The sequence below is a fragment of the Arthrobacter sp. ISL-69 genome, assembly GCF_018613775.1.
In the GTDB taxonomy this organism is placed as follows: domain Bacteria; phylum Actinomycetota; class Actinomycetes; order Actinomycetales; family Micrococcaceae; genus Arthrobacter.
Genome location: NZ_JAGGPO010000007.1, coordinates 1 through 115,035 on the forward strand (window position 1 = coordinate 1; position 115,035 = coordinate 115,035).

Below are 115,035 nucleotides of genomic sequence, written 5' to 3' on the forward strand. Positions count from 1 at the left end.
CACACAGTAGGGCCGATGCGGGCTGCCGCGGTGTTCGCCGAGGAGCTCAAGGACTCCGGCGCCCTGGACAAGGTGGCGTCGCTGCGGGTGGATCTTTATGGTTCGTTGGCCGCGACCGGGCAGGGCCACGGCACGATGACGGCCATCCTGCTGGGCCTGGAGGGCTTCCACCCGGAGAAGATCCTTCCCGATGAGGTGGAGGAGCGGCTGGCTGCCATCGCCGAGTCCGGGAAACTGCAGCTCGCGGGGTCCGTGCAGCTGCCCTACGGGGTGCAGGACATGGTGCTCCGGCCGCTGACCATCCTGCCCAGGCATACCAACGGCATGACGTTCACGGTCTCCGACGCAGCCGGGGAGGTCCTGCACACTGCCACGTTCTTCTCGGTGGGCGGCGGCTTCATCGTCCGCGAGGGCGAGGAGGACGCGGCGCTGAAGGAACTCGATGAGTCCAAGAAGGAGCTGCCGCTGCCCTTCCGCACGGCCGCGGAGCTGCTGGGCCGCTGCCAGTCTAAGGGCCTGTCCATCGGGGAGATCATGTTCGTGAACGAACGCGCGTCCCGGTCGGAGGAGGAAATCCGGGCGGGCCTGCTGCACATCTATTCGGTGATGGAAGGCTGCGTGGAAACCAGCCTGAAGCGTGAGGGGCTGCTGCCCGGCGGGCTGAAGGTCCGCCGTCGGGCCCCGGACTGGCACGAGCGGCTCCTGAAGGAAAGCCGGGACCATGATCCCGGGTACCGGGACCCGAAGTACTGGCAGGAATGGGTGAACCTGATCGCGCTGGCCGTGAACGAGGAGAACGCCTCCGGCGGCCGGGTGGTCACGGCCCCGACGAACGGTGCCGCCGGCATCATCCCGGCGGTGCTGTACTACGCGCTGCATTTCGCCCCCGGGATGGATGTGGCCACGCAGGCGGACCGGGACGATGTGGTGGTCAAGTTCCTGCTGACCGCGGCCGCGGTCGGGGTGCTGTACAAGGAACAGGCCTCGATCTCCGGCGCCGAGGTCGGCTGCCAAGGCGAGGTGGGGTCGGCGTCCTCGATGGCCGCCGCCGGGCTGGCCGAGGTCATGGGCGGGACCCCGCAGCAGGTGGAAAACGCCGCGGAAATCGCGATGGAACACAACCTCGGACTGACCTGCGACCCGATCGGCGGGCTGGTGCAGATCCCCTGCATCGAACGCAACGCCATCGCCGCTGCGAAGGCCATCAACGCCGCCAAAATGGCGCTCTGGGGCGACGGCACACACCGGGTCTCCCTCGACGAAGTCATCGTGACCATGCGCGAAACCGGCAAGGACATGAGCTCCAAATACAAGGAAACCGCCATGGGCGGCCTCGCCGTCAACGTCGTGGAGTGCTGACTCAGTTGTGCAGCGCCGCCCACAAGTTCAGGCTGGCGGCGAAAACCAGCCAGGAGACATAGGGCAACAGCAGGAGGCCGGCGGCGCGGCTGATGGGGCCGAAGAACAGCACGGTGACGGTCACGGCGATTATCAGGGCGATGATGACGGCGAAGCCCAGCCAGAGCGCCGGCGTGCCCATCACCGGATAGAGGCCGAAGAACACCGGCGTCCACATCAGGTTCAGCAGCAGCTGGATCCCGTAGGCAACCAACGCAGGTCTGGTGCGTTCAGTGAGGCGGCGCCAGACGAGCCATGCCGCCACTGCCATGGCGACATAGAGCAGCGTCCAGACCGGGCCGAACACCCAGTTGGGCGGTGACCACGGGGCCTTGTCCGCGGCGACGTACCAGCCGTTCACATTGTTCAGCGTGGCGATGGCACCCAGCCAGGAGACCAGCGCGGAAGCCGCCAGGAACACCGCCAGTCCGAGCACCTGAACGCCGGCGCTGTGGCTTTCGAAGCTGGACTCGGTCCCGCGGACGGACGCGCCGGGACCGGCCATGGACTGTTCGTGGTGAGCCTGCATCCTTCAACCCTTGCCAGTCCGGAGTGCCGCGTCAAGCGCCGGACCGGCACCGGGCACGTACGCATGGGCTTCCCCGTCCATCCGCTCTGTGCACCGACTCTGTTCACAGTCAGGGGGCAGTGCCACTATGGAGCTATGACTGGGGGATATGACCGGGACTTCTTGCGGGCACGCCTTGAGCTGCCCAGTCCGCCGGCAGCAACGGTTCTGCTTGACTACATCCACTTTTCAGTCCGGTTGCGCACCGCGCGCAAACTGGCCGCCGTCGTCGGGGTGAACATCAACGGACGCGAGCTGGTGCCGCTGGCCCGCGAAGGAACCTGGCATTTTGATTCCAGGGTGCCGAAGGAGCAGCAGGCAGGGCCGGACGTTTACAAGAACAACGCTTTCGACCGCGGGCATCTCGTGCGGCGGCTGGATCCCGTCTGGGGCGACACGGCCACGGCCAAGGCAGCCAACCAGGACACCTTCGCCTTCACCAACGCCGCACCCCAGGTTGACGACTTCAACCAGGGGAAGGGACTCTGGGTCGGGCTGGAGGACCACGTGCTCAACCATGCCGACCTCAACGACGCCAAGCTCAGCGTCTTCACCGGGCCCGTCCTGGAGGAGGACGACCTGCCCTACCGGGGCGTCCAGATTCCCAGGAAGTTCTGGAAGGTCGCTGCCTGGACCATGGACGGAAAGCTTGCTGCCGCGGGATTCCTGCTGGACCAGTCGCCGCTGCTGGGGAAAGTGGAGCTCAAGAAGGCTATCCGGGAACGGCTTCTTGCGGATGAACCACCGCCGCTTGGCCCCTTCCGCACCTTTCAGGTCCCGGTGCGGCAGATCGCCGAGCTGACCGGGCTGAGCCTTTCCCGGCTGGAGAACGCGGACCGGCTCGTCAAAAGCCAGCGCTCCCGGGGCAAGGAACCCATGGCGTTACGGCTCGAGTCCCTGGAGCAGGTCCGGCTCTGAGGCTGCGGCCGCGGGGGAGGGGCCCGGTCAGCGTCTTCCAGGCAGGGCCGATAGACTTATGGATTGCATGCCCGGCATGCACTGAAGCACTGCCGCAAAGATTGGACACCGCGCACTTGCGAGAATTCACCGCCCGCTTCGCCTCCGCCGAGGAGGTCGCCAACTGGGACTCCCACGTCACCGCGAACCCGAACGGCGGAAACCTGCTCCAGTCCGAGGCCTTCGCCCAGGTCAAGCAGCACTTCGGCTGGAATCCCCTCCACCTGGTCTACGAGACCGCCGACTACACGAGCTACAACCTGGTGCTGGAGAAGTCCTTCCCGGTCCTCGGTAAGCTCTGGTACCTCATCAAGGGGCCGGACGTGGCAGCAGTGGAGGACATCCCGGGAATCGCGGCGGCAAACGCCGAGTTCGTTAGGCGTGCAAAGCTCGGCGTATTCGCTATCAAGATCGAGCCTGACATCATCCTCTCCGAGGACGTCAAGCGGGTGATCGAGGGCGCGGGCCTGGTCAAGACCCACAACCTGCAGCCCAACGACTCCACGGCGCTGCTGGACATCGCGCCGGAAGAGAACCAGCTGCTGCGGAACCTGCATTCCAGGGGGCGCAACGCCGTCCGCCGGGCCATCCGGGAGGGTGTGGAAGTCCACAACGCGGAGCCCACCGAGGAGAACTTCAGGGCAATGTACGCCCTTATGACCACCACGGTGGAAGCGAAGTCGCAGGTCAGGGTCCGGGAGTACGAGTATTACCAGAAGTTCTGGACCAACTTCATTGACCGCGGCCAGGGCCGGCTGCTGTTCGTCTACGAGAACGGGGTCCCGTCCGTGGGCGCCTTCGTGATCAACTACGGCCGGAAGGGGACGTACAAGGACGGCGGTTCGCTGCAGAAGCGCGGCCAGTACGGGGATTCGCATCTGGTGCAGTGGACTGCCATTAACCAGGTCAAGGAACTCGGCTGCACGGAGTACGACTTCTGCGGGACGCCGCCGAGCGACAAACTCAAGGACACCTCCAACCCGTTCCACGGGCTGGGGCTGTTCAAGACGAGTTTCAGCAAGACGGTCACCGACTTCGTGGGCTGCTACGACCAGGTGATCAGCCCGCTGAAATACAAGGCCTGGATGGCTGCCGGCGAACGCGTCGCTCGTCAGATCTACACCCGGCGAACAGGCCGGCAGTTTTACTAAAAACCCTTGTGATGCCCTTGAGGAGGCCGCAATGACCAAAGCACCGGACGGTCGCCGCAGGCCGCCCACGGGGGCGCTGCCCCCGACCGAACCACTCACCGCGTCCCAGGTGCGGCAGGACGCCGCGGCCAAACGCATGCTGCGCAGGCTCGTGCAGGGCGAAAACCCGCCCACAGCCCCCATGAGCATCGTGGACAGGCTCGCGGGCAGCCCCTACGCCAACCCCATGATCCAGGTTGGGGGAGTGGACACGTCCGCGCGCAAGACCATCGACTTCGCGCTCCACCTGGCCGAGTCCATGTTCCGGTACGGCGCCGGCGCCCTGGAAGTGGAAACCAGCATCATCGCGATCACCGCCGCCCTGGGCCTGAAGCACATCGAAGTGGACATCACGAACCAGTCGGTGGCAATCAACTACGCCCCCACGGACCAGACGCCCATCACGCTGCTGCGCGTGGTGCGGTCCTGGACCAACAACTACGCAGGCCTGGCCCAGGTGCACCAGCTGGTCACGGAGATTGTTGCCGGCGGTGTGGGCCGCGACGAGGCAGTACGCCGGCTGGACGAAATCGTCCGGAGCTCCAAGCCATTCCCACGCTGGATGGTTACGGTCGCGTTCGCTGTGTTCTCCGCCGTCTTCGTCGGTGTGCTCGGTGGCGGGCTCGGAGCCTCCGCGGTCGCCTTCGTCTCCAACCTGCTGGTTAGCCTCCTGGCCCGGCGACTGAGCCGCTGGCGCACACCGGACTTCTTCATTACCGCCTCGTGCGCGTTCCTAGTCACCTTCATCGCCCTGCTCTTGTCGCGTTTCGGCAGCCCGGTGGGCATACAGATCGCGCCCGAGATCGTGGTGGTCGGCGGAATCCTGCTGCTGCTTCCGACGGGACGGCTCGTATCGTCGGTACAGGATGCCATCAACGGATTCCCGGTCACCGCGGCCGGCCGTTTCCTGTCGACCATCCTGACCTTCGGCGCCCTGGTGACAGGCATCGCCGTCGGCTTCGTGGTCGTGGACATGACTGGCATGGAACCGATCGACGTCACCAAAACATTCCCGCCGGCGTATCCGTGGTGGGCCGTGGGCATCATGGTTGCCATCGCCGTCGTCGCGATCGGGATCACGGAACAGACGACCTGGAAGCTTCTCCTCCCCACTGCGGCAGTGGGCGTCATAGGCTATCTGGTCCTCATCGGTGGACAGGAACTGGGAATCGGGCCGCGCTTCTCTCCGGCTCTGGCCGCCGTTGTCATCGGCCTGCTCGGCCGGGTAGTGGCGCTCCGGATGGGCGCCCCGCAGCTGGTGGTGGCCGTTCCCGCCGCGCTGATCCTGTTGCCGGGACTCACCATATTCCGGTCCATGTATGTATTGACGATTGAGGAATCGGAAATCCTGATCGGCGCCGGGGGCATGCTGAACGCAGGGGCGATCGTGCTCGGCGTCGCGGCCGGGATCGTCCTGGGCGACACCCTGGCCCGTCCGCTGACCCGCAGCCTGGCCAGCAACGAACGCCGGCGCGCCCGCCGCCGCTAGCCGGGCGCGAAGGCCGCTTCCGGATCAGTCCTCACCCTCGGTCCGCTAGATCGGTCCGCTAGATCTGCCCGATGGGGAGCTTCTTTTCAGCCTGGAAGTCGTCCTCCACTCGCCCGTAGGCCCAGTACCCGGAAAGCGATACCTGCCCGCGTTCCAGGCCGCGCTCACGGAAGAGGACCTCCCGGAGGGACTTCATGTAGCCGCGCTCGCCGTGGGCGAATACCTGCACCCGGCCGCCAGGCCGCTCGGCATCCCGTACGGCGTTGATCAGCAGTTCGCTGCTTCCGGCAGGGACGCCGTTACGCGGCAGCCACCGGATCTGCAGCCCGGCGGGTGCCGCTATCGGCTGGATCTCGGCGTCGCTGTCCACCTCCAGGAACGCCAGTCCACGGGCCTCCGGCGGCAACGACTCGACGGCGGCTGCAATTGCAGGGAGGGCGGCCTCGTCACCGGCGAAGAGGTGCCAGTCGGCAGCAGGGTCGGGGTTGTAACCACCGCCCGGCCCGGTGAACACCAGGCTGTCGCCGGGCTGGGCTTTGGCCGCCCAGGGCCCCGCCAGGCCCTCGTCGCCGTGGATCACAAAGTCGATGGCCAGCTCACGGTTTTCTTCATCAACCCAGCGCACCGTGTATGTCCGGGTGTGCGGCCACTGTTCACGCGGCATGGACTCCCGGACCGCCCAGAGGTCCAGGGGGAGCGGGTAGTCGACGTCGGGCTGGGGGAAGGCGATCTTCACGTAACGGTCGACGTAATCGTTGTTCACGTAGCTGGAGAAGCCCTCGCCGCCGGCCACGATCCGCACCATGTGGGGCGAGAGTTCCTCGCGCCTGAGGACCGTGAGATTCGTCTGGGGACGCGATTTTCGGCTGGCTGAAGTGCTTGCGGGCAGTGAAGTCATGTAAGTAAGCCTAGGCTAAGTTGCCCTTCCGAACCTCCGGCCGGGCTCCCGGGTTCGCAGGCTTGCCGCGCGGGCCGAATGAGGCCCCGGCGGTGCAGGCCCGGGTCAGAGGACAGGCAGCTCCCAATCCACCGGCTCCGAACCCAACGACCGGAGCGTTTCGTTGACTTGGCTGAACGGCCGGGAACCGAAGAATCCGCGCGAGGCTGACAACGGGCTGGGATGGGCGCTGGCCAGCACGGGTGCGTTCCCCAGCAGGGGCCGGACATTCTCGGCATCCTTGCCCCACAGGACGGCCACCAAGGGCACAGGGCTGCCGTCGGCGGAGCGCCGTCCGGCAACGGCGGCAATGGCCGCCGTCGTGATGCGCTCCCATCCTTTCCCGCGGTGGGAACCCGCCGCACCTGCACGGACCGTAAGGACCCGGTTCAGCAGGAGGACCCCCTGCTCCGCCCAGCGCGACAGGTCACCGTGGATACGGGCCGGCAGGCCCAGGTCGGCTTCAAGTTCCTTGTAGATGTTCGCCAGGCTGCGCGGAATGGGCCGGGTGTGCCCGTCAACTGCGAAGGACAGCCCGATGGGGTGGCCGGGGGTCGGATACGGGTCCTGGCCCACGATGAGCACCCTGACGTCAGCCAGCGGTCGCCGAAAGGCGCGCAGGACGTTCGACGGCGCCGGAAGCACCGGGTGCCCGGCCGCCACTTCAGCTGCCAGGAACCCCAGGACGCTGCGCAGCTCCGCTTCGACCGGAGCAAGCGCCGCGGCCCAGTCGGCAGCCACCAGTTCCGCCAACGGCATCCGCGCCATCTCGGCGAACCCCAAACCCGCCCCCGCAACAGGCTCCAGCTCGAACAAAGCTTCAGAATCAAACACGAGTCCATTCTCGCAGTGCTGTGCTCCACGAGCCGGTGAATGGGGCCCGCCCGCCTCCCGACGGCGCGTCACAGTGCGTAAATGACACGCGTGTTATTCGCCCGTACCATGGAAAGAGACTTTAACCGGATCAAGTGAAGGAGTTTGCCGTGGCCGAACCAGTGCGCGATGATCTGTCACTTGCGGACACCGGCAGCCAACCCACGGTGACCCTGGACCTCCTGCCCGCCCCGCAGCCGGGCTCACGGCTGAGTGAGCGGGACCAGCAAATGCTGGGGCTCGAGCGTCAGTGGTGGAAGTATGCCGGGGCAAAGGAGCAGGCCATCCGGGAGCTGTTCGACCTCTCCGCCACCCACTACTACCAGATCCTCAACACGCTGATTGATACCGAGGACGCCCTCGCCCACGACCCCATGCTCGTGAAGAGATTGCGTAGACTACGTACGTCACGCCAACGGGAACGCACGGCGCGCCGTTTGGGCTCAGACGCGTAAGAGTCAGGGCTGAGAAATCAGCAAGTACCAGCAAGGACATCGTTTTACCATGACCAAATACGCTCGGGATGAATTCGACAAGGTTCCGGAGACCTCCTCACGACAGGGTGTCCACCGGGTCGCTTCCGATGCTCCCCGGCGCCGGCTGGGACCCATTCTGGCCGTCGGCGTTGTGGCCCTCGCCATCGGCCTGGTTGCCTTCCTGTTCCTGCCCAAACTGGGATTCGCCCCCACCGGCAGCCCGCTCATGGCGGCCGGGTCCGCCCAGGAAAGCCCCTCCGCTGAGACGCCGCAGACAGCATCCCAGAGCGCCGAGCCCAGCGCGGATCCAAGCACGACTCCCCCCGCCGGTGAAGCGCTCCCCACCACCGGCACTCCATCCACCGCTCCCGAGGACAACGCACCGGCTGTTGACAAGTCCCAGCCCGTGGCGGTCTACAACGGGACCGCGACTGCAGGGCTTGCAGGCCGGGTGAGCAACACCGTTTCGGCGGACGGCTGGACACTCGGACCGGTGGGCAACTGGGGCGGAATGCCGCAGAAATCCTCCGTGATTTACTACAGTGGGGCTGGGCAAAAAGCCAACGCGGAGGCCTTGGGCGAACTCCTCAACATCACCTCGCTCGTGGACTCCGCTGAATTCCAGCAGCCTGTCGTGGTGGTCCTCGGGCCCGGCTTCCAGTAGGGGAATTCGGTTACGCCTGAATAACTATTGGGGGCTCGCAGGTCGCGGTCCTGCGCCCGGCAACGGCAATAGCTAGAGTGATTCCGGATGCCGCGCCGCAACGCGCGGACCGTCCCGACGGCGCACAGTGACGTGGGCCGAACAGAAGCAACCGGAAAGTGTGGGCATCATGGCATTGGGAACCGTCAAATGGTTCAACGCCGAAAAAGGCTATGGCTTCATCACCGTTGACGGCTCCGGCGACGACGTCTTCGTCCACTGGTCTGCCATCGAGGGCGAGGGCTACCGTGCCCTGGACGAAGGGCAGCGGGTGCAGTTCGAAGTGGGCGAAGGCGAAAAGGGTCCCCAGGCAGAGAACGTCCGGCCCGCCTGATGCTTCCTTCCGCGGCGGTGCATGGCACAACGATTCCCGTCCGCTCCGGCGGTGCGCGCCTGCGGTTCGCCGCCGCTGTGGTGATTGCCGCCGGCACGGCACTGGTGCTGGCCGGCTGCTCCGGCCAGACCGGAAACGCCCGTGTCGACACGGTCGATGCCGGCGGTGACGGGACGCTGCGGATCGGCCTGATCCTGGACAACACGGGAAAGCAGTCGTTCCTGAACTCCTCGTAGCTCGCAGCAGCCAAGCTCGCCGTCGAGGAGATCAACGCCGCAGGGGGCCACAAGGGGCGGCCGGTGGAACTGCTCCCGGAGAAAATCAGCGAGGACACAACGGCTCAGGCCAAGGAACTCGTGGCGGCGAAGGCTGATGTAGTCATAGGTCCCACCGACTCAAGCCGCGCGCCGGGCGCGATTGATGTCCTGGCACGCGCCAAAGTGGCTGTCATTTCCCCGGCGAATGCCGCGCACGGTCTCTCCCGGTACCGGAGCGGCGGGTACTACTTCCGCACGTCAGCAGCCGACGTGGCCCAGGCTCCCGTCCTGGTCAAACTCGCCAAGGACGGCGGGGCCCGCACCATAGCGGTCCTGCACGAGGAAGGCAGCTACGGCAAGGACGTCTCCGTGGCAGTCTCAGCCGCCGCCAAGGCAGCCGGCCTTGGCACCGTCGCAGATGCTGAATTCACGCCTGGCCAGGCACAACAGGCGGCCGCGGCCGCCAAGGCCGCCGGCCCGGACGCCGTCATCCTGGTGGGGCGCACCGGTGCCCAGGGCGCCATTGCAGAACTCAATAACAAAGGTCTGGCCGGCAAAAAGCTCATCCTCAGCGACGGCGCCATCAACCAGTACGGCTCCGCCCTCGGGTCCAAGGCCCTCGACGGCGCCCGCGGGATCCTTCCGGGCGTCTTCCCGTCGGCCCACTTCCAGGGCGAGCTCGTGGCGGTTGATCCCGGGCTCAAGGACATGACGTTTGCCGCGGAAACTTACGACGCGGTGAACCTGGCGGCCATCGCCGCGGCCGCGGCCCAGGACGACGCCGGTTCCTCCATTGCCGCGGCGCTGATTGCCGTCTCCGGCGGGAGTGCGAAGTCCGGCGGAACAGTGCCGACCGCAGCTTCGGGGGAGGACGCGGCCGCGGTGTGCAAAAACTACAAGGAATGCGCCGACGCCATCCAGGCCGGAAAGCCCGCGGATTACGACGGCGAGTCCGGCCGGATCGGCTTCGATGCCAACGGGGACGTGACCTCGGCCAACTACATGGTGTTCACTTATTCCGCGGACAACAAGGCCAGGATGACCGGCAGCGAAACTGCCGCCCGGGCCGGCGGCTGATCGCTCCTAGCGTATCGGGGGCCGCAGGCGCGCCATTTACCGCAGTCTCTGCTTGCACTCTCCCCGGGGGAGTGCTAATTATTGACTTAGCACTCCCACGGACTGACTGCTAAATCGACGCCCGGTTCCGGCCGGTTGTGGAGTAAGCGGGAAGGACAAAGGAGCGAAAGAAATACCTTGCTGGGGTGAGATCCCATCCGCGCGGCATACAGAGGCCGACGGTGAAGGGTCGTCCGTCGCGGGCGCCGCAGCGAAGGTTCATTCTTAACGACTGTCCCGAAAGGACTACTGCCGTTATGGCCAAGATCATTGCATTTGATGAAGAGGCACGCCGCGGTCTTGAGCGGGGCCTGAACATCCTCGCCGACGCCGTCAAGGTCACCCTCGGCCCGCGTGGACGCAACGTCGTCCTCGAAAAGAAGTGGGGCGCCCCCACGATCACCAACGATGGTGTTTCCATCGCCAAGGAGATCGAGCTGGACGATCCCTACGAGAAGATCGGCGCCGAGCTGGTCAAGGAAGTTGCCAAGAAGACGGACGACGTCGCTGGCGACGGCACCACCACGGCAACCGTGCTGGCACAGGCCCTGGTCAAGGAAGGCCTGCGCAACGTCGCAGCCGGCGCTGACCCGCTGTCCCTGAAGCGCGGCATCGAGAAGGCTGTTGAAGCCGTCACCATCGAGCTGCTCGCTTCCGCCAAGGAAATCGAAACCAAGGAAGAGATCGCCGCTACGGCATCCATCTCCGCCGGTGACGACGAAATCGGCGCGCTGATCGCTGAAGCGCTGGACAAGGTTGGCAAGGAAGGTGTTATCACCGTCGAGGAGTCCAACACCTTCGGCCTCGAGCTTGAGCTCACCGAAGGCATGCGCTTCGACAAGGGCTACATCTCCGCTTACTTCGTCACCGACGCTGAGCGCCAGGAAACGGTCCTCGAGGATCCGTACATCCTGATCGTCAATTCCAAGATCTCCAACGTCAAGGAACTGGTTGCTGTCCTCGAAAAGGTCATGCAGTCCAGCAAGCCGCTGCTGATCATTGCCGAAGACATCGAGGGCGAGGCCCTGGCCACCCTGATCGTCAACAAGATCCGTGGCACCTTCAAGTCCGTCGCCGTCAAGGCTCCGGGCTTCGGCGACCGCCGCAAGGCGCAGCTCGCGGACATCGCCATCCTCACCGGTGGCCAGGTCATCTCCGAGGAAGTCGGCCTCAAGCTTGAGACCGCCGGCCTCGAACTCCTGGGCAAGGCACGCAAGGTTGTTGTCACCAAGGACGAGACCACCATCGTCGAGGGTGCAGGCGACGCAGACCAGATCGCCGGCCGCGTTTCCCAGATCCGCGCCGAGATCGAGAACTCCGATTCCGACTACGACCGCGAGAAGCTGCAGGAGCGCCTGGCCAAGCTGGCCGGCGGCGTTGCAGTCATCAAGGCCGGTGCCGCTACCGAAGTTGAGCTCAAGGAACGCAAGCACCGCATTGAGGACGCTGTCCGCAACGCCAAGGCTGCTGTTGAAGAAGGCATCGTTGCCGGTGGTGGCGTAGCCCTCATCCAGGCCGGCGCCAAGGCATTCGCCAACCTGCAGCTCGAAGGCGACGAAGCAACGGGCGCGAACATCGTCCGCGTTGCCATCGACGCACCGCTGAAGCAGATCGCATTCAACGCCGGCCTTGAGCCGGGCGTTGTTGTGGACAAGGTCCGCGGCCTGCCTGCAGGCCACGGCCTGAACGCTGCAACCGGACAGTACGTTGACCTGCTGGCTGCCGGCATCAACGACCCCGTCAAGGTAACGCGCTCTGCACTGCAGAACGCCGCTTCCATCGCGGGCCTGTTCCTCACCACCGAGGCCGTAGTGGCCGACAAGCCGGAGAAGAACGCTCCGGCCATGGGTGGCGGCGACGAGATGGGCGGCATGGGCGGTTTCTAACCTGTCCAACCGCGCCTGACGCACACACTAAGTGCGGCTCCCTCGATTCGAGGGGGCCGCGCTTTGCGTTTGCCGGCCCAAGTCGAGTCGGCACGGACGACTGCGGGCGACCGCCGACAGTCCCGCTAGGCGGGTACTGAACCCGCGCCCACTGAACTGGTTCCTGCTGCGGAGAACCACAATGTCGGGCCGGTCTGGCAGGATAGTGCGGTGACGATTACTGCAGCAGCCGACGGTTCGGCTTTAGGAAATCCCGGTCCGGCCGGATGGGCCTGGTACGTGAACGATGACTGCTGGCGGGCGGGCGGCTGGCCGCACGGTACAAACAACCAGGGCGAGCTGATGGCTGTGCTGGATCTTTTCCGCTGCACGGCGCACCTTCCGGACGAGGAATTGCACATCCTGTGCGACAGCCAATACGTGATCAACTCGGTGACCAAATGGATGCCGGGGTGGAAGCGCAAGGGCTGGCGCAAGGCGGACGGCAAACCCGTGCTGAACGTGGAGATCCTTCGCGAAATCGACCAGTCGCTTGCAGGACGTAAGTACCGCTTTGAATGGGTGCGGGGTCACGCCGGCCATGACCTGAACGAAGCCGCTGACGACCGCGCCAGGGCCGCCGCGACGGCCTATCAGCAGGGCGTTGCAGTGCGGTCGGGGCCGGGCTTCGTGCGCGGGGACGGGGCAGCGGTCTCCCGGCCGCGCACGGGAGCCAGCGGGGGAACAGACCGTGCAGCGGGCGGAGCCCCCTCAGCCGCCGCCCTCAAGGCGCCAGGGCAGCAGGAGCTCCTCACCCCGTCGGGACGCAGCAATCAGCCGGACCTTTTCAGCGAGCCTGACCTTTTCAGTGAGCTGGAGGCGGATCCCTTCGCCGCGCAGGCCGGGCCGGAGACAGCCCCTGAGGCCATCGTTGAGGCACAAGAACGGGAGCTGCTCCGCCCCGACACCCGCGCCGACATCGGGCGTACAGGAGTGCTGCTGCACCCGGAGTTCACGGAGATCGGCACGTCCGGGCGGCTGTGGACGCGGGATTCAATGATGATGGCGCTCGAGGAAAACCCCGGCGGCGGAGCTGAACTGGACCTGATCGGTGCCGATCGGGTCGGAGCCGAGGCAGTACTGTTGACCTACCGCAGCAAGGGAAGGGCGGGATCCTCGCTCCGCAGTTCGCTCTGGGTCCTCGACGGATCCCAGTGGCGCCTGCGCTTTCACCAGGGAACACCGGAAGCGTAAGCCGCGGCCCGGCGGTGCGGCCCGGCCGCACATCCGCCAAACACGTTGGCCCAAGGAGCCGGCAGCACACATCATCTGTCCGGTTCAGCTAAACCGCTGGGCATTGCCCTGCTCGGCCTGGGCGTAGGTGGCGGCCGCCGAGTTGAGGGCCAGGTTGATGGAGGCGAGGGAAGCCTCGACCTTGCCCTGGGTGAGGGTCCACTCCGTGATCAGCGCCTGGAAGTTGGTTGCAGCGGATCCGCGCCAGGTGCCCTGCAGTTCATCCAGCCCGCGCTTCATCGCCTGGACGTCCGCGCTGATGCGGTCCACCGTGGCCTTGACGTTCGCTGACTTGAGCTGGAGCAGTTCGGTATCAACAGAGATGATGCTCATGGTTGTTGCCCTTCGACGCAGTGCGCACGCTTGTTCAAGCCTGCGGACGGCCCTTGGTGTGGGGACCGCTACGTCGAGCCTAGGAAGTGGGCGGAAAACCGCGCTACAACCACTGCCTATATGTGGACAACCTCGCCGCCGTCGCCGCCGTCGTGGTTACTGTCCGCATAGTCTGCTGCCTCGTCCTGGAACGGAAGGCTGACAACCATGGTGGCACCGCCGCCGTCGGTCTGTTCCACCCGGACGTAGCCGGAGTGGGAGCCCACGATGGCCGCCACGATGGCCAGGCCCAAGCCGCTGCCGCCTGTTTCGCGGGTCCGCGAGGTGTCCGCCCGGTAGAAACGCTCGAAGATCCGCGGGGCCTCGTCCTCGGAGATCCCGGGGCCATGGTCGCGCACCTCGATGACAGAGTGGCGTTGGCCGGCGTCGCCGGTCCGTACGCCCACCGCGAGTTCAAGGGGCGTTCCTGCCGGGGTGTAGCGCAGGGCGTTGCCCACCAGGTTTCCCACCACCTGGCGCAGCTTCGCCTCATCGCCCAGCACCGGCGCCGGAGACGGCGGTCCGCCGTCGAGGCCGGTCAGTGATATGTTCCGGTCCCGGTCGCTGGCCTGGGTGTCCACCATGGCGTCGTTGGCCAGGAGCAGCAGGTCCACGGGCTTTTGCTGCAGGGGGCGCTGCTCGTCCAGCCTGGCCAGGAGCAGCAGGTCCTCCACCATGGAGCCCATCCGCTTGGCCTCGCTTTCGATCCGCCCCATCGCGGTGGCCACGTCCTCTTCGTTGGTCAGGGCACCCTGGCGGTAGAGCTCGGAGAACCCCCGGATCGTCACGAGGGGAGTGCGAAGCTCATGCGAAGCGTCAGCGGCAAAGCGGCGCATCCGCTCTTCCGAGGCCATCCTGGCTGCGAAGGCGGACTCAATGTGGCTGAGCATCGCGTTGAGCGAGCCGCCCAGCCGGCCCACTTCCGTGGAGGGATTCTCCACATCGACGCGGCGCGACAGGTCACCCGCGGCGATGGCTGCTGCTGTCTTTTCGACCCGCGCCAACGGGCGGAAGGACCTGGACACCGTCCAGGTGGCAATGAAGAAGGCAAGAACCAGCGTCAGGAAGCCCACTCCGATCACCACCAGCGCAGCGTGTTCCACGACGGAGTCCACGGGGGCCAGGGGCAGCCCGATAATCACGACGGCGTTGCGCTGGTTGCCGTCCAGCACGTTCAGCGCCACGACGCGCCAGTTGCGCCCGTCGGTTCCGCGGACCTGGAACGGGTCGAGGTCGAGCCTCTTGGCATCCGCCGGGGAAAGGCTGTCGATGTCCGGGTGGGAGTCTTTGCTGCCGCCGAACGGGAAGGGGTCCTGGTCCGGGCGCAGGAGCATGAGGGAGTAGTCCGTGGGGATATTCGGGTTCTGTTCCTGCAACTGGCTGAAGGATTGCTGCTGCTTAACGGAGTTGACAGCGACCTTGAGCTTGTCGTCCACCTGCCCCTGCAGGTAGCTGTGCAGGAGCGTCAGCGTGCCGGAACCGGTCACGGCGAGTGCCACCAGCATCAGCGCCATCATGATGGCCACCAGCTGGGAACGCAGTGAGGCCGACTTCCAACGGTGCAGCAAGGTCAGCGCTTCTCGGCTGTCCGCAGTACGTAGCCCACCCCGCGCTTGGTCTGGATGAGGGCGGGGGCATCGGGATCGATGTCAACCTTGCGGCGGAGGTAGGAGATGTAGGACTCCACGATCGAGGCGTCGCCGTTGAAGTCGTATTCCCAGACGTGGTCCAGGATCTGGGACTTGGACAGGACCCGGTTCGGGTTCAGCATGAGGTATCGCAGGAGCTTGAACTCGGTGGGCGAGAGCTCAATGACTGTCCCGCCGCGCCGTACCTCGTGGGCGTCGTCGTCGAGCTCCAGGTCGTCCACCCGGATCACGGCGTCGTCGTCAATCATGGGCTGGGTGCGCCGGAGTACGGCGCGGATCCGGGCCACCACCTCGTCCAGGCTGAAGGGTTTGGTGACATAGTCGTCGCCGCCGACCGTGAGGCCGGTGACCTTGTCTTCGGTGTCATCCTTGGCGGTGAGGAAGAGTACGGGGAAGTGCTTGCCGGCGGCACGCAGCCGGCGGGTCACCGTGAAGCCGTCCATGTCGGGCAGCATGACGTCAAGGACCGCAAGGTCGGGGGAGTGGAGCTCGGCGGCGGCGAGGGCATCGCGTCCGTTGCCAGCCGAGACGACCTCGAAGCCGGCGAACCTCAGCGACGTGGAGAGCAACTCGCGGATGTTTGGTTCATCATCGACGACGAGCAGCTTGGCTTCGGGACCGTTCTTTTTCATATCTCCCATGATGCTCCCAGAATCTGGGAGTTTTCTGAATGAATGTTGTGTGTCCCATGGGTCCGGCCTTGGGAGGTCCGCTCAGGTGGCGGAGGGATTCCGTCCGACGTCCTTGGCATCCATGATCCGGTAGGCATAGCCCTGCTCCGCCAGGAACCGCTGGCGCTTCGCTGCGAAGTCCTGGTCGAGCGTGTCCCGTGCCACCAGTGAATAGAACCGCGCCGCGCGGCCGTCCTGTTTGGGGCGCAGCAGGCGGCCCAGGCGCTGGGCTTCCTCCTGCCGGGAACCGAAGGAGCCGGACACCTGGATGGCGACCGAGGCTTCGGGAAGGTCAATGGAAAAGTTGGCCACCTTGGAAACCACCAGGGTGTGCACCTCGCCCGCCCGGAACGCGTTGAACAGCTTCTGGCGTTCCTTCACGGACGTGTCGCCTTTGATGACCGGGGCCTGCAGCCGTTCGCCCAGTTCGTCCAGCTGGTCAATGTACTGACCGATCACTAGCAGCTGCTCACCCCGGTGCTGCGCCACCAGCTGTTCCACCACATCGGACTTGGTTTCGGAGGTGGCGCACAGCCTGTATTTGTCGGCGTCCTCAGCCATGGCGTACGCAACACGTTCGTCGTGCGGCAGGTCCACCCTGACTTCCACGCAGTCCGCCGGCGCGATGTAGCCCTGGGCCTCGATGTCCTTCCATGGGGCGTCGTAGCGCTTGGGGCCGATCAGGCTGAAGACTTCGCCCTCGCGGCCGTCCTCGCGCACCAGGGTGGCCGTCAGGCCCAGCCGCCGCCGGGCCTGCAGGTCCGCCGTCATCCGGAAGATGGGTGCCGGCAGCAGGTGGACCTCGTCGTAGATGATCAGGCCCCAGTCGTGGCCGTCCACCAGTTCCAGGTGGGGATAGAGCCCGCCGCGTTTCGTCGTGAGGACCTGGTACGTCGCAATTGTGACCGGGCGGACTTCCTTGACCGAGCCGGAGTACTCGCCGATTTCGTCCGCCGTCAGGGACGTCCGCTTGATGAGCTCGTCCTTCCATTGCCGGGCGGACACGGTGTTGGTCACGAGGATCAACACCGTGGTGGAACTGATGGCCATGGCCGCCGCGCCCACCAGCGTTTTGCCTGCGCCACAGGGGAGCACCACCACTCCGCTGCCGCCGGCCCAGAAGTTCTCCGTGGCCAGCTTCTGGTACGGCCGGAGCTTCCAGCCGGTTTCATTGAGCATGATGGGGTGGGGCGTGCCATCCACGTAGCCGGCGAGGTCCTCTGCGGGCCAGCCGATCTTGAGGAGCAACTGCTTTAGCTGCCCCCGCTGCGAGGAATGGACCACCACGGTTTCGCCGTCGATGCGCGGGCCCAGCAACGGCTGGATCTTCTTGGCACGGCAGACTTCCTCGAGCACGGGGTAATCGTTGGTCCGCATCACCAGTCCGTGCTGCGGATCCTTTTCCAACCGCAGCCGGCCGTACCGGGACATGGTTTCTTCGATGTCGATGAGCAGGGAATGCGGGACGGGAAAACGTGAATACTTCAGGAGGGTGTCCAGCACCCGTTCAGCATCCAGCCCTGCCGCGCGTGCATTCCACAGGCCCAGGGGAGTGAGACGGTAGCTGTGCACGTGCTCCGGCGCGCGCTCAAGCTCGGCGAAGGCGGCGATGGCGTGCCTGGCCTCCGTTGCCTGCTCATGGTCCACTTCGAGCAGGATGGTTTTGTCGCTCTGGACAATCAGGGGGCCGTCGTTCACGGCGCCAACGCCCGAAGGCTCCCGGTCGGGTGGATGCTGGTCACTGCTGGAATTCCTCTTCCGCCTCAATATCGATGATCCGGTGAATGGAGAGCACCCGCTCGGTTTCGCGGGCGGGGTCGAACACCCTGACCCGTCCTCCGGTCACAGAAACCGGAACAACCGTTTCCCGGCTGGAATTCCCCTGGCTGTCCACAACGTTCATCACCACGGACTGCCGGAGCCGGATGGCCTTCTGCAGGGTTTCGAGCCCGAGCTGCGTTGCCTCCTCACCCGTTGATCCCGCCGGCGGGCGGTGGCTCCCGTTGCCGTTCCCGCCGTGGGGGCCCTTGTGGCTGCGGAGAATCACCAGCTGGGCGTCGACGTCGGCCTCCGGAGGCGCCGTCCGCGGCGCGCTGTACACCGGGCGCCCGCTGCCCGGAACGGCAGTGGTGCGGCGTAGCCGGACCAGCGTTGATTCCGGTTCCTCGACGGCCGGCGACAATCCCAGGGCACGCAAAACCTGGGCGGTTTCCTTGGGCCCCGCGCGGGATATGAGGACTGTGGGCGCGATGCGTACCAGCCCCAGCCCGGACGCGCCGGATTCCTTGACCAGCTCCAGCAGGGCGTCCTCATCGTCGCTCTGGATAAAACTGGAGGCGCCGCCCACCCGGAGCCTGCCGTGACGCGCCGCGGTGTCCTCCACGAGGTACTCAAGCGGCTGCGGCACCGCGGTGGCCGAATGCTCGCGCAGGAAGCCCAACAAACTGGCGGCGTCGTGGCCGGCGTCGAGGGCGCGACGGATCGAGGCCACCGAGAAGCGGTAGATAGTGGCCGGACCCTGGCCCTCGGCGTCGGCCATCATAAGCAGCTTTTCGCTCAGCTCAGGTGCCAGGTATCCCGGCGCCACAGCGGTAAGGTCGGCCTGCAGCAGGACGTGGTTGAGTGCGGCCGGCAGATGCTCTCCCAGGATGTCCAAAGCCTCATCCGGACGCTCGGCGGCCATGGCCGAGCCCAGCTGGCTGAGCGCACCCGAACCGATGAGGCCGAGCATTTCGGCTTCGGCGAGGACACCGCGGATCAGCGAACTAAAACGCCTGGCCATGCGCGGCTGGGTCCACTCGGCCCGTTGCAGCACCGCCGCGGCATCAAGCACCGGCGCCTTGCCATCCGCCTCGGCCGCCTCAAGCGTAAGTTCGTTCAGGATCTCCAGAATCCGTTTCCGGACCACTGGGGCGTCGGGCCGCTGGGCTTCAGCGGACAGTGCGTTGATGGTGGTGCCGGCCGCTGCACGATGCGGGGCGGGGCCCGCGCCGGGGCCGGTGATGGGCTGCCCCACCAACGACGGGGCGCGCTCGCTGGCCAGCCAGGCATTGACCAGCCACAGCCACTGCTCCTGCCGCGGCAGCGTAAGCCACTCCAGCTGCTCTGGCTGGACCCAGGCGGAGCTGTCAACGTCAAGCCGGAGGAGTCCGGCGAGGGCGCAGAGCTCCACCAGCAGGCCGGCGTCGTGCAGTTCGATCCGGAGCGAGTCGGCCAGCCGCTTCATCTCGCGCACCCCGACGCCGCCGCTCCGCAATGTCACGAGCGGCTGCTCGCGCACGCAGTACAGGAGGTCGCCTGTCAGCCGGAGGGTTTCCGCGATGGCGCCCAAGGCGGCATTGCGCCGCAGTGCCGCCGTGGTCTGTCCAAGCCTGGGGACAGGGGGAGTCAGGGTGAAATCCTCGATCACGGCGCCGCCGCGGAGCGAGATGCCCACGCTGTGCGGCAACTCCACGTGCGCGGCGTCCAGCGGGACCAGCAGGCCCCTCGCCAGGAGCCAGTCCACCGGGCCGACGTCGGAACCTTCGTTAAGGACTGAAGCGCGCCGTTGAGCCTGGGGGACCGCGCCCATGGCCCAGTTCCCGAAGCGTGCCAGGAGCCCGGTGGTCCGCTCCGGGGCCGTGGCGAGGATCCGGTTCAGCGCCTCCGGCGTGGCCGTCCAGTGCTGCAGCGCCAGGGCGGCTTCCATGGGCGTTGTTGCGGGATGGATGGCGGCACCGCTGTGGTGCAGCTCGGCTACGAGTTGCACCACGCGCTGGGCGAAGGCCGGCTGGAGCCGGACCAGCTCCGTGTAGCTACGGCCCAGCCCGGCCGGATAAATTCCCACGACGTCCCGAAGGCTTCCCACCGGAAGATAGAACCGCTGGCGGGGACCGGCAGGCAGCGCGGCGCCGTGCGGAGGATCGGCACGGTGCACCAGGGCCAGTTCCTCAAGGGAATGCAGGATCCGTTCAATGGCGGAAAGCGACGCGCCGTGGACCAGTTTCTTCAGCCCCGCGGCCGAAGCGCTGTGGGCAGTGTCCGTGTTGGTGCAAAGGTGAAGGGTCTCCAGGACCTGCATCTGCGGCCGGTTCAGCCGCTCCAGCGCCCGTTGCACACTGACTCGTGCGCTGGCCCGGGCCGCCAGGGCCGGGAAGTCCGGAACGTTCGGTGAGATGAGGTCCGGCCGCGCGGAGAACAAGGCCCGCAACGAGTCATCGCTGCGTGCCTCCAATTCCTTGCTGAGCGCGCGAATAAGGGACATCAGTCCAACGTTACCGCCCGCCGGACTTTCCTGCCCGGCGCCGGGCGGCAACGCCGTCGATCACCAGGATAATCATCAGGAGGAATGCCAGCGGCAGGCCGTACAAGGCAAAGGACGTGACCCACACCGGGGCTGCGCTGCCGGCAAAGGCAATGGCCATGACGGCGCCCACGGCGGCCAGGGAAAAAACGGCAATGACCGCCGCAACTATCATCAGTGGCCGCCGGTAGCGGGAGGGTGTCATGGAAGTAACGCTAACAGCCCGGCTGTGCCCGTGCCGCAAAGCGGGAAACCGGGTCCCGGCAGGATAACCTTGAAGATACAGACCAACATGGTCCAGGCAGTCATACCCTGAACCCGCATATCAATGCGGATGCGGTGGACGCCGGCCGTGTCACAGGAAGTCCAGAACGAAGAAGGTTGATTACGTGCCTACCGGCAAGGTCAAGTGGTATGACAAGGAAAAAGGCTTCGGATTCCTCGCGGGCGAGGACGGCCAGGAAGTATTCCTGCCCAAATCCGCCCTGCCCGAGGGCGTAACGGAGCTCAAGGCCGGCACCCGGGTGGAGTTTGGCGTGGCTGACGGACGCAAGGGCGCACAGGCGCTCGGGTTGCGCGTGCTGGACAAGACACCGTCCATCGCCAAGGCAAAGCGTCCCAGCGCCAAGGACCTGGCCCCCCTGGTCCAGGACCTGGTGACCGTGCTGGATAACCTGTCCGGAACGCTGTCCGCCGGAAAGTACCCGGAAGGCAACAAGGCCAAGGCGATTGCCGCCGCCCTCCGTAAGGTTGCCGACGAGCTGGACGCTTAGGCATCCGTATGACTTCCGAACCTGATCAGGGCGCCCCCAAACCGGCCTCAAGGCCCCGTGCCGGTGTCCCCGTATGGCGCACCGGCAAGCCGGATGCCGTGCTCGCTGCAGCCGCCGACTTTGCCCGGACTGCGGTTGGGGGCATCGCCCCGGCCTCGCAGATCGGACGGCACCTGGGTGCGAAGACCGAGGGGGACCGTGTTGTCACGCATCTCTTTGAGTCCCTGCTGGCCGGGTACCAGGGGTGGCAGTGGTACGCGGTGCTCACACGCAATTCACGTTCCAAGGTCATCACGGTGAACGAACTCGGCCTGTTGCCCTCGGAGGATTCAATCCTTGCGCCGGAATGGGTGCCGTGGGCAGAACGGGTTCGCCCCGAAGATGCCCAGGATGATGAAACTGCGGACGCCGAAACTGCGGACGCCGAAACTGCGGACGCCGGCGCAGCCGTCGACGGGATCGCCGTGGACGCTGCGGACGACGCAGCCGCGGACGATACGGCCCCGGACCTGATGGGCGAGGCAACCGTTTTCGACGACGACGAGGCACCCGTTTCCGACGACGACGAGGATGCCGGCCACCCGGAATCAGACGCCGGCCAATCCCTCCGCGAGGCTGACTAGCCAGCTGAAATAACGGGGACCAGGCAACACGGGGGCCGGCGATGATGTCCACCTTCAAGTCCCTGCATATCCTCAACTACCGGCTCTGGTTCGTTGGTGCCCTGATATCCAATATCGGGACCTGGATGCAGCGCACCGCCCAGGACTGGCTGGTCTTTGACCATCTGACAGATCATGACGCGGGGGCCATGGGCATCACCATGGCCCTGCAGCTGGGGCCGCAGCTCTTCCTGGCGCCCGTGGCCGGCCTGGTGGCGGACCGCTTCAACCGGCGGCACCTCCTGGTGCTGACCCAGTCCACCATGGCGCTGCTGAGCACCGGGCTGGGCCTCCTGGTGGTCCTCGGCGCCGGGCAGCTGTGGCATGTCTACGCTTTTGCCCTGCTCCTGGGCCTTGTTTCCGCCCTGGACGCACCCGTGCGGCAGACCTTCGTCTCCGAGTTGGTGCGGGACGACTACCTGCCGAACGCGGTGGCACTCAACAGTGCCTCCTTCAACGTCGCCAGGATGATCGGACCCGCGGTGGCCGGCGTGCTGACGGTGGCCGTCGGACCGGGATGGGTTTTCCTGATCAACACCACCACGTTCCTGGCCCTCCTGTTCAGCCTGTGGAAGATTCCCGCTTCATCCCTGCGCCTCCTTCCCCGCGCGGCTCCCGGCAAGGGGAGGATCCGTGAAGGACTTCGTTACGTACGGTTCCGCCCGGACCTCGTGGTGGTCCTCGTGGCCGTATTCATTGTGGGCACCCTCGGCCTGAACTTTGTCCTGTTCATCGCGGCCATGGTGGGTACAGAATTCGGTTTGGACGCCGGTGCCTTCGGGCTGATGAATTCCATCATGGCCATCGGCTCCGTGGCCGGCGCGCTGCTGTCCGCCGGCCGAAGCAGGCCACGGCTGCCGATCATTTTCGGAGCAGCCGGCGCGTTCGGCGTCACGTCAGGGCTGGCGGCCCTGGCACCCAGCTACTTCTGGTTCGGCGTGGCCCTGGTGCCGGTGGGGCTCTTTGCCATCACGATGATGACCAGCGCGAACGGCTACGTGCAGACCACCACGGACCCGGTCATGCGCGGCCGGGTGATGGCCCTCTACATGGCCATCTTTATGGGCGGAACCCCCATCGGGGCGCCCCTGGTCGGCTGGGTGGCCAACGTTGCAGGGCCGCGCTGGTCCATGTCCGTGGCCGCGGTTTCCGGGCTGCTGGCCGCGCTGATCGGAATGGTGTGGATCATCCGGGCAAAGCAACTGAGGCTGGGCTTCAACCGACGTGCCCGGGGGATGCGGTATTTCCGACTGGTATCCGGCGCGTCCGGCTACACCGGCGAAGCGGAAAGACAAGAAGGCAAAGAAGAAGGCGCCGTCCGGGAACAAAACCCGGACGACGCCGTCGAACGCTAACGGGGTCAGCGTCGGCTGATGCGTTACTTCCGCAGTTCGCCCACTACGTAGTCGATGCTGGACAGGAGGGCCGAGATGTCGTCCGGCTCGATCGCAACGAAGGTGGCGATGCGCAGCTGGTTGCGCCCCAGCTTGCGGTAAGGCTCCGTGTCCACAATCCCGTTGGCGCGGAGGACCTTGGCGATTGCCGCGGCATCAATGGAGTCGTCGAAATCGATCGTGGCGATCACGTTTGAGCGGTCTTCGGCCTTGGTGACAAACGGCGTGGCGTACTCGGAGGCCTCGGCCCAGGAGTAGATGCGTCCGGCTGAATCGGCGGTGCGGGCAGCGGCAAAATCGAGGCCGCCGCTGGCGTTCAGCCACTGCACCTGCGCGTCCAGCGTCACCAGGGTAGCAAGTGCCGGGGTGTTGTACGTCTGGTTCAGGCGGGAGTTGTCAATGGCGGTCTGCAGGTCCAGGAAGTCCGGGATCCACCGGCCGCTTTCCTTGATCCTCGCGGCACGCTCCAGCGCGGCGGGGGAGAAGAGGCCCAGCCACAGGCCGCCGTCGGACGCGAAGTTCTTCTGCGGCGCAAAGTAGTAAACGTCGGCTTCTGAGACATCCACATCCAGGCCGCCCGCGGCGGACGTGGCATCCACCAGGACCAGCGATCCCTCATCCGCACCGGCAACCCGCTTGACCGGGGCAGCCACACCTGTGGACGTTTCGTTCTGCGGCCAGGCGTACACGTCCACGCCCGCTTCTGCCTGGGCTGTGGGCCGTGTGCCGGGCTCGGCCTTGAGGATGGAGGAGGCGTCCAGGAACGGAGCCTTGTTCGTGGCGGAGGCGAACTTGGAGCCGAACTCGCCGAAGGAAAGGTGCTGGGCCTTGCTGTCCACCAGGCCGAACGCCGCGATGTCCCAGAACGCGGTGGAGCCACCCACGCCAAGAACGACCTCGTAGCCCTCCGGCGCGCGGAAAAATTCGCTGAGGCCGTTGCGGACCGATCCCACGAGGTTCTTCACCGGGGCCTGGCGGTGGGAGGTACCCAGCAACGTGGCGGACGCGGCGGAAAGTGCCTCGATCTGCTCCGGGCGGACCTTTGAAGGCCCGGCGCCGAACCGTCCGTCCTTGGGCAGGAGGTTGGCGGGGATAGTGATGCTGGTGTCGCTCACGATGGCTCCAATTTTTTCGGCGTGGACGTGGGAGAGGCCCGGCAGTACACGGGTTCCTGCCGGAGGAATCCCCTATATTCTGCCTGACGTGCCTGCGGGGGACGGAACGGCACCCGTCATAGTCCAGTCACTGAGACATCCCGGCGGTCGGCGCACTTCAGTTGCGCCGGCTGTACTGCGGCGGATTATCCGGAGTAATTCAAAATAGGCTAGGCTTGACTTTGACGTACAGCGGGCCGCGACCCCGGCCGGGCTGATCCCCGGGAGGGCTGTTCCCAAGGCTGATCGGTGGATGAAGATCCACTTGACGAGACCGACGGAGAACGCCTCCGCGCGGTACGGTGGGACTGACGCAAGGACTGTGCTCGAGGAGCTGAGCTGGATGACGGATCTGATCGACACCACGGAGATGTATCTTCGGACAATCTTGGAGCTTGAGGAAGAGAACATCGTGGCTCTCCGCGCCCGGATTGCCGAACGGCTGCGCCACTCAGGGCCCACCGTTTCGCAGACCATCGGCCGGATGGAGCGCGACGGGCTGGTGGTTGTTTCCGGCGACCGGCACCTTGAGCTCACCGAAACCGGCCGGAAACGGGCCACCGAAGTCATGCGCAAGCACAGGCTCGCGGAACGGCTCCTGGCTGACGTCATCGGCCTTGACTGGGCGTATGTCCACGACGAAGCCTGCCGCTGGGAACATGTCATGAGCGAGCGCGTTGAACGGCGTATCTTCGAACTCCTGAACCACCCCACTGTTTCCCCCTACGGCAATCCCATTCCCGGCCTGGCGGCGCTTGGCGGCCAACCGGCTCCTCTGTTCACGGACGGTGTGGTGAACCTGCTCGACGCCATGACCGGGTACGGGGCCGACTCGCGCATTACTGTCAGCCGCCTGGCCGAACCCATCCAGGTTGAACCGGAGCTGCTGGTCCAGCTGGATGAAGGCGGAATCCGGCCGGGTGCGACGCTCGCCCTGGAGCGGGTAGGGGAGTACATCTCGGTGCGCGTGCCTGAAATCGAAGGCGCCCTCGAGCTGCCGCCGGAAGTTGCGGCCCACGTGTTTGTTACCGTCAGCTAACCGCCCACATCATAGGACCACCTACAACTCACTGAGACGTAGATAACGGAATTATTACCGCGCTGATTAATCACCTATAGTTGGGGACTAGCGCCGATACTAAAGCGTTACCTGATCCGAAGCCGAGCTCTGCCAGCGGATCAGTGTACGAATCACCTCCTGGCAGAGGCGGGGGAACCACTACCGGCCGTTGAAAGACGGCCTTGGGGTGAAGTCCGTCAGCGGCAAGTCATCTCCGACGAAGGAATCCTTAGGGATACCCCTGTGCCGGATGCCTTGCATTGGCGGACCGGGTCTTTGATCTCTCTGACCCGAATCCGACAGCTAACTCCGCAGGCTATCCAGAGAGGATATTTCTTGACCACGCAGACCGTCAGGGGCCGCCGCAGGGCGACTGGTCCCGCTTCGGAGTACCCCGTGGCCGAAGCCGTTATGACGGTCAGGCCACGCGATGCACATCGTGATGCGCGCCGGCGCCGGAGCCTGTTCAGTCAGGTCACGGAGTTCGCTTCCGCGAGCGGTGTGGGTCAGAAGGCCGGCATTGCCCTGGCCGCCACCGGACTGGTCCTCACTGTGACCGTCCCGTCAACCGGACCCATGATGAGCACAGCGGACACCGGAAACACGTCCGCGGCCGCCGCATCTGTAGCGGCGCAGCCTGAGGTTTCCGCGGCTGCAGGCGCCAAAATCGACTTCAACCGGACCTATATCGCCACCAAGGGCGATCCCGACGGCAAGCTCAAGCAGCTGCTGAGCGCGCAGTCCGCCGGCACCATTACCCGTGCAGCGTCCACCGGAAGCCTCGGGGCACCGCTGGCGCAGATGGTTTCCGCATCCCCCTTCGGCTTTCGGGTCAGCCCGATCACCGGCGGCACCGGCGAATTCCACCGCGGGCAGGACTATGCGGCCCAGTGCGGCACAAGTGTCATGGCCGCGGCCAGCGGAACGGTGACGTTCACCGGATGGCACCCCTACGGCGGCGGAAACCGCGTGGTGATTGACCACGGCAACGGCCTGGAGACCACGTATAACCACTTGTCCTCGTCCAACGTCCAGGTAGGCCAGAAGGTCAGCCGTGGCGACGTTGTGGCCCTCAGCGGGACCACCGGCGCCTCCACGGGCTGCCACCTCCATTTTGAAGTGATGGTCAACGGCGAAGTCGTTGACCCCACCGGCTGGCTCTGATCCAATCCGATGGAACACTCTCGCATTCCCGTGACATGCCGTGACCTGAATGTGACATTCACACGGAATTCCTGTACCGTCTAAAGCACGCCAACTTTTCCGAAGTTGGCGCTCTTGAGTGGATTGCCTAACTCTGCCACCGCTCAAGGTCCGTTCGCATTACATCGTCTGGCAGAGGCGGGGGAACCAATTTTGGTCTTCGCAAGAAGACCTTGGGGTTAAGTCGCAAAGCTTCCCAGGAAGCCGAGTGGCCGGGTGACTCCCATCCGAATCCGACAGCTCACCTCGTAGGCATTGGGAGAGGCTACCTTCGTGTCTACACGTCACAATTCTGCGCGCCACCGTGCGCAAACGGTTCGTACGAACCCGTTGAACTCCGTGTCCAAGGCTGTTACTGCCAACGCCGGGACCGTAGGTCGCCAGGCGGCTGTCATTGCAGCCGCGTCCGGACTGATCCTCAGCGTTGGTATGCCGGCAAACGCCGCAGACACCAACCTGGGAGTGTCCGCTTCCACGGAGTCCGGCTCACAGTCGGCCCAGCTGGCCGTTACCGCGGAACCGACAGCGACTATTTCCTTCGAGCGTCCGGCAGTGACCACGAAGGCAGCGCCCAAGGTTGAAACCTTACGGGCTCAGTCGACCGGTTCAGATTCAACTGAGGCTGACGGAGAAGCGAAGGCGGGCAAGCTCGCCGACGCCGTTTCCTCCGCTGCCGCATCGGGCCTCGCCGCGATCGCCTACACCGGGATCGGCAGCCCCTACGTCTGGGGCGGCACCACCCCCAGCGGCTGGGACTGCTCAGGCTTCACCCAGTGGGTCTACGCCCAGGCCGGCATCAGCATCCCTCGCACCAACGCATGGAACGCCATGAAGCCTACCGCCACCCCGGCGCCTGGCGACCTGGTCATGCAAAACGGCGGCGCTCACGTTGGCATCTACGTCGGCAACGGCATGATGATCAGCGCGCTGAACCCGTCGCAGGGCACCATCCTGCACGCCGTGTCCGCCACGGGCACGTCTGCGTTCTACACGCTTCGCTAAAACACGCGCTTCCCTTCGCTGAAGCGCGCGTAATTCGCTAAAAACCCGTTCGGGCCGTTCCGGCTTACCCCCAAGATGCCGGAGCGTCCAAAAACCGCGGCCTGCCACGCAGTCTGAGGAAAACGAAAGAGAGAAATAATGACTACTCGTGCCATCGCACGGCACCGCGCCGAGGTTACCAAAACCAACTCGCTTGCTGTCATTGCCAAGGCCGTCGGCGACAACGCCGGTGGCATGGGCCGTCAGGCTGCGGTTATCGCTGCTGCTTCCGGTCTGGTCCTGACGAGCGGTATCGCAGCCAACGCTGCCGACACCAATGTTCAGCGCGAAGCAACCTCCGCTTCCACCCTGGAAGTTCAGTCTTCCGCTCCGGCCAACATCTCGGCCGCTTCCAGCATCGCCATCTCCTTCGAGAAGCCGGCTGTTTCCACCACCCCGGCCCCCGTCGTGGAGGCTCCGAAGCCGGTCGTCGAGGTTCAGGAAGCTGCTCCCGAGGCCGCTCCCGCAGCCGTTGCGGCAACTGTGTCCGCCCCGGCAGCTCCCGCCGCGCCCGCCGCCGCCAGCGGAAACGGTGCTTCCATTGCAGCAGCCGCTTACGCCCAGCTCGGTGTTTCCCAGGACTGCACCGCCCTGGCCACGAACGCGCTTGCTGCTGTGGGCATCAACTACCACGGCTGGCCGGCAGGTTACCTGTCCCTGGGCCGCACCGTGAGTGCAGCCGAGGCACAGCCGGGCGACCTCGCGTACTACGAAAACGGCGGCATGGGCATGGCCCACATCGCTGTATACGTCGGCAACGGCCAGGCTGTGCACGGTGGCTGGAACGGTGGAACCACCTCCCTGTTCAGCGTCAACGTCGGCTCCGGCCCGGTCTTCATCCGCGTTGGCGGCTAAAGCCTCCGGCTAGCGACTTCCAGAAGAACCCCTGCCATCGGCAGGGGTTCTTCTGCGTTTCCGGCAGGTGAATTTTTACCGACACGCAGCGTGTGGTAAAGGCCCGATTCGGTGATCGGGCACTTGAGTGTTTACTCTTGTGTTGTCGATCCATAGCCCGGACAAGCAGAGGGCAGCCGGCCCTCGAGCCCCTGACGGGTGCGGCCGTGAAGAGGTATGTGCATGCGCACTCTCGTTCTTAATGCTGGATATGAACCGCTGGCGGTTGTGACCTTCCGCCGGGCGCTGGTTCTTGTGCTGACCGGAAAAGCAAGCGTGGTGGCCGAAGGCGACGATCCTGTCGTAGGGCCGCAGGAGATCCTGGGCCGCCCGTCCGTGATTCTCCTCAACCGCTACATCCGGCCCCGGTACAACACAATCACGGCTGTGAGCCGCCGGGGCGTGCTGCGCCGTGACGGCCACCGCTGCGCCTATTGCGGTAAGGCAGCACACACCATTGATCACGTCCACCCGAAATCGCGGGGCGGTGCGGACTCCTGGGAAAACCTGGTGGCCGCCTGCCTGCGGTGCAACAACGTTAAGGGTGACCACACGCCGGCCGAGATGGGCTGGAAGCTCCGGTTCGTACCGGCGCCTCCGCACGGCACCATCTGGCAGATCAAGGAGCTGGAGAAGCCCACGCCAGCGTGGGACCCTTTCCTTCTGCCCGAATCCGCCGCCTGAGGCGTCACGTCTGCACCGGTCCAAGTGTCCGGGGCTAGGCTGGCCATGTGGAGTTTGATGCCTTGATTCTGGCCGGCGGGCGCTCATCGCGCCTGGGCGGCGTGCCCAAGTCCCAGCTCGTGTACGACGGCGCCACCCTCCTGGCGCTGTCGCTGGCAGCATCCGCCGGTGCGGCCGCCACGGTAGTGGTGGGACCTGACCCGGGCGCGTTGCCACCGGGCGTTCTGACGTGCCGCGAGGAGCCGGCGTTCGCGGGACCTGCGGCGGCGATCGCTGCAGGGTTGGCGTCCCTTGACCGCTCGCGTGGCCCGCTCCGGGCGGCGTTGACGCTGATCCTGGCCTGCGACATGCCCAAAGCGGACCAGGCCGTTGCCGCCCTGCAGGCCGCCCTGGCCCATGACAGCCGGAATGCCACCGAATCCGAAGGAGTCATGGCGGTTTCTCCGGATGGCCGCAAACAGCCGCTTGCAGGCTTTTATGGCACAGCTGCGCTAGAACGCGCGGTGGACGAAATGGAGAAGAGCGGGGGGCTCACAGGGGCATCAGTCTTCGCCCTCCTTGCTAGGCTTGACGTGCGGGCTGTTACTGTCCCTGCCGGCGCCACGGATGACGTGGACACGTGGGACGATGCCACCGCGTTAGGGGTGTCCCGCCAGGGGTCATGATCCACCGTTGGTGGGGGACCGTGCAGTGGCACCGCAACTGAATTTGAGTATGGAGGCAACAGTGAAAAGCCAGGACGAAACGCTGGAGGACTGGTGCCGGGCCCTGCTGCAAGCCTTCGAGCTGGAGGACGTCGAGGTGGACGTCAATGAAGTGCTTGCGCTGGCCGGCGTCGCCGCCCATTCGGTGGTGCGGCCGGCGGCGCCGCTGACCACTTTCATCGCCGGCTTCGCGGCGGGCATGGCATCGGGTTCGGGGCAGGCGCCGGATGCGGTCTCAATGCAGGCGGCCCTGGGAGTGGCACGGGCGCTGGCAATGGATTACGCAGCGGCCGACTCCACAGCTGGCCCGACTGATCCGGCCGGCCCCGGTTCGGTGCGGACCGACGCTGCGCCCGGACCGTCGGTCAGCAGTGGGAACACCGGCGCATGACGGCTGCGCCGCCGGACGGGGGTGACGCCGCCAGCGACGGGCCCGAACGCGGCGAAACCGAAGATTCAGCCGACCCACGCCCTGGCGGAGGCGCCAGCGGGTCATCCGCCGATCCCGGAGCTGAGGACGCCGCTGCCACGGCAGCCGGGTCCGCCGATACGGGGCACAGCCATTTGGCGCACACCTGGCAGGAGGCCCGGCAGGCATCATTCGATTGCGCAACTCCCATTCCGCCCGGGCTGGTGCCGCTCAGGAATGCCCTGGGCCGAACGCTCGCAGCCGATATTACGGCGCTCCAGGACATGCCGCACTACGCGTCGTCCGCCATGGACGGCTGGGCAGTCAACGGCACAGGGCCCTGGATCCTGGCGGACCCCGGACATCGGCTAGCACCCCATCAAGCCAGCCCCATCGTCACCGGCGGCCTCATTCCGCCCGGGGCGAAGGCTGTTCTCCGCAGCGAGAGCGGCACGATAACCACGGACGACGAAGGGCTCCCGGTCCTGGCCCTCGGCGGGGCCGCACGGCCCGGCGAACCGAAGAACGGCCAGCACATCCGGAAGGCGGGCGAGGAAGCGGCTGGCGGGGACATGCTGGTCAAAAGTGGCACGGTCCTGAACCCGGCCCACCTGGCCCTCGCGGCGCTGGCCGGCCATGACGCCCTCCGGGTCCAGGGGAAACCTGTGGTGAAGCTCCTGCTGACAGGATCGGAGGTGGTCACGGCAGGCCTGCCCGCGCCGGGCAAGGTCCGTGACACCTTCGGCCCACAGCTTGGAGCCGTGGTTGAAATGCTTGGTGGCATCAGCGCCGGGCAGGAGAAGATCGGCGACGACTACGACGAATGGCTTGCCGCCCTGGAAGACACCGGGCCGGATGACGGGTCAGGGCTCCGGCAGGAAACAGGGGAGCCAGCAGCTGAAGAGGCGCCTGCAGACGTCGTCATCACCACCGGCGGAACCGGCCGTTCCGGGACCGACCACCTCCGCCGGGCTGTCGCGGAACTCGGCGGCCGTCTATTGATCGACGGCATCGCCATGCGTCCCGGGCACCCGGCGGTCCTCGCCGAGCTGCCGGACGGCCGCTTCATCCTTGGGCTGCCCGGCAACCCCCTTGCCGCGATGATGGCGCTCTGCACGGTGGGTGCGCCGCTGCTGGCAGCATTGGGCCACGGAACACTGCCGCCGGTCGGTGAAGTGCCGTGCGGAACGATGATCGACCCGGATCCGGGACGGACACGGTTGATGCCGTTCAGGCTCCTGTACGGCATGGCATCCCCGGCCCAGCACGCAGGTCCCGGCATGATGCGCGGCCTTGCGGCGGCGGACGGCGTCCTGGTGGTTCCGCCGCACGGCGTTCAGCTGGGGGAGGCGGTGCCCGCCTTCGCCTTGCCCTGGGGCGCGCCGATCCAGCAGGCGGAACCTGCAGCCGCGAAGCCCAGGACTGCTCCACGCAAGGCTTCCCGGAAGCCCGCGGCTTCGGACGGTCCCGTGGACTGGAGCGAACTGCTGGGCTAATACGGTCCCCGCTGGTGAAGGCGGTCCCGGCTTGCAATGATGGTCATATCCCGCACTGTTAGGAGCACATCGTGGCCCGCATGACGCAACGCCGCAAGATCCACAAGTTTGTCCTGGACGGTTCACCCCAGTCCCTTGAATTTCCCGTGCGGCACCGGGAAGATGTGCTGGCGGTGGAGGAGCCGCTGGAAATACGGCTGGGATCCCTTCCCTTTACCGTAACCATGCGGACGCCCGGAGACGATTTTGACCTTGTGGCAGGATTCCTGGTGTCCGAGGGCATCATCTGGGCCCCCGAGCAGCTCGTCTCGCTGCGGTTTTGCGCGGGCGAGGACGAGAACGGCGTGCAGACCTTCAACGTTGTGGAAGCGCAGCTGCGGCCCGACGTCGTCCTCCCTGACAGGGGACGGAACATCTTCACCTCAAGCTCGTGCGGCATCTGCGGCACCGATTCCATCGACGCCGTCCGCAAGTCGTCGCACTTCAGCCCCGCGGCGGATCCCCTGACTGTCCCTGTGGAAACGTTGTCCGGGCTGCCGGACCAACTCCGGGCGGCGCAGGCCGTCTTCGAGGCCACTGGGGGTGTCCACGCCGCCGGGCTCTTCCGGATCACGGACGACGGCGGCACTGAGCTGTTGTGCCTGCGTGAGGACGTAGGGCGCCACAACGCCGTGGACAAAGTGGTTGGCTGGGCGCTGCGGGAACGGCTGCTGCCGCTGACGGGCACGGTCTTGCAGGTCTCCGGGAGGGCCTCATTCGAACTCGTGCAGAAGGCCGCCCTCGCCGGCATCCCGGTGCTGGCCGCTGTCAGTGCACCTTCCAGCCTGGCCGTGGAGCTGGCGGAAGCCAGCGGCATGACGCTGGCAGGCTTCAGCAGGGGCAACAGGCTAAATGTCTATGCCGGACGACACCGGATCACGGCTCCCGCACCGGTGCCCGGATAGGCAAAGCGCTTGGATTAACGGACTGGGCGCAGTAGATTTTATCCATCGATTGGACGCGCCGCTCCGCTCCTTCGGCCGAGTTCCGGGGCCAGCGCATAAGCTGAGCGGCCAGGCACGTACCGCGAACCAGCTGTCAGCTCCCAGGCCACCGGCATTAAAGAGGACCACATTGCACGACGACCGCCGCATCACGGAAGTCCGTCTCGACCGCTTCATGCGCGAACGCGTCGACCCCGCGGTATACACCCGCAGTGTCCCGCTGAATCTCAGCAGCTGGGATGTGCCGGACGAGCCTGTCCCTGTCATGGAAGCCCTGCGCCACGACTTCACCCCGCTCGAGCACGGATCCGCATGGGGCGGTCCCTGGGGCACCAAATGGCTGAGGTTGCAGGGCGAGGTTCCTGACTCATGGGGAACCGCTCCTGACACCGCCGTGGAGATCGTCGTGGACCTCGGCTTCACTCGCGAGCTACCCGGCTTCCAGTGCGAAGGCATAGCGTGGCGGCCGGATGGCACCATCATCAAGGCCATTTCGCCGAGGAACCAGTACATTCCACTGAAGCTCCTCGGCAGCGGAATCGCAGTGGACTTTTACGTCGAAGCCGCCGCCAACCCCGATGTGGCACAGGGCTGGACGTTTGCAGCCATGCCGTATGGCGACAGGGCCACGGCGGGACAGAGTCCCAAGTACCGGCTCGGCGCCCTCGCCATCGCCGAGCTCAACCAGACTGTCTGGGAGCTCCAGCAGGATGTCTGGACCCTCAGCGGCCTCATGCACGAACTCCCCATGGAGCTCCCGCGCCGCCATGAGATCCTGCGGGCCCTGGAACGGATGCTGGACATCATGGACCCCGATGATGTTGCGGGGACCGCAGCCGCCGGCCGCGAAGCCTTGGCTGAAGTGCTGTCCCGTCCGGCCTACGCCTCCGCCCACCAGCTGGTTGCCACGGGCCACGCGCACATCGACTCTGCATGGCTTTGGCCTGTCCGGGAGACCATCCGCAAATGCGCCCGGACGTTCTCCAACGTGGTGGCACTGATGGACGAGTCGCCGGACTTTGTTTTCTCCTGTTCGTCCGCCCAGCAGCTGGCCTGGATGAAGGAGTTCTATCCGGAGCTGTTCGGCCGGATCCGGGAGAAGGTCAAGGCCGGGCAATTCGTGCCGGTCGGCGGCATGTGGGTGGAATCCGACACCAACATGCCAGGCGGCGAGGCGATGGCCCGGCAGTTCATCGAAGGGAAGAAGTTCTTCCTGGATGAATTTGGCGTGGATTGCCAGGAAGCCTGGCTGCCTGATTCCTTTGGATACTCAGGTGCGCTGCCCCAGATCGTAAAGGCGGCCGGCAGCAAGTGGTTCCTGACCCAGAAGATCTCCTGGAACCAGGTCAACAGGATGCCGCACCACACGTTCAACTGGGAAGGGATTGACGGCACCCGGCTGTTCACCCACTTCCCGCCCGTTGACACCTACAACTCGGAACTGAGCGGCCGCGAACTGGCGCACGCCGAACGGAACTACCGGGACCACGGCCGCGGCACCGTCTCGCTGGTCCCGTTCGGTTACGGCGACGGCGGCGGCGGACCAACCCGGGAAATGATCGCCGCAGCCCACCGCACGGCCGACCTCGAAGGCTCCCCGAAGGTGCGGATCGGCACTGCCGCCAACTTCTTCACGCAGGCGCAGGCTGAATACACGTCCCTGCCCGTGTGGGTGGGGGAGATGTACCTGGAACTGCACCGCGGAACGTACACCAGCCAGGCAAAAACCAAACTGGGCAACCGGCGCAGCGAACACCTGCTCCGGGAAGCCGAACTGTGGTGCGCCACCGCCTCCGTCCGCACCGCGGGCGGGTTCGCCTACCCGGCGGTCGAACTGAAACGCCTGTGGCAACTGGTCCTGCTTCAGCAGTTCCATGACATCCTGCCCGGGAGTTCGATCGCGTGGGTCCACCAGGACGCCGAGCGGAACTATGCGGCCGTCGCGGATGCCCTTGAGGCCATCATCGCCGGCGCCGCGCGCGCCGCACTCGGGGAGGGCACCAGCGAGTTCCTGCTCAACGCCGCACCGCACGAACGCAGCGGTGTTCCCGCCCTGGCCGCCGCCGAAACCGTCCGGAGCGACCACCCGGTGACGGTGACCGAATCCGGCGGGGGCTACATCCTGGACAACGGCGTGATCAGGGCCGTGCTGGACGCCAACGGACTCCTGACCTCGCTTCTGGACTATGCCAGCGGCCGCGAAGCGATTGCCCCGGGCCAATTCGGGAACCATCTGGAACTCCACCGCGATACGCCCAACGAATGGGACGCATGGGACATTGACGAGTTCTACCGCCGGAACGTCACCTCACTGACCGAAGCGCGTTCGGTGACGCTGGAGCGGGGCGGCTGGGACGCCGTCGTGGTGGTGGAACGGCTGGCCGGATCGTCAGCCATCACCCAGCGGATCTCGCTTGAGGCCGGCTCCGGATCACTGAGCATCCTGACCGCCGTGGACTGGCAGGAACGGGAAAAGCTTCTCAAGATCGGCTTCCCGCTGGACGTCCGGGCGGACCGCTCAGCGTCGGAGACCCAGTTCGGGCATGTGTTCCGGCCAACCCACACCAACACGTCCTGGGAGGCGGCGAAGTTCGAAATCTGCGCCCACCGCTGGATCCACGTGGCGGAGCCGGGCTATGGCGTGGCGGTGTCCAACGCGTCCAGTTACGGTCACGACGTCACCCGCAGCGTGAGGGACGACGGCGGCACCACCACTACGGTCCGCACGTCGCTGCTGCGTGCCCCCAAGTACCCGGATCCGGGTGCGGACCGTGGCCGGCACGAACTCCTGGTGACCGTCAGGCCCGGGGCGGCCATCGCCGACGCCGTGGAAGAGGGCTACCGGACCAACCTTGCACCGCGCATCGTGAAGGGCGCGCACGCCGTCAGCCCCCTGTTCACGGTGTTCAACCAGGGAATCGTGGTCGAGGCGGTGAAGCTGGCGGAAGACGGCTCCGGCGATGTCATTGTGCGTCTCTACGAATCCCTGGGGGAGCGGTCCGAGGGAATGGTGACGGCCAACTTCGACACGAAGGAAGTGCGCGCCGTGGATCTGCTGGAGCGTCCAATTGCGGGCCAGGGCGTGACAGCGGGCCTGGATTCCGCGAAACTGACGCTCCGCCCGTTCCAGCTCGTGACCCTGCGATTCACCCGCTGAGGCGCAACGGCCGTTAAACAGGCTGAGTGGGGGCGGTCCCCAACGGCCCGCCACCACTCATCCCCCCAATAGCGCTCAGTGGCTGCCCGGCGTCGAACGGATTGTCCCCATTCCCGACTCCCGGCAGAAGCCACTTTCACACATTCATGATTCTCTCATGTTCTAATGATTTTGTGAAAGCCCTAACTCTACTTTGCAGTAGATGACCTTTGCGGGGCGGATTGCGTTGCCCGAACCCTTGCGATCCAGAAGGCGGCGAGGCCCACCACGAAGCACAGCGCGGCCCCGTAATTGATGACGAACTTCAGGGGAGTCAACTGTGCCGGGAAGAAGGGGAACAGCAGGCTCACGGTCAGGCAGACACCGCCGATGGCCAGCAGGAGGGCACCCGCCCGCACCAGCCCCGGCAGCCGGCCGCCAACCGCCTTCACCATGGCGGGGAGGAGGACCAGGGAAACGTAGGCCGGGTAGGCGCGCCCGGCTGCACCGTAATACTCCACCAGGTGGGCATTGCGGGTGCTGCGCTCGTACACCGCAATGAGCCCCGCCGACGAGCCAAACGAATCCATCATGGTGAAAAAGACGACCATGACGGCAGAGATGAGGCCAAACACCAGCAGTCCGGGCAGCCCGACCAGCCAGCGCCTCTGTTTATCGGCGCCGAAGGCATTAACGCAACGCAGCCCAATGAAAAAGATGACGGCGAATAGGACGAAGCGCAGGATGAGGTTGGCGACGTTGCTGCCGCCGAGCAGGCCGTCGATGGCAACGTACGGGCCGTCAATGCTCAGGAGGATTGCGAGTGTGGCCAGCATGAAGATGTAAAAGAGTGACCTGTTCTCACCCCTGACCGCACTTGGAATTCGCGCCACCGCAGCGGCGCAGCAGACGGCCAGGGTGGACCATTGCAGGATCTCGATCATCCGAGGTTCTCCCAGATCGTTTTGGTTTGTTGGTTGTCTTGTTCCTGGCGCTTGAGGGTCCTTCCCAGCGCCTGCAGCCGCTCGCCGGCCAGGGCGGCGAGCTCGCCGTCGGACAAGGCGTCCAGGGCTGCCTGCCGTGCGCCGGGCGGCCAGCCGGCCTCGGACTCGGTAATCATTCCCGTGGCCACCAGGCCGCCCGTCGGCCCAACGCCGGCTGCCCTGGACGTGGCGATGGCCAACTCCGGGGTCAGCCGGTTGGCGGTCAGCTGCGCGGAGTAATTCTGGGGGGCGATCCCGGTGGCGGCGGAAACCCGGTGCCGGAGTTCGCCGTCGTCGATTGCGTCTACCCAGTTCTTCACGGAGGTCGTATGCGGCGCGGGTGTGAGCGGCGCGGGTGTGAGCGGCGGCCCATCCGCGTCGCCGCCGCCCGCTGCACCGGCGGAGCGGGCAATGACCGCACTCAGGAGGTCCATGGTGGCGATCTGGCTGACCAGTTCCGCGGCAGTGGGCAGCACGGGGCTTCCGGCAAGCTCGCTGTAACTCGCGAACGTGGCCAACGCCGCCACCGGGTTGATATTGAAGGCGCGGCTGATGCTGACGACGGTGCTTTCCGCCACCTTCCCGCGGACCAGCTGCTGCGCCAGGGTGGTCCGCTTGACCCCCGAGATCCTGCAGATATCGGCAGTGCTCGCCTGGGGCGCTATTCCGTGAAGCCAGCGTTGGAACGCCTTGGCGGGGAGTGGCATGGATGGCTTCCTGCGGGGTGGGGCGGTTGGAGTAGCGACAGTCGATTTTACGGCGGGGGGTATGTGAACTATGCTAGATGGTCGAACCCGTTGGTCCGTACACCCCCCAAGTCCGGACCAGCGGGTTCTTCCATGCCCGGCGGGATTTCAGGCCGTTTTGGGCCGCAGTGAGAGGATGGACTAATGACTGCAACCCTTGTTGCCAAAGATCTTTCGGGCGGTCACGACCACCGCACACTCTTCTCAAAACTCTCCCTCACCGTGGCCCCGGGCGACGTTGTGGGCGTTGTTGGCGCGAACGGCGCCGGCAAATCCACCCTTCTCCGGCTGCTGGCAGGGGTGGACCAGCCACTGGCCGGATCGGTGAGCCTGGCCCCGGCCGATGCCTTCGTTGGCTGGCTGCCGCAGGAACACGAACGCGTCGCCGGTGAGACAGTGGCGGGGTACGTCGCCCGCCGGACCGGCTGTGCACAGGCAACGGCAGACATGGAATCAACGGCGGAGGCCCTGGGCTCGGAAGCCGCCGGCGCCGATGACGCCTACTCCCTGGCCTTCGACCGCTGGATGGCCTCCGGTGCTGCGGACCTGGACGAACGGATCGCGCCGGTCCTTGCCGACCTGGGGCTGGACGTGGGGACGGAGGCGCTCATGACGGGGCTGTCCGGCGGGCAGGCGGCACGCGTGGCGCTGGCCGCCCTGCTGCTGAGCCGCTTCGACGTGGTCCTGCTCGATGAGCCCACCAACGACCTTGACCTCAACGGGCTGGCCAAGCTGGAGGCGTTCGTGCAGGGGCTCCGCGGCGGTGCGGTCCTGGTATCCCACGACCGTGAGTTCCTGGCCCGCTGTGTCACCACCATCGTGGAACTGGACCTAGCCCAGAACTCCGTGGCCGTTTACGACGGCGGCTACGAGGCGTTCCTGGAGGAACGCGCCGTGGCCCGCCGCCATGCCCGGGAGCGGTACGAGGAGTTCGCCAACACGAAGGCGGACCTCGTTTCCCGCGCCCGGACCCAGCGCGAGTGGAGCTCCCAGGGCGTCCGGAACGCCATGAAGAAGAGCCCTGACAATGACAAGATCCGCCGTGCGGCCTCCACCGAATCCTCGGAAAAGCAGGCCCAGAAAGTGCGGCAGATGGAATCCCGGATCGCCCGGCTCGACGAAGCGGAAGAGCCGCGCAAGGAGTGGCAGCTGCAGTTCAGCATCGGCCAGGCCCCGCGATCCAGTGCCATTGTGGCAACGCTGCGGGACGCCGTCGTCCACCAGGGTGACTTCACGCTGGGGCCGGTGAACCTGCAACTCAACGCCGGGGAGCGCATAGGCATCACCGGTCCCAACGGGGCCGGCAAGTCCACGCTGCTCCGGCTCCTGCTGGGGATCCGGCAGCCGGACTCCGGCAACGCCGCCATGGGCGCCTCTGTGGCCATTGGCGAAATCGACCAGGCCCGCGGTCTGCTGGCCGGTGACCTCAACCTCGGTGACGCCGTCGAGGCTGTCCTGACGGAGCTGACCCCGGCGGAAGTCCGCACCCTGCTGGCCAAGTTCGGACTCAAAGCGGACCACACCTCGCGCCCGGTCGACTCGCTCTCACCAGGCGAACGGACGCGCGCGGCGCTTGCCCTGCTGCAGGCCCGCGGCGTGAACCTTCTGGTCCTGGACGAGCCCACCAACCACCTGGACCTGCCCGCCATCGAGCAGCTCGAAGAGGCACTGGAAAGCTACGACGGCGCCTTGCTCCTGGTGACGCATGACCGCAGGCTGCTGGAAAATGTGCGCCTGGACGTCCGCTGGAACGTGGAGGACGGTGTGGTGACCGAACTACTCGCCGGTGGGTCCGTACCATCCGCGACATCACCAGGCGCCAGGAACGGCGCCATGAAAGGCCAGACACGATGAGCATGGACCGGGTAGCGTGGAGCTCCCTCTACAACATCACGCGGGCCGCCAGCGGTTCCAAGCCGTTCTCCAAGGCGACGCTCAAGCGCGTGTTCGGCTTCGCGCGGCCGCACCGCCGCAAGCTGATCGCCTTCGTGCTGCTCTCGATCGCCATGGCTGTCCTGGCCGTGGCCACCCCGGTCCTTGCCGGCCAGGTGGTGGACGCCATCATCGCAGGCGCCGGCACCGACGTCGTGATCCGGCTGGCGGTGCTCATCGCCGTCGTGGCCGTGGCCGAGGCCGGGCTGGGGCTCGTGACCCGCTGGCTGTCCTCCACCATCGGTGAGGGTGTGATCGTGGACCTGCGCACCAAGGTGTTCGACCACGTCCAGAAAATGCCCATCGCCTTCTTTACCCGCACCCGCACAGGGGCCCTGGTCAGCCGGCTGAACAACGACGTCATCGGCGCGCAGTCGGCCTTCGCCGGCACGCTGTCCGGCGTGGTCAGCAACGTGGTGGCCCTGGCGCTCACCCTCGTGGTCATGCTGGGCAAGTCCTGGCTGGTGACCGTGCTGGCCATGATCCTGCTGCCGATCTTCCTCATCCCGGCCCGCCGGATGGGTTCCAAGCTGGCCGACCTGCGGCGCGAGGCTGCCGAGCACAACGCCGCCATGGGTACCCAGATGACCGAGCGGTTCTCCGCGCCCGGCGCCACGCTGGTCAAGCTCTTCGGCCGCCCGGACGAGGAATCCCGTGAGTTCGCCGTCCGCGCCGGACGGGTGCGTGACATCGGTGTGCGCACCGCCATGCTCCAGTTCACGTTCGTCACCGCGCTGACGCTGGTCTCGGCTCTGGCCCTAGCCCTGGTGTACGGGCTGGGCGGCTGGCTTGCGCTGGGCGGCCAGCTCGCCGCGGGCGACGTCGTGGTGCTGGCACTGCTGCTCACCCGACTGTACGCGCCGCTCACCGCGCTCTCCAACGCCAGGGTGGAAATCATGAGCGCCCTGGTCAGTTTTGAGCGGGTCTTCGAAATCCTCGACCTCAAGCCCCTGATCCAGCAGAAGCCCGACGCCGTCGAGGTGCCGCCGGGTCCCGTCTCGGTGGAGTTCGACGACGTCCGGTTCGCCTACCCCGCAGCGGACAAGGTGTCGCTGGCGTCGCTCGAGGACGTCTCCACCCTGGACACCCGCGGCGGCGAAGAAGTGCTGCACGGCATCAGTTTCCGGGTGGAACCGGGCCAGACCGTTGCCCTGGTCGGGTCCTCGGGGGCCGGCAAGTCCACCATCGCCCAGTTGCTGTCCCGGCTGTACGACGTCGATTCGGGCGCCGTGCGCCTCGGCGGAACAGTGCCCGGGACCGGCCTGGACGTCCGTGACGCCACCTTTGATTCGATGCGGGCGACCCTCGGCATGGTGACCCAGGACGGGCACCTGTTCCACGAGTCCGTCGCGTCCAACCTGCGGCTGGCCCGCCCGGACGCCACCGAAGCGGACATGTGGGATGTGCTGCGCCAGGCCCGGCTCGAGTACATGATCCGGTCCCTGCCCGACGGCCTTGACACAGTGGTGGGAGAACGCGGCTACCGGCTTTCCGGCGGTGAACGCCAGCGCCTCACGATTGCCCGGCTGCTGGTCGCGCAGCCGCGCATAGTCATCCTTGACGAAGCCACCGCCGCCCTGGATTCCACCAACGAAGCGGCCGTGCAGGCTGCACTGGGGGCAGCGCTCGAGGGCCGCACCGCCGTCGTGATCGCCCACCGGTTGTCCACCATCCGCGCCGCGGACATGATCCTGGTGGTGGAGGACGGGGCCATCGTGGAACGCGGCACCCACACCGGGTTGCTCGCGGCGGAAGGCCGGTACGCGGAGCTCTACCGCACCCAGTTCGCGGAAGCGAACGCCGTGGTGGAAGAGGCCGTTCCGGAGTTCTAGGCCCGGCCCTACGCGCGGTCCGCCGCCAAGGCGGGCAGGATGTGGTCCGTCAGCAGGGGTGCAAGGTCGGCCGGCAGCTCGGCGCCCAGGTCCAGCCAGCGGATTTCGGCTATCTCCGCCGAGGGGTGCGCTCTCCAGGTGCCCGGAGCGGTAAACACCGTAGCCTCAATGTCCGTGGCGGCCTCGTTGGCGGCGTCGGCGAGCCAGACGCCCATGGGCCGCAGGTCTTCGGGCGCCACCTCGATGCCCACTTCCTCCAGCAGTTCACGCGAAGCGGCCTGGGCTGCGGTTTCGCCGGATTCGGGCTTGCCGCCGGGGTGCATGAACTTGTCCGTGCCGCGCTTGCGGACGGTCAGCAGGCGGCCCCGATCGTCATAGACGCAGACGGCGGACACAACAATACGGTCTTTCACGGCTACGACCCTAGCCCATTGGAGCCCGCCACGTCCGGCGCCGGCCCGTCCGGACCTGTTCCATTCCGCGCCAGCCGGCGCAGCACGGATTCCAGGAGCTGGTTCTTCCGCGGCCCGCGAACGTCCCAGGAATAGCTGAATTCGTCCGGGCCCCGGAGCGCATAGGTGACGCGGTAGGTGTCCGGGTCGCACCAGTGCTCGTCGTGGCTGGACTCGGCCCGGAAGCTCATCCGGTGGAACGGCCGGCCGTCGGGGAACGTCATCTCCATCGAGTCGGAGGCGGCCGTGGGATGCAGGATGTAGTCCCGGCTTGCGGGGCCGGTGAACGTGTCGCCGGCGGGAGTAGGCCAGCGCATGGTGCCCTCTTCATGGAAGGCAAGGCCGCCGCCGCCGTTCGGGGAAAAGCGGACGACGCCGGTGAAGGTTCCGCGGGCGTCGGAGCTGCGGTCCCACAGGGTGCGCTCTACAGACCAGCTGCCCAGCAGGTAGGCGCGCAGATCGAAATCCTGCGCCTGGGTCTGCGATTCATTCTGCGGCTGGAAGTTCAAGTGCCCTCGATTGGAATCGAACCAACGACACCGGCTTTAGGAGAGCCGTGCTCTATCCACTGAGCTACGAGGGCGGGCGTCCGAATTGGTTGGCACCAGGCCGTCCTGTTCGGGCACGGATACAAGCATACAAGGTACAGGCGCGTACTACGCTCTTGGCATGACTGCAGCAACACCAGCAACGTCCATCCGGGCGGGATTCCTCCCGGACATAGCCTCCACCCGGCTGTATTTCGGGGCGTGGGCCAAGCTGAGCGTGCTGCAGTATTTCGTGGCTGAAACGGCAGTGATCGCGGCCTGGGCCGGTCCGCAGCCCTACGACCGCCGGACCGGCTACATCAGCGATCTCGGGGCCGTCCACTGCGGCCTTTATGAGGGCAGGGACGTGTGTTCGCCCCTGCATGCGGTGATGAATGCCTCGTTCGTGGTGCAGGGCCTGGGCATGCTGGTGGGGGCGCTGCTCCTCAGCTCGGCACTCCTGTGCGTCGCAGCCCGGCCCGGCGTCCGGCTCGCCTTCGGTCCCGGCCACCGTGTTCCCTGGTTCGCGGCCCTCGCGGCCAAGGTCCTCACCTTTACCGCGGGCGCCGGGACAATCATTGTGGGGCTGGTGCCCGAGGACGCCGGATGGTTTGCCGTGCATCTGACCGGCGCCCTGATGTACTTCATCGGCGGGGCGCTGGCGCTGCTGCTGTTAGGGACGCTGTGGCTGAGGCAGTCGCCGCTGGGATGGTTCATCCTTGCGTGCGGGGCGGTGTCTTTCGGGGCGCTGGTGATCGGCGGGGTCACCGGCATGGAGGTCCCGGAGCCGGGCACGCTGGAGCGGTTCATGGGCTATCCGGTGACGATTGGCCTGGCCACTACGGGGCTGGTCATTGCCCAGCGCGTCCGGCAGGAGCTGAAGGCCCGGAAGGTGCGGACAGCTGCCCAAGCAATCAGGACCTTTTGAGGTTCTAGCGGCCCTTCGGCTTCCGCCCCAGGAACACCGCGGCGCCGCCTGCCAGCAGGCTCACCACGAGCAGTACCCAGCCGCTGACGGTGAGGGCGGACGCCAGTGCCACCTGGCCGCCGTCGGCCGTTGACGCGGACAGCATGGAATCGATGGCAGCGTTTCCCCACAGCCGAACGGCGGCGAAAAGGAGAGGGAGCGCCCAGAGTGCCCAGCGGAGCGTTTTGCGTGCCACATTGGTCCCGATCAGCAGGAGCCACGTGAAGCCGAAAATCAGCGGAAACAGCGTTCCCGCCGTCTTGTGGACGTAGTTGAGCTGGCCGCGGGCTTCCTCATTCATCGCCGCCCTCAGCTGGTCCACGAATCCCTGGTCAAAGCCGCCGATCAGCGAATCGGGCATGGGCAGGCCGCCGGAGAGCTGCGTGAGCTGGTTCAGCGTCAGCAAATGCAGGTACCAGAACAGGAAAAGGCTGGCCACCACGCCCGCTATGAGGATCACGTTGCTGTTGTTCCGCGCCTTCTCCGGCGACCGCTGGGTGGTGGGGTTGATCACCGGCGGCAGGTGGTGCTGGGGAACGGACGCGTTGGCGCCGTGTTTCTTGATCCGCTGTGCTGGTGTCTTGGCCATGGGTTCATTATCGCTGTTCCTGTCCCCGCCTGTTCCCCGTTCCTGTTCAGCGCCGGTGGCCGCGGATAGGCTGGGACGCGTGACGGAACTTGGAAGACACAAACTTGGCAGGCACAGCGCGGCGGAACTCAGCGCGGGCCTGGACGATTACCAACTGGCCGAGGCACTGGTCCGGGAAGCCGGGATGCTGGCCCTCATGATGCGCCAGGGCGGCCTGGAAGGACAACAGAAGACCTCGGTCTCCGATGTGGTCACGGCTGCCGACCACGCCGCCGAAGCCTATGTCCTCGAACAGCTGCGGCGCTGCCGCCCGGACGACGGCATCCTGGGGGAGGAGGGCTCCTCCGTGGAGGGGAGCAGCGGCCGGACCTGGGTGATCGACCCCGTGGACGGCACCTACAACTTCCTGCACGGCTCCACGTACTGGTGCTCCGCGCTCGCCCTCAAGGACGCCGCCGGTACGGTTCTTGGCGCCATTTTCCAGCCCGAAGAGGACAAACTCTGGCTGGGCGGAACCACCCGGCCGGCCACCCTGAACGGTGAACGGCTGACGTCATTCCATACGGACGGCGGCGCGCGGACGCTGCAGCCGCTGGCCGAACAGGGCGCCGCCACCTACATCCACCCCTCATGGCTTGCGGACCCGCTGTGCGCCATGCCCTGGCACTCCGCGGCCACCGCTGCTGCGTCGCTGCGGATGTTCGGATCAGGGTCCTGCGACCTGGGCCGGGTGGCCGACGGCGAGCTCGACTGCTGGTTCCAGCACAGCTGCCCCGAGTGGGACTGGCTCCCCGGCAAAGCCATCGTGCTTGCGGCTGGCGGCGCGGTAGACGTCGTGCGGGTCAACGGCCTCGAGTGGTTCGTTGCAGGAGGCACGACGGCGGTCCGGCAGCTCCGCGCCGCTCTGGAGTCCGGCTCGGTGGAGTAAGGCCCCCTGGTCACGCTCTGAGCCGAACGCAGGCCGGTCCGGGAGTGAGTGTCGGCCCCACCGCCTAGACTTATAGCACCATGGATATGTTGTTTGACCCGTATGCTGACGGACCGTTCAAGGCTGCCCCGAAAGCGGCAGCGCTCACCAAGTCGCGCCCCGGGGCAGGGGAAGATCCGGCTCGCTACGGGAACGGCGGGCCAGAGTCCGAGGGGGAACGGGCACGTCCCAAGCTGCCCGGCGTGGACGAACTCCTGCAGGGCCTCAACCCCCAGCAGGAAGAAGCGGTCAAGCACACCGGCGGCGCGCTGCTCATCGTGGCCGGGGCCGGATCCGGCAAGACACGCGTACTCAGCAACCGGATCGCCTACCTCATCGCCACCCGGAGGGCGCATCACGGCGAGATCCTGGCCATCACCTTCACCAACAAGGCCGCCGCGGAAATGCGGGAGCGCATCGAAGCGCTGGTGGGCGGCCGCGCCAAGATCATGTGGATTTCCACCTTCCACTCGTCGTGCGTGCGCATCCTCCGGCAGGAAGCCGCCAACGTTGGGCTCAAGTCCAATTTCTCCATCTATGACTCCGCGGACTCCCTGCGGCTTGTCACCCAGGTGTCCAAAACCCTGGACCTGGACCCCAAGAAGTTCGCGCCCAAGGCCATCCAGCACAAGATCTCGGCGCTGAAGAACGAGCTGATCGACGCCGATTCGTACGCCTCCTCCGCCAATTACAACGATCCCTTCGAACAGGCCGTGGCCGACGTCTTCAAGGGCTACACCCAGCGGCTGCGCCAGGCCAACGCCATGGACTTTGACGACCTCATCGCCGAAACCGTCTATATGTTCCGCGCCTTCCCGGCGCTCGCCGAATCGTACCGCCGGCGCTTCCGACACGTCCTGGTGGACGAATACCAGGACACCAACCACGCCCAGTACGCGCTGGTCCGCGAAATTGTGGGCGAGGGTCCCGGGGCTTCCGAACTCACCGTGGTGGGCGACTCGGACCAGTCCATCTACGCGTTCCGCGGGGCGGACATCCGCAACATCGTGGAGTTCGAAAAGGACTATCCGAACGCGCGCACCATCAAGCTGGAGCAGAACTACCGTTCCACCCAAAACATCCTCACGGCCGCCAACTCGGTGATTTCCCGCAACCCCAACCGTCCAGACAAGAGGCTCTGGACCGCCGAGGGTGAAGGCCACAAAATCATCGGCTACGTGGGCGAAAACGAACACGACGAAGCCCAGTTCATCGCCAAGGAAATCGACAGGCTGCAGGACGAGGACAACCTGCGCCCCGGCGACGTCGCGATCTTCTACCGCACCAATGCCCAGTCCCGTTCCATTGAAGATGTCCTGGTGCGCGTTGGCCTGCCGTACAAGGTGGTGGGCGGTACGCGCTTCTACGAGCGCAAGGAAATCAAGGACGCCCTCGCATACCTGCGCGTGCTGGTAAACCCCGACGACGACGTCAACCTGCGCCGGGTGCTCAACGAACCCAAGCGCGGCATCGGCGACCGCGCCGAGGGTGCCGTGGCGGCCCTGGCCGAACGCGAACGGACCTCGTTCATGGCCGCCGCCCGCCGTGCGGACCAAGCGCCCGGGATGGCCACCCGCTCGGTCAACGCGGTGCTGGGTTTCGTGAAGCTGTTGGATGACCTCGCCGAAGTGGCCAGCGGCTCCGGTGCCGCTGCTGCCCTGGAAGCTGTCCTGGAGCAGACCGGGTACCTGGTGGGACTGCGGTCCAGCACCGATCCCCAGGATGAGTCCCGGGTGGAAAACCTCGCGGAACTCGTCGCCGTCGTGCGCGAATACGAGCAGGAGAACCCCGAAGGTTCCCTGGGCGCCTTCCTGGAACAGGTGTCACTCGTGGCGGACGCCGACCAGATCCCGGACGCCCCGGGCGCTGACATCGATGCCGCTGTGGCCGAAGCCAAACGGCTGGGCGTGGTGACGCTCATGACCCTCCACACGGCCAAGGGGCTGGAATTCCCGGTGGTGTTCCTTACCGGCATGGAGCACGGCCTCTTCCCGCACCAGCGTTCGGCCACGGATCCCAAGGAGCTCGCGGAGGAACGGCGGCTGGCCTACGTGGGCTTGACCCGTGCCCGGAAGCGCCTCTATGTGACGCGTTCGGAAGTCCGCAGCATGTGGGGCCAGAGCCAGTACAACCCGGCCAGCCAGTTCATCGAGGAAATTCCCGCCGAACTGGTGGAATGGCGGCGTGAAGGCACCTCCCGGCAGGTCAGCGGCTGGGGGAGCGGGGCGTCCATCGGGTCCAGCCGGTACGGCGGATCGTTCTGGGGTGCGGGCACGGCCCGCGGCAACCCGGCGAGCCCTTCCGCCGGCTTCAATGCCGATGTTCCGGCCGCCGTCGCCAAGAACCGCGTACAGCCGCAAAAGGAAGTCGTTGCCGTCAGCGTCGGGGACAAGGTGAACCACACGAGCTTCGGAAACGGCACCGTCCTGGCAGTCGAAGGCGCGGGGGACAAGACCGTGGCCAAGGTGAAGTTCAGCGTCGGCGAAAAGCGCCTGCTGCTGAGGTACGCACCGCTGACAAAGCTCGACGCCTAACACCCCTTCCAGGGCGGCAAGGCGTCCCGCCGCAGGGCAGCGACCCTTGCCGGGCCTTGGCGGCAGGATTACAGTCCAGGGATCTCAGCTCGTGTCATCAGCCTCACCGGGAGCAGATCCGCATGAACGTCCTTTTCGCCAGCCAGGCCGTCGACGGCCATTTCAATCCCATGACCGGTGTGGCGATGCGCCTCAAGGAGCACGGACACGACGTCCGCTGGTACACAGGGCCTGTTTTCCGGGACAAGCTCCAAGGCCTGGGTATTCCACTCTTTCCGTTCCGGCGTGCCACGGAGCACCGGGCGGATAACCTCGCGGAACTCTATCCGGAGCGGGCACGGCTGAAGGGGCCCCGGGCCATTGGGTTCGACGGCGAGAAGATCTTCGCCAGCAACGTCACCAACTTTTTCGAGGACATCCGCGACCTGCACCGGGACTTTCCCTTCGACGTCCTGGTAGCGGACAGTTCCATGTTCATCCACCGGCTCGTTTCGCATTTGTTGGGCAAACCGGTGGTGAACTTTGTGGCGATCCCCAACATGGAAAGCGACCCGCAGGTTCCGCCGCTCTTCTTTGGGTTCCTTCCGCCGCGCAATCCCGTGGAACGGGCCCTCCAGGCTGCTGCAGGCCTGATCTCGGACAAGGTCATTCTTCGACCCGCAGGACAAAGCTACCGGCGGCAACATGCAGCCTTCGGTCAGGAGGTGCCCCGGGGAGGGCGGCTCACCGACGAACCCTACCGTTGCTCCGACGCGACCATCCAGACGGGCCCGGCGCAGCTGGACTTCCCCCGCCGCAACGCCAATCCCAAGGTCAGGTATGTCGGCGCCCTTCTTCCATACCGCCTGCCAGGGGCTACCACGGATGCCGACGCCGGGGCGGCCGACCCGGGCGATGGGTGGCCGAAAGGGTATTCCAAAACCCTGGTGATCACGCAGGGGACGGTCGACAATGCCGACCAGGACAAGCTCATCATCCCGGCACTCGAAGCTGTAAAGGACATGGACGCGCTGGTCATCGTGGCCACCGGCGGCCGCGGCACTACGGCCCTGCAGGCACGCTATCAGCAGCCCAATATCCTGGTGCGCGACTATGTGGACTTCGCCAAAGTCTTCGACTTTACTGACGCTTTCGTCACCAACGGCGGATTCGGCGGAGTCCAGCTGAGCCTGTCCAAGGGTGTACCCCTGGTGGTGTCCGGCATCAATGAGGGCAAAAGCGATGTCAATGCCCGGGTGGAATATGCGGGAGTAGGCATCAACCTGCGCACCGAGGCGCCCAAACCCGCGGACCTGGCCAAGGCAGTGGAAACGGTCCTGGCAGATCCCGGCTGGAAGAGCCGCGCCAGGAGCATGCAACAAGAGTTGAATACCCGTGACCCGGCGGACGCCGCTGCCGCCGTCGTCGAGAGTGTGCTGGCTCCCGGGGCGGGCTGACGGCGGTCATGACGCATAATGGGTGCCATGCGACGGACTGTATTGGGGATCCTGGCCGCCCTCTTCCTGATGGCCTGCACGGCGTGCACCGTCACGCAGAAGGACCCGGACTACGTGCCCCCGCCGCCGCTTCCCGTGCTGGAGCAGCTGAAACAGGCGCCCGTGGCGGACTCCGCCCCGTTCTCTGCGGGCGAGGACGTACTCAGCTTCGTCACGGCGGACCGAAACACCGTCTGCTCCCTCACGTCGGCGCGCGGCGAACACGTCAACCTGCCGTATGAACCAAACGCCTTCAGCGACCCCGCCAACAACAAGCTCGCCATCGTGCCGGTGGCGCACTGCGAGCTGGCCAGGTACGCCAAACCTGATCCCGCGGACGTCACGGACGACTGCGCCGGCACCGGCCTGGGCTTCCTGGGCGGCGCAGCCCTGCTCACGCCGGACAAGACGAGCTACGGCGAATGCCGCTCCGGTGTGACCCAGATGGAAGCCGCATTCGGGCCCAAAGGCAGCAAAGCGGGCCCCGTATCCCAGCTCCCCGTCCTGGAGGACGGCCAGAACCTCGAGCGGAACGGCCTCCGCTGCTCGGCCTACAACGGCGGCGTGGCCTGCGGAAACGTCTCAGCCGGTGTTGCCTTCTTCATTTCCCGGGACCATTACGAACTAGTTTCCGGAGGCAGTGAAAACGCCTCAGCGACGCCCTCGGAGGCGTCAAAAAGCCCGTAATCTAGGGGTTTTTCTACGCTCCATAGAATAGTGTCCTTACTCACATAACAGGTACTCTGGAACGGGCCGGTCCGCAGAAAGGACTAGAGTTCCGAAAGGAGCATTGCGCCGTGTGGCTCGTTTCCAAACCTGCCGCAGGGTGCGTTTATTCCGCAGCCCGGTAACCACGACTACGTGGGGTCCGGCTGTACAGAAACTACTTCGACGTAGAAGGACACTAAACCGTGGACCTGTTTGAATATCAGGCGCGCGATATGTTCGAGGCGCACGGTGTACCCGTGCTTGCTGGCATCGTGGCGCACACCCCTGAAGAAGCAAAGGCAGCTGCCGAGAAGATCGGCGGCGTAACTGTCGTCAAGGCACAGGTTAAGGTCGGTGGCCGAGGTAAGGCCGGCGGCGTTAAGGTCGCCAAGACCGCCGATGAGGCTCTGGAGCACTCCACCAACATCCTGGGCATGGACATCAAGGGCCACACGGTCAACAAGGTCATGATCGCCCAGGGCGCGGACATCGCCGAAGAATACTACTTCTCCGTCCTGCTGGACCGGGCCAACCGCAACTACCTGGCCATGTGCTCGGTAGAAGGCGGCATGGAAATCGAACAGCTCGCCGTCGAACGCCCCGAGGCGCTCGCCAAGATCGCCATCGATCCCGCAGTGGGAATCGACCAGGCCAAGGCCGACGAAATCGTTGCCGCTGCAGGCTTCGCTGAGGAACTGCGTGGCAAAGTCGCCGACGTAATCCTGAAGCTGTGGGACGTTTTCAAGAAGGAAGACGCAACCCTGGTTGAGGTCAACCCGCTGGTCCAGACCGGCGCCGGTGAGATCGTTGCCCTTGACGGCAAGGTCACCCTGGACGAGAACGCCGATTTCCGCCACCCCAAGCACGCACACCTTGAAGACAAGGATGCTGCTGACCCGCTCGAGGCCAAGGCCAAGGCGCAGGACCTCAACTACGTCAAGCTGGACGGCGAAGTTGGCATCATCGGCAACGGCGCCGGCCTGGTCATGTCCACCCTTGACGTCGTTGCCTACGCCGGCGAAAAGCACGGCAACGTCAAGCCCGCCAACTTCCTGGACATCGGCGGTGGAGCGTCCGCCGAGGTTATGGCTGCCGGTCTGGACGTCATCCTGGGCGACGAGCAGGTCAAGGCCGTGTTCGTCAACGTTTTCGGCGGCATCACCGCCTGTGACGCTGTGGCTAAGGGCATCGTGGGTGCACTGGCTGAGCTGGGACACTCCGCCAACAAGCCGCTGGTTGTCCGTCTCGACGGCAACAACGTCGAAGAAGGCCGCCGCATCCTGGCCGAGGCCAACCACCCGCTGGTTACCCTGGCCGCCACCATGGACGAGGGCGCCGACAAGGCTGCCGAGCTCGCCAACGCAGCTAAGTAAAGGGACGCACCATGTCTATCTATCTGAACAAGGACTCCAAGGTCATCGTCCAGGGCATCACCGGCGGCGAAGGCACCAAGCACACCGCCCTGATGCTCAAGGCCGGCACCAACGTCGTAGGCGGCGTCAACGCCCGCAAGGCCGGCACCACCGTCCTGCACGGCGATAACGAAATCACCGTTTTCGGTACCGTTAAGGAAGCCATTGCCGAGACCGGCGCCGATGTCTCCATCGTCTTCGTGCCGCCGGCGTTCACCAAGGACGCCGTTGTTGAAGCCATCGAGGCCGGCATCGGCCTGGTTGTCGTCATCACCGAGGGCGTGCCGGTTCAGGACTCTGCTGAGTTCTGGGCATTGGCGCAGTCCAAGGTCGACGCCAACGGCAAGCAGGTCACCCGCATCATCGGACCGAACTGCCCCGGCATCATCACCCCCGGCGAGGCCCTCGTTGGCATCACCCCGGCAAACATCACGGGCAAGGGCCCCATCGGCCTCGTCTCCAAGTCAGGCACCCTGACCTACCAGATGATGTACGAACTGCGCGACCTGGGCTTCTCCACCGCCATCGGCATCGGCGGCGACCCCGTCATCGGCACCACGCACATCGACGCCCTCGAAGCGTTCGAAGCGGACCCCGAGACCAAGGCGATCGTGATGATCGGCGAGATCGGTGGCGACGCTGAAGAGCGTGCCGCGGACTACATCAAAGCAAACGTCACCAAGCCGGTTGTTGGCTACGTGGCCGGCTTCACTGCTCCGGAAGGCAAGACCATGGGCCACGCAGGCGCCATCGTCTCCGGTTCCGCGGGCACCGCCCAGGCCAAGAAGGAAGCCCTCGAGGCTGCCGGCGTCAAGGTCGGCAAGACGCCGTCCGAGACCGCCAAGCTCCTGCGCGAGGTCTTCGCGACCCTCTAGGTCCGAAGCACCACAGCACCAAAAGCACGACGGCGTCCGCCGCTTTCCCCAGGGAAGGTGGCCGGACGCCGTCGTACTTTTCTTTAACTTCCGGCTGCCTCACCGGCCGAGGAGCTCGTCCAGCTGTTCGTAGCCGGCAGCAATGCCGGATTCCATGCCGTCAGCCAGGAACCGGGCGCGTGCTTCCACGCTGGGGTAAACGGACCTGCCGGTGAGCTTGGAACGCCCGCCCGGCAAATCCTCGAACGTTCCGAACTCCAGCGTGACGACATCCGGATATCCCTCATATTCGAACGTCTGCAGCACGAACTCATTCTCGCGGACCGTGTGGAACACGCCGCGGAACGCATGCTGCCGGCCGTCCCTGCCTTCCTGCACGAAGCGGTACGTTCCGCCTGGGCGGCAGTCAAACTCGTCAATCCGCGTGGTCAGCTGCCGCGGTCCGATCCACTGCCGGAACAGCCCGGGATCCACGTGCGCGCGGAAGACCGCTGCCGCCGGGTAATCAAACTCGCGCTCGGAGTCCACAAACGGCAGATTCTCCGGGGCCACGAGCTTCAGTGCGTTGCTCATGCCGTTCCCTCCACGGCCACCCGGCTGCCGGCGGCCCCGCCGAGGAGTTCGTCGAGCCGCTCATAGCCCTCCGTCATGCCGCCCTCCATGCCGGACTGCGCCATGCCGTCGCGGGACTCCTGGCTCGGGTAGACGGAATGGCCCTTGATGCGGCACCGGCCGCCGCCCAGGTCCTCAAAGGTGAGGAACTCGAGGCTGGCCACGTCCGGGTAGCCGTCGAATTCGAAGGTCTGGACGGCGAACTCGTTCTCGCGGACAGTATGGAAGACGCCGCTGAACCCGTACGCGGCACCGTCCGGTCCCGTGTGGAGGTAGCTGTAACTGCCGCCGGTGCGGAAATCGTAGTAGTTGATTTCCATCTTGAGTCCCCGGGGGCCGAGCCACTGGACGATCAGGTCCGGTTCCTTGTGGGCGCGGAACACGTCCGCCACCGGGAAGTCGAATTCCCGTTCGTAGTCAATGAAGGGGAGTCCCTCGGGGATGCTGAGTTTCAGTTCGTTGCTCATGATGGGTCCTTTGCCTGTGTGCCGCCTGCGGCGGCCCTGGATTGGAGTACTGCATCGAGGCTGCGGAACTGCCCCTCGCGGACCAACCGGTACTGGTCAATCCATGCGGTGAGCGCCTCCAGCCGTGCGGGGTTCAGGTGGACGGGCCGGCGCTGGGCGTCACGCGTGCGGGTGACCAGTTGCGCCTGCTCGAGGACCTGGATGTGCTTCGAGACCGCCTGTTTGGTAATCGCGAAGGGTTCCGCCAGTTCGTTTACCGTAGCCGGGCCCCGGCTGAGCCGGGAGATGATGCGCCGGCGGACCGGATCGGCGAGGGCCAGGAAGGCCGCATCGAGCAGTTCATCGTCGCCGGTGTCCATGGCCTGCCAGTCACCTTGCCTTAGTCAATCAATCGCTTTATCAATCTCTTGGTTGTTTAAGGCTACGCCTGCCGGAGCCCCCGGGCAAGGGGTATTTCCCCGCATTCTTGGCTTGTCCCTTCGATTCAAAGTTTGTTAGTATGTCAGGACAAACTACCGAAGGAGCAAAGCGTGCCTCTCGTGCGAATTGATGTCAGCCAGGGCCGCAGCCCCGAGGATCTGGGCCGTCTTAGCCAGGGGATCCATGATGCGATCCTGGCGGAATACGGGATCCCCGAGCGCGACTACTTCCATGTCCTGACCGAACATCCCCGCGGGCAGATCTTTGCCCAGGATGCCGGGCTGGGGTTTGAGCGCACGCCGGACGTGGTGATGATCCAGATTTTCACCCAAGGGGGCCGGGGCCAGGAAGCCAAGCAATCCCTCTTTGCGGCAATCGCCGGCAGGCTGGGAGAGCTGGGCGTGGCCGGCGAGGACGTGTTCATCGGCTACGTAGAGAACACTGCCGGTGACTGGTCCTTCGGCTTCGGCCGGGCCCAGTATGTCACCGGCGAACTGGCGGTTCCCCCGAAATAGCCCGGGCCTTTTGGCCCCGCCGGGCAGTCCCGGTGGTGTCTATTCGGCATGTTATGCCAAGTTGTAAATATGTCAGTACAAACCTTTGACAGGACATTATTTCTAGGGCAAAGTAGTGGTTGTGGCCCCGCTCACGGGGGTCCGCCAGGAACCGGAGCTCTATCTGTTCAGAGGTACAGAGTTCAAACCAGAAAGGTCCGCGATTACCGTGACCCACGAACTGCTCACGATCGGGCGCATCAGCGTTGATATCTACCCGAACGACATCGGGGTGGATCTGGAGGACGTCACGTCCTTCGGAAAGTACCTCGGTGGTTCACCGTCCAACGTGGCTGTGGCAGCCGCGCGGCACGGCCGCCGGACCGGTGTCATCACCCGCACCGGCGATGACGCCTTCGGCACGTACCTGCACCGCGAACTGCACAAGTTCAACGTGGACGATACGTTCGTTACGCCGGTGAAGGAATGGCCCACCGCGGTCACGTTCTGTGCGATCAAGCCGCCGGAAGACTTCCCGCTCTACTTCTACGGACGTTTTCCCACGGCCCCGGACCTGCAGATCAAGGCCGAAGAGCTGGATCTGGACGCCATCCGGGAGGCGCGGATCTTCTGGTCCACCGTGACCGGTTTGTGCCAGGAGCCCAGCCGCGAAGCGCACATCAAGGCCCACGAAGCCCGCCCGCACGCCGGCCTGAAAGACGGCCAGTACACCATCCTGGACCTGGACTACCGGCCCATGTTCTGGGCCTCGGAAGAGGAAGCCCGGGCCCAGGTCGCCAAGATCCTGCCGCATGTCACGGTGGCGATTGGCAACGACAAGGAATGTGCCGTCGCAGTGGGTGAGGGAACCCCGGACGAGCAGGCAGACCGGCTCCTGGCAGCCGGCGTCGAAATCGCCGTCGTCAAGCTTGGCCCCGAAGGCGTGATGGCCAAGACCCGCACCGAACGCGTGGTGTCCGCCCCCGTTCCGGTGGAGACCGTCAACGGCCTCGGTGCCGGAGATTCCTTCGGCGGCGCCTTCTGCCACGGACTGCTGTCCGGCTGGCCCCTGGCCCAGGTCCTGGATTACGCAAATGCCGCCGGCGCGATCGTCGCGTCCCGCCTGTCCTGCGCCGACGCGATGCCGACGCCGGAAGAGGTCACCTCGCTGCTGGCCGAACGCGGCCGCCTGGTTCCCGGGCAGTTCGCCACCGAAGGAGCAGCACTGTGACCCTCACGCCCATCGCCTCGAACAATGCCCTCGACGATGATCCCCGCCGCTACGCGCACCTGAGCACCATCCGACTGGAGGATCCGGACGCTATTGCCCGCGCTGCCAAGGCGCGGCGCCGCCACCCCGGGCTTAAGTACGGCCGGCAGAACTTCATCGTCGCCGCAGACCACCCCGCCCGCGGTGCCCTCGCGGTCGGCAACGATCCGGTGGCCATGGCGGACCGCCGGCAGCTGCTGGACCGCCTGCAGATTGCGCTGGCCAACCCCGACGTGGACGGCGTACTCGCCTCGCCGGACATCATGGACGACCTGCTGTTGCTCGGGGCACTCGACGGCAAACTGATTTTCGGATCGATGAACCGCGGCGGCCTGTCCGGCCTGGTCAATGAGTTCGATGACCGCTTCACCGGCCACACCGCCGCAGCCCTGGAAGCCTTGGGGGCCGACGGCGGCAAGATGCTAACGCGCATCTGCCTCAGCGACCCGGACACCGTGTCCATGCTGGAAGCAACGGCCAAAGTCATCGACTCCCTCGCTGAACGCAAGCTGATCGCCATGGTGGAGCCCTTCCTGTCCGTCCGCGAACACGGCAAGGTCCGCAACGACCTGTCCACCAACGCCGTCATCAAGTCCATCGCCATCGCCGAGGGCCTGGGCTCCACGAGCGCGTACACGTGGATGAAGCTGCCCGTAGTGGCCGAGATGGAGCGCGTGATGGCCGCCACCACCATGCCCACGGTGTTGTTGGGCGGGGATCCGGAAGGTACCCAGGACGAGGTCTTCGCCACCTGGGAAGCCGCCCTGGCCCTCCCCGGCGTGCAGGGCCTCACTGTCGGCCGCACCCTCCTGTATCCGCAGGACGGCGATGTTGCCGGCGCCGTGGCCACCGCCGCCTCCCTCCTTCACCACACCGCATCAGCCCACACCGCAGAAGTATCGGAGTAACTTCCCATGGGGACGAGAACAGCAACCGGAACCCGTCGAATGACCGTGGCCCAGGCCGTGGTGGAATACCTTTCCAAGCAGTACACCGTTGACTCTGTCGGCGGGCTGGACTACCGGGAGCGCCTGATCCCCGGAACGTTCGGCATCTTCGGGCACGGCAACGTTGCCGGCGTCGGCCAGGCCCTCAAGCAGTACCAGCAGCTCGATCCGGCGATCATGCCGTATTACCAGGGCCGCAACGAACAGGCGCAGGCGCACCAGGCCGTGGGCTACGCACGCCACACCCGGCGCCGCCAGACGTTCGCCATCAGCACCTCGATCGGCCCGGGTTCCTCGAACCTCCTCACCGGGGCGGCGCTGGCCACCACCAACCGCCTGCCGGTGCTGCTGCTCCCGAGTGACACCTTTGCCACGCGCGCTGCGGACCCCGTCCTGCAGCAGCTCGAACAGCCCTATGCCTACGACATCACCGTCAACGATGCCTTCCGGCCGCTGTCGAAGTTCTTCGACAGGGTCTCCCGGCCCGAACAGCTCTTCTCCGCGTTCCACCACGGACTGCGCGTCCTCACCGACCCGGCCGAGACCGGCGCCGTGACCATCTCGCTCCCGCAGGATGTCCAGGCCGAGGCCTTCGACGTGCCCGAGGAGTTCCTGGCCGAACGCGAGTGGCGCATCCGCCGCCCCGATGCCGACGACGAGGACATCCGCCGTGCCGCCGAGGCCATCCGTGCCGCGAAGCGCCCGCTCATCATCGCCGGTGGCGGCGTCCTCTACGCCTACGCCAACGACGAACTCGCGAAGTTCGTCGAGCTGACGGGCATCCCGGTGGGCAACACCCAGGCCGGCGTCGGCGTCCTGCCCTGGGACCACAAGTTCTCCCTCGGTGCGATCGGCTCCACCGGCACGACGGCGGCCAACGCCATCGCTGCCGAGGCGGACCTGATCATCGGGATCGGCACGCGCTACGAGGACTTCACCACCGCCTCGCGGACCGCGTTCCAGAACCCGGACGTGAAGTTCATCAACATCAACGTTGCCGCGATCGATGCCTACAAGCACGGCACCACGCTGCCGATCGTGGCCGACGCCCGCAAGGCACTGGTCAAGCTCAACCAGGCGCTGGGAGGCTACCGCGTCGGCGCCGACCTTGAACAGCAGGTTGCTGCCGAGAAGAAGCGCTGGGACGCCACCGTTGACGAGGCGTTCGACACCCGGTTCACACCGCTGCCGGCGCAGAACGAAATCATCGGAGCCACCAGCCGGGCCATGGACGCCCAAGACGTGGTTATTTGCGCCGCGGGGTCCCTGCCCGGGGACCTGCACAAGATGTGGCGTGTCCGGGATCCCTTCGGCTACCACGTCGAATACGCCTACTCCTGCATGGGCTACGAAATCCCCGGCGGCCTTGGGGTCAAGCGCGCGGCGCTGGCGGAGGCCGCACGCGGTGGTGAGCAGCGCGACGTCGTGGTCATGGTGGGGGACGGCTCCTACCTGATGATGCACACCGAACTGGTCACCGCCGTCGCCGAGCGGATCAAGCTGATTGTGGTCCTGATCCAGAACCACGGCTACGCCTCCATCGGCTCGCTCTCCGAGATGCTGGGTTCGCAGCGTTTCGGCACCCAGTACCGGGCGCTGAACGAGGAGCAGCACAGCTTCGACGAAGGCGAAACCCTCCCGGTGGACCTGGCCCTGAACGCCGAAAGCCTCGGCGTGAAGGTGATCAGGATCGAACCGGGGGAGAAGGTCATCGCCGAACTCGAGCAGGCCATCCGTGACGCCAAGGCCGCCCCCGAGCGCGGCGGACCCATCCTGATCCACGTCGAATCCGACCCGCTGCTGGATGCCCCGAGCTCCGAATCATGGTGGGACGTTCCGGTCTCCCAGGTTTCCGATCTCGATTCCACCCGGCAGGCCTTCCAGACCTACACCGACCACAAGAACCGCCAGCGCAAGCTGCTCGGCTAGAACTCCCCACAGACCAAGGAAGTCCAACACATGTCAACGACGACCGTCACCACCACCATCAACCACTTCATCAACGGCGCCGAGACCGCCGGCGAGGGTACCCGCACCCAACCCGTCTACAACCCCGCCACCGGCGCCGTGTCCGCGGAGCTGCGGCTGGCCAACCGGGCGGACCTGGATGCCACCGTGGCCGCCGCCCGCGCCGCCGCCGACAGCTGGGGCGACATCTCCCTGGCCAAGCGCACCACCGTGCTGTTCAAGTTCCGCGAACTCGTCGCTTCCCACGTGGACGAGCTTGCTGAACTGATCACCGCCGAGCACGGCAAGGTCCTCTCCGACGCGAAGGGCGAGATCGGCCGCGGCCTGGAGGTCATCGAGTTCGCCTGCGGCATCCCGACCCTGCTCAAGGGCGACTACTCCGACCAGGTCTCCACCGGCATCGACGTCTTCTCCTTCCGCGAGCCGCTCGGCGTCGTCGCCGGCATCACGCCGTTCAACTTCCCCGTCATGGTGCCGCTGTGGATGGCTCCGATGGCCATCGCCACCGGCAACGCCTTCATCCTCAAACCCTCCGAGCGCGACCCGTCCGCCTCGATGCTGCTGGCCAAGCTGTGGAAGCAGGCAGGCCTGCCCGACGGCGTCTTCCAGGTCCTGCACGGCGACAAGGAAACCGTGGACGGGCTCCTGACCCACCCGGACGTGGACGGTATCTCCTTCGTCGGCTCCACCCCGATCGCCCAGTACGTCCACGAGACCGCCACCAAGCACGGCAAGCGCGTCCAGGCCCTGGGCGGGGCGAAGAACCACGCCATCGTGATGCCCGACGCCGACCTCGACAACGCCGCCGACCACCTCGCGGCCGCCGCCTTCGGTTCCGCCGGCGAACGCTGCATGGCCATCTCCGTCGCCGTCGCCGTCGGTGATGCCGCCGACCTGCTGGTCAAGAAGGTCGAAGAGCGCGCCCTGGCCGTCAAGGTCAACAACGGCACCGCGCCCGACGCCGAAATGGGCCCGGTCATTACGCCCGCCTCCAAGGAACGCATCGTGAAGATCGTCACCGAAGCCGAAGCCGCGGGAGCGGCCATGGTGGTGGACGGCCGCGACCTGGTGGTCCCCGGCCACGAGGAAGGCTTCTGGGTCGGCCCCACCGTCCTGGACCACGTCAAGGCTGAAATGACCGCCTACACCGAGGAAATCTTCGGACCGGTCCTCGTCGTCGTCCGCGTGGAGGACCTGGATGCAGGCATCAACCTGATCAACTCCAACCCCTACGGCAACGGCACCGCCATCTTCACCTCCTCCGGCGCCAACGCCCGCAAGTTCCAGCGCTCCGTGACCGTGGGCATGATCGGCATCAACGTGCCGCTGCCCGTGCCCGTGGCCTACCACTCCTTCGGCGGCTGGAAGGCATCCCTGTTCGGCGACAAGCACATCTACGGCCCGGAAGGCGTTTCCTTCTACACCCGTGGCAAAGTAGTCACGTCCCGCTGGCCCGAGCCCACCCACGCTTCGGGTGCCTCGTACAACTTCCCGTCCAACTAGCCCCATTCCCGAGAAGAAAGACAACGCTGTCATGACCGACAACAAGCTGATCATCGGCACCGCACCGGACTCCTGGGGCGTCTGGTTCGCGGATGACCCCAAGCAGACCCCGTGGGAGCGGTTCCTCGACGAAGTGGCCGAATCCGGCTACAAGTGGATCGAACTCGGCCCCTACGGCTACCTGCCGAACGACCCCACCCGGCTGGCCGAGGAGCTCAAGCAACGCGACCTGAAGGTCACTGCGGGAACGGTCTTCACTGCATTCCACCGCGGGCTGGACCAGTGGGAGACGGCCTGGGAACCGGCCCGCAAGGTCGCCGAGCTTACGGCTGCCATGGGCGGCGAGCACATCGTGGTCATCCCGGCCATGTGGCGCGACGACGTCACCGGCGAAGCGGTGGAAAGCGGCCAGCTCACGGAGAAGGCCTGGAGCGACCTGTTCGCCGGCCACAACCGCCTGGGCAAGACCCTGCTGGAGGACTTCGGCCTGAAGCAGCAGTTCCACTCCCACGCTGACTCCCACGTCGGAGCCCAGGAGGACATCGAAACCCTGCTGGCCGCCACGGATTCGAAATACCTGAACCTGTGCCTGGACACCGGCCACGCCGAATACTGCGGGGCCTCCAGCCTGGAGCTCATCAAGAACTACCCGGACCGCATCGGCTACCTGCACCTGAAACAGATCAATCCGGACATCCTCAGGAAGGTCAACGAGGAAAACATGACCTGGGCCGCGGCAAACCTTGCCGGCGTCATGACCGAGCCGCCGAACGGGCTGCCCGACCTCCGCGCCGTCATCGAAGCAGTGGAGGCATTGAACCGCCCCATCTTCGGCATCGTGGAGCAGGACATGTACCCGGTGGCCTTCGACGTTCCCATGCCGATCGCCAAGCGCACCCGCAATTACCTGCTGTCCTGCGGTTCCCGCACGGCCGTCAACTAACAGCCGACCAAGCACCCGAAACGTAAGGAAAGAACAATGACTGAAACCCTTCGCGTCGCCGTCATCGGCGCCGGCCGCATGGGCGCGGACCACATCCAGCGCCTCAGCAAGCGCATCCACGGCGTTGAAGTCGCCGCCGTCGTGGACGTGGACCTCGCCCGCGCCCAGGCAGCCATCGAAGGCATCCCGGGCGCAGTGGCCCTCTCCGATGCCGAAGAGGCGCTGAACAACGGCGACGTCAACGCAGTACTGATTGCCACCCCCGGCTTCCTGCACGAGGACATCCTGTTGAAAGCACTTGCCAGGGACATCCCGATCCTCTGCGAGAAGCCGCTCACGCCCGACGCCGAATCAGCATGGAAAATCGTCCAGGCCGAGGAAAAGCTGGGCCACAAGCGCATCCAGGTGGGCTTCATGCGCCGCTTCGACGCCGAGTATGCCGCCCTGGGCCAGGTCATCCGCGACCGCGAACTGGGCGAACTGCTGATGCTGCACCACCAGCACCGCAACCCCACCACGCCGCCGGGCTTCACCAACGAGATGCTGATCAACGATTCGGTGGTGCACGAATTCGACGCCATCCGGTTCTTCACGGGCGAGGAAATCACCAGCGTCCAGGTCCGCCTGGGCAAGGCCACGAAGAACGCCCCGGCCGGCCAGCACGATCCCCAGCATGTCCTGGTGGAAACCGAGTCCGGCGTGCTCGCCGACGTCGAAATCTACGTCAACGCCAAGTTTGGCTATGAAGTGGCCACGCAGGCCGCGTTCGAAGACGGCATCGTCAACATTGGCGGCGACAAGGGACCGTACACTCGCAGCGCCGGCCGCTGGGGCGGCAACGTCACCCCCGGATTCGAAGAGCGCTTCGGTGCGGCCTACGACGTCGAAATCCAGGCCTGGGTCGACGCTGCACTCCGCGGCGAAATCGGCGGCCCCACCGCCTGGGACGGCTACGCCACCGCGGCATGCTGCGAAGCCGGCGTGGAAGCGCAGAAGAACGGCGAAAAGGTCGCCGTGAAACTGAACGACAAGCCTGCCCTCTACAGCTAGGAACGACGGGGAGGGGGCCGCGGCCCCCTCCCCGTTTCCTTCCGCTCCCATGCACAACCTGACTGATCCACAATGGAGTGTTCCTCGTGAAAATCGCACTTGACCCCACGCCGTTCCACCACTCGCACAGCCTGCTTGAATTTCCCAGGGTGGTGGCGGACCTGGGCTACAAGTACATGCAGATGACCCCGCACGCCGACTTCACCCCGTTCTACAACCACCCGAAGGCCGATGACGAACTGGTGGGCCAGCTGAACAAGGCGTGCAAGGACGCCGGGATCGAGATCGCCTCGGTCCTGCCCGTGCTCCGCTGGTCCGGCCCCGATGAAGATGCCCGCGAGGCAGCCGTCCGCTACTGGAAGCGCGCCATCCAGATCACCGTGGACCTGGGCGTCAGCACCATGAACACCGAATTCAGCGGCCGCCCCGAAAAGGCCGAAGAATCAGAGCGCGCCTTCTACCGCTCCATGGAAGAGCTGCTGCCCATCATCGAACGGGAAGGCATCGACCTGCTGATCGATCCGCACCCGGACGACTTTGTGGAGGAGGGCCTTGCCGCCATCCGCGTCATCCGCGGCCTGAACTCCAAGAACGTGGGCCTGGTGTACGTGGCCTCGCACAGCTTCCACATGAAGAACGCGCCCCTGGACATCATGCGCGCCGCGGGGGATAAGCTCCGCCTGGTCCATGTTGCAGACACCATGGACCACCACGCCTCGCACGGCCTGCGCTACATCACCAACCCGCCCGGCAACCCTGTCCGCGTGCACCAGCACCTGAAGATCGGCGACGGCGACGTCAACTGGGACGAGTTCTTCGGCGGCCTGCAGGAAATCGGCTTCCTGGACCGCGACGACACGGTCATGGTGTCCAGCGTCTTTGCCGAGGACGACAACGCGGCGGACGTTTCGCGGTACCAGCTGGAGACAATGAAGCAGTACGTCCAGAAGGTCAGCCTTTGACGACCGCCGTCACCGAACAGCAGCGGCCGGTCAACCACAAACGGGCGCTGCGGACTGTCACCATCATTTCCACCTTCGGAGGCCTGCTCTTCGGCTACGATACCGGGGTTATCAACGGCGCCCTGCCCTACATGCAGGAGGACCTGGGCCTCAGCCCACTGACCGAGGGGCTCGTGACGTCCTCGCTGCTGTTCGGAGCAGCGTTCGGGGCGCTGTTCGGCGGCCGCCTGGCAGACCGGAACGGCCGCCGCAAGATGATCATGGTCCTCGCCGTGATCTTCCTGATCGGTACGCTCGCCTGTACCTTTGCGCCGAGTACCGAGGTGATGATCGCAGCCCGTTTTGTCCTTGGGTTGGCAGTCGGCGGCGCCTCAGTGACGGTTCCCGTTTACCTGGCCGAAGTCTCGCCCAGCGCCCTTCGCGGCCGGATCGTGACCCAGAACGAGCTCATGATCGTCACCGGCCAGCTGCTGGCCTTCATCTTCAATGCCTACCTCGGAAACACCTTCGGCGAAGCCGGCGGCATCTGGCGGTGGATGCTGGTGATCGCCACCCTGCCGGCCATTGCACTGTGGGTCGGGATGAACTTCATGCCCGAAAGCCCCCGCTGGCTTGCCTCGATGGGGAGCTTCGGCGAAACCCTGAGCGTGCTCCAGCGGATCCGTTCCCAGGCGGAGGCGCGCGTTGAATTCGAAGAAGTCAAGTCCATGGCCGTTGAGGACTACAAGTCCAAGATGGGCTCCTGGAAGGACCTCGGCATTCCCTGGCTCCGGCGGATATTCATAGTGGGCATCGGCCTGGCCGTCATCCAGCAGATCACCGGCGTCAACTCGATCATGTACTACGGCACGCAGATCCTGGCTCAGTCCGGCTTCGGCCGCGAAGCCGCGCTGACGGCCAACATAGCCAACGGCGTCATTTCCGTGTTGGCAACATTCGTGGGAATCTGGCTGCTGGGCAAGGTGGGTCGGCGCAAGATGCTCATTACCGGCCAGATCGGCACCACCACGGCACTGCTGCTTATCGGCTTCTTCTCGCTCGTCCTGCCTGAAGGAACCGGCCGCGGCTTTGTGATCCTGGCCCTGACCGTCACGTTCCTGGCCTTCCAGCAGGGCGCCATTTCGCCCGTCACCTGGCTGATGCTGTCGGAGATCTTCCCGCTGAAGATCCGTGGCCTGGGCATGGGCGCCTCGGCGTTCGTGCTGTGGATCGTGAACTTCCTGATCGGTTTCGGATTCCCGCAACTCCTGGCCGCGATCGGCATCTCCAGCACGTTCTTCGTTTTCGCCGGCCTCGGAGTAGGAGCCATCCTCTTCGCGGCCAAGTACGTTCCCGAGACCAAGGACAAGAGCCTGGAAGACCTGGAACACTACTTCAAGAACGTGGCCGGAAAGTAGGGCCAGCAAACAGCAAAGCCCCGCGGGCGCGCTTCGGCGCGGCGCGGGGCTTTTTGCTGTGGGGGCTCTTGTCCAGCCTCTTGTTTGCGGGGCTCCTTTGGGTCCTAGGCGTGCGCGTGCAGCTTCGGCAGTGCGTCCACCAGCGGGGCCAGTTCAGGTACTCCCTGGGCCTCGGCGAGGGCGCGTTCCAGCGTGGCGTCGTGGGCGGGGCGTGCCGCTTCAAGCAGCCTGATCCCGCTGTCGGTGAGCTCGGTGTAGATGCCGCGCCGGTCATCGGCGCAAAGGATGCGCGTCAGCAGGCCGCGGTCCTCGAGCCTGTTCACCAACCGCGTGGTGGCGCTGGCGCTGAGCGCGGTGGCACGGGCCAGCTGCTGCATGCGCATGTGCCAGCCGTCCTGGCGGCTGAGGGCGTCGAGCACCGTGTATTCGACGACGGACAGCTGGGCTTCGGCCTGGAGCGAGCGCTCCAGCTCCGACTCGATCAGGCCGTGCAAGGCCGCGAGGGTCCGCCAGCCCTGCGCGCGGACTTCAACGGCGTCGTCCTTGATGCCCATCTGGTACTTCCCTTCGGATCGTGCGCCCACGGATGTGAAACGGGGCACAACAAATAATAGTTGCTTGCGCGTGGTATCTGCTTGTGCAACAATAAATAACGCGTCTGCAACTACTAGCTTACGCGCCCTACCCCATTCCGTACAGTTTTTGAAGGAGCTTCACCATGCCTATTGGCCTGATAGCCCTCGCCCTCGGCGGGTTCGGGATCGGACTCACCGAGTTCGTGATCATGGGCCTGCTGCCCGAGGTTGCCGCTGACTTCAGCGTCAGCGAGGCCACTGCCGGCTGGCTGATCTCCGGCTATGCCCTCGCCGTCGTCGTTGGCGCCCTCCTGCTCACCGCGGCGGTCACACGCTTCGAACGCAAGCCCGTGCTCGCCGTCCTGCTGGTGCTGTTCATCGGCGGCAACCTGATCTCGGCCCTCGCTCCCGACTACTCCATGATGATGATCGGCCGGATCGTTGCCGCCCTTGCCCATGGTGCGTTCTTCGGCATCGGGGCAGTAGTGGCCGCTGACATGGTGGCCCCCACTAAGAAGGCCGGCGCCATCGCCATTATGTTCACCGGGCTCACCGCCGCCAACGTCCTCGGTGTCCCGTTCGGCACCATGCTCGGCCACGCGGCGGGCTGGCGCTCCACCTTCTGGGCCATCACGGGAATAGGAGTCCTGGCCCTGGTCGGCATCCTGACCCTCGTGCCAAAGACCGGCCGCGGCGACACCGCCCCCGGAAGCCTCCGCAGCGAACTCAGGGCCTTCCGCTCCGGCCAGGTCTGGCTGTCCATCCTCGTCACCATCCTCGGCTACGGCGGCATGTTCGGGGCCTTCACCTACATTGCCTTCACCCTCACCGAGGTCACCGGCTTCGCGGCCTCCACCGTGCCCTGGCTCCTGATCCTCTTCGGTATTGGACTGTTCATCGGCAACACCGTGGGCGGCAAGGCGGCGGACCGGAACGTGGACCGTACCCTCCTCGTGGTCCTGGCTGTGCTGGTGGTGGTCCTCGTGGCCTTCGCCCTGACCGCCGGCAACCAGCCCCTCACCATCGCCTCCATCGTCCTGATGGGCGGCTTCGGCTTCGCGACGGTCCCGGGACTGCAGATGCGGGTCATGAAATACACCCACAGCGCCCCCACTTTGGCCTCCGGCGCCAACATCGGCGCGTTCAACGTCGGCAACGCCCTCGGCGCCTGGCTCGGCGGCGTGACCATCACCGCCGGCCTCGGCTACACCTCGCCGATCTGGGCCGGCGCGGTCATTACGCTCCTCGGCCTCGGGGTGATGGCCGTAGCGGCCGCCAAGGCCCGGAAGCGCGGAGGACAACGTACGACGACGGCGGAAGCGCCTGCCGCCGTCGACTCGGCCGCCGTCGAGCCCGCGGCCGAGCCCGCGGCCGTTGCCCGCTGATATGGACTTCACGGACACAGGAGACACCATGACCTCAATACCCACCGTCACCCTCAACAACGGCGTGGAGATGCCCCAGCTCGGCTTCGGCGTCTTCCAGGTCCCCGACGACGAAACAACCGCCGCGGTCACCGCCGCCCTCGCCGCCGGCTACCGCAGCATCGATACGGCCGCCATCTACGGCAACGAAGAAGGCACCGGCCGCGCGTTGGCGGAGTCCGGCATTCCCCGTGCGGAGCTGTTCATCACGTCCAAGCTCTGGATCGACGATCTCGGCTACGAGCAGACGCTCGCCGCCTTCGAGGCGAGCCTGGAAAAGCTCGGGCTGGAGTACCTCGACCTCTACCTGATCCACTGGCCAGCACCGGAATCCCACAAGTACGCGGACTCGTGGTTGGCGCTGGAGAAGCTGCAGGCCGACGGCAGGGTCCGGGCTATTGGGGTCTCCAACTTCCTGCCCGAACATGTGCAGGGGCTCGTTGACCTGGGCGGTACGGTGCCGGCCGTCAACCAGGTGGAAATCCATCCTGCACTGCAGCAACGCGACGTTGCAGAGTTCAACGGCGCCCACGGCATCGCCACTGAGGCGTGGAGCCCGCTGGCGCAGGGCGCGGTGCTGGACGACCCGGCCGTCGTCGACATCGCGGCCCGGCACGGCCGCACGCCGGCCCAGGTTGTGCTGCGTTGGCACCTGCAGCAGGGGAGGGTCGTCATTCCCAAGTCGGTCACTCCGGCCCGCATCAGGGAGAACCTCGACGTGTTCGGATTCGCCCTCTCGGGAGAGGAGCTCGCGGCGGTTGACGCCCTGGAGCGCGGCGGGCGCACCGGCCCCCACCCGGCCGATTTCCACGGCTAGGCGGGTGCCCCGGAACGTCCCCGGATGACAAGCCGGGGGTGGCGGCAACAGCTGCTTCCCCCGGCTTTTTTGGTGCAACAAAACCCCATTCCAAGTTAAAACATCCTAATGTCAGGACAAACTATTGACATTAGTGAGTTGAATCACCATGATCGAGGTAGACAGTGCTCCGGCGGTTGCAGAGTGGCAGCCCGGAACCTGAGATCAAAGGAGATTAACGTGGCTAATTTTTCCTGGCGCAAGGCGGCTCTCATTGCAGCAGTCGTGCCGATGATGGCGCTCAGCGCCTGCTCAAGCACCGGCGGGAAGCCCGCCGAAACAGGCGGCGGCGCAGGCGCTGGCCAAGTCGCAACAACGGACCGCATCAAGGTCGCCCTGATCACCCACGCCGCGGCAGGGGACACTTTCTGGGACATCGTCCGCAAGGGCGCCGAACAGGCGTCGTCGAAGGACAACGTTGAGCTTCTCTACACCAGCGATCCCGAGGCCGGGCGCCAGGCCCAGCTCATCCAGCAGGCTATCGACCAGAAAGTCGACGGCATCGCAGTCACGCTCGCCAAGCCCGACGCCCTCAAAGAAGTCCTGAAGAAGGCCACCGACGCAGGGATCCCGGTTGTGAGCCTTAACGCCGGCGAAGACGTTTCCGCGAAGCTCGGGGCGTTCACCCACTTCGGCTCGAACGAGAAGCTCGCCGGTGAGGCAGTCGGCACCCGGCTCGCGGCGGAGAACTTCAAGCACCCGGTCTGCGTGATTCAGGAACAGGGCCATGTCGGCCTTGAAGCACGCTGTGCCGGCGTCAAGGCGAAGGTGCCAGGAACGGAGATCCTGTACGTCGACGGCAAGGACATGACCTCCGTCCAGTCCACCGCGACCGCCAAGCTCCAGGCTTCCAAGGACGCCGACGTCATCATCGGCCTGGGCGCCCCCTTCACACTCACTCTCCTCAAGTCGGTCACGGACGCCGGCAGCTCTGCCAAGGTGGCAAGTTTCGACCTGAACGCGGATCTCGCCCAGAAGATCGTGGATGGTGCAGTTCTGTTCACCGTGGACCAGCAGCCGTGGCTGCAGGGCTACATGTCCATCGACGCCATCTGGCAGAACAAGCGCGGCGGCTTCAAGATCGGCGGCGGACAGTCGGTCCTGACCGGTCCGAGCCTCGTCGACAAGTCGAATGCGGCCGATGTCCTGAAGTTCGCCCAGCAGGGTATCCGCTAACAGCCCGCTGGCCGGACCGGCCAACGCCGGCCCCGCAGCAAGGAGAATCATCATGACCATCACCCAGACACTGACAAAAACGGCGGCGCCCGATGAGCGCGTTGCCAAGCGCAGTCCGTTGCAGAAACTCCTCGGACGCCCCGAGATCGGTGCCCTCGTCGGCGCTATCGTCCTGTTTATTTTCTTCGCACTGGTCTCGCCGACCTTTACCCAGCCCAATGCTTTCGCGACCGTGCTGTATGGCAGCTCCACGATCGGAATCATGGCCGTGGGCGTGTCCTTGCTGATGATCGGCGGGGAATTCGACCTTTCCACCGGTGTCGCCGTGATCAGTTCGGCGCTTACGGCGTCACTGTTCAGCTGGTACTTCAGCACGAACGTCTGGGTCGGTGTCGGGCTGGCTCTGGTGGTGTCGCTGAGTATTGGTGCCATCAACGGCTGGATCCTGATGAAGACCAAGCTGCCCAGCTTCATCGTCACCCTAGCGACGTTCCTGATGCTGACCGGCCTGAATCTGGGTCTGACCCGGCTGATCGGTGGCGGCGTTTCCTCCCCTTCCATTTCCAATATGGACGGCTTCAAGTCCGCGCAGGCGGTGTTCGCCTCCTCGGTGAACATTGGCGGCGTCGACGTCAAAAATACTGTGTTCATCTGGTTCGCGCTCGTCGCGGTGGCCACCTGGGTGCTTATGCGGACCCGCGTGGGTAACTGGATCTTCGCCGTCGGCGGGGACTCGAACGCTGCCCGCGCCGTGGGTGTGCCGGTCAAGGCCACGAAGATCGGCCTGTTCATGGCCGTGGGTTTCTGCGGCTGGATCCTGGGCATGCACAACCTCTTCGCCTTCGACGCAGTGCAGTCCGGGGAAGGTGTAGGCAACGAGTTCCTGTACATCATCGCCGCGGTAATCGGCGGCTGCCTCCTCACCGGCGGCTACGGTTCGGCGATTGGCGGAGCGATCGGAGCCTTCATCTTCGGCATGGCCAACAAGGGCATCGTCTACGCCCAGTGGAACCCGGACTGGTTCAAGTTCTTCCTGGGCCTGATGCTGCTTTTGGCCACCATCGTCAACCTCATCGTCAAGCGCCGCGCGGAACTCAAGTAAAGGGGCCGGAGAAATGAATGCCAACGAGATCGACCAGCAGACGCTGCTCCAGAATGAAAAAGATCCCCTGACCCACACCCCCGTCCACCTGCTCTCCCTTGACGGAGTGGGCAAGCACTACGGCAACATCATCGCGCTGAGCGACGTGACGATGGCCGTGGACAACGGGCGCGTCACGTGCGTGCTGGGCGACAACGGCGCCGGCAAATCCACGCTGATCAAGATCATCGCCGGACTGCACCAGCACGACGCCGGGGTCCTGAACATCATGGGCGAAGAACGGAAGTTCACCTCGCCGCGCGACGCCCTCGATGCGGGCATCGCCACGGTCTACCAGGACCTCGCCGTGGTGCCCCTGATGCCGATCTGGCGGAACTTCTTCCTCGGCTCGGAGCTGACCAGCGGCTTCGGTCCGTTCAAGAGCATGGACGTCGACAAGATGAAGGACATCACGCTCAAGGAACTCGCCGCGATGGGCATCGACCTCCGCGACGTGGAGCAGCCCATCGGCCAGCTCTCCGGCGGTGAACGCCAGTGTGTCGCCATTGCCCGTGCCGTGTACTTCGGCGCGAAGGTCCTGATCCTGGACGAGCCCACCGCGGCCCTCGGCGTGAAGCAGTCCGGCGTGGTGCTCCGTTACATCCTGCAGGCCCGCGACCGCGGCCTCGGCGTCATCTTCATCACCCACAACCCGCACCACGCCTTCCCCGTCGGTGACCGGTTCCTGCTGCTCAAACGCGGCAAGTCGATCGGGTACTACGACAAGAAGGACATCACACTCGACGAGCTCACCGCCCAAATGGCCGGCGGCGCCGAACTGGCCGAACTCGCCCACGAACTCGAACAGCTCGGCGGACACGGCGACGTCGTGAAGGAAGTTAAGGGTGAAGTGGCCGAGGTGGCGCAGGCCACCGGCAAAGCGTACAGCTAACACCGCGGCAGGAGCAGGGTCCGCCCTCCGGGGGCGGCCCCGCTCAGCCATGCCACGGCCTGATACCTGCCGGGCCCAAGCATCTTTGAATAACCGAAAGGACCAGAACATTGGCCTACATCACTCAAAACTCTTCCGGAGCCCCGGCTCCCGTGCGGATCGGGCTCATCGGCTCCGGCTGGATGGGGGCGTTCCACGCTGAAAGCATCGCCCGCCGCGTTCCGGGTGCCGTCCTCGCGGCCATCGCCGATCCCAACGTTGAATCCGCTGAGGCACTGGCCCGGTCCCTGGGCACAGCCAAAGTGACGGCCAACGCCGAGGACATCCTGGCGGATCGCGACATCGACGCGGTGATCATCGCGAGCCCGGCGCGCTTCCACTCTTCCCTTATCGCGCAGGCGGCTGCCGCGGGGAAGCACGTTTTCTGCGAGAAGCCCGCCGGACAGGGGCTCGACGAGCTCGATGCTGCCCTGGCCGCGGTGGAAGCAGCAGGCGTGCACTTCCAGGTCGGCTTCAACCGGCGGTACGCAGATGACTTCCAGGCCGCCAAGAAGGACCTTGCCGCCGGTGTGGCCGGCACGCCGCAACTCCTGCGTTCGCTGACCCGCGACCCGGGCAACGGAAGTATCCCGAATGCTGCCAGGGTCCCGGCGTGGACCATTTTCCTGGAGACCCTGATCCACGACTTCGACACCCTCAACTGGTTCAACGAAGGTGCCGAGCCGGTGGAGGTCTACGCCATTGCGGACGCCCTCGTGGAGCCCGGCCTGCGTGACCAGGGGTTCCTGGACACGGCTGTGGTGACCATCCGCTACAGCAACGGTGCCGTGGCCGTGGCGGAGGCAAACTTCAGCGCGCTCTATGGCTACGACATCCGCGGCGAGGTTTTCGGTTCGAAGGGTATGGTCCAGGCCGGCCGTGCCACGGAAACGGCAGCCCGGCGCTACACGGCCGAGGGAATGTCGGCCGCCACCCCGCGGCTCAACGTTGAACTTTTCCGGCAGGCGTACACGGATGAACTGGCCGATTTCGCGGCTGCGGTGCGTTCACAGCGCGACGGTATGCCGCCGTCGTCGGCCGATGTCACCCTCACGCCCGGTGCCGCCGACGCCAGGCGCGCGTTGGCCATGGCGCTGGCCTGCATCGAATCGGTCAAGCAAGGCATTCCGGTGGCAGTGGCAGGGCTCGCAGCAGCATCCGCGCTCAGCAACAAGGCCGGAGTCTGATGCGGCTGGCAGTTTGTGCCGAGATGGTCTTCACCGACCTGCCTTTTGTGGAACGCGTGCGTCGAATCCACGAGTCCGGCTTCGACGTGGAGCTGTGGGATTCGCGCACGAAGGACATCAGTGCGCTCAAGGCCACCGGTGCGGTGTTTTCCTCCATGACCGGGTACACCTCAGGCAGCCTGGTGGACCCGGACACAGCCGATGACGTGGTGAAAACAGCCGAGTCGCTGATCCCGGCCGCGCTCGAACTGGGTGTCAGCCGCATGGTGGTGCACCCGGCGGAGCTCATCGACGGCCATGCCGCGCGGCCCCTCTACCGTTCCACCGGCCGCATGTGGAGCACCGGTGCCCGGACCCTGGAACGCCTTGGCAGGCTTGGCGCGAAATACGGCGTGACGTTCTGCCTCGAGAACCTCAATACGGTGCTGGACCATCCGGGCATCCCGCTGGCACGCGCGAAGGACACGCTGGCGCTGGTGGAAGCCGCCGGGCACCCCAACGCGAAACTGATGCTGGATCTGTACCACGCGCAGTTGGGGGAGGGTAACCTCATCGAGCTGGTGCGGTCCGCCCTGCCGCACATCGGTGAGATCCAGGTGGCGGACGTCCCGGGCCGCTGCGAACCGGGGACCGGGGAAATCAACTATGCGGCTGTCGCGAGGGCGCTCGCCGACGCAGGCTACGAGGGCACCGTGGGCATGGAAGCGTGGGCCAAGGGCGACAGCGCCGCGGCACTGGATGCCTTCCGGGCAGCGTTCACTGTTTATGCGGAGGAGAAATCATGAAGGACGTCATTCTGGGCCTGGTCGGCGTGGGGCGGATCGGCGTGATGCACGCCAACAACATCGCCGCACTGAACGGGGTCCTCAATCCGGAGGGCATCAACGTCAGGCTCCGGCTCACGGACGTGGCCGCAGACCACGCCCGGACAGTCGCGGCCGGGCTCGGCGCCGAGTTCCTTACCTCCGTGGAGGCCCTCCTGGCTTCCGGTATCGACGGCCTGGTCATTGCCACGGGGACGGGAACCCACCCCGAGCTGATCCGGGCCGGGGTGGATGCCGGGATCCCGGTCTTTTGCGAGAAGCCGGTTGCCATGAATGTGGCCGACGCGCTGCCGGTGCTGGACTACATCCGGGACAGGCAGGGCGTGGTGCAGATCGGCCATCAGCGCCGCTTTGACACCGGCTACCTGGAAGCCCGCCGGGCCTACCAGGCCGGGGAGCTGGGCTGGATCCATTCGCTGCGGGCGGTCACGTGCGATATGACGCCTCCGCCCGTGGAGTTCCTGGCCAGCTCCGGCGGACTCTTTCGGGACTGCTCCGTGCACGATTTCGACATCCTTCGCTGGCTGACCGGCCGGGAAATAGTCGAGGTCTACGCCAAGGGCTCCAACAACGGTGACCCGGCCATCGGGGAAGTGGGCGACGTGGACACGGCCCTGGCGCTGGTGACGTTCGACGACGGGACGGTCGGAACCGTCTCAGCCACCCGGTACAACGGAGCCGGACACGACGTCCGCCTGGAAATCCAGGGTTCACGCCGTTCGCTGATGGTGGGGCTGGACGACAAGACGGCGGTGGCCTCGGCCGAAGCCGGCGTCGGCTTCCCGGCGGGGGAGCCCCACAGGACGTTCGCCGAACGGTTCGACCAGGCGTACCGCTCCGAGATGGAAGCCTTCGTGGAGCTGATCCTGGGCCGGCGGGAGAACCCGTGCACACCGGAAGACGCCGTGGCTGCATCCCGGGTGGCCGACGCTGCCCAAAAATCGCTGGCAACGGGAGTCCCGGTCCGCGTGGCCCAGGAAGTGGCCCGCTAGCCTCATCCAAACAAGGCTGATGCCCCTCACCGCGTGCGGTGAGGGGCATCAGTTGTCTTTGACGCCTTAGGCTCCGAACGGAAGCCGCGGGTCCACATCCTGGCCTTCCCAGGTCTGGCGGATCCAGCCGTGGTGCGGGTCATCGCTGATGAGCCAGTCGCGGACCGGCCCGGGACCGGCCATGACGTTCAGGTAGTACAGGTCGTAACCCGGGGCAGCCATCGCCGGACCGTGCCAGCCGTAGGGAACCAGGACCACATCGCCGGTGCGGACCTCCGCCGAGACGTCAATGGGCCGTTCGTCCGAGGCGTACACCCGCTGGTAGCCGATGGCGTCCCCCTGCGGGCCGGGTGCGGCCGGACCGCCCGGTGCCACGCGGGTCTCGAAGTAGTAGATCTCCTCGAGGCTGGTTTCGCCGTCCTTTTCCTCGTCGTGCTTGTGTGGGGGATAGGAGGACCAGTTGCCGGCCGGGGTGATGACTTCGCAGACGATGAAGCGGTCCGCTTCCAGCGCGGCGGGCGTGCCGAAGTTGTGCACCTGCCGGGAGCAGTTGCCGGCGCCCCGCAGCTCCACGGGAGTCTCGGCGGCCGTCACGAGCCGGGTCGGGTAGGCAGTGTTCGCGGGAGCCGTTGCGACGGCCACCCTGCCGCCGTCGGCCGAACTGATCGTGACGGTCCTCCCGGTGCCCGTGTAGAGCACGTCGCTGGGGCCGTTGAACACGCTGGCCCGGCCGGCGAGCCGGAAGTCCTCGCCGTCGACCGTGGCGGTGAAGGACCCGTTGAGCGGAACCACAATGCGTTCCTCACCGGCGGCGGGAAGTTCGACGGCGGTGCCGGCCGCCAGGGTCGCGACCTTGAGTCCGGTGTGGGCCCAGCCGTCCACCTCCAGTACGGAGTCCGAAGTTCCCAGTGAGACGTCCCAGCTGCCGTCAGCAGCGGAACCCAGCGGATATACCCAGTTGGCCATAGATTTTCTCTTTCGATTACGTGCGTGCTGCCTGCAGCGCCTGGCGCGGGCGCCTAGCGCTGGACGAGGGTCATTTCAAAGCTGTAGGAGTCACCGCGGTAGACGTGGTGCCCGGTTTCCACCATGCGGCCTGTGTCATCCACCGCGGTGCGTTCCATGGTCACCAGCGCCGAACCGGGCTGCGTGTCCAGCAGGGGCGCCTGGTAGTCGTTGGCCACCATGGCTCCGATGCGCTGCGAGGCCAGCCGGAAGTTCACTCCGCCGTTGCGCAGGATCGCGTACAGGCCCTGGGCGCCGAGCTGGGCTTCGTCGATGGGGGTGATGTCGTCGCGGACCCAGTTTTCCATAAGCGCCAGCGGCTTGCCGCCCACCTTGCGCAGCCTGGTGAAGTGGTAGACCTTTGCGCCGGCAGGAAGCTGGAGCGCTTCACGCGTCGGTGCGTCGGCCTCGATGTGGGAGAAGCTGAGCACGTCGGTGGTGGGCTTGCTCCCGTTGTTCGTGAGGTCGTCGTAGAGGCTGGAGAGCTCCAGCGGCCTCCGGACCTGGCTGGAGACCACCTGCGTTCCCACGCCGCGCTTGCGTACCAGGAGGCCGGAACGCACCAGCTCGTCCATGGCCTTGCGCATGGTGGGGCGGGACAGGTTGAGCTGGGCGGCAAGGTCGATTTCGTTGTCCAGCCGGCTGCCCTGGGGGAGCAGTCCGGTGTGGATGGCGGACTCGATGCCCTGGACCACCTGGTGGTAGAGGGGCACCGGCGAAGAGCGGTCGATGCTGAGATTAAGTTGATTCGCCACTGAGCGCTCCCTTGTGCTCCGCGGGGTTCCGATGGTGCCGGAGAACCCGCGTATGTCAGCGTATGTTCTCTTGATAGGACATACTGCCTTTTTGACGATAATAGCAGGCTGATTTGGGGGTGCCAAGGACCGGCAACCGGATGCCTTCCGATGTTGCGGCGTTCACCCGCCAACGGCCGGGTCCGTACAGCTAGGCCCGCTGACGCGTGCGGCAGGCCTCCACAAACGCACGGAACGGGGCGACGCGTTCCTCCGCCGGGAGCTCCCGTGCTTCGGGATGCCACTGAACGGACGCCACCCAGCGTTCCGGGTCCTCAAGCGCTTCCACGGTACCGTCGCCGGCAATCGCCGTCACCACCAGCCCGTCCGCGACCCTGGCCACTGCCTGGTGATGGCCGGAGGCTATCTTGACCGTGAGGGCTTCCCTCGTGCCCGGCGGGCCGTACAGTCCGGCCACCTTGGAGCCCGGGGCAACGTCCACGTCGTGCCATGCCCAGGGGCCCGTTCCGGCTTCGTCGGCACCGTTCGGGCCTGCGCCATCAGTGGCCGCGGGCTCATGGTGTGTCACGGCGCTGACAGCCATGTCCTGGACGAGGGTGCCGCCATAAAGGACGTTGAGGAGCTGATGTCCGCGGCAGATCCCAAGCAGCGGCACGCCCTGATCGATGGTCCCTCGGGCCACTTCCAGGTCCAGTGTGTCCTGCGCGAGGTTAACGTCATAGCACTCGTCGCCCTGCTCCTCGCCGTAAAGTCGCGGGTCAAGGTCGCCCCCGCCGGGGAGTACGACGCCGTCGAGCCCCCTGAGCGTTTCGGCCAGCCGGCCATCGCCGGAGTCCGCGGTAAGCAGTACCGGCTCCCCGCCGCCGCCGTGGACCAGGTCCACGATGAAATCGAACAGCTCGTTGGCTTCCCCCACCCGCGGGTCCGGGTCCAGGGAGCTGCTGAGGCGGACCGGAATTCCGATCCGGGGGCGGCCGGGCGAGGGCAGGGGCGGAGTGCGCATGATTCATTCTGCAACAGCCTGAAGCCGTTAGGCGTCCGCGCCGCCCGGCCACTCCGCGAACCCGGAAGCTGCCCTGGCAAAGCCGGACAAGTATGTCTCCGGTTCCTGCCGTGATGCTGATCCGGACGGCATTCGACAGTAATGTGGAAAGCGCCAGCAGCAGAGGGCAAGACCGAAGGCAGGAGCCAGGATGGGCCGCAGGACACTCGTTGACGACCTCGTCGACGGCCTGCTCGAAGACATCCTCGACGGCAAGCTGAAGCCGCACGATGCCATCCCGCCCGAAGCCGACATCGCCAAGGCCTACGAGGTCAGCAGGCTCACCGTGCGGGAAGCCCTCAAAGCGCTGAGGGCGCAGAACATCCTTTACGTCAAGGCCGGGCGCGGAACGTTCGTCAATCCCTCGGACAACTGGACCGGGCTGGACGCGATCTTCAAGGCCGCGTCGCACGGAAACGGTGCGGACCAGGTCTCCGTGGGTCTCATCGAGATGCGGCGCATGGTGGAAACCGGCGCCGCCGCCCTTGCCGCCAAGCGGCACACTCCCGAGCACGCCGAGCAGATGCGTGAGTGCATCGCGGACATGAAACGCTTCCACGATGCCGGGGACCTGGACCGCTTTGTCGAGGCCGACATCGCGTTCCATGACGCCGTCCTGAAGGCCTCGGGTAATCCCTTTGTCCGGGCACTGTTCGCGCAACTGGGACAGCTGCTCTACATGACGCGGCGGGAGACCTCCGCCGTGCCGGAAATCCAGCTGCACGCCATCGAGTACCACCAGAAGGTGCTGGACGGCATCCTGAGCGGCGACGCCGAAGTGTCCCGGCGAACCATGGACGAACACATGGACCAGACGTACCGCGACTACGAGCGCTACGTCCACCACCCCAAGCCCTGACGTCGCCCGCCGCGGAGCCGCCCAATCGCGCGCCCGCCGAAACACGCAAGGCTTGACGTAACCCAGATCACCCTCATATGATCTTTCTCATGTTCTTCCGTCAGATGTCAGACATCAGACTTAGTTACTGATCGACGGAGTCCCCTCAACATCCCCCATCGGATCCAGCTGCTGTTCAGGCGCCGCATCCGTCAGATAGAAGGTCGACGATGACTTCACTCTTCATGCAGTCCGCAGGACTCGGCGAGCTCGGCGAACGCACACTTCGCAAGGTTCGCCGCCGCGTCATGCCGCTGATTGTCCTGCTCTACTTTGTTGCCTACCTTGACCGCAACAACGTGGGCTTCGCCAAGCTCACCATGAGCGAGGACATCGGCCTCAGCGCCGCCGCCTATGGCCTGGGCGCCGGTATTTTCTTCCTCGGCTACGCGCTCCTGGAGGTTCCGAGCAACGCCGGCATGTACCGGTTCGGGGCCCGCAAATGGCTCGCGCGGATCCTCATCACCTGGGGCATCTTCGCCACGGCCATGGCCATGGTCAACGGTGAAAGCACGTACTACATCATCCGCTTCCTGCTGGGTGCGGCCGAGGCCGGGTTCTTCCCCGCGATCCTCTTCTACCTGACGCTGTGGTTCCCCGCCGCGCAGCGAGTCACGGTCCTGGGCATCTTCATCCTTGCCCAGCCCGTGTCCAATGCCCTGGGCGCCCCGGTGTCCGGACTGCTGCTGCAGTTGGACGGCATCATGGGCCTGCACGGCTGGCAGTGGCTTTACATCATCGAAGGCATCCCAGCCATCCTGCTGGGCATCCTGACCCCGTTCCTGATGACCGACCGCCCGCGGGACGCCAAGTGGCTCAACACCGACGAACGCGAATGGCTCGCCACCACCATGGATGCCGAACTGGCCGCCAAGTCCAAGGGTGGAAACCACAACTTCCTGGCTGGCCTGAAGGACAAGCGCACGCTGGTCTACTCTGCCCTGTACTTCGGCCTGGTCTGCGGCATCTACGGCCTCGGACTCTGGATGCCCACCATCGTTGCAGCGCTGGGCAAGTTCTCCACCGCAGAAGTGGGCTTCATTGTCCTCATTCCCTATGCCATCGCCGCGGTCTTTGTGTACTTCTGGAGCAAGCGGGCGGACCGGACGGGCAAGCGCGCCTGGCACACCGCCGTCAGCATGATGCTGGCAGGCATGGGCCTGCTGGCAGCCGGTTACCTGCTCCCGGTCAACCCCGTCCTGGCCTTGATCGCCCTGACCGCCTCGGCCATGGGGATCTACGGCGCAATCGCCCCGTTCCTGTCGATGCCGTCCGCCGCGCTCACCGGAGCTGCAGCTGCATCCGGCCTGGCACTGGTCAACTCGCTGGGCAACCTCGGCGGTTTCGTGGCCCCCTACGCCGTTGGCCTGCTCAAGGACGCCACGGGCAACAACCAGAGCGGACTGATGTTCCTGTCCTTCTGCCTGTGCGTCACGGCCGTGGCTACCTACCTTTACGCACGGAAGCGCCCTGAAGGCGACGCGGCCCTCGATCCCGCAGTCGCCGCCGCAGCTGCAGTGAACACCACCAAAGTCTCCTGACACCTAGTTACCGACGAAAGAAACCTCATGACAACCACTTCATTTCCCGCAGAACGCACCGTAGTACTGACCGGAGCGGCGTCCGCCCGGGGCATTGGCCGCGCAGCCGCTGACCGGATGGCCAGCGAGGGCTGGTCCATCGCGATCCTGGACATCAACGCCGAGGACGCCAACGCCGCGGCTGCCGAGATCGGCTCCAACCGCGCCGTGAAGGCCATCGGTGTTGGCGCCGACGTTTCCGATGCCGCCTCCGTGGACCGGGCGATCAGCGAGATCGAAGAATCCCTGCCGCCCATCGTGGCCCTCGCGAACCTTGCGGGCATCAGCTCGCCGACGACGTTCATGGAAACCACCGTGGAGGAGTGGGACAAGGTTTTCGCCATCAACATGCGCGGAACCTTCATCGTGTCCCAGCGTGTGCTCAAGGGCATGATCGAGCGCAAGCTCGGACGCATCGTGAGCATCTCGTCGATTTCCGCCCAGCGCGGCGGCGGCACGTACTCCAAGGTGGCCTACAGCGCGTCGAAGGCCGGAATCATCGGCTTCACCCGCTCCCTTGCCCGCGAGGTGGGGGAGTTCGGGGTTACCGTCAACGCGATCGCACCCGGCCCCATCGACACCGACATCATGGGCGGCACCCTGAGCGAGGAGCGCAAGGCCCAGATGTCCGAGGGCATCATGATGGGACGCGTTGGCACCCGCGAGGAAGTCGCGGCCCTGATCTCCTTCCTGCTCGGCAAGGACTCCGGCTACATCACTGCCGCCACGTACGACATCAACGGCGGGCTCCAGGTCTCCTGATCCGCGGCGGCCCCGCCCGCACGTGAACGCCTATCCGTCCACTGAACGTAGCTGCAGAAGCGCCTCGCGGATTTCCGCCGGGGCGCTTCTGCTCTGCCCGCTGCGGACTAGGCTGACTGCATGAACGCCGCCGGCAGCCTGAGCCCCAGCCCCAGAACCCTTGAGGTTGAAAACCTGGACAGCTTCGACCGGCTGGTGAAAGCGGGCGTCCGCACCATGCATGGCTGGCACGCCCAATCGTTGGACCTGCGCGGCCGCACCGCGTCGCTGCAGGGCATGGACGCGCAGGGCGCGATTTTCCTTGGCTGCACCTTCGACGACGGCGTGGAGGAGTCGCTGCGGGACCGCGGGGCGCTGATCTTCCCCAGGCTGGAGTCCGTCCCCTTCAACCCCTATCGCGGGCAGCTCTACTCACCGCAGGAGCTCTACTCCAGTCCGCCCGGTGCGCCCTACGAGGCCACGCTGGACGCCCGGATCTACCACTGGAGCATCCGGCCCGGCCAGCGCCACCGGCTGGATGCCACGCTGGCCGCGGCGCTGCATGACCATTCGATCGGCGACGCCCTGGACGAACTGACGCGCTCCGAGCTGGGCGGCCGCTCGATGGTGGGAGTGATGGGCGGCCACACCGCGAGGCGCGGAACGCCGGCCTTCATGGAGGCCGCGGTCGCCGGACGGCTCCTGGCCAGGAGCGGCCGGGTGGTGGCCACCGGCGGCGGGCCGGGGGCCATGGAGGCCGCCAACATGGGCGCGTACCTCAGCGAACTGCCGGAAGCGGACTTCCACGCTGCGTTGACCCAGCTGGCAGCCGTTCCGGGGTTCCGGCCCTCGGTGTCCGCGTGGGCGCGGACGGCCGCCGCCGTCGTCGAACGCCATCCGGGCGGGACGCCGTCGCTGGGGATTCCCACCTGGTTCTACGGCCACGAGCCGCCCAACTATTTCGCCACGCACATCGCTAAGTACTTCGCCAACGCCATCCGGGAGGCAATCCTGCTGGAGCTTTGCGACGGCGGTGTGATCTTCCTGCCCGGGTCCGCCGGCACCCTGCAGGAAATCTTCCAGGACGCGTGCGAGAACTACTACGGAGCCTCCGAAACCATCAGGCCCATGGTGCTCGTCGGCGGTGAGCACTGGAAGCGGCGGTACCCCGCGTGGCCCTTGCTGCAGAGCCTTGCGGCGGGTAAGTCCATGGCGGACAGGATCTTCCTGGTGGAAACCGTGGAGGAAGCCCTCGACGCTGTGTCCCGCTAGCAGGGTCCCGTTAGCAGCGGTCGGCTAAAGGTCCTTGCGGCAGGCCGCCCGGCCCAGCTGGTACAGGCCGTTGAGGTCGCCGGCGGCGAGGCCGTCCGGGGTGCCGATTTCCGGGTACATCAGCTGCAGGGGGTCATCGACGTGTTCCAGCCCCATCACATGGGACAGTTCGTGCAGGATCACGGCGGTGGCGTAGGCGGAGCCCTCCGGCCGCTCGAGTTCGCCGGCAATCTGCGGTGCGTCGAGGTCCAGGCTGCCGGTGACGAATGTCTTCGGGCCGCCGTCAAAACTGTAGTGCGTGCTCCCGCCGGTGCCGATCACCTGCCCCTTGAGCTTGGGGGAGACCTCCGGGGTCGTCCACGAGATGAGGAGCGGCGCCCAGCGCTCGCCGTAAGTTTCAGGCTGGTAGGGATCGCGGTCCTCGGACGGCGCTTCGGTGGACGGTCCGTCGTTGATGAAGCGGATCCCGGTGGCCCGGGCAATGGTGCCGACGGCTTCCTCCACCAGGTTTTCCGAGCCGGCCGGTGCCAGCCCGGCATTGACCACATAATGCAGCGGGCGGCACGGCGAATAGCCCACGGGAGTGCCGTCGTCGTTCATCGCCAGGAACTTGAAGGAATCGCTGGGGACAGGCGGCTCGTCCGCTGTTCCCAGCGGGGAATCCTGTTCTTCCAGCCCCGGTGGCGGCGCATCGGACCCAACCGTTTCCGCAGCTGTTCCCGGCTGCTGGTCCGCGGCCTGTCCGTTGGGGACCGTGCTGTTCCGGAACTCGAAGAGCCCCACGAAACGTGGATCGCCGTAGAACAGTCCGGCAGCGGTAAACGCCGTCACCGCTATCAGGGCGGTGAGGGCCACGTTGCGCAGAATCCGGGCCGTCATACCTATCCGGCCGGAATGCCGAGGCCTCCGTTGACCGGGCGGGGGACTGTCCACTAGGCGACCACCGCGCCGAACGCCAGGCCGAGGAGGTACGTGACGCCGGCGGCGCCCATGCCGATGGCCAGTTGCCGGAAACCGCGGCTCGTCGGGGAGGTCCCGGACAGCAGTCCGACGACGCCGCCCGTCACCAGGAGCGCCAGGCCCACCAGCACGGCGGAAACCACCAGTGCCGCGACGCCCGTCATGCCAAGCAGGAACGGGATAATCGGAATGATGGCGCCGGAGGCGAAGAAGCAGAAGCTCGACGCCGCCGCGCTCCAGGCCGTGCCCACCGCCTCATGCTGGTCCTCGGTCTCTGGGAGCTCCGGCTGGAGCGACAGGCTGGGATCGCAGTCGCAGCTCAGCAGGCCCATCCGTTCCGCCACGCGGTGTTCGGCCGCTTCCCGGGACATCCCGCGGGCCAGGTAAACCAGCAGCAGCTCGTTGTGCTCGATGTCCAGCCGCGGGGCGGCGGAAAGGGTGATCTGGGTGGGCCGCGTTGCAGCCAGCAGCTCGCGCTGGGAACGGACGGAGATGAATTCGCCGGCGCCCATGGACAGCGCTCCGGCGAGCAGCCCGGCCACACCGCTCAGGAGCACCACCTGGTTGCCGACGCCGGATGCGGCCATCCCCATCACCAGGGAAAGGTTGCTGACCAGGCCGTCATTGGCGCCGAACACGGCGGCCCTGAAGGAGCCCGCCAGCCGGTTCCGGCCGCGGGTGGCGAGTCCACGGACAACTTCCTCGTGGATCTGCTCGTCGGCAACCATGGCGGGCGTGGCCGACGGGTCCGAGAAGTAAGGGGAGCGGCCCTCGGCGCGCTGGGCCAGCGCCAGCACGAACACGGAACCGAAATGCCGGGCCAGGAATCCCAGCAGCTGGCTGCGGAGGGAGGCCGGGCGGGGCTTCCCGGCGTGATCGCCGAGGAGCCGGAGCCAGTGCGCTTCGTGGCGGCCCTCGGCCTCCGCCAAGGCCAGCAGGATGTCCCGCTCCTCGCCACGGCGGTTCTGGGCCAGGTCGCGGTAGACGGCGGCCTCGGCACGTTCGTCGGCAAGGTACTGGCGCCAGCGCTTGATATCGGCGTGGCCGGGGGCGGCGGGGGTAGTGGCTGCGTTGACTTCCGGGGCGCTTGCGGCCGGGGTGTCGGCGGGGCAGGGCTCGTTTCGGTCAGATTTAGCGTGCTGAGACACGAACACTCCTGGGCTTGATAGGGCATGGTTCGGCCCCATTGCAGGTCCAGCCTACCCCGGTTTTACGCCAATTTTCGGCCGGTAGTCCTCACCGGGAAGTTTAGGCGGACCGTAAAAACCGCAGTGGTTTGCGGGCTTTCGCGGGGTGCAATGCACCGGCTATTGACCCCGCGTAATGCCGGTGCTGTGATGATTGCCAGGGCAGGTGCTTCCACGGCCCGGCCCCTGGCCGCACAACCAGACACGGAGGTTTGCACCATGGACACCACCGGATCAAGGCCCATCCAGCCGGAACGCGACACCATCGAATCCGATCCCGCCTATGACTTTGCCGAGGACGCGCCGATCGATGACGCAGTGGAGACCGAGGAAGAGGAACTGCTCGAAGAGGCCGGCCGGCGTGTTCCCCTGGTCGAGGAGGATTTCCTCGGCGACGAAAAGCCCGTGGTGCCTCTAAACGGTGAGGAATTCCCTGGGCCCGTGGACGAGGAGTGAGTCACCCCAAGCTGTAAACGCACGACGGCGGTGCCTCCCGCGCAGGGGAGGCACCGCCGTCGTGCGCTGTTTGTGCAGTTCTCCTTGGCCGGTTCTACTTGGCCAGGGTCGGAACCGGCTCTTCCTCGGAAGCGTTGCCGGCAACGCGCCGGTACCAGTTCTTCATAACGTGCGCGTCGGTAGGTTTTGTCAGCAGCGAGACCACTACGTAGACAGCGGCCGAGGCGAGCAGGCCGTAGTAGATCGGCTCGTTCGCGTAAATGCCGTCCAAGGGGGCGGCGGCATTGATCTCCAGGAAGATCATGGTGCCGAGGGTGACCACGGAACCCACGGCCATGGAGGCTGCGGCGGCAACACCGGTTCCGCGCTTCCACACCAGGCCACCCAGGATGGCGACCAGGAGTCCGCCAACCAGGATGTCGTAGGCGATGGTCAGCGCGGCCACCACGTCCTTGGTGATGATGGCGATGACAATGGCTATAACGCCCAGGCCAAGGACCCACATGCGGTTGGCTTTGACGTCGTGCTCAGGGTTGTCGGAGTCATCGGTGTTGATGTCCTTGCCGAACCAGCTGGCCACGAAGGGGAGGACGTCGGCGCGGGCCACGGTTGCGGCTGCGATGAGTGCCCCGGAGGCGGTGGACATCATGGCGGCCACTGCCGCTGCGAGCACCAGGCCGCCGATGCCGATGGGCAGCAGGTTCTGCGCCACCTCGGCGTAGACCACGTCCTTGCCCTGCGTGGCGACGTCGATCTCCGGGAGCGCCACCCGTGCGCCCAGGCCGATCAGGGCACCTGCCGCGCCGTAGAGGATGCAGTAGACGCCGGCCGTTGCGCCGCCCCAGCGGGCAACAGTGGGGGTTTTGGCCGTGAACACGCGCTGCCAGATGTCCTGGCCGATCAGGAGGCCGAGGGTGTAGACCACGAAGTAGGTGATGATGGTCTGGATCCCAATGCCATCGATCTGGAAGAAGCTGTCCTCAACGCGGCTGCGGATGCCGTCCAGGCCGCCCGCTGCGTTGAGCGTGAAGGGCAGCATCAGGAAGAAGATTCCGACGGTCTTGATGACGAACTGGACCTGGTCCGCAAGGGTGATGGACCACATGCCGCCGATGGTCGAGTACACCAGGACGATTGCGCCGCCGATGGCGATGGCCAGGGCTCGGTCCCAGCCGAACAGCACCACGAAGATGGTGGCGTAGGCACCGGTGGAGGTGGCACACAGCATCAGCGTATAGGCCAGCATCACGATGCCCGAGGTCTGCGTGGCCCGGCTGCCGTAGCGGAGCGTCAGCATCTGAGACACCGTGTAGATCTTCAGCTTCTGGATGGTGCCGGCAAACAGGAGGCTCAGCAGCAGCACGCCGCTGCCGATGGCCACCACGAGCCACATGCCGGAGATGCCGAACTTGTAGCCGAGGCCCACGCCGCCCACAGTTGAGGCGCCGCCAAGGACCACGGCGGCCATGGTGCCGGTGTAAAGGAACGGGCCAAGCCTGCGGCCGGCCACCAGGAAATCGCTGTTGTTCTTGGTGCGGGACTTACCCCACCACCCGAAGGCCAGCATGGCGACCAGGTACACCACCACAATGGCGATGTTGACGAAATTTGCGTCCATGAAAATGCTCCTTGGAGCTGATTGGCAGCAGGGCGGGAATCCGCGGGAGCGTCAGCGCAGTGCCGGAAATCCGCTGCTATGTTGCGGTTGATGCAGGGGGAGATCCCTGATGGTGACTCGGTGATTCTCGTGTGATTGCCTAATAGACAACACTTGTTGCCTAAAAGAGTAGTTGTGACGGCGGTAACAGTCAAGGTGCATCTGACACCAACGGCCCGTTCCCGCGTCACAAGGTGGGTATCCAGCTAGTATGGCTCCAGCGATGGGGCCGTGCGGCCGGCTGCGAAAGGTTCGTTAATGAAGGCTCTACCAGTTGAACCGAGCAACATTCCAGTTGCCATCGGTTCGCGCATCCGTGCTGCCCGCCAGTCACAGCGGCTCACTATCGAGCAGGTGGCAGACGCCACTGGCCTCACCAAGGGATTCCTGAGCCGGGTTGAACGCGACCTGACGTCGCCGTCGGTGGCTTCGCTCGTGACGCTGTGCCAGGTGCTCTCCATCTCCATCGGCGACCTGTTTGCCGCGCCGGAAACCCACCTCACCAAGAAGGATGAGGGACCGCGCATTTCACTGGGCGGCGAAGGCATCATCGAGCGCCTGCTGACGGCGCGCTCGGAACGGCGCGTCCAGATCATCCAGGCTGTGATCGAGCCCCGCGGCCGCGGCGAATCCGAACTCTACGCCGTGGACTGCGACGTCGATGTCCTCCACGTGATCAACGGCCGGATCCGGCTGATCCTCACGAATGAGGAATACGAGCTCAGCTCCGGCGACACCGTGACGTTCCCCGGCCGGGAGCCGCACACCTGGATCAACCCCACGGATGACGCCGTCGAGGTGCTCTGGGTGCTGGTCCCGGCCGCCAGCCGCTGACCCCGCGGGGTCTGACCCGGCGGGGTTGGCTCAGGGGCGTGGCTCAGCCCACGTGGACCCAGGGCCGGCGGGTGACGTCCGGCTCTGCCTCGCGCAGCACTTCCCGGGTAACGGGCGCGATCTCGCCCTCGCCGAACAGCAGGAACCGCGTCAGGTTGGTCAGCGGGTTCCCCTCGGTCCAACGGAAGTAGATGTGCGGCATGAGTCCCGTGACATCGCGAAGGTGCAGCAGCACGGCCGCCAGCGTGTTGGGCACGTTATTGCTGTGGATTTCAAGGATGCGGAAGCCGTGCCGGACCTTCCCTGTGACCATGAGTTCCTGCTCGAAGTCCGAACTGTCATCAACGAGGATCTCGATGAAGATCGCGTCGCTGTCCGCCGGCAAATGATTGGCCAGTTCTGCGTGCTCCAGCTTGGCCCTGTACCGCGCGGCGCTGAGGCGTTTGGGCTCGTGCGCGATCAGCCGGATGGGGCCCTCTTCGCTGGCGGCCATGAACTCCAGGGCCTGTTCGTCCAGCCGGATGTGGGTGGCGCGGAGTTCGAAGGAGCGCCTGACGCGCGAAGCGAAGCTCACCACCACGATGCCGAGGATGAACATCGCCGCGATCTTCAGGCCGTCGGGGCGTTCCACCACGTTCGCCACGGTGGTGTAGAGGAAGACGACGGCGATCGCCCCGAACGCGACCGTACGGCCGCGTTGCTGCTTGCGCCGGGCGGACAACGTGACGGCGATGGAGGCTGATGTCATCAGCACGAGGACGCCGGTGGCGTATGCACCGCCCTGGGCTTCCACATTGGCCTCAAAGACCAGCGTGATGAGGAAAGCAACAGCGGTAAACACCAGCACCAGGGGCCGCACGGCCCGGGTCCAGGCGGGTGCCATGCCAAAGCGCGGGAGATAGCGGGGTACCAGGTTGAGGAGCCCTGCCATGGCCGAGGCTCCGGCGAACCAGAGAATGGCGATGGTGCTCAGGTCGTACACGGTTCCGAAACCGTCGCCCAGGAACTGGTGGGCCAGGAAGGCCAGCGCCCGGCCGTTGGCCTTGCCGCCCGGTTCGAACTCGGCTGCCGGGATCAGGAACGTGGTGATGAAACTGGACGCGATGAGGAACCCGCTCATGATCAGGGCGGCCGTGGTCAGGAGCTTGTGCGCGCCGCGGATCCGGCCGGCCGGCTTCGCCTCGGTGTCGTCCGGGCTGCCCTGGATCTGCGGCATGACTGCCACTCCCGTTTCGAAGCCGGAGAGCCCCAGCGCGAGTTTGGGGAAAACCAGCAGGGCGATGCCGATCATCACGAGAGGGTTTCCGTGCTGCTGGTTGAGGGCGGCCCACCAGTCCGTGACCACATGGGCTTCGCTGAACACATGGGCGAGGCCTACCAGCACCACAACCGCATTGAGCAGCAGGAACACCGCCACCAGGACTACTGCCACGTTGATGGCTTCCTTGAAGCCGCGAAGGAAGACCACGCCCAGGCCTGCAATCAATGCCAGCGTTATCGCCACTTCCTGGCCATGCAGGAAGTCGGGGGCGAACGGGTTTTCGATGGCGTGCGCACTGGCGTCCGCAGCCGAGAGGGTCATGGTGATCATGAAGTCGGTGGCTGCGAAACCCAGGAGTGCCAGGACGAACAGCTTGCCGCCCCAGCGGGGCAGCAGCCGCTCCAGCATGGCGATCGATCCCTCGCCGCGGGGGCTCTCCGAGGCCACCCGCCGGTACACCGGCAGGGCGCCCAGGAGCGTGACGGCCACCAGGACCACGGTTGCCAAGGGGGAGACCATTCCGGCGGCAAGCGCGGCAATGGCGGGCTGGTAGCCAAGGGTGGAGAAGTAGTCGACGCCGGTGAGGCACATGACTTTCCACCAGGGCTGGGGTGTGTGGTTCGCCTGAGGCTGGCCGTGGGGACCCTGCCGTTTGCCGGAACCTTCGGGCATGCCCTCCAGCAGCCAGCCCTTTAACCGATGGGGTTTGCGTTTGAACCTGTCGGAGGGGTCGGCGGGCGGCCGGGTGAGCGTGGTCACGGTATCCTTTCGCGCAGCGTGGCTTTCGGCCGTCTGAGGACCGTGGTGCTGCTCCTGATTGGAGCGTAGGCCCGGGAACGTGCGCAGGATGCCGGCCTTAACGAAACCTTTACGCCCCGCGTGACCGCCATCACTTTTCGCTCACGACCCCATGGCGCCCGGCCTCCGCGGTTGCGTGGTGCGTCGGCGCAACGATGGTGAGATGTACGTCACATTTTGGAAACCTGCTGGAAACGCAGGGTTCATGCCCGGCCCCGCTGTTTAACGTCCCGGAAAAACTTCGCGGCTATGGCGGAAACACCCCGGTTGTAGCGTCGGACTCGGGGAACCCATAGTTGCACCGTCGTTTTGAATGGTCTCGCCGTAGCTGGCGCCCAGGAGCGCCACTTCTTGAGGAAGGCTCCCGAAATGAACATCTCTCTAGTCAATGTGGGCATGGCAGTGGATCCCGCGGTGCTCGATCCCGGCGCCACGGCCTGGATGCTGGCAGCATCCGCACTCGTCCTGCTGATGACCCCCGGCCTGGCATTCTTCTACGGGGGCCTCGTCCGGATGAAATCCGTCCTGAACATCATGATGATGAGCTTTGGCGCCATGGGAGTTGTTGCCGTGGTCTGGGCGCTGTGGGGCTATGGACTGGCTTTCGGGCCCGACACCATGGCCGGGCTCGTCGGCGATCCCTTTGCCAACCCCGGCCTGAGCGGACTGACCAGCACAATCGGGGGCAAGGCGCCCGGGCTCCCGGACATGGTGTTCATCGGCTTCCAGGCCACGTTCGCCATCATCACTGTCGCGCTAATCAGCGGAGCCGTGGCTGAGCGCGTGAGGTTCGGGCCGTGGCTGCTATTCGCGGCGCTGTGGGTCACGCTCGTTTACGCCCCCATCGCCCACTGGGTCTGGGGCGGCGGACTGTTCGGCCCCACCGGCATCGTAGGCAGCAAGATCTCCGCCCTCGACTTCGCCGGTGGAACGGTGGTCCACATGAACGCGGGCATAGCGGGACTGATGCTCGCCGTCGTACTCGGAAAACGCCTCGGATTCATGAAGGATCCCAACATCCGTCCGCACAATCTGCCTTTCGTGATGCTCGGCGCAGGACTCCTGTGGTTCGGCTGGTTTGGCTTCAATGCCGGCTCTGAACTCGCGGCCGACGCCATCGCCGGCCTGGCCTGGACCAATACCCTGCTTGCCACGAGTGCGGCACTCCTGGGCTGGCTGCTGATCGAAAGGCTCCGGGACGGCCACGCCACGTCCCTCGGCGCCGCATCGGGAGCCGTCGCCGGCCTGGTCGCCGTCACACCCGCCTGCGGGTTCGTGGACCCGATCGGCGCCATCCTGATCGGGGTCGTGGCCGGGGCGGTCTGCGCGCTCGCGGTCGGACTCAAATTCAAGATCGGCCTGGATGATTCGCTGGACGTGGTGGCCGTGCACTTTGTCGGCGGCCTGTGGGGGACGCTCTCACTGGGATTCTTCGCTGTCCCGTCGGTCAAGACCGAGGGCGGGCTCTTCTACGGCGGCGGCCTGACACAGTTCTGGCCCCAGGTCCTCACCGCGCTGATCGTCACCGTCTGGAGCGCTCTTATGACCACGCTGATCGGATTCGCCATCCACAAGATGATGGGCATGCGGGTGTCCGAAGCCAACGAGCGGTCCGGCATCGACGTCACCGAACACGCCGAAACCGCCTACGAACTGCTGATGGTTGGCGGCACGTTCCATCCCGGCGAACACCACGGCAAGACCGTTCCTGCGGAGGGCGAGACGGGCAAGCCTGAGGGTGCTCGCGGGGAAACGTCTGCGGAAGTGACGGCTGCGGGCCAGTCCGGCCGGCAGTCAGACCGCCAGGCAGAAAACAGCAGGGTGCGGACGTGAAACTCATCACGGCTATCGTCCGTCCGGAAAAGGTCGAGACCGTCAGGGCGGCCTTGGAAGGGTTCGGCGTCAGCGGACTGACCGTAAGCCAGGCCAGCGGCTATGGTCAGCAGCGGGGCCACGTGGAGGTCTACCGCGGAACCGAATACAACTCCGACCTTCTGCCGAAGGCGCGCGTGGAGGTGCTGGTGACCGAGGAGGCCTTGGACGGTGTGATGGCGGCCATCGAATCCGGCGCCAGCACCGGTCGGTGCGGGGACGGGAAGATCTGGACCATCTCCGTCTGCGACGCCGTCAGGGTCAGGACGGGGGAGCGGGGGGCGTCCGCCATCGACTGAGGGATCTGTCCTGACTGAGGAATGCACTCAACCTCGATTGGTAAACACTTGATGCACAACGGGAAACATGAGTGTATGATGGGTGTCACACTACCGATCCATCCTCGAAGGAGAGGCGTTCCTTTGGAAGAGCTGCGCATCGAGGCCAACGGCAACCTTGGCCCTATCGATTCATCCCGTATTCCCCGCTACGCCGGGGCTGCTACTTACGCCCGACTGCCCCGGTTGGACCAGGTGGCTAAGGCCGACATCACGGTGGTGGGGGTGCCCTTCGATTCCGGCGTCTCCTACCGCCCGGGTGCCCGTTTCGGCGCTAACCACGTCCGTGAGGCCAGCCGGTTGCTGCGCCCCTATAACCCGGCGTGGGACGTCAGTCCCTTCGAAAACGTCCAGGTGGCGGATGCCGGCGACATGGCCGTGAACCCGTTCAACATCAACGAGGCCATCGAGACCATTCAGCAGAACGCGCTGGACCTGACTGCCGGTGGCAGCAGGCTGGTCACCCTGGGCGGGGACCACACCATTGCCCTGCCGCTCCTCCGTGCCGCTGCCGAGCGCGCCGGGGAGCCTGTGGCCATGCTGCACTTCGATGCGCACCTGGATACATGGGACACGTACTTCGGGGCCGAATACACGCACGGCACGCCGTTCCGCCGCGCTGTCGAGGAGGGCATCCTGGACACCGAGGCGATCAGCCACATCGGAACCCGCGGTCCGCTGTACGGCAAGAAGGACCTCGACGACGACCACCGCTTCGGCTTCGGCATCGTCACCTCGGCCGATGTCTACTACCAGGGCGTCCTGGAGACCGTGGCCAAGGTCAGGGACCGGATCGGCAACCGCCCGCTGTACATCTCTGTTGACATCGACGTCCTGGACCCCGCGCACGCGCCGGGCACCGGAACCCCGGAAGCCGGCGGCATCACCAGCCGGGAACTGCTGGAGATCATCCGCGGCTTCCGCGGCATGAACCTGGTTGGTGCGGACATTGTTGAGGTGGCTCCGGCCTACGACCACGCTGAAATCACCGGCGTCGCGGCCAGCCACGTTGCCTACGAACTCGTCACCCTCATGGCGGACTCCGCGGTTGAGGGCAACAGGTTCGGTGCCGCCAACGGCTACGCCGCGCAGGCGCTCGGGCAGGAGAAGAGGCACCAGGCAGGGTTTGCCGCCGCTTCCGCTGCCCGGCCCGGAGGAATCATCCGTCCGGCCGTCGAGGAGTTCTCCAAGTGATCGATTTCGATCCGGGCGCGGCGGCTGCTCCCATAGGAGTAAACGCCGGAACCAGCGTCCGCAACGGCGGGGATCTCGTCGTCGAAACCCTTGAAGCGCTGGGCGCGAAGACGGTTTTTGGCATTCCGGGCCAGCACGCACTGGGCCTGTTCGACGCGATGGGCCGGGGAAACCTGCACTTCGTGTCCTCGCGGGTGGAGAACAATTCAGCGTTCGCGGCCGACGGGTATTCGCGGGCCACGGGCGAGGTGGGCGTGCTGTTCCTGTCCACCGGCCCGGGTGCGCTGACGTCCCTGGCCGGGCTGCAGGAAGCCTACGCCTCGGGTGTGCCCATGGTGGTGGTGGCCAGCCAGATTCCGCTGGACGGGCTCGGCGCCCGGCGCAAGGGCATGCTCCACCAGCTCGATGACCAGAAGGCCTCGGCCGCGAACGTCACCAAGAGCCAGCGGCTGATCCAGCACGCCTCCGGGATTCCCTCGGCCATCCAGGACGCCTGGACCGAGGCGATTTCCTCCCCGCAAGGCCCCGTCTGGCTGGAGATCCCGCAGAACGTCCTCCTGGATCCCATCATGGTGCCCCCGGTGGAGGACGCCCTCGCCGAAGCGGCGGACAACCCGCCCCGGGTGGAGCTGGTCCGGGAAGCGGTGAAATGGCTGTCGACGGCGGAACGTCCGGCGATCATCGCCGGCGGCGGCACGCGCCGCGGCCGGGCCGAGAAGTCCCTGCTGTCCATCGCGGAAAAGCTGCGCGCACCGGTGATCTGCACCCCCGGCGGCAACGGTGCGTTCCCCTGGAACCACGAGCTCTCGCTGCAGTCCTGGATCGAGGACCGGCACATGACGGACCTGCTCGAGGACGCCGACGTGCTGATCGTCATCGGCTCCTCCCTCGGCGAAGTGACATCCAACTACTTCACGTTCGAGCCGCGCGGCCGGATCATCCAGATCGACGCCGAACCCCGGGTCCTGGAGTCCAATCGGCCCGGCCTGGGCATCCGTGCCGACGCCGGCCAGGCCCTCGCGGCCCTGGACGCGGCCCTGACCGAACCGCACGGCGAACGGGCCGACTGGCACGGCACCTCACCGGAGGCGCTGGTCAAGGAATCCCTGGCCAAGGTCAAGGCCCGGCTGGAGTCCCAGGACCTCGGCAAGGAACTGAAATTCATGGCCGACATCCGCGAAGCCGTACCCGCGGAGATGCAGACCTTCTGGGACATGACCATCTCCGCGTACTGGGGCTGGAGCTGCTGGGACGCCCGCGAGGGACAGTTCCACTCCGCCCAGGGCGCCGGCGGGCTAGGCTTCGGCTTCCCCTCGGCCATCGGCGGGGCAGTGGGGCTGGAAACCACGGGCAAGTCCGGCCGGGTTCTCGCGGTATCCGGCGACGGTTCGGCCATGTATTCCATCTCCGAACTGGCCACCGCCAAGCAGCACAACGTCCCGGTCACCTGGCTGATCGTGGACGACGGCGGCTACGGCATCCTGCGCGAATACATGGTGGGCGCCTTTGGCCAGGCCACGGCCACCGAACTCGCCCGCCCCAACTTCGTCAAGCTCGCCGAAGCCTTCGGCGTCCCGGCCGTCCGGGTGACCCCGGAGAACGTCGGGGACGCGCTCACGGCCGGCTTCGCCGCCGACGGGCCGAACGTCGTCGTCGTCGAAACCCTGCTCAAGATGTTCGGCCCCACCCACCTGGGCGTCTGAGCGCAAAACCCCGGCACCACCCACGCGCGAACTGGCAGCTAATGCCCCCTCGAAGCAATTTTGAGGGCATTAGCTGCCAGTTCGCGCTTGGCGTTTAAGGGACTGCTCACCCAGACGGTCGCCTCTTAGTTTCCCAAAGCAACCATTTTCGCGTATAGTTGCCTTAGGCAAGCAAAGGGGTTATTCAGCATGGCAGTTGCACCGGAAACCGCGGCCGATCTCGTTTACCAAATCTTCGACCTCCAGCGGGCGGTCCGCTGCGTCGCGGTCTCAAGCCTGCGCGGGCAGGAAACCGGGGTGGCGCTCCAGGGCGTCCTGCGGTTCGTGGGGGAGGGGGAGTCCCGGGCCACGCATCTCGCCGCACGTCTGGGGGTCAGCGCTCCCGTCCTGAGCCGGCATATTGCCGATCTGGAAGAACACGGACTGGTGGTCCGCAGGCCTGATCCGGAAGACGGACGCGCCCAGCTTGTGGCGCTGTCCGAGGCCGGAGCGGGGAAGCTGCGCGAGATAGAGCAGCAGCGCACTGCGACGCTCCAGGGCTACCTGCAGGACTGGAGCGAGGACGACGCCGAAGAGACCGCGAAAGTCCTGAAGAAACTTGCCGAATCCCTCAGGGATTCAGCCCGGGCAAAGACGGCCGGATCCATCGAAAACATTCCAACCGCTTAGGAGCTGCACATGGCGAGCCACGCTACAGCCACCGGTCCGTCCCGGGCCCTGTCAAAACATCACCGCAACTATCCGCACCGGCGCCGCAGCCTGCGATGAGCCACCGCCAGATCATGGAGGCCCTCACCGGGCTGCTGGCCGCGTTCTTCACGGCGATCATCAGCAGCACCATCGTTGCCAACGCGCTGCCGACCATCATGTCCGAGCTCAAGGGCACCCAGACGGACTTCGCCTGGGTCATCACGGCTGCCCTGCTGGCCAACGCCGCCACCACCCCGATCTGGGGCAAGCTCGCCGATCTCTTCGACAAGAAGGTGCTCGTCCAGCTCAGCATCGTGATCTTCGTGGCCGGTTCCGTCATGGCGGGCCTGTCCGAGACGATCCCGCTCCTGCTGACCGCCCGCGTTGTCCAGGGCGTCGCCATGGGCGGCCTCACCGCGTTGGCGCAGGCCATCATCGGCTCCATCATCCCGCCCCGGGACCGCGGCAAGTACTCCGGCTACATGGGCGGCGTCATGGCTGTGGGCACCGCCGGCGGCCCGCTGCTCGGCGGATTTATCGTGGACAGCCCGCTGGGCTGGCGCTGGACCTTCTTCGTCTGTGTCCCGCTGGCCGTCATCGCCCTCATCCTGCTGCAGATCACGCTGAAGCTTCCCCACGTCAAGCGCCACGCGAAGATCGACTGGCTCGGTTCCATCCTGCTCACTTCCGGCGTCAGCCTGCTGCTGATCTGGGTGTCCTTCGCCGGCAACCCGGAATACTACGACTGGTGGTCCTGGCAGACGGCGGCCATGGTGGGCGGCGGCGTGCTGCTCCTGGCCCTCCTCGTGGTCGTGGAATCCAAAGTGGAGCAGCCTATCATCCCGCTCAAGATCATCAGCGAACGCACCACGGCGCTGGCCATCCTCGCCTCCGTTGCTGTGGGCGTCGGCATGTTCGGCTCCTCCGCCTTCCTGGGCCAGTACTTCCAGGTGGCCCGCGGTGCCACTCCCACCGAAGCAGGGCTGCTGACGCTGCCCATGATCGCCGGCAACCTCATCGGCTCGGTGCTGTCGGGCCAGCTCATCAGCCGGACCGGCAAATGGAAGCGCTACCTCGTAGCCGGCTCCATCCTCCTGATCGGCGGCCTGGGGCTGGCCGGAACCATCGACCACACCACCGAACTCTGGCTGACCGGCCTCTACACCGCAGTCCTCGGACTGGGGCTCGGCCTGCTGATGCAGAACCTCGTGCTGGCAGTCCAGAACACCGTCCGGGCCACTGACATCGGCACGGCCAGCGCCTCTGTGGCATTCTTCCGCTCCGTGGGCGGTGCGATCGGAGTGTCCGTGCTGGGCGCCGTCCTGGCCAACCGCGTCAAGGAACTGGCCACCGAGGGCCTGGCCGCAGCCGGGATCCCGACCGCAGGCGGATCCGCCGGAGCCAGCATGGACCTCCAGGACATGCCGGCCCCGATCCGGGACATCATGAGGGCGGCCTACGGTGACGCGACAGCCGAAATCTTCCTGATCTCCGCGGTGATCGGCATCATCGCCCTTGTAGCGGTCCTGTGCATCAAGGAACAGCCCCTGCGCCGCACCGTTGACATCGTCCCGGCAACTGCCGCTTCAAACAACGACAACGCCGCGCCGGCCTCCGGGCCGACGGCCGCGGCCGACGCAGGCATCGTGGACCTCGACCGGGAGTTCATCGAGGTCCTAAGCAGGCAGCGCGCCCAAGAGTCCCGCTTTCCCGACGCGGCACGCCAAGATCGGAGCACCACCGGCGAAGGGCGTGGACACCTCGACGGCGACGCCCCGTCTGCCGAAAGGGAAGGTTCCCGGGCGCGTTCCCGGACCATGGTGGCCGACCCGCAGCCCGAAGCCGCCGACGTCGTGCCCCTGCTGCTGCAGACGCAGCAGCTGCTGGCAGAACAGCAGCTCCACTTGGCCGAAGCGCTGCGTGCCGTCCACGAACAGACTGCGGAGCAGCGGGAGATCGCTGCCGAACAGGCGCGCATCAGCGGGGAGCTCACCACCATCCGGCGGCAGCTCGCCAAGGAACGGAAGCTGCAGCGCGCCGCGGCGGACTACATCGCCACGCACGGGCGGCACCGGGGCGAATAGTCGCCCACAACACCGTACGACGGCGACGGCGGCACAGTGCCGCCGTCGCCTTTGTCAGGGTGACGGGACCGGAGACGCAATGACCACCACGTTCTTCCCCCAGGGATCTTCCGTATAGCAGCTGATCAGCACAAGGCGGTTGGGAACTGCGGTCCAGATCGGGCTGTCCTTCAGGCTTGCCTTCACGTAGGTGTCCACCGATTCCACCCTGTAGCGCATGGTTCCCGATGCGGTTGTGGCTTCGAAGATGTCGCCAGGGACGCTCGCGGCGCTGAGCCGGTTGAAGGGAGCATCGCGGCCTTCCCAACTGTGGCCAAGGATGTACGTCGTGTTGGTGGACCCGGCGCCGGGCATGCCGAAGTCTGACACCCAATAGCCATCCACGGTGATCGGCGGCACGATCGCCTGGGACTCCAGTTCCTCGCGCGTCGGGGCAAGCGGATGAATCACGACGTCCAGCCCGGCCGCCGGATAAACGATCCTCGTGGGGGCTGCGGCCGGCGGATAGCTAGGCAGGCTCGGTGGCGGTTCCTGCGCCGCGGGCGCAGTTGTCGGGGTCTCCTTGCCGCTCCAGGGGAAAGTGTCCGGCGGGACAGCATAGCCAGGCAGAGCGAGCTCGGCGGACCGTAAATACGGGGAAGCTGCCGAGTGGGCCCCGGCCCTGCCGGATGCGCTCCCCGGAGGGACGACGCCAGGGAGGAACGTAAATACAAAGAAGGCCACGACGCCGGCAAGGAGCAGCAGCAGATCGCCGCGGTTCAGTGACAGGCGGTTCAGCGACAGGCCTTTTGGCGGCCGCCAGCTTCGCGAAGACCATTTTCCGGGCGCCCAGTTGCGTACGGACCAGTCCTTGGAGGACCAGGCTTGCAGGGACCGGACTACGAGGTTCTTGGCCGTAAGTGGCAGGATTTCCTGCAGAAACCGGTTCAGGCGCAATAGGTTGCTGCGCCACCGCTCCAACAGACGTTGATGGTAGGCCCCGTTTCCGGCTGCCCCGCCTTCCGGATCACTGTCCTCGGCGGGTCCGTCGTCCGGGGCTCCGCCCCGCCCGCCCGCACCAGGCGCGGCGATATCGCGGTCCAGGGGCCGGCTGTCTACGTGATGGCGGTTGGGGAAGGACATCGGACTCCTCCATAGATATAGGTGTGGACGGGCACCGCACCGTGACGGTGGATGCCCGTCCTGACCACAGGAACTGCCTTACTTCGACGCCCCGAAGTTCTGCAGGCGTCCCCTGTGCCGCAGGGCGACCAGCCCCGTCGCGCCAAGCAGTGCAGCCAACCCACCGAACCAAGCGGGCATGCCGGCATCTGTCTGGCTTCCCGCCGCTGTCTGGGCGTTGAATCCGCGGTTGACCACCGGGGTGGCAACCGGGGCCGCTGCGGCTCCAGCAGGCACTGCGACAACTGCCGGCGGAGCAACCACCGGCGGAGTTACGACTGGCGGGACCACAACAGGCGGCGTGACGACCGGCGGGACCACGACGGGCGGCGTGACGACCGGCGGGACCACGACGGGCGGAACCACAACGGGCGGCTTCGTCTCTTCCTCTTCCTCTTCCTCTTCTTCACCCTTCACGTCGCAACCGCCCGCCGGGACCGGATAGATGTCGGCCCTGCCGTTATGTCCGTCCTTGTGGCCGTTCCACCACGCCTTTTCGGGAATGGTGATGACGACGTACGGGTTCTTGTCGGATCCCGTCGCATGGCAAATGGTGACCTTCTTGGAGCCGTGGCCCTCGTCGTCGTCGTCCTTGGGGTCGTGGTCACCCTTTGACCCGCCAGGGCAGCCGGCCGCAGGCGCGGGAATCAGGTCGCCACTGTGCGAGGCATGGCCATTTCCGTTGAGCGCATTTTTGCTGACCGTGATGCTCACGAAGGGGTTCGATTCCGAGCCCGTTGCGTGGCAAATGCTGACTTTGTCGTCGCCGGCATTTGCCGGGGCTGTAACGCCAATTAACGCAATGCCCGCAATGCCGGCCGTTGCGAGGATTCTCTTCATGGGATTCTCCATCTGGATCATTTTGGACTGACCAGACTGCGGGAGCGGGAGGCCCCATGGCGGAGCCGGCCGTTAGCCGTAGGTGCCCAGATCGCCTGCGACTTTCCTGCAGAGTTGTCAATTAACTGACCACTTCACGCTAAGCCGTAGGCACTGGCGTAGTCGCGAGTAGCCGATACTTGACTGGGTACCCGTTTTTCACATTCCCTTCCCTCGGAACCGAGGGATAACACCCGTTTCACCCGTAACAGGACGCACGTGGGGCTCTGCCGCCACCCTGGCACGGATACGCCCTTCGGATGATATTTGCCTACTGTTGTTTCGCATAGGCAACGGATTTCGTAGAGTGGGAAGGCTAAGAGTGTCAGCCCCCGCTGGTATTACTTCTTCCAATTCACTTCGCGCTCTTCAAAAGGATTACCGGGCATGCTTGTCACCCTCATACGGCGCTTCTCCAAGCCGTATTTGCCGTATATCGCGGCAGTCATTGTTTTCCAGTTGGCGTCCACCATTGCGGCCCTTTACCTTCCCAGCCTGAACGCCCAGATCATCGATGAGGGTGTCTCCCGAGGAGACGCCGACTACATCTGGCGAACGGGCGGGGTCATGCTCGGCGTGGCACTGATCCAGGTAGCCACGGCAATCGCCGGTGTTTACTTCGGGTCCAAGGCGGCCATGGCCTTCGGCCGGGACCTGCGGCGTGGTGTCTTCCGGAAGGTGACGAGCTTTTCGGCCAAGGACGTCAATGTTTTCGGCGCACCAACCCTGATTACCCGCGGCACCAACGATGTCCAGCAGGTCCAGATGCTGGTTCTTATGGGGCTGAACTTCATGGTGGCCACGCCCATCATGTGCATCGGCGGCATCATCATGGCGTTGCGCGAGGACCTGAGCCTGTCCTGGCTGGTTTGGGTCTCCGTTCCGGTGCTGATTGCCGTGGTGGGGTACCTCGTGGTCCGCCTCATGCCGCTCTTCCGTTCCATGCAGACGAAAATCGACCGCATCAACGGCATTCTCCGCGAGCAGATCATAGGCATCCGCGTGGTCCGCGCCTTCGTCCGGGAACCGCACGAGACGGAGCGTTTTGGCGGGGCCAACCGCGAACTCACCGATGTCTCGCTGAAAATTGGCTCCTTGTTCGTCCTGATGTTCCCGGCCATCGGGATGATCCTCCATGTCTCCACCGCAGCCGTGTTGTGGTTCGGCGGGCAACGTGTGGATGCCGGGGAGATGCAGGTCGGTTCCCTGACGGCCTTTCTGCAGTACCTCCTGCAAATCCTGATGGCGGTCATGATGGGCACGTTCATGGCCATGATGATTCCGCGGGCCTCGGTCTGTGCGGACCGCATCGGTGAGGTGCTCGACGTCGAACCCTCCATCCATGAACCGGAGGCGCCGGTGGCGCCCACCCACAGGACCGGTCGCGTGGAGTACCGCAATGTCTCGTTCGCTTACCCCGGGGCCGAAGAACCCGTCCTGAGCAACATCAGCTTCACCGCCGAGCCCGGCCAGACCGTGGCCATTGTCGGTTCAACCGGCGCCGGCAAGACCAGCCTGCTGTCCCTGTTGCCGCGGCTTTACGATGTCGCGTCCGGCGAGGTGCTGCTCGACGGCGTCCCCATCACCAACCTTGAGCGTTCCGAAATCACCGGCCGGGTGGCCATGGTGCCGCAGCGACCATACCTCTTCTCCGGAACCATCGAGCACAATCTGCGCTTCGGGAAGACTGAGGCCACGGACGAGGAGCTGTGGGACGCGCTCACGGTAGCCCAGGCCGCGGACTTCGTTCGGGACAAGAAGAACGGTCTCGGTTCCAGGATCGCCCAGGGCGGCACCAACGTCTCGGGCGGCCAGCGCCAGCGTCTGTGCATCGCCCGGGCCTTGGTAACCCAGCCCAAGGTGTACCTGTTCGATGACTCCTTCTCTGCCCTCGACGTCGCCACGGACGCCCGGCTTCGCCGTGCGCTCAGGGCGAAAACGGCCGATGCCACGGTGATCATCGTGGGCCAGCGCGTGTCCACCATCGCCGATGCCGACCAGATCCTGGTCCTGGACAACGGCCGGATCGTGGACCGGGGCACGCACGATGAGCTGCTGCTAAGTTCCACCACCTATCAGGAAATCGTCGAGTCCCAGCTGACCGCGGAGGAAGTGGCATGAGCACCAACGAGAAACTCCCCGCGGGCCAGGAAACACTTCCCGTGGAGGACGACGACTTCTACGAAGAGGAATTCAAGCCCACCGAGGCCGACGGCGACATGTTCGGCGGCACGCCGGCGAAGAAGGCCGAGCATTTCTGGCCGTCCGCCAAGCGCCTGATGGGCCTGCTGAAACCCGAGTCCGCCGGCATCGCCCTGGTGCTCGCCATGGTGACGGTCGCCGTGGTCCTCAACGTCATCGCCCCCAAGATCCTGGGTCAGGCAATGGACGTCATCTTCGGGGGAGTGGTGGGAAAGCAACTGCCCGCCGGAGTCAGCAAGGACCAGTTCGTGGACGGGCTGCGGGCCCAGGGCCAAAACAACTTCGCGGACATGATCGCCAAGATGGAGCTCATTCCGGGCGTGGGGATCGACTTCCAGAAGCTGTCGTTCCTGATCAGCATTGTGCTGGTGATGTACTTCGTGGCGAACATCTTCACCTGGCTGCAGGGCTATGTCCTGAATGTGCTGGTCATGCGCGTGGTCCGCAAACTGCGAGACGACACGGAGAAGAAACTCAACCGGCTGCCCTTGAACTACTTTGACACGCGCCAGCGGGGCGACACCCTGTCCCGCGTCACTAACGACGTCGACAACATCCAGCAGGCGCTGCAACAGGCCTTCGCGCAACTGATCAGCTCCGCGCTGACGGTGCTCGGCATCGTCATCATGATGTTCATCGTGTCGTGGCAGCTGGCCCTCATCGCCCTGGTGGCCCTCCCGCTGTCCGGAGTGGCCGCCGGCATCATCGGGTCGAGAAGCCAGAAGCTGTTCGCGGCGCAATGGAAGAACACCGGCCAGCTCAACGGCCAGATCGAGGAATCGTTCTCCGGACACGACCTCGTGCGTGTCTTCGGCCGTGACGCCGATATCCTGGAAAGCTTCGACGAGCGGAACGAAGCCCTGTACAAGGCCAGCTTCGGAGCCCAGTTTGTCTCGGGCATGATCATGCCGGTCATGCAGTTCGTCTCCTACCTCAGCTATGTGGGCATCGCTGTGGTCGGCGGGCTGAGGGTGGCTTCCGGCGGTATGAGCCTTGGCGACGCCACCGCCTTTATCCAGTACTCGCGCGAGTTCACCCAGCCACTCGGACAGATGGCCGGCATGGCCAACATGCTGCAGTCCGGTGTTGCCTCGGCTGAGCGGGTCTTCGAATTCCTGGATGCCGAGGAACAGGATGCCGAGACTGCCACAGAGCACCTGCCTGCCAAGACCGACGGCCACGTCGAGTTCAAGCACGTGACCTTCAGCTACTCGGAGGACAAGCCCCTGATCGAGGACCTTTCCTTCAACGCAGAACCGGGACACACCGTGGCCATCGTCGGCCCCACCGGTGCGGGCAAGACCACCCTGGTCAATCTGGTGATGCGCTTCTACGAGCTCAATTCGGGAAGCATCACGCTGGACGGTGTGGACATCACGCACCTGAGCCGCTCTGAACTGCGGGCCAAGGTGGGCATGGTGCTGCAGGATGCCTGGCTGTTCGGCGGCAGCATCTACGACAACATAAAATACGGAAACCTCAACGCCACCGAGGACCAGGTCATGGAGGCGGCGCGGGCAACGTTTGTGGACAGGTTCGTCCGGGCACTCCCGGAAGGCTACAACACCGTCATCGATGAAGAAGGCAACAATGTCAGCGCCGGTGAGAAGCAGCTCATCACCATCGCGCGTGCCTTTGTGGCCAACCCGTCCCTGCTCATCCTGGACGAGGCAACCAGCTCGGTGGACACCCGCACCGAAGTCCTGGTCCAGAAGGCAATGGCGGCCCTGCGGACGGACCGCACGAGCTTTGTGATCGCGCACCGGCTGTCCACCATCCGCGACGCCGACACCATCCTAGTGATGGAAGCCGGGCGGATCGTGGAGCAGGGGAACCACCACGACCTGCTGGAACTCAAGGGCGCCTACTACCGCCTTTACATGTCCCAGTTCGCGGGCGAGGACGCAGAGCAGTCGCTGGAAGATGACGCGACGGCGGTGCACAGCTGAGCGCCGCCGCGCGGCGCATCGAGGTCCTCATCCCCATGCGGTGGGGCGACATGGATGCCTACGGCCACATCAACAATGTGCAGATCGTACGGATGCTGGAGGAGGCCCGCATCTCGGCCTTCGGACCGCCCCGCGGGGCCGGACTGCCCGGTATCGAGCCGAAGGTGTCCCTCTTCAACGATGTTGAGGAGGGCACCATGGCCTTGGTGGTGGAACACAGGATCCGCTACGTCAGGACGCTCGAATACCGGAACGTGCCGGCCGTGGTCCAGTTGTGGATCGGCGCTGTGAAAGGCGCCAGCTTCGACATCCACTACCTGGTGCAGGACCCGGTCACTCGGGAGGACTGCGTCAAGGCCACCACCCACCTGGCATTCGTGGATGAGGGTACGGGCAGGGTCCTTCGCTTGACTCCGGAGCAGAAGGAGCGGCTCGCGCCGTTCGTGGCCTGAGCCTAAAGCCCCTACCTTCGGGCAGGTCCGAATCCCTAAAATCGTCATTACGATGAACCACCCGGCACCATTATCGGAACCAAGGAGCATTGGCCATGGCCACGAAGAAAAAGAAAAAGTCCTGGAAGGAAATGCCCCCGTTGGCGCGCTTCGGGACCTTGGTGGCAGCTGCAGTGCAGCTCTCGCTCCTGGTCGCAGCCCAGCGGGATATTTCCCGCCGGCCCGCGGAGCAGATCCGCGGCAGCAAGGCGGTCTGGCGGATGGTCACGCTGATCAACTTCGTGGGTCCGGGAAGCTATTTTGCGTTCGGGCGCAAGAACCTGCCCGCTGCCCCCAAATAGCCGGTCAACCCCGACCGGTACGGGGCCAGGAGCCCGAAAATAGCCGGAAACCCTGGCCAGCGGCCAGGCCAACATACATAATGGCCCAACACCTACCGATCAGTAGCGGGCAGCGGTCCTTGGTGTTGGCGTTCAGGTTTAGCCTGTAAATTTGAAGGCATGACCCCCACCGCGAAGCCTGCCATGACCCGCGCCCCCGGTATCTCCAAGGAGATCGAGGACGCGGCGTGGTTTGTTCTTGGGGCCGGTCTGCAGGGCAGGCCGTCGGCCCTGGACGGGCGGACTGCCACATGGACCGCCAGCGCCGCTGCAGAGCTCCTGGAGCGCCTGGAACGGGGCGTCGCAGACCCCAAGGCGCCCATGATGACCAATCTGCGCCAGAACCTGCTGGGTGCCTCCCGCGGAGCCAAGCAACTGGCCGTTGAGATGCTCTTCCTGCAGTCGCTGCCGCTGGCCCACGAAGTGAAATCGCTCAAGGTCAAGCGCGCCAGGGTGGCAGAAGCGGCCTCATGGCTTGAGCCGCCGCTGGAACTGCCCGGCGAGCTCTACCAGGGCATGACGGACCACGGAGTCATCCGCGACCGCACGGCCGAATTCAACTGGACCATCTGGGACCACCTGAGGTGGCTGTGCCGTTTTGTCCAGCACGTGGACAAGCAGGCCCCGGACACCATGGCGAAGGCCCTGAAGGATCCCTTGGCCTTCCATCTGCTCGCGGCCGCGACACCGGAGGACCAGCCCGCAATCCGCCGCAGCATCGAATACCTTGCCTGGCCCAGTTACTTCGAGCCGGTGGTGGCTGACGTTGAGCGACAGGAAATCCGGGATGCCTTTGCTTCCCTGGTGGGCGGCGCCAAGGGGGACAGCGACGAAGAAATCACCGCTGACATCCACCGCATCCGCCTCTACCTCGACAAGCAGGCGGGCCAGCGCATTGACTGGTATGCCCGCCAGCTGGTGAGCCAGTGGCGCAAGGTGGGGGACCCGGGCCGCCGTGCATGGCTGCTGCGCACCCACCATGACGCCAAGGACCTGCTGGCGGCGTGGCACGGAGAAGAGAAGGTGACCCTCGACGTCGAGCACCTGCGCCTCCTGGGCCCCGGCGTCACTGCGGGACTGGTCCAGCACGCCGTGGACGAGGACTACAAGCACCTTGGCTACGTGGAACGCGAGGACAACAAGACCGCCGTCTTCGCTTTCCTCACGGTCATGAAGCCTGGCGACCTCGTCCTGTACCAGCACGCCGGCGCTGTTCGCCTCGGCGTGGTTCTGGGCGAGCCGGAGCACAATGAGGACAACCGCAGGATGCGGCGCAAGGTCCGCTGGTTCGACGAAGCACACACCATGACGGACCTTCCCCGCCACGTCCAGCGCCAGCTGGCCACACCGGGGGTCATCGTGGACGTCACCCGGGTGGTGCAGGCACTGCAGGCGCTGTTGCCCGCCGAAGCGGAAGCGGAGGCCGACGACGCCGCCGCACCGGCCGCCGTCGTCGAACCTGTCCCGGAAGGGTTCCGTCCGCTGACAGAGGAGTTCGCGGCGTCCCTACACATGGACCTGGAACCGCTGCAGGAAATCGCGGAGCTCCTGGAGGAGAACCGGCAGCTCGTGCTGTACGGCCCGCCCGGAACGGGCAAGACCTACCTCGCCAAGCACCTGGCGGCCGAACTTGCCGCTGACAGCACGGACGAACGCGTCAAGCTGGTCCAGTTCCATCCGTCGTACGCCTACGAGGACTTCTTCGAAGGCTTCCGCCCCGACAAGACTGACGAGGGGCAGGTGTCCTTCAAGCTCGTGGCCGGCCCGCTGCGGCGGCTCGCGGAGGAAGCTGCGAAGCTCGGCAATGAAAAGAAGCCGTACTTCCTGATCATCGATGAGATGAACCGCGCCAACCTGGCCAAGGTCTTCGGAGAGCTGTACTTCCTGCTGGAGTACCGCGACGACCGCATTTACCTCCAGTACAGCCCCAATGAGCCGTTCACGCTCCCGGACAACCTGTACATCATCGGCACCATGAACACCGCGGACCGCTCGATCGCCATGATGGACGCCGCCATCCGCCGGCGCTTCTCCTTCATCGAGCTGCACCCCAAGACCGAACCCGTGAAGGGTTCGCTGCTGCGTTTCCTGCAGGCCCGCGACCTGGACACCACGCCGGCCCTCCTGCTCGATGCCCTCAACGACGCGATCGACGAATGGGACCGCGACCTCATGATCGGGCCGTCCTACTTCATGAAGAAGGCGGCCCAGACGCCCTCCGGCTTGCGCCGGATCTGGAAATACGAGCTGATGCCCCTGCTGGAGGAGCACTACCACGGGCAGCTGAACCGGGCCCAGCTGCAAGAGCGCTTCGGGCTTGAGCAACTGCTGGGCCGCCTTGCGTCCCGTTAACGCATTGCAGGTCGCTGTTCCGCCGCTGCCGGCGCGGCAGCCCGCCACCCCGGTAAAGGCTGTCCGCCACATCGTCCTGGACGAGCTTTCCGGCGGCGTGGTGGACAAGCTTGACGCAGCAAGTGCCGCGTTCCTGAACGCCAGCGGCCTTGCCAAAGCGTCGCCCATGGGGATGGGGCTGTTCAGGATCGAACCGGTGGGCATGGTGGGGTCCGTGCGCACGTCCACTGTGCAGTTGGAGGTCCGTCCGAAGGACCGCCTGGGCCTCAGCCGGCTGCTGTTCCTGCTCAGCTACGCGGGGAACCAGGGCTTCCGCGATGATCCGGTGGCCGCCGTGGAGGACTCGGACCTGTGGAGCGCCCTGGCAGAATCGCTCGCGCAGCTGGCGGACCGTGCCCTGAGCCGAGGGGTCCTGCAGGGCTACCTCACCGTTCACGAATCGCTGCGGACGGTCAAGGGCAGGATCCGGATCTCGGACCAGATTTCCCGCCGGCCGGGAATGCTCGTGCCGCTGGAAGTCTCGTACGACGAATTCACCGAGGACATTGCCGAGAACCGGATCCTTCGGGCCGCCCTCGAGCGCATGGCCAGGGTTCCCCGCGTGCGGCCCGATGTCCAGAGCCGCCTGCGGCAGCTGAAGGGAAAGCTCGACGCCGTCACGCGCCTTCAGTCCGGAGCGCCGCTGCCGCCATGGCAGGCAAGCCGGAAGAATACCCGGTACCACGCGGTGCTCCGCCTGTCCGAGGTGATCCTTCGCAATGCCTCGGCCGAAGCGGGCGACGGAAAGCAACAGACGGCGTCGTTTGTAGTGGATATGGCGCAGGTGTTCGAGGATTTCGTGGGGACGGCACTCCGCGAAGCCATGGCTGCCCACCCCGGCGAGATGCGGCTGCAGTACAACGCCCTGCTGAACGAGGCCGTGCGCGACTCGGACCGGCTCACGGTGAGTCCCGACGCAGTGCACCTCCTGGGCGGCCGTCCCGTGGTGGTCTACGACACGAAGTACCGGGCGGCGACGGACCAGGGCGCGTCACTGTCCGCGGACCACTTCCAAATGCTTGCGTTCTGCACGGCCTTACGGGTTCCCACCGCCTGGCTGGTGTATGCAGGCGCGGGGGAAATGAAGCTCCGCCGCATCCTCAATACCGACATCGACGTGGTGGAGTACCCGCTTGATCTGTCCCTGCCGCCGGCGGACATCCTGGCAGCCGTTGCTGACCTGGCACAGCAGTCCTGGGGCGAAGTGGTGCGGCAGGCAGGACTTAATCAAGGATCGCGGGCTCGGAGCGGCCCGGCATCGACATGAGATGCATGAGCAATGCCCTCTCAGGGTTACCTTGGTTCTTGCTGAGGCAACGGCGCAGCTGATTGCGGATTTCAGATCCCTCCGGATCGGTGTCCGCCAGGATTGCATTGATGATTTCCCACGACTGGTGACGAATCGGCTCAAGATTCACGGGCACCCCAACGGCATGGATCCCGGACCGCGCCTGCCACGAATCGCCCTGGTGGGACTCACCGGCTGACAACATTTTCTTCGGCATCTCTTAACCTCCTGTGGCACAAGCGCTCTGGCTCAACGCCTGGGAATTCGACCGACCGGAATGTAAGAATCTTATCTCAGACAGACAAGTCTGTCTGCCTTTGCGTTAGACTATGTGTAATGACCCCAACGCCAGACGCTGTATCGGCACGGCCTGCGCCCCAAGGCGAGGTTGTGATGACTCCTGCCGACGCAAGGCAGCGGATTGTCGATACGGCTTACCAGCTTTTCGCGCGCCGGGGCATCCGCGACGTGGGCGTCAACGAGCTGATCAGCAGTGCCGGCGTGGCCAAGGCAACGTTCTACCGGCACTTTGCATCCAAGGATGAACTGGTGCTCGCCTTCCTCGAGCAACGCGACCGGGTGTGGACCGTGGACCTGATCGTTGCCGATGCGCGCCGCCGCGGCAGCACCCCCACCGAGCAGCTGCTGGCGATCTTCGATGTCTTCGGTGACTGGTTCCGCCGGGATGACTTTGAGGCGTGTTCCTTTATCAACATCCTGCTGGAAATGGGCGCCAACCATCCGCTGGGGCGTGCGAGCATTGACTACCTCGCCAAGATCCGGGGCCATGTCCAGCAGCTCGCGGAGGAGGCAGGGCTCCGGGATGCCGAGGACTTCTCCCGCTCATGGCACATCCTGATGAAGGGGTCCATCATCTCCGCGACGGAAGGCGACCCGGAAGCCTCCAAGCGAGCCCAGAGTATGGCCCGCGCCCTGATCGAGGAGTTCCGGCCACAACCCTAGACCGGCACCTTGACTGTGAAGGTGGTCCCTTCTCCCAGCGCGCTCCGCAGCTGGATGCTGCCGCCGTGTGCCTCAACAATGGCCTTGCTGATGGACAGTCCCAGCCCCACTCCCGGGATGGACGTGTTCCGCACGTTGCCGGTCCGAAAGAACTTCTTAAACACGTCGGCTTGGTCCTTTTCGCTCATGCCCATGCCGGAATCACTGACGTGGCACACCAGCTCTGATCCTTCCGAGCCCAAAGACACCACAACGTCGCCGCCATTAGGCGAATACTTGATGGCGTTGGAGACCAGGTTGTCCAGTACCTGTGACATGCGTGCGGAATCCACGTGGGCCTCCAGCCGCTCAGGGGCTTCTGCATGGAGCCGCACCTTCGCTGCCGCGGCGCGGGGGAGCGCGGCGCTGACGCTGGACCGCACAAGTTCGGCCACGTTGACCGCTTGCGGGCTCACGATGAGCTGCCCGCTCCGGCTGGCAAGCAGGTCCGAGACAAGCCCCAGCAGCCGCTCTGAGTTCCGCCGGATGATGTTGAGCGGTTCACGATGGGAATCCTGCAGTTCCTCTCCGTCATCCAGCAACAACTCCACATAGCCGAGGATGGAGGTCAGCGGGGTCCGGAACTCGTGGGAAACGTTGGCGACGAAGTCGTCTTTGGCCGCCAGCGCGTTCACCAGGTCCGTGACGTCGCTGAACACAATGACGGAGCCGGCGAAGGCGCCGTTGTGGTCCCGGATGGCGCGGGCGCTGGTAGTAATGGCGCGCTGTTCACTGCCGCTGCCAAGCCACACCAGGTTATCCGTGAAATTCTCACCCAACACCGCACGGCGGACAGGCCGCTCTTCCACCGGCACCTTGGTGATCCGGTCAGGCTGGAACACCAGGAGCTGGGATTCGTTCGGGTCGCTGTTTCCCGCCGGGGCGGCGAGCCGGTGGTTCTCCCGCTGTTTCCGGTTCATGAGGATGTCATGCCCGTCCGCGTCCACGGCCAGGACCCCCATGTGCACCGTTTCCAGCACCGAGTTGAGCAGCCGTTCCTGCCGCTTGCTGTCCTCGAGGGCGATTCGCAGCTGCGCATCCTTCTCCTCAAGATCGCGCTGCTGGCGGACCATGCTGAGCGTCAATACGCTGACTGACACGCCAATGCCCAGCATCATCACCGGCAGCAGCAGTGACTTCGCCAGATCCTGCCCCGTGACGTCGCCGCGAACAAACAAGGGCACCCAGATGATGCCCAGGGGAGCGACGAATGACATCAGCAGGGCGGTGCGCGGATAAATCCCCGACGCGCACAGCCAGATGACGGGAAAGACGGCCAGGAGGCTGATGCCCATGAGGCTTTCCTGTCCGCCTTCCCGCCCCAATGCGATCGAGACGAAATCAAGGAACGGGATCGCCAGGAAGCTGGCGTACGGCGTCCGGTCCCACGGCGTGAAGTAGCACAGGGCAAGAATGACGACCTGCGTCACCAGGAATGCGATGAAGGGGGGATTGCCAAGGGTGCCGGGGAAAAACAACAGCATCAGGACGGCAGTGAGCCCTGCAGTGATGGACAGCGGCATCTGGCTCAGCACTACCCGCCCCCGCAACGAGTACTCGTGGAACGGCCGTCGGAAGAACAGTATCCGGCCGGACGAGATGTCCCAGGTAAGGTTGCCGCTCATGGCCGGGTGAACAAAGTCGTGCGGTTTAGTGGACGCATACCACCACGATATCCGGCGACCGCTATACTTCTGACGGTATCGAGCGGACTGAGGGGGCTGCGATGAGTGAATCACGTGTGGGTCTGGTAATCGAGGATGACCACGACATTCGTGAACTGGTGCGGGTGGTGCTGGTTCAGGCCGGGTTCGATGTCCAAGTGGCCAGCAGCGGGGCGGCGGGTGTCGTAGCGGCCAAGGAGCTCAATCCCGCAGTCATCACCCTGGACCTGGGGCTCCCGGACATCGACGGCTTTGAAGTCGCCCGCCAGATCAGGGAGTTTTCCGATGCATACATCGTCATGCTGACGGCGCGTGCGGAGGAACTGGATACCCTCATCGGCCTGGAATCAGGGGCTGACGACTACCTGACAAAGCCCTTCCGTCCCCGGGAATTGCGCGCACGAGTCGCCGCCATGATGCGGCGTCCGCGTTCGACGTCGGACTCCTCCGCCGGTGGCAAGGCACCTGCCGCAGCGGGCGGCACCGGCCACACGCTGACGCACAACGGCCTCGAGTTCAGCTACGAGGCGCGGACCGTGAGCGTGGACGGGCGCGAACTGCACCTGACGCGCACTGAATTCGACCTGCTGCACGCCCTTCTTGAGGCCGGCCGGATGGTGCGGACCAAATCGGAACTGGTGAAGCGCCTGCGGGACGAGCCGTACGACGTCGGCGGCTACATCTCCGAAGCCGACGAACGGTCCGTTGAAGTGCACATGGGAAACCTCCGCAAGAAGCTGGGCGACAGCCCGCAGAATCCGCGGTGGCTCCAGACTGTCCGCGGTGTTGGGTACCGGTTGGCCCCGGCCGAACGCTGACTCTCAAGAGTTGCGCCCGTGCTCTGCGGCCGATAGCTCCGGGCGCTGGGCCGCGGGCTTAGGGCGCTGGGCTCAGGCCGCGACGGCGGCGGAGAGCCCGGCCACCGTCTGGCCTGTGCAGGCGTCCATGCTTTCCAGAAGAGCCAACTGGAGTAACGCCGGCCGCTCTCCGGGGATCCCCGGGTGGGTCTCCAGGTGCCTCAGGATGGTCTCGAGTTCGTCTGCGAGCATCCCCAGATACGCCGCCCCGACCATCTGGCTGGACGTCTTGACGCTCAGCACGGCGTCCATGGCCGCATCCAAATCCATGGCTTCCACGGCATGCCGGAGCCGGTCCAGCCGTTGCGGCAATTGCTGGATGTAGCTGTTGACGAACACGACGCAGTAGTCCGGGTCAGGCTCGAGTTCGCAGCGGAGTGTTTGAAGCACGGCGGGGTCAACGTACGGCTGGCTGGCGCCATCCTGTCCATCCATTGGACACCCCTTCCCTTTGCCTCGCACAGCTGGGATAGCGGGTGCGGACATAAACCTTGCCTCTTTTACAGTAGGGCTCCCGCGGCTGCGGAATGCGATTTCCAAAAAAATTTGCGCCAATCTTGATCAGACTGCCCCGCTTGAGCTTTAGGATCGGGACAAGTGCCTGTCGGCACCGAACTGACCTGTGGTCTTCCGGCCACCAGCCGATTGCGGGGATCGCTTTGTTCAGTACCGTGAAGACACTTCTTGTTGGCCTTCTTGTCGGGCTGGGACTGACCTTGGCGGCCATCCAGCCCGTCCAGGCAGCGCCGGCGGCCGCGCAGATTTCACTCAACCCGAATACAGGACCGGCAGGGTCCGCGGTGAATGTCAGCGGAACAGGGTTCAAGGTGTCCACCACAGGAACCGTCATCGTCGGGTCCTCCACCTTTTCGTTCAACACGGCGGCATCCGGTGCCTTCAGCACTTCCATCACGATCCCGGCCGCAGCCACTGGTTCGCTGACCATCACGGCCAAAACCTCCTCCGTCAAAGCATCGTCCGTGTTCAAGGTTGTTGCTGCCCCCGCGCCCACCGTCCCGCCGGTCAGCACCGCGGCGCTGCGCTTTGGAGTGGCCACGCCCGGCGGCCCGCTGGCCAGTGCTGAACTGGACGAAGTGTCCCAGTTGGCGGGGGAGAGCCCCTCCAGCGTGCTCTTCTACAAGGACTTCCTCCAGGCGCCGCCCATCACGGAGATGGACGCCGTACGGGCACGTGGCGCCGTCCCGCTGGTCACGTGGGAACCCTGGGCCTGGGGCGGCGGCCTGGAACAGCCCTCCTACTCCCTGGACAGGATTGCCGCCGGCGACTTTGACGCCCACATTGCGCAGTGGGGCCAGGCCTTGGCGTCTTGGGGCCAGCCCGTCCAGCTGAGGTTCGCCCATGAGATGAACGGCAACTGGTACCCGTGGGCCGAAGGCGTGAACGGAAACCAGTCCGGGGACTACGTCCAGGCCTGGCGGCATGTTCACGACGTCGTTGCTGCGACCGGTGCAAGCAACGTGTCCTGGGTATGGAGCCCAAATGTTCCCTACTTCGGGTCCACGGAGCTTGCCGGCCTGTTCCCAGGCGCCAGCTACGTGGACGTTGTGGCCCTCGACGGCTACAACTGGGGAACCTCGGCGTCGTGGAGCGGCTGGATTTCCCCGCAGGACCTGTTCGCCCCCGGGATAGCCCAGTTGCGTGCTCTGGCACCCGGAGTGCCCATCCTTATCGCAGAGACGGCTTCGAGTGAGGCCGGCGGCTCCAAAGCGGCCTGGAACACCGATCTGGTCAGCTATCTTGCAGCCCAGCCTGATGTCATGGGCTTCGTCTGGTTCCACCTTCAGAAGGAAACCGACTGGCGCATCAGCAGCACCGACGCCTCGGCGGCCGCATTCAAAACTGCGCTGGCGGCCCGCCGGGCGTCGTAGCGGCTGGTGCAGGGCGGCTCGGAACCCCTTGGGGACGCCGGGCCGCTTAGGGACGGACCTTGCCGCTGGGGCGGGCGAGGGCCAGGAGTGCTACGCCGATGAGCATCATGCCGAGGGCGGTGAGCAGGCCCGCGCCCATATTGAGCCCGGTGTAGGCCAAAGTGGCGCCTGCACCAGTCGCGGGCATTGCAGCGTTCATTCCGTACATGTTTAGTTGATTTCCTCTGCTGTGTATTGCGCTTCCCAGCGGTCAATCCGCCGCCGGGTGATCTTTCCTGTAAGCACGGCCCACCAGGAGGCCAGAAACCATCCGGACCGGAGCCACATGAAAACTTCCTGCGGGAAGAAGGACGCCGCTAGGGCAATGTCCTTCCAATCGCGGTGCGGAATCCGCCGTGCCCGCTTGATGTCCAGAGCCACGAAAAGGATCGGCACCAGCCACCAGAAGAGGACAAACCGGAAAACCCCGAGCACCAGGGACGCCGCCATCACGGCGAGCCACAGGAGCTTGAGGAACACCCCGAGCAAACCCATGGCCTGCTGGCCCCAGTCGCGCAGGGTCAGCCGGTTGACGCCCAGTTCGAGCAGGTCCTCCACGGTGCCCACCTGCCACTTCATCCGCTGGCCCCACAGCGCCTTTACCGACTTCATCGAGTCCGTGTAGGCGCGGACATCCGGGGAGACCTGGCACGTGTAGCCGAGTTCCCGGATGCGGTAGGTGAGCTCGAAGTCTTCAACCTGGGAGGTATAGACCCAGGGGCCCTCGCGGTCTTCCCGGGCCGCGACCTGCCGAAGGACACTGTTGTTGATGGCGCAGCCGGTTCCTGCCAGCACGCTGGTCCGCCCACGACGGAGCGCGACGTCGGTCCACGTGGCAAACTCTGCCTTCTGCAGCCGGCTGAGGATGCCGGGGTCTTGCATGGTGAATTTGGACGACGACCCGCCCAGGGGTTTTCCGGAAGGCGTTTGGGAGGCTGCGAATTCCTGGGCCCAGGCCGCCAGTGCATTGGGCGGCAGCACAGTGTCCGCGTCCAGGCAGATCACCACGTCGGCGTCGTACGCATATTCATTCCAAGCACGGTTCAACGCCTCGGACTTCCGGTGTTCGAGCCGTGGCAGTTCCATGACCGTGACAGGGTACTTCCGGGCCTCCCATGCGGTCGAATCCGAGCATCCGTTGGGGATCACCACGATCCGGTCCGCCGGGCGGGACTGCACCATCAGACCATCAAGGGTGGCACCGATGGAGCTGGCCTCGTTGTACGCGGGGACGAGGACGACTACCCGCAGTTGCCAGGCTGCCTCACGGGGATCCAAGTCGTCCGGCAAAGACGACGCCATGGCCGGTGGTAATGCTGACTGCAAAGAAGCCTCTTCAGAAGGAATTTACGGCCCTCGTCCTGAGGGCAACGGGTTCCATCCTGTTGGCCCTGCCTCAGTAAATGTCCGGGGATAGCCCAAAGATTGCATCAAGGTCTGCGCAGGTTTTCCCTTCACGGATTTCCTTAGTGACCGGTCTCACGCGAGGAATCGCTCCAGCTGCTGTTCCAGAGCGGAAATGTCCTTGAGTTCGCACTCCCAGACGGTGAGCACCTCCCAACCGGAGTCCTCAAGCAGCTGGCGCTGCTCGGCGTCGCGGTTCCTCGTGCGCGTCCGTTTGGCTTCCCAGAATTCTGCGTTCGCAGTGGGGGAATGCTGCCCTGCCCTGCAGTCATGGAAATGCCAGAAGCAGCCGTTGACGAAGATGACTTTGTGGCGCCCCGCGAACACCAAATCAGGGTTGCCGGGGAGTTTGCCGCCGTGCGCGCTTCCATGCAGGCGGTAGCGGTATCCCTTCGCATGCAACAGGCTCCGAACCAACAATTCCGGCTTAGTGTTCTTGTTCCGGATCCTGGACATGTTCCAGCTGCGCTGTTCTGGAGTCAGCCGGTCAACCATAGTTCAAGTCTAGGCGGGCCACATTCGAGGGGCCGGGGCCGCGGTCTCCTAGAAGTCACGCTCCGGCTGCTCACCGAACTGGAAGTGCCGGCCGCTGAGTGAGACCGGCTCGATCTCTACATAGAAGTCCTTCAGCGTGGGCACCCATGACTTCAAACCGAGTGATTCTGCCGCCGCGATGTCGGCAGAATTATCCAGGATGCGGGCTGTTCCGCGAAGCACCACGGACCACGCCTCGTCGGCCATGATGCCGTCCGCCTCAAAGAGGACTTTGGAGTTGATGGTCAGTTCCGCAAGTTTGTTACCCGGAGCGGTCCGGAGGTAGAGCTTGCGGCCGCCCACTGCATAGTTGACCGGGAAGATGTCCGGTTCTCCGGCGACGGTCACTACCAGCCGGCCGTGTTTTGTGCCCTCGAGAAGCCTCCAAGACTGGTCGTCGTCGAGATTCAAAATGGGATTGCCGTCTGCATGTGTGAACATCATGGGCTTATTCTTCAGCCGGGACGCGGCTGTTGGCCAGTGCCTTTGGGGAGCGATCTTTGAAACTGTCCATCCGTGCGGCAGGCGGCACGGACGTTTTTGGATGCGGGGCTCCATTGAGTGGTGCTCGCCGCAACGGCGGCGAACGTACGACGTCGGGCGTAGCGTTGGTTTTGCCGGAAGTGAATGGGCGTTCACCGGCTTTAGCTCCCGGCCGAGATATTAGTGACTTCCTAACGTATGCGCCGAATGGTAAAAACGGAGGCAATAGCTGTGGATAACTTTGAGCCTCAAAGTGTGACCTCGGTTACCCTTTAATAATCGTCCGGATTTATTGGCGGGCGGCTCGGACGTCTTGAAAACTATCGGGGGAATAGCTGCCCATGACATCTCGCACTTCGCCCTTCACACGGTTGCGCTATTCCGCGGCGGCAGTCCTTGCTGCTTCCGCTCTGGTCCTGACAGCGTGCAATGACGGTGGTAATCCGCCGGGCAACGACCCGACGTCCCCGTCGGCTTCAGAGTCAGCGTCGGCCTCAGCCACCTCGAGTCCCACACCTACGCCGTCCGCCGCCTACAAGCCGGCCGACGCCAAGGGCAAAGCCCAGAATGTGCCGGTCCCGGTGCTGCCTGAGGCGGCGAAGGCGGAGACCAAGGAGGGGCTGGAGGCTTTCGCGAAGTATTGGTATTCAACGCTTAGCTATGCCTATGAAACCGGCGAGCTGACCCCAATGAATCAAATATCTGGGGAAGGCTGCCTCAACTGCGAAGAAGCAACCAAGGTCATAGCCAACTGGAACTCAGATGGCCGATGGCTCGAGGGCGGTAAAGTCACGACGCCGGCAATCGAAACGACTTTTAAGGTGGCTCCAGATGGAAATTACCAGGTAGTCGTTCAAGTTCAGCAGTCAGAGATTCGGGCATACAAGTCTGACGGCTCTCGATCCGACAGTGTTATCCCTCCCTCGGACGTGGCTCAAATTTTCATGGCAAAGTGGTCTCTAGACCACTGGCA

General features: G+C 65.5%; 107 protein-coding genes, 1 tRNA gene and 2 riboswitches (1 of these 110 only partly in view). Of the genes, 72 read left to right on the top strand and 36 right to left on the bottom strand.

The genetic code is table 11. From position 1 onward, the window contains the following. Positions 1-1,359 (top strand): L-serine ammonia-lyase (locus tag J7I79_RS03420; RefSeq protein ID WP_214950318.1); only part of this gene is annotated, 1,359 nt, incomplete at its 5' end. A gap of 1 nt (position 1,360) precedes the next feature. Here the strand turns inward: J7I79_RS03420 and J7I79_RS03425 are convergent. Beyond that, entirely contained in the window at positions 1,361-1,927 is a 567-nt protein-coding gene (locus J7I79_RS03425) for a TspO/MBR family protein (RefSeq protein ID WP_214950320.1), read from the bottom strand. Positions 1,928-2,062: 135 nt separating this feature from the next. Here J7I79_RS03425 and J7I79_RS03430 point away from each other — a divergent pair, with 135 nt between their 5' ends. The 3 genes from J7I79_RS03430 to J7I79_RS03440 all read left to right on the top strand — a co-directional run bounded on the left by J7I79_RS03430 (position 2,063) and on the right by J7I79_RS03440 (position 5,602). Next, the gene (locus tag J7I79_RS03430) at positions 2,063-2,884 is read left to right on the top strand and encodes a DNA/RNA non-specific endonuclease (protein WP_214950329.1); all 822 of its coding nucleotides are present in this window, start codon (positions 2,063-2,065) and stop codon (positions 2,882-2,884) included. A gap of 116 nt (positions 2,885-3,000) precedes the next feature. After that, entirely contained in the window at positions 3,001-4,074 is a 1,074-nt protein-coding gene (locus J7I79_RS03435; protein ID WP_214950337.1) for a peptidoglycan bridge formation glycyltransferase FemA/FemB family protein, read from the top strand. A gap of 31 nt (positions 4,075-4,105) precedes the next feature. Continuing rightward, the gene (locus J7I79_RS03440; RefSeq protein ID WP_214950339.1) at positions 4,106-5,602 is read left to right on the top strand and encodes a threonine/serine exporter ThrE family protein; all 1,497 of its coding nucleotides are present in this window, start codon (positions 4,106-4,108) and stop codon (positions 5,600-5,602) included. Positions 5,603-5,660: 58 nt separating this feature from the next. On the opposite strand, the gene J7I79_RS03445 is transcribed toward J7I79_RS03440, so the two are convergent. Beyond that, the gene (locus J7I79_RS03445) at positions 5,661-6,500 is read right to left on the bottom strand and encodes a siderophore-interacting protein (protein ID WP_214950341.1); all 840 of its coding nucleotides are present in this window, start codon (positions 6,498-6,500) and stop codon (positions 5,661-5,663) included. A gap of 105 nt (positions 6,501-6,605) precedes the next feature. Further along, positions 6,606-7,373, bottom strand: coding sequence for a uracil-DNA glycosylase (locus J7I79_RS03450; protein WP_214950342.1), 768 nt, complete (start codon positions 7,371-7,373; stop codon positions 6,606-6,608). A 206-nt stretch (positions 7,374-7,579) separates the two neighbouring features. Between J7I79_RS03450 and J7I79_RS03455 the strand changes: the two genes are divergently transcribed. From J7I79_RS03455 to J7I79_RS03480, 7 genes are all read left to right on the top strand, one after another. Then, on the top strand, positions 7,580-7,867 hold the full coding sequence (locus J7I79_RS03455; protein ID WP_311380517.1) for a DUF3263 domain-containing protein: 288 nt from the start codon (positions 7,580-7,582) through the stop codon (positions 7,865-7,867). Between the two features lie 49 nt (positions 7,868-7,916). Further along, entirely contained in the window at positions 7,917-8,552 is a 636-nt protein-coding gene (locus tag J7I79_RS03460; protein WP_214950345.1) for a LytR C-terminal domain-containing protein, read from the top strand. A gap of 169 nt (positions 8,553-8,721) precedes the next feature. Beyond that, positions 8,722-8,925: a cold-shock protein gene (locus J7I79_RS03465; protein WP_146072315.1), complete on the top strand. Its 204-nt coding sequence runs from the start codon at positions 8,722-8,724 to the stop codon at positions 8,923-8,925. Next, complete coding sequence (locus tag J7I79_RS24705; protein ID WP_311380507.1) at positions 8,925-9,161, top strand: hypothetical protein; 237 nt, start codon at positions 8,925-8,927, stop codon at positions 9,159-9,161. The genes J7I79_RS03465 and J7I79_RS24705 overlap by 1 nt, the downstream gene beginning before the upstream one ends. 63 nt (positions 9,162-9,224) lie before the next feature. After that, complete coding sequence (locus J7I79_RS03470; RefSeq protein WP_396020158.1) at positions 9,225-10,259, top strand: ABC transporter substrate-binding protein; 1,035 nt, start codon at positions 9,225-9,227, stop codon at positions 10,257-10,259. 296 nt (positions 10,260-10,555) lie between these two features. Next, positions 10,556-12,184 (top strand): chaperonin GroEL, encoded by a 1,629-nt coding sequence (gene groL, locus J7I79_RS03475; protein ID WP_104173656.1) that lies wholly within the window; start codon positions 10,556-10,558, stop codon positions 12,182-12,184. A gap of 210 nt (positions 12,185-12,394) precedes the next feature. Then, entirely contained in the window at positions 12,395-13,417 is a 1,023-nt protein-coding gene (locus tag J7I79_RS03480) for a ribonuclease HI family protein (RefSeq protein ID WP_214950347.1), read from the top strand. An 84-nt stretch (positions 13,418-13,501) separates the two neighbouring features. On the opposite strand, the gene J7I79_RS03485 is transcribed toward J7I79_RS03480, so the two are convergent. The 6 genes from J7I79_RS03485 to J7I79_RS03510 all read right to left on the bottom strand — a co-directional run bounded on the left by J7I79_RS03485 (position 13,502) and on the right by J7I79_RS03510 (position 20,635). Next, positions 13,502-13,789, bottom strand: coding sequence for a WXG100 family type VII secretion target (locus J7I79_RS03485; protein ID WP_214950349.1), 288 nt, complete (start codon positions 13,787-13,789; stop codon positions 13,502-13,504). A 116-nt stretch (positions 13,790-13,905) separates the two neighbouring features. Then, positions 13,906-15,396: a cell wall metabolism sensor histidine kinase WalK gene (locus tag J7I79_RS03490; RefSeq protein WP_214950351.1), complete on the bottom strand. Its 1,491-nt coding sequence runs from the start codon at positions 15,394-15,396 to the stop codon at positions 13,906-13,908. Between the two features lie 2 nt (positions 15,397-15,398). Continuing rightward, positions 15,399-16,109, bottom strand: coding sequence for a response regulator transcription factor (locus tag J7I79_RS03495; protein WP_104173653.1), 711 nt, complete (start codon positions 16,107-16,109; stop codon positions 15,399-15,401). Between the two features lie 81 nt (positions 16,110-16,190). Continuing rightward, complete coding sequence (locus tag J7I79_RS03500; RefSeq protein WP_214950353.1) at positions 16,191-17,846, bottom strand: DNA repair helicase XPB; 1,656 nt, start codon at positions 17,844-17,846, stop codon at positions 16,191-16,193. Between the two features lie 40 nt (positions 17,847-17,886). After that, entirely contained in the window at positions 17,887-20,391 is a 2,505-nt protein-coding gene (locus J7I79_RS03505) for a helicase-associated domain-containing protein (protein ID WP_214950355.1), read from the bottom strand. A gap of 10 nt (positions 20,392-20,401) precedes the next feature. Then, positions 20,402-20,635, bottom strand: a complete 234-nt coding sequence (locus J7I79_RS03510) for a hypothetical protein (RefSeq protein WP_214950357.1) — start codon at positions 20,633-20,635, stop codon at positions 20,402-20,404. A gap of 184 nt (positions 20,636-20,819) precedes the next feature. Between J7I79_RS03510 and J7I79_RS03515 the strand changes: the two genes are divergently transcribed. From J7I79_RS03515 to J7I79_RS03525, 3 genes are read left to right on the top strand one after another with little or no spacing between them, the layout of a single operon-like run. Further along, a complete protein-coding gene (locus J7I79_RS03515) occupies positions 20,820-21,203 on the top strand; it encodes a cold-shock protein (RefSeq protein WP_011690655.1) in 384 nt (127 codons plus the stop codon). Positions 21,204-21,211: 8 nt separating this feature from the next. Further along, on the top strand, positions 21,212-21,826 hold the full coding sequence (locus J7I79_RS03520) for a DUF3027 domain-containing protein (protein WP_214950359.1): 615 nt from the start codon (positions 21,212-21,214) through the stop codon (positions 21,824-21,826). A 44-nt stretch (positions 21,827-21,870) separates the two neighbouring features. Further along, on the top strand, positions 21,871-23,220 hold the full coding sequence (locus J7I79_RS03525) for an MFS transporter (RefSeq protein WP_251042345.1): 1,350 nt from the start codon (positions 21,871-21,873) through the stop codon (positions 23,218-23,220). A gap of 23 nt (positions 23,221-23,243) precedes the next feature. Here the strand turns inward: J7I79_RS03525 and serC are convergent, their stop codons facing one another. Beyond that, on the bottom strand, positions 23,244-24,374 hold the full coding sequence (gene serC, locus J7I79_RS03530) for a phosphoserine transaminase (RefSeq protein ID WP_214950363.1): 1,131 nt from the start codon (positions 24,372-24,374) through the stop codon (positions 23,244-23,246). 382 nt (positions 24,375-24,756) lie between these two features. Here serC and J7I79_RS03535 point away from each other — a divergent pair, with 382 nt between their 5' ends. From J7I79_RS03535 to J7I79_RS03575, 10 genes are all read left to right on the top strand, one after another. Next, entirely contained in the window at positions 24,757-25,452 is a 696-nt protein-coding gene (locus J7I79_RS03535; protein WP_104173688.1) for a metal-dependent transcriptional regulator, read from the top strand. 110 nt (positions 25,453-25,562) lie between these two features. Continuing rightward, positions 25,563-25,806: riboswitch (cyclic di-AMP (ydaO/yuaA leader) on the top strand. A 3-nt stretch (positions 25,807-25,809) separates the two neighbouring features. Next, on the top strand, positions 25,810-26,637 hold the full coding sequence (locus J7I79_RS03540) for a M23 family metallopeptidase (protein ID WP_214950365.1): 828 nt from the start codon (positions 25,810-25,812) through the stop codon (positions 26,635-26,637). Positions 26,638-26,751: 114 nt separating this feature from the next. Beyond that, a riboswitch (cyclic di-AMP (ydaO/yuaA leader) is annotated at positions 26,752-26,945 on the top strand. A gap of 70 nt (positions 26,946-27,015) precedes the next feature. After that, the gene (locus J7I79_RS03545; RefSeq protein ID WP_214950366.1) at positions 27,016-27,678 is read left to right on the top strand and encodes a C40 family peptidase; all 663 of its coding nucleotides are present in this window, start codon (positions 27,016-27,018) and stop codon (positions 27,676-27,678) included. A gap of 138 nt (positions 27,679-27,816) precedes the next feature. Continuing rightward, a complete protein-coding gene (locus J7I79_RS03550) occupies positions 27,817-28,572 on the top strand; it encodes an NlpC/P60 family protein (protein WP_214950368.1) in 756 nt (251 codons plus the stop codon). Positions 28,573-28,794: 222 nt separating this feature from the next. After that, positions 28,795-29,295 (top strand): HNH endonuclease, encoded by a 501-nt coding sequence (locus J7I79_RS03555; RefSeq protein ID WP_028271305.1) that lies wholly within the window; start codon positions 28,795-28,797, stop codon positions 29,293-29,295. 47 nt (positions 29,296-29,342) lie between these two features. After that, entirely contained in the window at positions 29,343-29,960 is a 618-nt protein-coding gene (locus J7I79_RS24125; protein WP_311380508.1) for an NTP transferase domain-containing protein, read from the top strand. 61 nt (positions 29,961-30,021) lie between these two features. Then, positions 30,022-30,390: a DUF6457 domain-containing protein gene (locus J7I79_RS24130; protein WP_311380509.1), complete on the top strand. Its 369-nt coding sequence runs from the start codon at positions 30,022-30,024 to the stop codon at positions 30,388-30,390. Then, a complete protein-coding gene (locus J7I79_RS03565) occupies positions 30,387-31,904 on the top strand; it encodes a molybdopterin molybdotransferase MoeA (protein WP_214950370.1) in 1,518 nt (505 codons plus the stop codon). The genes J7I79_RS24130 and J7I79_RS03565 overlap by 4 nt, the downstream gene beginning before the upstream one ends. A 71-nt stretch (positions 31,905-31,975) precedes the next feature. Then, complete coding sequence (fdhD, locus tag J7I79_RS03570; RefSeq protein WP_214950372.1) at positions 31,976-32,848, top strand: formate dehydrogenase accessory sulfurtransferase FdhD; 873 nt, start codon at positions 31,976-31,978, stop codon at positions 32,846-32,848. Positions 32,849-33,017: 169 nt separating this feature from the next. After that, complete coding sequence (locus tag J7I79_RS03575) at positions 33,018-36,044, top strand: glycoside hydrolase family 38 C-terminal domain-containing protein (RefSeq protein WP_214950375.1); 3,027 nt, start codon at positions 33,018-33,020, stop codon at positions 36,042-36,044. A 188-nt stretch (positions 36,045-36,232) separates the two neighbouring features. Here J7I79_RS03575 and J7I79_RS03580 read toward each other — a convergent pair whose 3' ends face one another. Together J7I79_RS03580 and J7I79_RS03585 are read right to left on the bottom strand one after the other, a co-directional pair. Continuing rightward, complete coding sequence (locus tag J7I79_RS03580; RefSeq protein ID WP_214950377.1) at positions 36,233-36,967, bottom strand: hypothetical protein; 735 nt, start codon at positions 36,965-36,967, stop codon at positions 36,233-36,235. After that, complete coding sequence (locus J7I79_RS03585; protein ID WP_214950379.1) at positions 36,964-37,713, bottom strand: hypothetical protein; 750 nt, start codon at positions 37,711-37,713, stop codon at positions 36,964-36,966. The genes J7I79_RS03580 and J7I79_RS03585 overlap by 4 nt, the downstream gene beginning before the upstream one ends. Before the next feature lie 183 nt (positions 37,714-37,896). Between J7I79_RS03585 and J7I79_RS03590 the strand changes: the two genes are divergently transcribed. Next, the gene (locus tag J7I79_RS03590; RefSeq protein WP_251042346.1) at positions 37,897-39,606 is read left to right on the top strand and encodes an ABC-F family ATP-binding cassette domain-containing protein; all 1,710 of its coding nucleotides are present in this window, start codon (positions 37,897-37,899) and stop codon (positions 39,604-39,606) included. Beyond that, the gene (locus tag J7I79_RS03595) at positions 39,603-41,516 is read left to right on the top strand and encodes an ABC transporter ATP-binding protein (RefSeq protein WP_214950381.1); all 1,914 of its coding nucleotides are present in this window, start codon (positions 39,603-39,605) and stop codon (positions 41,514-41,516) included. Before J7I79_RS03590 ends, J7I79_RS03595 begins: the two co-directional genes overlap by 4 nt. 8 nt (positions 41,517-41,524) lie before the next feature. Here the strand turns inward: J7I79_RS03595 and J7I79_RS03600 are convergent, their stop codons facing one another. The 3 genes from J7I79_RS03600 to J7I79_RS03610 form a co-directional block, all read right to left on the bottom strand. Next, positions 41,525-41,929: an NUDIX domain-containing protein gene (locus J7I79_RS03600; protein ID WP_214950384.1), complete on the bottom strand. Its 405-nt coding sequence runs from the start codon at positions 41,927-41,929 to the stop codon at positions 41,525-41,527. Positions 41,930-41,931: 2 nt separating this feature from the next. Beyond that, on the bottom strand, positions 41,932-42,477 hold the full coding sequence (locus tag J7I79_RS03605) for a DUF6314 family protein (RefSeq protein WP_251042347.1): 546 nt from the start codon (positions 42,475-42,477) through the stop codon (positions 41,932-41,934). A gap of 1 nt (position 42,478) precedes the next feature. Next, positions 42,479-42,551, bottom strand: a tRNA-Arg gene (locus J7I79_RS03610). Between the two features lie 86 nt (positions 42,552-42,637). Here J7I79_RS03610 and J7I79_RS03615 point away from each other — a divergent pair. After that, a complete protein-coding gene (locus J7I79_RS03615; protein WP_214950386.1) occupies positions 42,638-43,423 on the top strand; it encodes a DUF998 domain-containing protein in 786 nt (261 codons plus the stop codon). A 4-nt stretch (positions 43,424-43,427) separates the two neighbouring features. Here J7I79_RS03615 and J7I79_RS03620 read toward each other — a convergent pair whose 3' ends face one another. Beyond that, positions 43,428-44,051: a hypothetical protein gene (locus J7I79_RS03620; RefSeq protein ID WP_214950387.1), complete on the bottom strand. Its 624-nt coding sequence runs from the start codon at positions 44,049-44,051 to the stop codon at positions 43,428-43,430. A 79-nt stretch (positions 44,052-44,130) separates the two neighbouring features. Here J7I79_RS03620 and J7I79_RS03625 point away from each other — a divergent pair, with 79 nt between their 5' ends. The 6 genes from J7I79_RS03625 (at position 44,131) to sucD (ending at position 52,022) form a co-directional block, all read left to right on the top strand. Beyond that, positions 44,131-44,979, top strand: coding sequence for an inositol monophosphatase family protein (locus tag J7I79_RS03625; RefSeq protein ID WP_214950389.1), 849 nt, complete (start codon positions 44,131-44,133; stop codon positions 44,977-44,979). An 80-nt stretch (positions 44,980-45,059) separates the two neighbouring features. After that, positions 45,060-47,552, top strand: a complete 2,493-nt coding sequence (gene pcrA, locus J7I79_RS03630) for a DNA helicase PcrA (RefSeq protein ID WP_214950396.1) — start codon at positions 45,060-45,062, stop codon at positions 47,550-47,552. A gap of 122 nt (positions 47,553-47,674) precedes the next feature. Next, positions 47,675-48,988 (top strand): glycosyltransferase, encoded by a 1,314-nt coding sequence (locus tag J7I79_RS03635; RefSeq protein WP_214950398.1) that lies wholly within the window; start codon positions 47,675-47,677, stop codon positions 48,986-48,988. Between the two features lie 18 nt (positions 48,989-49,006). Further along, a complete protein-coding gene (locus J7I79_RS03640; RefSeq protein ID WP_214950399.1) occupies positions 49,007-49,714 on the top strand; it encodes a hypothetical protein in 708 nt (235 codons plus the stop codon). A 224-nt stretch (positions 49,715-49,938) separates the two neighbouring features. Further along, complete coding sequence (gene sucC / locus J7I79_RS03645) at positions 49,939-51,108, top strand: ADP-forming succinate--CoA ligase subunit beta (RefSeq protein ID WP_214950401.1); 1,170 nt, start codon at positions 49,939-49,941, stop codon at positions 51,106-51,108. Positions 51,109-51,119: 11 nt separating this feature from the next. Continuing rightward, on the top strand, positions 51,120-52,022 hold the full coding sequence (gene sucD / locus J7I79_RS03650; protein WP_214950403.1) for a succinate--CoA ligase subunit alpha: 903 nt from the start codon (positions 51,120-51,122) through the stop codon (positions 52,020-52,022). 99 nt (positions 52,023-52,121) lie between these two features. Here sucD and J7I79_RS03655 read toward each other — a convergent pair whose 3' ends face one another. From J7I79_RS03655 to J7I79_RS03665, 3 genes are read right to left on the bottom strand one after another with little or no spacing between them, the layout of a single operon-like run. After that, a complete protein-coding gene (locus J7I79_RS03655; protein WP_214950405.1) occupies positions 52,122-52,595 on the bottom strand; it encodes an SRPBCC family protein in 474 nt (157 codons plus the stop codon). After that, the gene (locus J7I79_RS03660) at positions 52,592-53,101 is read right to left on the bottom strand and encodes an SRPBCC family protein (RefSeq protein ID WP_214950412.1); all 510 of its coding nucleotides are present in this window, start codon (positions 53,099-53,101) and stop codon (positions 52,592-52,594) included. The genes J7I79_RS03655 and J7I79_RS03660 overlap by 4 nt, the downstream gene beginning before the upstream one ends. Continuing rightward, complete coding sequence (locus tag J7I79_RS03665) at positions 53,098-53,460, bottom strand: helix-turn-helix transcriptional regulator (protein ID WP_214950414.1); 363 nt, start codon at positions 53,458-53,460, stop codon at positions 53,098-53,100. The genes J7I79_RS03660 and J7I79_RS03665 overlap by 4 nt, the downstream gene beginning before the upstream one ends. 171 nt (positions 53,461-53,631) lie before the next feature. Here J7I79_RS03665 and J7I79_RS03670 point away from each other — a divergent pair, with 171 nt between their 5' ends. From J7I79_RS03670 to J7I79_RS03710, 9 genes are all read left to right on the top strand, one after another. Continuing rightward, on the top strand, positions 53,632-54,036 hold the full coding sequence (locus tag J7I79_RS03670) for a tautomerase family protein (RefSeq protein WP_214950416.1): 405 nt from the start codon (positions 53,632-53,634) through the stop codon (positions 54,034-54,036). A gap of 208 nt (positions 54,037-54,244) precedes the next feature. Further along, positions 54,245-55,246 (top strand): 5-dehydro-2-deoxygluconokinase, encoded by a 1,002-nt coding sequence (gene iolC / locus J7I79_RS03675; RefSeq protein WP_214950419.1) that lies wholly within the window; start codon positions 54,245-54,247, stop codon positions 55,244-55,246. Beyond that, positions 55,243-56,193: a deoxyribose-phosphate aldolase gene (locus J7I79_RS03680; protein ID WP_104173609.1), complete on the top strand. Its 951-nt coding sequence runs from the start codon at positions 55,243-55,245 to the stop codon at positions 56,191-56,193. Before iolC ends, J7I79_RS03680 begins: the two co-directional genes overlap by 4 nt. A 39-nt stretch (positions 56,194-56,232) precedes the next feature. Beyond that, entirely contained in the window at positions 56,233-58,161 is a 1,929-nt protein-coding gene (iolD, locus tag J7I79_RS03685; RefSeq protein WP_214950826.1) for a 3D-(3,5/4)-trihydroxycyclohexane-1,2-dione acylhydrolase (decyclizing), read from the top strand. A gap of 30 nt (positions 58,162-58,191) precedes the next feature. Continuing rightward, positions 58,192-59,703 (top strand): CoA-acylating methylmalonate-semialdehyde dehydrogenase, encoded by a 1,512-nt coding sequence (locus tag J7I79_RS03690; protein ID WP_214950421.1) that lies wholly within the window; start codon positions 58,192-58,194, stop codon positions 59,701-59,703. 31 nt (positions 59,704-59,734) lie between these two features. Continuing rightward, on the top strand, positions 59,735-60,646 hold the full coding sequence (locus tag J7I79_RS03695) for a sugar phosphate isomerase/epimerase (protein WP_214950422.1): 912 nt from the start codon (positions 59,735-59,737) through the stop codon (positions 60,644-60,646). Positions 60,647-60,682: 36 nt separating this feature from the next. Further along, the gene (locus J7I79_RS03700) at positions 60,683-61,696 is read left to right on the top strand and encodes a Gfo/Idh/MocA family protein (protein WP_214950424.1); all 1,014 of its coding nucleotides are present in this window, start codon (positions 60,683-60,685) and stop codon (positions 61,694-61,696) included. Between the two features lie 86 nt (positions 61,697-61,782). After that, on the top strand, positions 61,783-62,658 hold the full coding sequence (locus J7I79_RS03705) for a sugar phosphate isomerase/epimerase family protein (protein ID WP_214950426.1): 876 nt from the start codon (positions 61,783-61,785) through the stop codon (positions 62,656-62,658). Further along, the gene (locus J7I79_RS03710) at positions 62,655-64,055 is read left to right on the top strand and encodes a sugar porter family MFS transporter (RefSeq protein WP_214950428.1); all 1,401 of its coding nucleotides are present in this window, start codon (positions 62,655-62,657) and stop codon (positions 64,053-64,055) included. Before J7I79_RS03705 ends, J7I79_RS03710 begins: the two co-directional genes overlap by 4 nt. A gap of 104 nt (positions 64,056-64,159) precedes the next feature. Here the strand turns inward: J7I79_RS03710 and J7I79_RS03715 are convergent, their stop codons facing one another. After that, entirely contained in the window at positions 64,160-64,609 is a 450-nt protein-coding gene (locus tag J7I79_RS03715) for a MarR family winged helix-turn-helix transcriptional regulator (RefSeq protein WP_214950834.1), read from the bottom strand. A 164-nt stretch (positions 64,610-64,773) separates the two neighbouring features. On the opposite strand from J7I79_RS03715, the gene J7I79_RS03720 reads away from it, so the two are divergent. The 8 genes from J7I79_RS03720 (at position 64,774) to J7I79_RS03755 (ending at position 73,161) form a co-directional block, all read left to right on the top strand. Then, the gene (locus tag J7I79_RS03720) at positions 64,774-66,015 is read left to right on the top strand and encodes an MFS transporter (protein WP_214950430.1); all 1,242 of its coding nucleotides are present in this window, start codon (positions 64,774-64,776) and stop codon (positions 66,013-66,015) included. Positions 66,016-66,043: 28 nt separating this feature from the next. Continuing rightward, positions 66,044-66,871 carry an aldo/keto reductase gene (locus J7I79_RS03725; protein ID WP_214950436.1) on the top strand — a complete coding sequence of 276 codons (828 nt, stop codon included), beginning with the start codon at positions 66,044-66,046 and terminating at the stop codon, positions 66,869-66,871. A gap of 219 nt (positions 66,872-67,090) precedes the next feature. Beyond that, positions 67,091-68,086, top strand: coding sequence for a substrate-binding domain-containing protein (locus J7I79_RS03730; protein WP_214950438.1), 996 nt, complete (start codon positions 67,091-67,093; stop codon positions 68,084-68,086). A gap of 52 nt (positions 68,087-68,138) precedes the next feature. Then, a complete protein-coding gene (locus J7I79_RS03735) occupies positions 68,139-69,188 on the top strand; it encodes an ABC transporter permease (RefSeq protein WP_214950440.1) in 1,050 nt (349 codons plus the stop codon). A gap of 13 nt (positions 69,189-69,201) precedes the next feature. Beyond that, the gene (locus J7I79_RS03740; protein ID WP_214950447.1) at positions 69,202-70,119 is read left to right on the top strand and encodes an ATP-binding cassette domain-containing protein; all 918 of its coding nucleotides are present in this window, start codon (positions 69,202-69,204) and stop codon (positions 70,117-70,119) included. 110 nt (positions 70,120-70,229) lie between these two features. Continuing rightward, complete coding sequence (locus J7I79_RS03745; protein WP_214950455.1) at positions 70,230-71,345, top strand: Gfo/Idh/MocA family oxidoreductase; 1,116 nt, start codon at positions 70,230-70,232, stop codon at positions 71,343-71,345. Further along, positions 71,345-72,130 carry a TIM barrel protein gene (locus J7I79_RS03750; protein ID WP_214950462.1) on the top strand — a complete coding sequence of 262 codons (786 nt, stop codon included), beginning with the start codon at positions 71,345-71,347 and terminating at the stop codon, positions 72,128-72,130. The genes J7I79_RS03745 and J7I79_RS03750 overlap by 1 nt, the downstream gene beginning before the upstream one ends. Next, positions 72,127-73,161 carry a Gfo/Idh/MocA family oxidoreductase gene (locus tag J7I79_RS03755; protein ID WP_214950469.1) on the top strand — a complete coding sequence of 345 codons (1,035 nt, stop codon included), beginning with the start codon at positions 72,127-72,129 and terminating at the stop codon, positions 73,159-73,161. The genes J7I79_RS03750 and J7I79_RS03755 overlap by 4 nt, the downstream gene beginning before the upstream one ends. A 66-nt stretch (positions 73,162-73,227) precedes the next feature. Here J7I79_RS03755 and iolB read toward each other — a convergent pair whose 3' ends face one another. From iolB to J7I79_RS03770, 3 genes are all read right to left on the bottom strand, one after another. Next, positions 73,228-74,127, bottom strand: coding sequence for a 5-deoxy-glucuronate isomerase (iolB, locus tag J7I79_RS03760; RefSeq protein ID WP_214950475.1), 900 nt, complete (start codon positions 74,125-74,127; stop codon positions 73,228-73,230). 53 nt (positions 74,128-74,180) lie between these two features. Then, positions 74,181-74,921, bottom strand: a complete 741-nt coding sequence (locus J7I79_RS03765; protein ID WP_214950477.1) for a GntR family transcriptional regulator — start codon at positions 74,919-74,921, stop codon at positions 74,181-74,183. Positions 74,922-75,111: 190 nt separating this feature from the next. Next, positions 75,112-75,924, bottom strand: coding sequence for a gamma-glutamyl-gamma-aminobutyrate hydrolase family protein (locus J7I79_RS03770; RefSeq protein WP_214950479.1), 813 nt, complete (start codon positions 75,922-75,924; stop codon positions 75,112-75,114). A gap of 190 nt (positions 75,925-76,114) precedes the next feature. Between J7I79_RS03770 and J7I79_RS03775 the strand changes: the two genes are divergently transcribed. The 4 genes from J7I79_RS03775 to J7I79_RS03790 all read left to right on the top strand — a co-directional run bounded on the left by J7I79_RS03775 (position 76,115) and on the right by J7I79_RS03790 (position 80,454). After that, a complete protein-coding gene (locus tag J7I79_RS03775) occupies positions 76,115-76,822 on the top strand; it encodes a FadR/GntR family transcriptional regulator (RefSeq protein WP_214950482.1) in 708 nt (235 codons plus the stop codon). A 209-nt stretch (positions 76,823-77,031) separates the two neighbouring features. After that, positions 77,032-78,402, top strand: coding sequence for an MFS transporter (locus tag J7I79_RS03780; RefSeq protein WP_214950484.1), 1,371 nt, complete (start codon positions 77,032-77,034; stop codon positions 78,400-78,402). Positions 78,403-78,429: 27 nt separating this feature from the next. Further along, complete coding sequence (locus J7I79_RS03785; protein ID WP_214950485.1) at positions 78,430-79,203, top strand: SDR family NAD(P)-dependent oxidoreductase; 774 nt, start codon at positions 78,430-78,432, stop codon at positions 79,201-79,203. Positions 79,204-79,323: 120 nt separating this feature from the next. Further along, positions 79,324-80,454, top strand: a complete 1,131-nt coding sequence (locus tag J7I79_RS03790; RefSeq protein WP_214950487.1) for an LOG family protein — start codon at positions 79,324-79,326, stop codon at positions 80,452-80,454. Positions 80,455-80,478: 24 nt separating this feature from the next. Here the strand turns inward: J7I79_RS03790 and J7I79_RS03795 are convergent, their stop codons facing one another. Further along, positions 80,479-81,333, bottom strand: coding sequence for a matrixin family metalloprotease (locus tag J7I79_RS03795; protein ID WP_251042349.1), 855 nt, complete (start codon positions 81,331-81,333; stop codon positions 80,479-80,481). A gap of 53 nt (positions 81,334-81,386) precedes the next feature. Beyond that, complete coding sequence (locus tag J7I79_RS03800) at positions 81,387-82,562, bottom strand: VIT1/CCC1 transporter family protein (RefSeq protein ID WP_214950496.1); 1,176 nt, start codon at positions 82,560-82,562, stop codon at positions 81,387-81,389. A 258-nt stretch (positions 82,563-82,820) separates the two neighbouring features. On the opposite strand from J7I79_RS03800, the gene J7I79_RS03805 reads away from it, so the two are divergent. Then, on the top strand, positions 82,821-83,057 hold the full coding sequence (locus J7I79_RS03805; protein WP_214950498.1) for a hypothetical protein: 237 nt from the start codon (positions 82,821-82,823) through the stop codon (positions 83,055-83,057). A 94-nt stretch (positions 83,058-83,151) separates the two neighbouring features. On the opposite strand, the gene J7I79_RS03810 is transcribed toward J7I79_RS03805, so the two are convergent. After that, a complete protein-coding gene (locus J7I79_RS03810; RefSeq protein ID WP_214950500.1) occupies positions 83,152-84,675 on the bottom strand; it encodes a sodium:solute symporter in 1,524 nt (507 codons plus the stop codon). 297 nt (positions 84,676-84,972) lie between these two features. Between J7I79_RS03810 and J7I79_RS03815 the strand changes: the two genes are divergently transcribed. Further along, the gene (locus J7I79_RS03815; RefSeq protein ID WP_104173583.1) at positions 84,973-85,548 is read left to right on the top strand and encodes a helix-turn-helix domain-containing protein; all 576 of its coding nucleotides are present in this window, start codon (positions 84,973-84,975) and stop codon (positions 85,546-85,548) included. A 43-nt stretch (positions 85,549-85,591) separates the two neighbouring features. Here J7I79_RS03815 and J7I79_RS03820 read toward each other — a convergent pair whose 3' ends face one another. After that, complete coding sequence (locus tag J7I79_RS03820; RefSeq protein WP_214950501.1) at positions 85,592-87,568, bottom strand: amino acid transporter; 1,977 nt, start codon at positions 87,566-87,568, stop codon at positions 85,592-85,594. Positions 87,569-87,976: 408 nt separating this feature from the next. Here J7I79_RS03820 and J7I79_RS03825 point away from each other — a divergent pair, with 408 nt between their 5' ends. From J7I79_RS03825 to J7I79_RS03850, 6 genes are all read left to right on the top strand, one after another. Then, entirely contained in the window at positions 87,977-89,440 is a 1,464-nt protein-coding gene (locus J7I79_RS03825) for an ammonium transporter (RefSeq protein ID WP_251042350.1), read from the top strand. After that, a complete protein-coding gene (locus tag J7I79_RS03830) occupies positions 89,437-89,778 on the top strand; it encodes a P-II family nitrogen regulator (protein WP_214950503.1) in 342 nt (113 codons plus the stop codon). The genes J7I79_RS03825 and J7I79_RS03830 overlap by 4 nt, the downstream gene beginning before the upstream one ends. Before the next feature lie 123 nt (positions 89,779-89,901). Continuing rightward, positions 89,902-91,011, top strand: coding sequence for an agmatinase (speB, locus tag J7I79_RS03835; protein ID WP_214950511.1), 1,110 nt, complete (start codon positions 89,902-89,904; stop codon positions 91,009-91,011). Continuing rightward, the gene (locus J7I79_RS03840) at positions 91,008-92,714 is read left to right on the top strand and encodes a thiamine pyrophosphate-binding protein (RefSeq protein ID WP_214950512.1); all 1,707 of its coding nucleotides are present in this window, start codon (positions 91,008-91,010) and stop codon (positions 92,712-92,714) included. The genes speB and J7I79_RS03840 overlap by 4 nt, the downstream gene beginning before the upstream one ends. A gap of 189 nt (positions 92,715-92,903) precedes the next feature. Beyond that, positions 92,904-93,383 (top strand): MarR family winged helix-turn-helix transcriptional regulator, encoded by a 480-nt coding sequence (locus J7I79_RS03845; RefSeq protein WP_104173577.1) that lies wholly within the window; start codon positions 92,904-92,906, stop codon positions 93,381-93,383. Between the two features lie 95 nt (positions 93,384-93,478). Continuing rightward, entirely contained in the window at positions 93,479-95,488 is a 2,010-nt protein-coding gene (locus J7I79_RS03850; RefSeq protein WP_214950519.1) for an MFS transporter, read from the top strand. 54 nt (positions 95,489-95,542) lie between these two features. Here the strand turns inward: J7I79_RS03850 and J7I79_RS03855 are convergent, their stop codons facing one another. Both J7I79_RS03855 and J7I79_RS03860 read right to left on the bottom strand, forming a co-directional pair. Further along, complete coding sequence (locus J7I79_RS03855; protein WP_214950521.1) at positions 95,543-96,610, bottom strand: class F sortase; 1,068 nt, start codon at positions 96,608-96,610, stop codon at positions 95,543-95,545. Between the two features lie 78 nt (positions 96,611-96,688). Next, positions 96,689-97,489: a hypothetical protein gene (locus J7I79_RS03860; protein WP_214950523.1), complete on the bottom strand. Its 801-nt coding sequence runs from the start codon at positions 97,487-97,489 to the stop codon at positions 96,689-96,691. Positions 97,490-97,915: 426 nt separating this feature from the next. On the opposite strand from J7I79_RS03860, the gene J7I79_RS03865 reads away from it, so the two are divergent. The 6 genes from J7I79_RS03865 (at position 97,916) to J7I79_RS03890 (ending at position 106,169) form a co-directional block, all read left to right on the top strand. Further along, positions 97,916-99,649 (top strand): ABC transporter ATP-binding protein, encoded by a 1,734-nt coding sequence (locus J7I79_RS03865; RefSeq protein ID WP_214950525.1) that lies wholly within the window; start codon positions 97,916-97,918, stop codon positions 99,647-99,649. Next, complete coding sequence (locus J7I79_RS03870; RefSeq protein ID WP_285291285.1) at positions 99,646-101,679, top strand: ABC transporter ATP-binding protein; 2,034 nt, start codon at positions 99,646-99,648, stop codon at positions 101,677-101,679. The genes J7I79_RS03865 and J7I79_RS03870 overlap by 4 nt, the downstream gene beginning before the upstream one ends. Before the next feature lie 35 nt (positions 101,680-101,714). After that, on the top strand, positions 101,715-102,131 hold the full coding sequence (locus tag J7I79_RS03875) for a thioesterase family protein (protein ID WP_214950531.1): 417 nt from the start codon (positions 101,715-101,717) through the stop codon (positions 102,129-102,131). A gap of 95 nt (positions 102,132-102,226) precedes the next feature. Then, positions 102,227-102,472: a PLDc N-terminal domain-containing protein gene (locus J7I79_RS03880; RefSeq protein ID WP_214950532.1), complete on the top strand. Its 246-nt coding sequence runs from the start codon at positions 102,227-102,229 to the stop codon at positions 102,470-102,472. Positions 102,473-102,631: 159 nt separating this feature from the next. Continuing rightward, positions 102,632-104,863, top strand: coding sequence for an McrB family protein (locus J7I79_RS03885; protein ID WP_214950537.1), 2,232 nt, complete (start codon positions 102,632-102,634; stop codon positions 104,861-104,863). 76 nt (positions 104,864-104,939) lie between these two features. Further along, on the top strand, positions 104,940-106,169 hold the full coding sequence (locus J7I79_RS03890) for an McrC family protein (protein WP_214950857.1): 1,230 nt from the start codon (positions 104,940-104,942) through the stop codon (positions 106,167-106,169). On the opposite strand, the gene J7I79_RS03895 is transcribed toward J7I79_RS03890, so the two are convergent. Beyond that, a complete protein-coding gene (locus tag J7I79_RS03895; protein WP_251042351.1) occupies positions 106,126-106,407 on the bottom strand; it encodes a hypothetical protein in 282 nt (93 codons plus the stop codon). The genes J7I79_RS03890 and J7I79_RS03895 overlap by 44 nt on opposite strands. A 176-nt stretch (positions 106,408-106,583) precedes the next feature. Between J7I79_RS03895 and J7I79_RS03900 the strand changes: the two genes are divergently transcribed. Next, positions 106,584-107,153, top strand: a complete 570-nt coding sequence (locus J7I79_RS03900) for a TetR/AcrR family transcriptional regulator (protein ID WP_251042381.1) — start codon at positions 106,584-106,586, stop codon at positions 107,151-107,153. Here J7I79_RS03900 and J7I79_RS03905 read toward each other — a convergent pair. Further along, positions 107,150-108,817 carry an ATP-binding protein gene (locus J7I79_RS03905; protein ID WP_214950541.1) on the bottom strand — a complete coding sequence of 556 codons (1,668 nt, stop codon included), beginning with the start codon at positions 108,815-108,817 and terminating at the stop codon, positions 107,150-107,152. The two genes, J7I79_RS03900 and J7I79_RS03905, sit on opposite strands and share 4 nt — an antisense overlap. Before the next feature lie 101 nt (positions 108,818-108,918). Here J7I79_RS03905 and J7I79_RS03910 point away from each other — a divergent pair, with 101 nt between their 5' ends. After that, positions 108,919-109,674 (top strand): response regulator transcription factor, encoded by a 756-nt coding sequence (locus J7I79_RS03910; RefSeq protein WP_214950543.1) that lies wholly within the window; start codon positions 108,919-108,921, stop codon positions 109,672-109,674. Between the two features lie 72 nt (positions 109,675-109,746). Here the strand turns inward: J7I79_RS03910 and J7I79_RS03915 are convergent, their stop codons facing one another. Continuing rightward, entirely contained in the window at positions 109,747-110,148 is a 402-nt protein-coding gene (locus J7I79_RS03915; protein WP_214950545.1) for an Hpt domain-containing protein, read from the bottom strand. Positions 110,149-110,384: 236 nt separating this feature from the next. Here J7I79_RS03915 and J7I79_RS03920 point away from each other — a divergent pair, with 236 nt between their 5' ends. Beyond that, complete coding sequence (locus J7I79_RS03920; RefSeq protein WP_311380510.1) at positions 110,385-111,602, top strand: glycosyl hydrolase; 1,218 nt, start codon at positions 110,385-110,387, stop codon at positions 111,600-111,602. Between the two features lie 46 nt (positions 111,603-111,648). On the opposite strand, the gene J7I79_RS03925 is transcribed toward J7I79_RS03920, so the two are convergent. The 4 genes from J7I79_RS03925 to J7I79_RS03940 all read right to left on the bottom strand — a co-directional run bounded on the left by J7I79_RS03925 (position 111,649) and on the right by J7I79_RS03940 (position 114,023). Beyond that, complete coding sequence (locus tag J7I79_RS03925) at positions 111,649-111,801, bottom strand: hypothetical protein (RefSeq protein ID WP_214950549.1); 153 nt, start codon at positions 111,799-111,801, stop codon at positions 111,649-111,651. 11 nt (positions 111,802-111,812) lie between these two features. Then, positions 111,813-112,943 carry a glycosyltransferase family 2 protein gene (locus J7I79_RS03930; RefSeq protein WP_214950551.1) on the bottom strand — a complete coding sequence of 377 codons (1,131 nt, stop codon included), beginning with the start codon at positions 112,941-112,943 and terminating at the stop codon, positions 111,813-111,815. A 177-nt stretch (positions 112,944-113,120) separates the two neighbouring features. Further along, on the bottom strand, positions 113,121-113,540 hold the full coding sequence (locus J7I79_RS03935) for a very short patch repair endonuclease (protein ID WP_214950553.1): 420 nt from the start codon (positions 113,538-113,540) through the stop codon (positions 113,121-113,123). A 48-nt stretch (positions 113,541-113,588) separates the two neighbouring features. Then, positions 113,589-114,023 (bottom strand): pyridoxamine 5'-phosphate oxidase family protein, encoded by a 435-nt coding sequence (locus tag J7I79_RS03940; protein WP_214950555.1) that lies wholly within the window; start codon positions 114,021-114,023, stop codon positions 113,589-113,591. A 380-nt stretch (positions 114,024-114,403) separates the two neighbouring features. Here J7I79_RS03940 and J7I79_RS03945 point away from each other — a divergent pair, with 380 nt between their 5' ends. Next, positions 114,404-115,035 carry the 5' portion of a DUF6318 family protein gene (locus tag J7I79_RS03945; RefSeq protein ID WP_214950557.1) on the top strand. Its footprint extends 31 nt past the window's final position, so the window shows 632 of its 663 coding nt (coding positions 1-632); it begins with the start codon at positions 114,404-114,406; its stop codon lies off the right edge, out of view.

What these genes read in the sequence shown, in the direction of transcription:
- J7I79_RS03445 (WP_214950341.1), bottom strand. Translation starts at nt 6,500, where the DNA reads ATGACTTCACTGCCCGCAAGCACTTCAGCCAGCCGAAAATCGCGTCCC.
- J7I79_RS03520 (WP_214950359.1), top strand. Translation starts at nt 21,212, where the DNA reads ATGACTTCCGAACCTGATCAGGGCGCCCCCAAACCGGCCTCAAGGCCC.
- J7I79_RS03535 (WP_104173688.1), top strand. Translation starts at nt 24,757, where the DNA reads ATGACGGATCTGATCGACACCACGGAGATGTATCTTCGGACAATCTTG.
- J7I79_RS03700 (WP_214950424.1), top strand. Translation starts at nt 60,683, where the DNA reads ATGACTGAAACCCTTCGCGTCGCCGTCATCGGCGCCGGCCGCATGGGC.
- J7I79_RS03620 (WP_214950387.1), bottom strand. Translation starts at nt 44,051, where the DNA reads ATGGCCAAGACACCAGCACAGCGGATCAAGAAACACGGCGCCAACGCG.
- J7I79_RS03940 (WP_214950555.1), bottom strand. Translation starts at nt 114,023, where the DNA reads ATGATGTTCACACATGCAGACGGCAATCCCATTTTGAATCTCGACGAC.
- J7I79_RS03555 (WP_028271305.1), top strand. Translation starts at nt 28,795, where the DNA reads ATGCGCACTCTCGTTCTTAATGCTGGATATGAACCGCTGGCGGTTGTG.
- J7I79_RS03790 (WP_214950487.1), top strand. Translation starts at nt 79,324, where the DNA reads ATGAACGCCGCCGGCAGCCTGAGCCCCAGCCCCAGAACCCTTGAGGTT.
- J7I79_RS03740 (WP_214950447.1), top strand. Translation starts at nt 69,202, where the DNA reads ATGAATGCCAACGAGATCGACCAGCAGACGCTGCTCCAGAATGAAAAA.
- J7I79_RS03900 (WP_251042381.1), top strand. Translation starts at nt 106,584, where the DNA reads ATGACTCCTGCCGACGCAAGGCAGCGGATTGTCGATACGGCTTACCAG.
- J7I79_RS03590 (WP_251042346.1), top strand. Translation starts at nt 37,897, where the DNA reads ATGACTGCAACCCTTGTTGCCAAAGATCTTTCGGGCGGTCACGACCAC.
- J7I79_RS03795 (WP_251042349.1), bottom strand. Translation starts at nt 81,333, where the DNA reads ATGACGGCCCGGATTCTGCGCAACGTGGCCCTCACCGCCCTGATAGCG.
- J7I79_RS03665 (WP_214950414.1), bottom strand. Translation starts at nt 53,460, where the DNA reads ATGGACACCGGCGACGATGAACTGCTCGATGCGGCCTTCCTGGCCCTC.
- J7I79_RS03595 (WP_214950381.1), top strand. Translation starts at nt 39,603, where the DNA reads ATGAGCATGGACCGGGTAGCGTGGAGCTCCCTCTACAACATCACGCGG.
- J7I79_RS03430 (WP_214950329.1), top strand. Translation starts at nt 2,063, where the DNA reads ATGACTGGGGGATATGACCGGGACTTCTTGCGGGCACGCCTTGAGCTG.
- J7I79_RS03585 (WP_214950379.1), bottom strand. Translation starts at nt 37,713, where the DNA reads ATGCCACTCCCCGCCAAGGCGTTCCAACGCTGGCTTCACGGAATAGCG.
- J7I79_RS03715 (WP_214950834.1), bottom strand. Translation starts at nt 64,609, where the DNA reads ATGGGCATCAAGGACGACGCCGTTGAAGTCCGCGCGCAGGGCTGGCGG.
- J7I79_RS03510 (WP_214950357.1), bottom strand. Translation starts at nt 20,635, where the DNA reads ATGACACCCTCCCGCTACCGGCGGCCACTGATGATAGTTGCGGCGGTC.
- J7I79_RS03895 (WP_251042351.1), bottom strand. Translation starts at nt 106,407, where the DNA reads ATGCCGAAGAAAATGTTGTCAGCCGGTGAGTCCCACCAGGGCGATTCG.
- J7I79_RS03580 (WP_214950377.1), bottom strand. Translation starts at nt 36,967, where the DNA reads ATGATCGAGATCCTGCAATGGTCCACCCTGGCCGTCTGCTGCGCCGCT.
- J7I79_RS03550 (WP_214950368.1), top strand. Translation starts at nt 27,817, where the DNA reads ATGACTACTCGTGCCATCGCACGGCACCGCGCCGAGGTTACCAAAACC.
- J7I79_RS03910 (WP_214950543.1), top strand. Translation starts at nt 108,919, where the DNA reads ATGAGTGAATCACGTGTGGGTCTGGTAATCGAGGATGACCACGACATT.
- J7I79_RS03735 (WP_214950440.1), top strand. Translation starts at nt 68,139, where the DNA reads ATGACCATCACCCAGACACTGACAAAAACGGCGGCGCCCGATGAGCGC.
- J7I79_RS03805 (WP_214950498.1), top strand. Translation starts at nt 82,821, where the DNA reads ATGGACACCACCGGATCAAGGCCCATCCAGCCGGAACGCGACACCATC.
- J7I79_RS03825 (WP_251042350.1), top strand. Translation starts at nt 87,977, where the DNA reads ATGAACATCTCTCTAGTCAATGTGGGCATGGCAGTGGATCCCGCGGTG.
- J7I79_RS24705 (WP_311380507.1), top strand. Translation starts at nt 8,925, where the DNA reads ATGCTTCCTTCCGCGGCGGTGCATGGCACAACGATTCCCGTCCGCTCC.
- J7I79_RS03855 (WP_214950521.1), bottom strand. Translation starts at nt 96,610, where the DNA reads ATGTCCTTCCCCAACCGCCATCACGTAGACAGCCGGCCCCTGGACCGC.
- J7I79_RS03640 (WP_214950399.1), top strand. Translation starts at nt 49,007, where the DNA reads ATGGGTGCCATGCGACGGACTGTATTGGGGATCCTGGCCGCCCTCTTC.
- J7I79_RS03885 (WP_214950537.1), top strand. Translation starts at nt 102,632, where the DNA reads ATGACCCCCACCGCGAAGCCTGCCATGACCCGCGCCCCCGGTATCTCC.
- J7I79_RS03810 (WP_214950500.1), bottom strand. Translation starts at nt 84,675, where the DNA reads ATGGACGCAAATTTCGTCAACATCGCCATTGTGGTGGTGTACCTGGTC.
- J7I79_RS03815 (WP_104173583.1), top strand. Translation starts at nt 84,973, where the DNA reads ATGAAGGCTCTACCAGTTGAACCGAGCAACATTCCAGTTGCCATCGGT.
- J7I79_RS03690 (WP_214950421.1), top strand. Translation starts at nt 58,192, where the DNA reads ATGTCAACGACGACCGTCACCACCACCATCAACCACTTCATCAACGGC.
- groL (WP_104173656.1), top strand. Translation starts at nt 10,556, where the DNA reads ATGGCCAAGATCATTGCATTTGATGAAGAGGCACGCCGCGGTCTTGAG.
- J7I79_RS03930 (WP_214950551.1), bottom strand. Translation starts at nt 112,943, where the DNA reads ATGGCGTCGTCTTTGCCGGACGACTTGGATCCCCGTGAGGCAGCCTGG.
- J7I79_RS03750 (WP_214950462.1), top strand. Translation starts at nt 71,345, where the DNA reads ATGCGGCTGGCAGTTTGTGCCGAGATGGTCTTCACCGACCTGCCTTTT.
- J7I79_RS03880 (WP_214950532.1), top strand. Translation starts at nt 102,227, where the DNA reads ATGGCCACGAAGAAAAAGAAAAAGTCCTGGAAGGAAATGCCCCCGTTG.
- J7I79_RS03845 (WP_104173577.1), top strand. Translation starts at nt 92,904, where the DNA reads ATGGCAGTTGCACCGGAAACCGCGGCCGATCTCGTTTACCAAATCTTC.
- J7I79_RS03615 (WP_214950386.1), top strand. Translation starts at nt 42,638, where the DNA reads ATGACTGCAGCAACACCAGCAACGTCCATCCGGGCGGGATTCCTCCCG.
- iolD (WP_214950826.1), top strand. Translation starts at nt 56,233, where the DNA reads ATGACCGTGGCCCAGGCCGTGGTGGAATACCTTTCCAAGCAGTACACC.
- J7I79_RS03565 (WP_214950370.1), top strand. Translation starts at nt 30,387, where the DNA reads ATGACGGCTGCGCCGCCGGACGGGGGTGACGCCGCCAGCGACGGGCCC.
- J7I79_RS03870 (WP_285291285.1), top strand. Translation starts at nt 99,646, where the DNA reads ATGAGCACCAACGAGAAACTCCCCGCGGGCCAGGAAACACTTCCCGTG.
- J7I79_RS03755 (WP_214950469.1), top strand. Translation starts at nt 72,127, where the DNA reads ATGAAGGACGTCATTCTGGGCCTGGTCGGCGTGGGGCGGATCGGCGTG.
- sucD (WP_214950403.1), top strand. Translation starts at nt 51,120, where the DNA reads ATGTCTATCTATCTGAACAAGGACTCCAAGGTCATCGTCCAGGGCATC.
- J7I79_RS03495 (WP_104173653.1), bottom strand. Translation starts at nt 16,109, where the DNA reads ATGAAAAAGAACGGTCCCGAAGCCAAGCTGCTCGTCGTCGATGATGAA.
- J7I79_RS03635 (WP_214950398.1), top strand. Translation starts at nt 47,675, where the DNA reads ATGAACGTCCTTTTCGCCAGCCAGGCCGTCGACGGCCATTTCAATCCC.
- J7I79_RS03915 (WP_214950545.1), bottom strand. Translation starts at nt 110,148, where the DNA reads ATGGATGGACAGGATGGCGCCAGCCAGCCGTACGTTGACCCCGCCGTG.
- J7I79_RS03875 (WP_214950531.1), top strand. Translation starts at nt 101,715, where the DNA reads ATGCGGTGGGGCGACATGGATGCCTACGGCCACATCAACAATGTGCAG.
- J7I79_RS03780 (WP_214950484.1), top strand. Translation starts at nt 77,032, where the DNA reads ATGACTTCACTCTTCATGCAGTCCGCAGGACTCGGCGAGCTCGGCGAA.
- J7I79_RS03785 (WP_214950485.1), top strand. Translation starts at nt 78,430, where the DNA reads ATGACAACCACTTCATTTCCCGCAGAACGCACCGTAGTACTGACCGGA.
- J7I79_RS03905 (WP_214950541.1), bottom strand. Translation starts at nt 108,817, where the DNA reads ATGAGCGGCAACCTTACCTGGGACATCTCGTCCGGCCGGATACTGTTC.
- pcrA (WP_214950396.1), top strand. Translation starts at nt 45,060, where the DNA reads ATGGATATGTTGTTTGACCCGTATGCTGACGGACCGTTCAAGGCTGCC.
- J7I79_RS03860 (WP_214950523.1), bottom strand. Translation starts at nt 97,489, where the DNA reads ATGAAGAGAATCCTCGCAACGGCCGGCATTGCGGGCATTGCGTTAATT.
- J7I79_RS03850 (WP_214950519.1), top strand. Translation starts at nt 93,479, where the DNA reads ATGAGCCACCGCCAGATCATGGAGGCCCTCACCGGGCTGCTGGCCGCG.
- iolB (WP_214950475.1), bottom strand. Translation starts at nt 74,127, where the DNA reads ATGGCCAACTGGGTATATCCGCTGGGTTCCGCTGCTGACGGCAGCTGG.
- J7I79_RS03925 (WP_214950549.1), bottom strand. Translation starts at nt 111,801, where the DNA reads ATGAACGCTGCAATGCCCGCGACTGGTGCAGGCGCCACTTTGGCCTAC.
- J7I79_RS03485 (WP_214950349.1), bottom strand. Translation starts at nt 13,789, where the DNA reads ATGAGCATCATCTCTGTTGATACCGAACTGCTCCAGCTCAAGTCAGCG.
- J7I79_RS03695 (WP_214950422.1), top strand. Translation starts at nt 59,735, where the DNA reads ATGACCGACAACAAGCTGATCATCGGCACCGCACCGGACTCCTGGGGC.
- J7I79_RS03525 (WP_251042345.1), top strand. Translation starts at nt 21,871, where the DNA reads ATGTCCACCTTCAAGTCCCTGCATATCCTCAACTACCGGCTCTGGTTC.
- J7I79_RS03775 (WP_214950482.1), top strand. Translation starts at nt 76,115, where the DNA reads ATGGGCCGCAGGACACTCGTTGACGACCTCGTCGACGGCCTGCTCGAA.
- J7I79_RS03770 (WP_214950479.1), bottom strand. Translation starts at nt 75,924, where the DNA reads ATGCGCACTCCGCCCCTGCCCTCGCCCGGCCGCCCCCGGATCGGAATT.
- J7I79_RS03720 (WP_214950430.1), top strand. Translation starts at nt 64,774, where the DNA reads ATGCCTATTGGCCTGATAGCCCTCGCCCTCGGCGGGTTCGGGATCGGA.
- J7I79_RS03935 (WP_214950553.1), bottom strand. Translation starts at nt 113,540, where the DNA reads ATGGTTGACCGGCTGACTCCAGAACAGCGCAGCTGGAACATGTCCAGG.
- J7I79_RS03660 (WP_214950412.1), bottom strand. Translation starts at nt 53,101, where the DNA reads ATGAGCAACGAACTGAAACTCAGCATCCCCGAGGGACTCCCCTTCATT.
- J7I79_RS03425 (WP_214950320.1), bottom strand. Translation starts at nt 1,927, where the DNA reads ATGCAGGCTCACCACGAACAGTCCATGGCCGGTCCCGGCGCGTCCGTC.
- J7I79_RS03440 (WP_214950339.1), top strand. Translation starts at nt 4,106, where the DNA reads ATGACCAAAGCACCGGACGGTCGCCGCAGGCCGCCCACGGGGGCGCTG.
- J7I79_RS03865 (WP_214950525.1), top strand. Translation starts at nt 97,916, where the DNA reads ATGCTTGTCACCCTCATACGGCGCTTCTCCAAGCCGTATTTGCCGTAT.
- J7I79_RS03655 (WP_214950405.1), bottom strand. Translation starts at nt 52,595, where the DNA reads ATGAGCAACGCACTGAAGCTCGTGGCCCCGGAGAATCTGCCGTTTGTG.
- J7I79_RS03465 (WP_146072315.1), top strand. Translation starts at nt 8,722, where the DNA reads ATGGCATTGGGAACCGTCAAATGGTTCAACGCCGAAAAAGGCTATGGC.
- J7I79_RS03725 (WP_214950436.1), top strand. Translation starts at nt 66,044, where the DNA reads ATGACCTCAATACCCACCGTCACCCTCAACAACGGCGTGGAGATGCCC.
- J7I79_RS03505 (WP_214950355.1), bottom strand. Translation starts at nt 20,391, where the DNA reads ATGTCCCTTATTCGCGCGCTCAGCAAGGAATTGGAGGCACGCAGCGAT.
- J7I79_RS03460 (WP_214950345.1), top strand. Translation starts at nt 7,917, where the DNA reads ATGACCAAATACGCTCGGGATGAATTCGACAAGGTTCCGGAGACCTCC.